Genomic DNA, 115,343 nt, shown 5'->3' on the forward strand with positions numbered 1-115,343 from the left:
CTTCATTATAAACTTTTGAAGCTTCCTTGGAACGATGTTTACACAACAAATTATGATACTTTGTTAGAACGAGCAAAGAAGCAAATTTACGAACGGAATTATCAGACTATTTATAATATTAGTGATATAGCAAACTCGGTTCAACCTAGGATAATTAAGCTTCACGGCAGTTTTCCTGCGAACAGACCATTTGTATTTACAGAAAAAGATTATAATGAATATCCCGTAAAGTTTAGTCCTTTTGTAAATATGGTACAGCAATCGATCATGGAAACAACTTTTGTTCTTATTGGTTTCTCGGGTGATGATCCCAATTTTAAAAGATGGACTTCTTGGGTTTCAAGCAATTTAGGTGAGCATATGTCTAAAATCTATATGATTGGATTTGGACAAGAACATCGGAGAGCCGAGTTAGAAGATATCGGGATTACTTTGATAGATTTTAAAAGTTTATATCAAGAATGTGATCAACCCTATAAAAAGATGTTTACTGATGTTTTTGAGTTTTTGGCATATAGTAATAGAGAAGAAAAAACAATGTGGCCACATCAGGCATATAGTTCGGATAACGGCCAAAGTTCTTTCAAATATAATCGGGAAACTTATCCTGGTTGGGTAGTAATGCCAGACGACATTAGAAGAGGACATGGTATATCTATTCGTCAATGTGCAATCGATTTTATAAATAATATCGAAAATAACTCAATTAATAATAACTCTATTGCTTTTTTAAATGAAATTTTATGGTGTTATGATAAGTTCGCTATTCCACTTGATTACTTTATTTATGAAAAACTTGTGTCTCTAATTAATGAAAAAGATCATTATTCTAACAAAATATTCGTCCAATTACTTTTAAGACTTCTGAAAGAGGCAAGATTAGACTGTGATCAAGAGAATTTTGTAAAGTATCAAGATATACTAAATAATTTACCACTAAATAAAGAACAGCAACATCAACTCATCTATGAAAAAATAATGTACTTCTTTTTTCTTAATGATATAGAAATTATGGAAAAGTTAATGTCGGAGTGGGAAGTACATACCAGGGATATAGAATGGGGGATCAAAAAAGCTGTAATTTATGAGAAAATGAATGAAAAAGATACAGCAAAGATAATGTTTGAAGATAATTTACAAATAATTCGCAAGCTTCTTGCTATAAAAAATGATGATTTCCGTTTACTTTCACTAGAAAGTGTAGCACTTCATAATCGTAACAGAATTACTCAGGAATGGAATTATGGATATGATCGATTAAGATATTTAAGTAGTAAAAATTGTGATTCAAACAAAGAATTGGATCGAACAATAACATCCATAAAAACATTTGAGAATTCCCTAGGTATATTTGAAGAGAGGGGATTTGATCCTGGAACTAAAACTTCAAAATCCACCATGGGCGATTATATGAAACAAGAACTTTTAGATTCCTTTGCTGCTATACAATTGCAAGAAAAGTATGCATTATCTATAAATGATATATTCCAATATGAATTAGCGCTTAAAAATTTAGAAGGTTATTACCCGTTATATTCACAGATTAAAAGAATTAATAATTTTTATAATCGGAATAAAGTTAATGATATTTTCTCTAGAGAATTTGTTTATAAATTAGATGATAAAGGATTAATAAGAATAGTTGATATATTAAAAAAAGGAATTCGTTATGAGCAGAATTCTATTATAAATAACAATATAGCTTTTGAAATTTTATCACGTATTTATTTTGCAGTTCCTTTTGACATACAGCAAGAAATAGATGAAATGGCGATTGAATTCATAGAGAATAAGAGAAATTACTATAATGAAGATAAAGAAGTCTTGAGTGCTTTGATAACTAGAATAACTTATGCTAAAAGTAAAGAGGAGTTTGGGGTGTTTTGTGAAAAGCTAATAAACACAAAAATTAAGGTTCAAGATACATCTGATTATTCACTATACACTTCTAGTTTTTTTGAGCCTTTATTAATAGTGCTAGATGAAAAAGTCCAAGGAATAAAAATAAATATTTCAGAAGAACAACTTAATTTACTCTTTAATAATCTTAGTTTCCAAAATACATCTAAAAGCACAAGAGAAAGTTCATTAATTAGATTAACATATCTTGCATTATCTAATAACTTATCTGATCAGAAATATAAACAGTTTATAGATTGCATGAAATTGCTCTCTCCTGTTAATAAATTAGGGATTAGTGATTTTATATACAAGACTACATTTGACAGGATAATCGATCCAGAAAGGGTATTAAGAGAAGGAAAGAATGAGTTTTTAAAACGAGTTATCCCTACAATGAAAACTTCGGATGAGGTAGGCGACTATTTTAGGGAGATTAGAGGCGTTTTTTTAGATTATATAAGCTGCAGCAAGGTAAACTTGCCTGATCATGAAATATATAAAATTTGGTTGGAAAAGTTCTATGTGTGGTGGGAAACTGAAAAAGAAGGCTTATTAAGAGACCTAAACAGGAATTCTTTTATGTCAAATCGGGATTATATTAAAACGGTAATTACAACACTGAAGAACAATATATGGGGCACTATACCTCAAGAATATTTAAATGAAGAAGACAGAATTAAAATAGCTCAAATTTTTTTTGAAATTGATGAAAAAAGAGCAGATGTATCTATATATTTAATACCATGTTTAAATAGGCTAAATATAAATATTAAGTACTCATTAAAAGATGTTATGAATTGGTTGTGGGAAAGTAATAAGACCAAAGTGGAAGCCGCTGCAACAATACTATATGATTATTTAGTTTTTATTTATAAATTGGAGATTTTTGAGGACGTAACGTTTGTTAAAAGTGAGTTATTCAATATGATGAAGTATGGTCTAAATAAGCTACAGAAAATAGCATTTGAATCAACTTATTATTTGCTGAAAAATAAAATAGATATTTTTAATATTAGTGACTGTGAGTTCCTTGTTCAATTTGCGACTAATTACTTGCAAGGGATTAAAGAAGAAAATATAAATATTAAAACTCGAGATGATTTTGAGCTCATTTCAAGTCTCACTAGTCTTGTATCATATATGTGCGTGGTCAAATCCGATTTCGTTGGCAGTAGACTCGATGATTGGAAAGAATATATACGTAATCATAAATTACCGGAAGTACGCACACATGCGGATGTGTTTGATTAATGGATGAATCGTTTTAAGAAGTCCTAGATTACGTATTGCAAGGGGAGTAGAAGTGACAGCAGCATTGGATTTGTATTTGAGTGAAAAGTTTCCGGGACTGAAGCTGGAATCTCCATTATTTTATAATGCGGATGTTGGCATTCGTTATGAAATCGGGAATCCCGATCCTTCAGTTTCCGATGAAGAGTACAAAGAACAAGTTTACTATCGTTCTACCACTCTATTTAAAAGTTCACATCAGCCTAATGATGATTTGTTTATTGTGTTATTCCTGGATATCCGACCTAGAAGAAGACCTTATAAACTAAATGTCTTCAAAAAGGGCGTCAGACACAAAAACACTTTAAGAAATCTTAACTGCAGCACCGTAACACTATCGGATGGAGAAGAGACGGAGGGATCGGAATCCTACCGATTTGTATTGAGCTGCAAGGCATCAGATATTAAGCCCATAACGTTTCTCTTCTCAGATTACAAAATTTGTATCGTTAATCAATCGCGGGATACGATCTTTTATTTCTATGACAGCAGAGGTTTGGATATCGTTGCAAATGCTACAGCTCAGCTTGAAGGACTTTATGGTAAATTTAATAACTGGATATTAGATTATGATAGGAAGCATATCGATTCTGTTTTTAATTCAAAAATCCGTACAACCCCGAACAACTAGACGAAGACCATGGTGATCATCACGCCATGGTCTTTTTGTTTCAAAAACTGACCAAACATTGAAAGGATTGATCCCATCATGTGGCCATCTATTCGAGCATTTCTGAACATCCCGGAGAACCTTACGGGGAAGGGTGTTAATATTGCGGTCATCGACAGCAGCTTCGCACAGCATCCAGATATCACGTCCAATCGGCAGCGGGATACATACCTCATACAAGCTTCAGAGCCTCATGCACTGCCCATTCTATTGCAGTCTAATGAAGGGCCTTGGAATAAGGGGCTGCATGGACTTTGGAGTGCCACAGCCGCAGCCGGATCTGGGGTGCTTTCCAATGGTGTTTATACAGGCGCAGTGCCGGACGCCAATCTCTATTTGCTGCAGACTGGACCGTTCTACACCTCTAATGAAGCGGAAGAAAAAATCGGCAAGGCTCTGGAGTGGCTCAAAGCAAACTGGCGCACCTATAACATTCGTGGTGTCGTCCTTACAGTCACTGCAACTAGAGATACAGGATTGCTGCCTTGGCAAGCCGATCCTGTTCGTATTGCGTGCGAGCAATTGGCGAGCGAGGGTTCTACTGATTGTATCCTCATCCGGAAATACGAGGGAACTGACCTGCGATGGCCCGTCGGCATCGCCCTCTGTATTGTCTGTTGGCGGTGTTATCGTTCCAATCGATGCAGACGTCCTTCATGCACAGGCTTATCATGGATGCAGAGGAAATACGTTTGACAACAAATGGGTTCCGGAAATCCTTGCCCCTGCAGAAAACGTAGTGCTGCCAATGCCGTTTCAGTCCGAGGAGGAACGGGTGCATCACTACACAGCTTCATACGATAATCTGCCTGATGGTTATGCAAGAACGGAGGGCACCTCTTATTCAGGACCGATCATACTGGGGGCCTCAGCATGTATTTGGCAGGCTAATCCGTTATGGTCTGCCTCCCAGGTAAAAGAAGCGCTCCTGAGGAGCAGCAGCCATTTGCCTCATATATGGAATGAACTCCGTTCCGGTTTAGTGAATGTTTCTGCTGCGGTGGATACTTCATTCGATGATGAAGTATTCCCATCAACTACTCCTTTTGTACTTTGGAGGAGCTGGCAGGAAAGAGAGCATTCCGAACGTTTAGCGGCATTAAGGAGCGGGAGTGAAGAGGAGATACTCGCCGCGGTATTCTCTTATTTCTCAAAAACTCTTTCATCGGAAGCCTATCATCATATATATCCTTTACTGCAGCACTCCTCCTATAAAATACGTGCGGCGGCAATTAGTCTTTTATCAGAGCACCCTGAGACTATTTCAATAGAAGATATGTGTCCATTACTCAAAGATACCAGCAGCTACGTGCGAATGAGCGCTCTGTATGCATGCGGCAAATGCCCAGACTTGCGGGAGCAATTGCTGATCGATATTGCTGCGCTATTTTCAGATACGGATTTAAACATCCAATACGCTTCATTAACTCTTGCAGCTCAAGTGAAGCATCCTTTCTTTATTTCTCCGATCATTATAGGGTTAATGGATGATGCGGTAAATCAAAGGGTCTCGACCTTTAGTCAGCGGTGCCATGCACTTGAACAAATTACCGGGATAGAGTTCGACTCAGAGCCGGAGTGGCGCGAGGGTCAGTGTTGGTATTCGGCAAGAAGTATGGAGACCAGAGTAGGCATTGCGCGAAAATGGATAGCGTGGCAGTCAAGCAGAAGTGTGAAAATAAAGTAGAAATGCACTTATCCTTTAAATAGAGGTTATGATAGAATTTGAATGTAAATATTTTGAAATCATGTAAAGGTTAAAAAAAGTATAGCTCTGGAAGGCGATAGGATCCTTACCAGATTAAGAGGTGCAATGATGCAATCCAATCAAAAACTGAACTGTTTGCTTGATTCGGCTATCGTTTTGTCGAAGGCAGACATGGCCCGGTTATCCGCTGGATACAACGTGGAATTGTTTTCTCCGCTTAACCCGTCCGAAGGTCAACTCAGCAATTGTGATGCGGTGCTGCTCCATAGCCGCTTGTCTCGAGACTCGCTTTTGAAAATGACTAAGTGTAAGTATATTGGGATTCGTGCTCATAATACGGATTATATTGATCGTAAACTTGCTGAGGAATTGGGGATATTCTATAAAGGAATTCCTCAATTAAGTCAAACGTCAGTGGCCGAGCATACCTTTGCCTTGATCTTCGCGGTGACGAAACAGCTAAAATCCTCTCACAACAATGTTGTCCAAGGTCATTGGCGAAGCGGATTAACTCCGAATTATGAGCTGGCCGGCAAGAAGCTGGGGATCATAGGGAACGGCCAAATTGGCAAGCAGGTAGGAGCAATTGGCCGGGCGCTTGGCATGGAGATTCTAATTGCTTCTAAGTCTGAGGAAGAAAAAGAAGGGGAATTGCCGCTCAGGCAAGTCATTCAGCAATCGGACATTCTTACCCTACATTTATCCAATAAAGGGAACGGTGTATTTCTCGATAAGGAAAAAATCGCGTGGATGAAGCCGAATGCTATTCTCATTAATACCTCCAGAGGAAGTTTGTTGGATTATGATTTTCTAGAAAAGAGCCTGCTCGCAGGAAGGCTGTTCGGAGCCGGGCTGGACGTATTTCCTGAGGAGCCGTTGCAAGAAGCTTCACTATGTGATTTAACTAACGTTATCTGTACACCACACTTTGCTTATTATACCGAAGAAACAATATCCTCGATGAACGAAATGCTGATTGACAATCTTGAGGAATTTCATAAGTCGGTAGAAGACAAGAAGAACTAGATGCCAAGCTCAGCTCCAGGTCCGTCCATAAAATGAACAGAAAGACTATGGCGATAACGCTGTATTTGAAGAACGTCTTTATGGATATACAGAATTCAGCAATATAATGTGGAGGGTGAATAATGAAGAAGATTTACATCCTTTGTATTATGATACTATTAGCTGGTTGTTCGATGGGAAATAAGGAGCTTGGTGGATACAATAATGGAATCAACTCCAAGGAAGTTGTCGAAGCTAAGTCAGCCGATGAAGAGATGAAGGAGCTTGATTCAAATAATCACTTGGAAGAAGAGAGTGAATTAAGCCCACTACTACAGCCAACTTATCTCGATGAGAGTAAGTATGAAGGCGATGAATTAGGAATTGTAAAGGCTTTGAATCAGTATATGAGAGCAGTTTATGAAAAGGATTACGACGCATTAAATGCAGTGATGCCAAAAGGTACAGAAAAGATGACGGGGGAGTTTAAAAAGTATTATATTAGCTTCGATAGGTTAGACTTTTCCGTGAAGCCGGACCCAACACCACCTGAAGGTACCAAAGGTGTCGTAGTGAACTTTAAAACAAAGATATATGATCACAAGGAAAAAATGGAAGAAGATAAACAACTATTCTTATTTCGCTTAGAGGATGGGCAATGGAAATTTGTTGCAACAGCGGATTGGTGGTAAATAGAAGAAAAGTGAAAATGGTCGGTCAGGTAAATTTCCTGAGCGACCATTTGTATTTATTGGTCTTTTGCCCCGCTTCCTATTATTCTTTAACTTGTGTCGTGGAACGTAATCATTAAGCAGCACCTGATTGAGTTATCTTTCAACTCCCCTTAATCCACCCCAACCACACCCGCAGGACATTCCCTGAACGAATAGCCAATCCCTCTCACAGTCGTAATCATCGCGCCTACGTCAGGCGATATGGCAGACAGCTTGTCACGAATTCGCTTAATATGCGTATCTACTGTGCGATGGTCATAGACATCAGACTGTCTCCATACGGCGTCCAGCAGCTGGGAGCGGGTATGGGCGATGTCTGCATTCAGCACTAGATAATAGAGCAGATCGAATTCTTTTAGAGAAAAATGAATGCTGCGGTCATCCACCACAACGCGGTGAGCAGAGGGGGTAACGACAATTCGCTTGAGCTGAATCGTTCGGTATTCGGTCCGGTTCACAGCCTTCAGAATTTGCGCCGAGGTCCGCTTGAGAATCGCCTGTGCCCGCATTACCAATTCCTTATAGAACACCGGCTTCTCCATACAGTCATCCGCCCCTGCTTCAAAGGCAGCCAGTCGCTGATCCTCCCGTCCCGCTGGTGTGAACAGCAGGATGGGAATTTGCAGCTTTTTGCGGATGGACGCGCACAGTTGAATGTTAGTCATTCCGCCAGCCAACTGGTCGATTATCATGAGACTATAATGATCGGGATTGGATTTGAACAGGGCAGAGTTCGGATGATACGTGCTTTCGGTGACGTAGCCTTCTTTTACAAACAATGATTTCAAGAGCACATGAACGTGCTTGTCTGGACTTACGATCAGAATGACGCCTTTCTTGTGCTTCACACAAAAGTACCTCCATTGATGTTCTTGTTAATCCAAGCTATTGGTCGTGTTTAGGCGACACATTGCCCTTCGCGCCCCATACAAATAAAGCAGCTACAGCCAGCGCCACGATAAGAAGCGGGGCGACCATAATAAGTACAAATTCCATTGCTGTCACCAGCTCTCTGTGATTATTTGGTGTTTCCTTTGACATAGGAGGTGTTGAACAGGAACAGCCTCATTAGCAGATACAACGACGGAATGAGCAGCAGCAAGCCGAGTATGAAGGCAATAATGAGCGCAATCGCCATGGACGGGCTGGTGAAATTATCATGTATCGTCAAGTACGGATACAGAATGTAAGGCAGATGGGCAGAGCCATAACCATAGAAGGCGAACGCAAATTGTAAAATGACGCAAACAAACGATAGGCCAAGCCGTTTCTTTTTCCACACGAAGTAAACCGCAATGAGGAAAAAGACGAAGGATAGGGCGAACATCCAGGACCGGTCCAGCATGTTGTTGAAATGCTCCCGATTGTGATTATGAATAGCGAAAAAGACGAGCAGACTGCTGATGATCGTAGGCAGGCTCCAAGCCAGCGCATATTTCCGAACGACCTGGAAAGCGGGCAGATCACCCGCTTTATGTGCGTAGAAGCTCAGGAACATTGCGGAAATATACAGGACGCTGACCAACGCAAGCAGAACGACCGCCCAGGAATAGCTGCTGGTAAACAGCTCCCTAGCTAAAAACACCACTTTGCCGTCCTCGCCGACTTTAATATATCCGCCCTCCGATATGGTCAGCACGGTGGATAGGGCTGCTGGAATGAGCAGACCGCTGGCGCCATACATCAGCGTATAGATTTTCTTGCTGCGAGAGCCGTAATGATTAAAAGCATAGTAGGCTCCGCGCACGGCTAACAGAACAATAGCAATGCTTCCGGGAATGAGCAGCGCGGTGCCGTAATAATAGGCCGTATCCGGGAAGAAGCCGATAAACCCGACGAAGAAGAAAACCAGAAACACATTCGTTACTTCCCAGACCGGCGATAAATAACGATTGATAATGGCATGGATGACATGCCGCGTTCCGGTGATAGAACTGTAATAACTGAAAAATCCGGCCCCGAAATCAATCGAGGCGACGATGAGATAGCCGAACAGAAACGTCCATAATACCGTTATGCCTACCACTTCATAGCTCATGTGCGCTCGCCGGCCTCCTTCCCGAATGCGGCCAATTCATCCTCCGCATGGTTGTTTTTGAACATTTTCAGCAGCACCCGGACCGATGAAATGCCTAACCCGACATATAGCAGTGTGAACAGCCATAGCATCAAATCGACATGCTCGGATGTTGTAGCTCCTTCTGTCGTGCGCATGAGGCCCCGCAAAATCCAAGGCTGTCTGCCCACCTCGGAGAAAATCCAGCCATGCTCGATCGTAAGCATTGCGATTGGTGCAGCGGCGACGATGGCGAATAATAGCCAGCGGCGGTACACATTACCTCTTTTACGAACCATTTCGATGATGAATAGAAGCGAGACCGCCACCATGAAGGCGACGTAGCCCATTTTGATATCGAATAAATAATGAATCCACAGCGGCGGCCGTTCATCCTCTGGAAAATCATTCAGTCCCTTTACGACGGCAAAAGGATTGCTATGGGCCAAAATGCTGAGCCCGTACGGGATTTCCAGCCCGTATTTAATCTCATTATTGTCAGTCAGCACACCGCCGAGAACGAGCGGCGCTTTAGCGGCTGTGTCGAAGTGCCATTCGGCGGCCGCCAGCTTTTCTGGCTGATATTTGGCCAAATATTTGCCCGAAAGATCGCCAATCAGGGCAGTGGAAATCATAAACACGAAAGCGCTGACCATCGTGAGCTTTAGCGCTTTTTTGTAATAAACATGATTCTTGCCTTTCAGCAGCTTCCATGCAGTTAAGGCCGCGAGTATAAAAGCACAGGTTAAGTAAGCGGACGAGAGAACATGGGCGACCTTGGTCGGCATCGCCGGACTCAGCATGGCGGCAATCGGGTTGACCTCGGAAATGAGTCCGTCCGTCAGCTTGAAGCCAACCGGATAATTCATAAACGCATTGACGATCGTAATGAAAAACGCCGAAGCGGAGGAGCCGATGACAACAGGAATGAGCAGCAGGAAGTGGGTCATCCGATTTTTGAAGCGATCCCAGGTGTAGAGATAAATGCCGAGAAAGATGGCTTCGAAAAAGAAAGCGAACGTCTCTAGAAACAGCGGCAGCGAGATGGATTGACCTGCAACGCGCATAAAGCTGGGCCATAATAGGCTAAGCTGCAGGCCGATCGCGGTACCGGTGACCACGCCAACCGCAACGGTAATGACAAAGCCGCGAGCCCAGCGGCGCGCAAGCAGCAGATAGTGCGGGTCATTCCGCTTAATGCCGATGAATTCCGCCAGTGCGATCATCAGCGGGACACCGACGCCAATCGTGGCGTAAATAATATGGAAACCGAGCGTTAATGAGGTTAACATTCGGCTGTAGACGACGGGATCATATCCATTGAACATAAAATTGCTCCTTCATAAAGTTAGTTATTGCAAGAGGAATACGGAGACGGCGTTAACTAAAAGATTTTGCGGGCAATGGACAACAGCATAAGCAGGGCGACAACGGCGCATAGCACAATCAACTTTTTCTCTTGCTGGACGGGATTTTTCTCTGATTTCATCAATTTCCTCGCCTTCCTACTATGTGATGTATTTCACAATCATGGTCTGAATTAAGTATGCGCCTTGCCAAGCCGAAGTGAAATAACTCGATAGGGCTATAAATGTCACGAAATATTGAATTTATATTGGAAAATGTGAACAGAAAGCTATATTCGTTTTACCTATAAAGTTTATCTGAACGAAATATTAGACCAATAATGTTGTGCGGCAGATAAACAAACAAGCATCGTTAGCGTCATGGCTAACGATGCTTGTTTAATTGGAGGACCGCTTGCTGATAAAGGATATCCAGGCCTTGTTCAAGCTCGGCATCTGAGCCATAAGCGAATGACAGCCGGATATGATGCGCATCATCGGCAGCATAGATGTAGCCGGGATTAATGAGCACCTTATTCTTCAGCAGCTGCATGAATAGGGCGGTGGTGACAATCGGCTCATGAAATTTTAACCAAATGTAGAAGCCGCCTTTCGGCTTTTCCCAAGAGGCGATAGCTTGAAAATGCTGCTGCAGCAAGCTGTCCATCCATTCTGCTCGGCGTTGAAGCTCCGTTCTCAGCCCCTTGATATGCCCTTCATATAGGCCGGTTCGCAGCCAATGCTCTACGATCTGCTGCGAGATTGCGCTTGAACCGTAATCCATCTGCATTTTAATATCGGCTAATCGTTGAATGACAGGGATGGAAGCAATGACCCAGCCAATCCGGAGTCCGGGGCTTAACGTCTTGGATACACTGCCGATATAGAGAACCCCGCCCGTTTCGTCCAAAGCTTTCATTGCAGGCCCAGCAGGCTCGGACTCCTCCTCGAACAGTAATTCAAAATAAACATCATCCTCGATAATCGGCAGTTGTGCCGACTCGCATAGGGTGTACAGCTCTTTTTTCTGCTGGGTCGTCATGCAGCTGCCGGTTGGATTATGAAGTGTCGGAATCGTATAGAGAATGGCTTGCCTTTTTCGCCGGATCCGCTGAATCATATCCATGGTGTAGTGATGCTCGGACAGGCCATACAGCTGCATCCCGAACGATTGAAACGTATGGATCGAATTCAAATACGAAAACCGGTCCTGCAGCACGATAGAGCCGGCTTCAAGCAATCCGAGCGAGATCAGCTGAAGTGCCTGCAGAGCGCCGGAGACGATGCAAATGTTCTCGGGAGAGGTGATGATGCCCCGTTTTTGCACATAGCTGCAAATTGCCTGCCGCAGAGACAAGCTTCCTTGCGGGGAAGAGTAGCCGATTGTTTTGCCGTCCAGATTGAGCCCGCTGAGCGAGGCGTGAATCGCCGATGATGGCAATAAGGAAGGGCTTAGCTCGCCTGTGCCTAATCGAATTACCGAGTCATCCTGTTCAAATTCATTAATGAGCTGAATCGTTTGAAAGTTGGATTTGTGTATGCTCGTCTCGATATACTTCTGCCAATTGGTCTGTTTCTGTCTCACTAGAACGTTCCAGGAATCATTGGAGACATACGTAGCGGAGCCAGTCTTGGAGGAAAAAAGTCCATTAGCCTTCAGTTCGTCTAACGCTTCCTGCAGCGTACTGCGATTCACGCCAAATGACAGGGCAAGCTTGCGCTGCGGGGGCAGTTTGGTGCCGATGGGCCACTCGCCGTTTTCAATTTGTTCCGTCATCCAATGCACGATTTGCTTGGATAAGCTAAGAGGTAACGCGCGGTTCGGTTGCCAGTTCATGAGAACTCCTTATTCGAAAAATTGGGTGGAAAATCAGCCATCCAATTGGACCTTTTCTCTATTTATAGCACAGGTAAGATAGAGAAGAAAGGAGTGGAATGATGGAAGCGGTACTACATGGAATGTTGCTGGCTTTTGGTCTTATTTTGCCGCTGGGGGCACAGAATGTATTCGTATTTACGCAAGGCGTTACACAGCCTAGCCTATTAAGGGCGTTGCCGGCAATGATCACAGCAGCGATTTGCGATACGGTGCTCATCGTGCTGGCCATTCTGGGGCTGTCGTTGATTGTTTTGCAGTTTGAGTGGCTGCGGCTCGTATTATTGGCGGGAGGAATCCTGTTTCTAGGATACATGGGCAAAGTGATCTGGTTCTCCAGAGCTGCGAATATGGAGGGGGCAGAAGCGATGCCTTTGAAAAAACAGATCGTTTTTGCGCTTTCGGTCTCGCTGTTAAACCCGCATGCTCTATTAGACACAATCGGCGTCATTGGCACAAGTGCGGTGATGTATAGCGGACAAGAACAACTAGCGTTCACCCTTGCTTGCGTGATGGCGTCTTGGGTCTGGTTCTTCGGCCTAGCGGCAGCCGGTGCAGCCTTGAAGAGAATGAGAATACCGGCTCAAATATTTATCGGGTTAAATAAATGCTCCGCATTGTTTATGTGGGGAACAGCGGTTTACCTGGCAATTGGCTTATTGTAAATGAAAAAAGCGACAGAGGCGTCGCTTTTTTCATAGGTCTCATCGCTATTTTTGCCTACATATGGGCATCCGCATCTACATCCTGGATCAGTTCGACGGTTTCTCCTCCAGGCGCATTCAGAAAGCCGTATTTCATATGAACAACCTGGCCGGAACGGGTAGGAATGTGGGAGATGGCAGGCATGGAGGCGACTGTGGCTCCATTCGCAATCGCTCTTTCGAAAGCGGCTTCGATGTTGTCGGTCCAAATCGCGACATGCTGCCACTTGCCAGTGGTAAATGGTTCGGAAGTTCCGAATATCTCCAAGTAATCGCCAGTGCCCAGATCCAGAATAAAGGCGTGATCTTCTTTCCCCTCCGCACCCCATTCTGCAACCAGCTCGGCATCAAAGGCGTTTCTGTAAAAGTTTGCGGTAACATGTAAATTAGGCACGCGCAGACAAACGTGATGGATCCCTTTTTGTTTTCGTTTTACATACATCCGCTTAACACCTAACCTTTCTTATCGTCTGTGGTCCAGATTTTCGCGGGCATCGCGGGGGAGGTAACCGTCGGCTGATGTCGGAATCGTCATATCGGGACTCGGAGCCATCCATCTGGCGGCATTGCGCAGAACCTGATGGATTTCCTTCTGGTACAGGATTGGAAACGTTTCGTGTCCCGGAGTGAACTGGAACAGTTTTCCTCTTCCGCGGTAGTAAACGTTGCCGCTGCGGCAGACATCGCCGCCCTCCCACCAGGCAATAAAGACGGTCTGATCCGGTTCGGGGATCAGCTGCGGCTCGCCGTACATTTCATCCGCGGGAATTTCGATGCAATCGTTAATGCCATAAGCGATGGGATGGCCGGGATTGGTGACCCAGACGCGTTCTTTTTCGCCCTTGGGCATAGTACGAAAGCGTCCCCAAAGACCGGCATCATAATAGATGCCAAGCATTCTTTGCCAAGGCTTCGAAAAGATGGCGGAATGAAGGGCGATGAAGCCCATTCCGCGGTTGACGACATGATAGCAAATGCGGTTAGCGATCGTATCGTCAAAGGCGGCGTTGTCGATGTGGCTCCACCAGATAAGGACATCGGTAGCCGCCAGAATGTCTTCGGAAAGTCCATGGGAAGGCATATCCTGAGTGGCAATCGTCACTTCAAAGTCATCATGGCCATGAAAAGCCTGGGCGATAGCGGCATGAATGCCATCGGGATAGACCGATTTTACGGGCTCGCTGCGGTCCTGGTTGTGCTCGTTAAATATGGTGACATGGATTTTTCGTTCCATATAGGAAGCTCCCCTTTGCGCTTTTCGTTCGAATCAATGGCTTAGCTGCTATTGTTGGAATTGAAAACCGAGATGGGCACCGCAAGATTCACGGATGATTAAACGGGGCTGATGAGAAATGCTGATTCCTTCCGAATCCTTATTAATAGCGCTTATCAAGGTCATGATGGACATGCGCCCCAGATAGCTGTTCTGCTGGTCCAGCGTTGTCAGGCGGGGGCAGGTATATTCGCCGGAAGGAAACTGATCGCAGCTGGCAACGGAGATATCCTCCGGAACACGCAATCCTTTATCCCTTATCGCCCGGATGGCCCCCTGCGCTACCGCATCGTTCATGCATATGATTGCGGTGGGGGGCGTTTCCGGTTGTTCCAGCAGCTTAGCCATTGCTCTATAGCCGTCCGGTGCATAATAATTGCTTAAAGAGATCAGGGAAGGGTCAAAGGAGATTCCCAGATTCTTCAGCGTCTGCGTATAAGCGGTCAGTCTGGCCGTGGTCGTACGAATCCCTTCCTCGCCTCCGACAAAACCGATCTTGCGGCGGCCCAGCGCCAGCAGATGATGAAGCAGGGCAGGTATACCGCCGCTTAAATTCCGGTTCAGGAAGATGCAATTGCAGTCCGGAACGGATTCTCCCAGAATGACGACCGGAACTTGCTTGCCCATACGATTCAAGGCATCTTTATAGGCATCCGAAATGTGATCCCGGTCGATCTCGCCGCCCAAAATCAATACACCGTCTACCTGCTTATCCAGTATCATCTGGAAATAGGTGTTTTCCGGTATGGCATCAGAAACGCCGTGGTTGGACCCCCCGTAAAAGGTGTTGCATAGAATGATAGAATAGCCTAAATCTACCGCGTAGCGCTGGATCTCCAAATACAGCTCGCTGAAGTAAGGGTTTGTAATATCCGATACGATGACTCCGAGTGTCTTCGTATGGTTGCTCGTCATGGCACGGGCCAAGGAGCTTGGCGAGAAGTTGTGTTTATTAATGATATCGGTCACGCGCGCCTTGGTCCTTGCGGAAACGTAAGGGCTGTTGTTGATAACGCGGGATATGGTTGATACGGACACGCCGCTTAACTCCGCGATCTGATAAATCGTAAGTTTTTTTCGATCATCTGGCATAGAAAAAAATCCTCTCTTCTATAACATCTATACAGAATCGCCAGCATATGTTATTGAAACCGGTACCAAGATTGTGCAAGATGTGAACATAAGCTTAAAGAACAGTAAATACAGGTATAAACAGGAAATAACTCGATTTTCTTAATTGTATTATGGTGAAAATTAAAAGTCAACGAAGTTCGAATAATTTTGGTACCGATACCAAAATGACGATTCTGCAGAGAAAATGTAAAAATAAATCATTGGAATTGTGGTTGACAAGAATGAATTGTTTAATTTATAGTTCATGGTAGGAAGTGGAAATGTCAAATCGAATAAACAGAAGGTGCTTTTATTTTTTATCTCGTTTTGGAAGCGGTGCCATTTGGGGGTGTCGATGTAAATTTAATGTTTGACAAAGAGGAATTGTATCATTTATAGTTCGAGATAGGGGTTGAAATTCCAAAAAGGATAAACGGAGAGGTTGCTTATATTTTTTTCTTTCATTTTGGTACCGGTACCAAAATGACTCGAAATGGGTAATATTAGCGCCGATAATGATGGAATAAGGTTAATTATTTTTTTTAGATCGTAATGGTACCGCTTACAATCTGTCTTCAGGCCAATTTGGAAATGAAACACCCTTAAGAATAGGTCTTTGGTACCGATACCAATAGTAAAGGGAGTAGATGCGATGCGTGCTGTAACGCGCGGTGTAGTCAACGAGTTGTACAAACACAAGACTTTATATGCAATGACGCTTCCGGCATTGATCTTTTTTGTGATTTTCAGCTATATCCCCATGATGGGCGTGTACTATGCATTCATCGATTATGACTTCGGCAAGGGGATTCTCCACAGTCCGTTCGTAGGGCTGAAAAACTTTCAGTATTTCGTTTCAGGCGGATGGGATGCACCGATCGTTTACCTGACCAAGAACACAATCCTTTACAATCTGGTGTTCATTCTCCTCGGAAATCTCATGCAGTGTATATTTGCGATCATGCTTACAACGATTGTCGGACGGCTCTTTAAGAGAACATCGCAATCCATTATGCTGCTGCCGCACTTTGTTTCCTACGTTATCGTAGGTACGATTGCTTATAACATTTTCAACAGCAACTACGGTGTACTCAACTCGCTGCTGAAGGCTATGGGCGGGAATGGGGTCAGCGTGTATATGATCGAATGGATCTGGCCGATTATCATTACGCTTTTCTTCTTATGGAAAAGTACAGGGTTCGGGATGGTTGTCTATCTCGCTGCGATTACGGGCTTTGACCGGGAAGTTTATGAAGCGGCCAAAATCGACGGCTGCAACCTGTTCAAGGAGATTAGGTACATCACACTGCCGATGTTAAAGCCGACCTTCATTATGCTGGTGCTGTTCAGCCTGGGCGGTATCATGAGAGGGCAGTTCGAACTGTTCTATAACCTGATTCAGAGAAACGGACAGCTGTTCTATGCAACGGATGTTCTGGATACCTACATTTACCGTGCGATGACGGTCAATTTCAATCTCGGTACTTCTACAGCAGCAGGTGTTTACCAGTCCATATTTGGCTTTGTCCTTGTGATCACCGTTAACAGGATCATACGTAAGGTGAGTCCGGAAAACGCCTTATTCTAGATAAGGAGAGTCGATAAACATGAATACACATAAACTATCTGCCAGCGAAAAAGGATTAAAAATATTTTTCTATCTCGTTCTTACAATCGTATCCATTATTTGTGCACTACCCTTTATTCTAGTAATTTCCGGTTCATTTTCGGACAGCGCGCAGATTCTGAAAAACGGTTACTCCATTGTGCCCAGAGGATTTTCGCTGGACGGCTACCGCAGTATTTTCCTGTTCCCTGCGCAAATTGCCAAAGCCTACGGCGTCAGTCTTTTTGTAACCGTGGCGGGAACCGGGATCGGCCTGATGGTCATGACCCTCTGCGGTTACGCCATTTCCAGAAGTGAATTGAGATATCGTAATATCGTCTCTTTCATGATTTACTTTACAACTCTTTTTTCCGGCGGCCTGGTCCCCTGGTATATCGTGGTTACCAAGCTGGGATTAAAGGACAGCATCTGGGCGTTGATCATTCCTTCTATCTGCAGCTCGTTTTACATCTTGCTTATTCGTAATTTTATGAAAACTATTCCGGACGCCCTTGTGGAGTCGGCCAGGATAGAAGGAGCCGGGGAGTTTCGTACGCTGCTGCAGATCGTCGTGCCGATGTCTAAGCCGATCCTGGCGACCATTGCCTTGTTTCTGGCGCTTTCCTACTGGAATGATTGGTACCTGGCTTCCCTTTATGTTACGAAAGCCGATTTGTGGCCGTTGCAATACCGGTTATACAACATTCTGAATGCCGCCTCCAAGATCGCTGCGGTCGGTGCAGAGAACTTTACCGGTAAAATTCTGCCGACGGAGACGCAGAAGCTGGCGAACGCAATCGTGGCAACGGGACCCATTATTTTCTTATATCCTTTCCTGCAGAAGTACTTTGTTCAAGGGATTTCCATCGGTGCGGTAAAAGGATAATTACACAGTGGTAGTAATGAAAATTACTATAGAAATCTACTTTTTGTAAATTGGGGGGAAAGGGTCGAAAAGTGGAAGGATTCCTATTTAAAAGAGGAGGAAAGTGTAAGATGAGAAAAATAATGAAGAAGCTGACAGTGGGGTTAGTGGGAGCGGCGTTGATCTTCGGCACCGTGGCGTGCAGCAGTGAAAAGGCGCCGGCGGAGGGCAATGCGAACTCGGGGTATACAGGCGATCTGGACTACGTCAAGCTCAAAATGTATGCGATTTCAGATGCGCCTAATAATACGGACCTCTCGAAGCAGTACTGGGAAAAGCTCAATGCCGTATTAAAAAAGGAGCTCAATACGACGATCGAGTTCACTTACGCAGCAGGCAATGACTACAAAAACAACTATGCCTTGGCTGTTGCTTCCGGAGAGCCATACGATCTGATGCAGGCAGCTCCCGGCTGGTTAGATTATCAAAGCTATGCTGCCAAGAACGCATTTCTTCCGCTTGACGAACTGCTGCCGAAGTACGCGCCTTACCTCTGGAGCAAGGTTCCGAAGACGACGTGGGATGCGGCATCCGTTAACGGAAAGATCTACGGCGTTCCCGGTTTGGATACGGGCGTAACGGCGCCAGCCTTCGTATACAGAGAGGATTTAAGAAAGAAGCACAATCTGCCTGAAATCAAGTCCATGGCTGATATCGAGACGTATCTGCAAGGAATTAAGGACAATGAGCCGGATATTATCCCAAGCGATGACTATCAGAGTCAAGTATACGGGACTTCCTGGATCTACACCACGCCTTATATCGGCATCGACGAGATTCACGACAGGCTGTACAACTTTGTTTACGACCCGAGAAACGGCGAAGTGCGCAGCGTTATCGAGACACCTGAATTCAAAGAATACATGTATAAAATGAAGGATTGGGCCGACCGCGGCTTCTGGTCTTCCAGCGTTCTTACCAGCACGAACTGGGGCGTATCGCAGGTGCTTAACGGCGTAGCGGCGGCATCCTTCAACGAACAGCTGCCTGGGTATAACAACCATGCGACGCAGGTGAAAAATGAACATAGCGCAGAGGGCTGGGAATTGAATTACTTTATGTATTTCGAAGCAAATCCGGACTCCGTTCTTCAAGGCTCCACGACCAGCAATATGGCGGCCATTTCGACGAATGCCAAAAATCCGGAAAGAGCGCTGATGGTACTGGATTATATCCAGCAGCATGAAGAGCTCTGGGATCTCATTACTTACGGTACGGAAGGCGTTAACTATAGCCTGACTTCCGACGGCATGATCGATACGTCTAAAATTGCGGACGGCGCATCCTTCAACTATTTCCCTAGCGGAATGTTCGGCAACGCAAACTTCAAGAAGCGCAAGAGCGATGCTTGGGAGCATTACGACACGATGATGGAGAAGATCAATAAGAAAGTGGTTCCAGACATTTTTGAAGGTTTTGTCTTAGACAAGAGCAGCATCGAGACGGAGTATACCGCGCTCAATGATGTAAATAGCCAATTCGGAATCCCGCTGGAGGCAGGCCTTCTCAGTGATGTGGATAAGGCCTACGACAAATATTTGGAAAAAGCCAAAGCCGCAGGTCTCGATAAGGTTAGAACGGAAGTGGAAAAACAAGTCAAAGCTTGGCTTGCATCCAAAAAGTAAAAATTTAGCGTCCCGTCCTCTCCCGCAAGGGAGAGGACGGCATTATAAAAGATAGCGGGGAGCGTAATGTTATGAAGAGCAAAGTATACATTATTCGCGATGATATTAACCATCCGAAGGAAGTTATCGATCCGGTGATGGAGAAGGTGTTCGATGCGGAGCGGTGGGAGGTTATTCTCACGGATCGGGCGAGAGATTTGATCGAGACCGGGGAAGCGGCAGATCTGACCCTGTTCTTTACGAACGGAAGACCCGAAGGCGAGGAAAATCTGACTCCGGAAGAGCAGCTTCAGATTGTCCAGAAGGTGCGCAGCGGCATGGGCATGATGTTCATACATGCAGGGCTTGTCCTCATCGAGCCGGACAGCCCGTTCTATATGGAGCTGAATTCCGGCCGCTTCGTCGAGCATTCTCCTTACCACGTAGAGGTGACGAATAATCCGGTGACTAGCTACAAACACCCGATTATCGAGGGCATTGAGCCGTTTACCGTTCTTGACGAGCACTATTACTGTCAAGTGGACACGACAAGAACTGATGTGATTCTGTTCAGCACTTCCCAGCATGTGACGGCAGCAGGAGGATGGGCGCATGGGGTTGGGGCAGGCAAAGTTGTGGCGCTGACTCCGGGGCATAATCCGGAAGCGCTCGGTCATCCTCAGATGATTCAGCTCATGAAGAACGGCGCGGACTGGGCTGTTCGGCAGAGCTAGCGTATAACAAGGGAGTGATGTGTCGGTGGGTTTGATATCGGTTGCATTAGGATTGTATTCGGTATACAAGGAGTTTCAGAGAGATCTGGAGTCGACGCTGCGCAGAGTCAAGGCTATCGGCTATGACGGGGTGGAATTCTACGGCCCGTTCAGTTACGAACCGGAGAAGATTAAAGCTTTGCTGGAGGAAATCGGACTCGTCAACTGCGGCTGGCATACGGAGTGGAAATTGCTGCAGGCGGATACGATTGAAGCGACGCTGGACTACCATGCTCGTGCAGGAACGACCCGTATTATTATCCCGGCCTTGGGCGGGCCTTGGGAAATCGGACATAAGCAGAGCGAGGATTGCGCGGAGGTGTGGGTACAGTACGCAGCCCGCATCAACGAACTTGCGAAGCTGACGGAAGAGCGGAATTTCCGCATCGGCTACCATACCCATGCGCATGAGTTCGATACGCATTTCGGAGAACTGACACCGTGGTCGATTCTTAGTGAACATACTGATTCCGGCGTCATCCTAGAGCTGGATACGGGCAATTGCATCGAAGCGGAGGCCGATCCGGCTCAGGTTATTGGGGATCATCCGGGCAGAGTAGAGCTTGTGCATTGCAAGCCGTTCTCTCACAAGCTTGGTCACGAGACCTTCATCGGCAGCGCTGCGGATGACAACGACTGGCCGTCTATTCTTGAGGCATGCATTCGCTCGGGAACCGAGTGGCTGATCGTAGAGCATGAATCGGAGACCGAGTATCCTCAGTTCGATGGCACAGAACGGTGTTATGCCGGAATGATGGAGCAGTTGAGCCGGCTTCAGGCGGCTGAAGACAGAGGAATCTAGCAGAGTATAGATGTGACATTTAAAGGCTAATAGGCCAGTGGGAGAGGTTACGGTGATACAGACAAATCAAGCGATCAGATTTACGGGCAAGCAGCAAGCGTCGCTTGTGCAGTGCGATTGGGATCCGTCGCCGCTTGCAACTGATGAAATTATAGGACGAACGATCGTATCGCTCGTTTCGAACGGCTCGGAGATGGGCGCTTATAAGGACTATACCGGGGGAATGAAGTATCCGGTAGAGACCGGCTATGCCGCTATTCTCGAGGTTCTCGAGGTAGGGGAAGGGATTACGAATGTGAAAGCGGGCGAACGCGTTCTTGCGTTGTCCCCGCACCAGGCGTACAGCCGGGTCAAATTCAATGATTATATTCCCGTGCCGGAGGGAATGAAGCCGGAGCATGCCGTAATCGGCCGATTCCCGGCCGTCTCAATGACTTCTATGATTCATTCCAGAATCCGTCCGACGGAATCGGTTATGGTAACGGGACTTGGCATCGTGGGCCTCATGTGCGCTCAAGTCATGCAGCACTGCGGCTATGAGGTTTATGCCTTCGATCCGAACGAGGGCCGCAGGGAAACCGCCCGCTCTTGCGGGTTGAGACATGTTCATGCCTCGCCGGAAGAAGTGCCGCTATTGAAAGGAACCGCCGGATTGGCGATAGACTGCTCAGGCAGGGAGGAAGCGGTGTATTCCTTGCTTGACAACCTGCGCAAGGGCGGTGAGCTTTATTTGGTCGGCGTGCCATGGTTCCGTTCGACTGATAAGTTCGCGCATGATTTGCTGCGGAGCATTTTCTACGGATACGTTCAGGTTAATTCGGGCTGGGAGTGGTCCCTTCCGCGGCATTCTTCGGAGTTTCATCCCAACAGCAATACCGGCAGCATCAGGAAAGCCATGGAATGGATTCGCGATGGGCTGATTCAGGTCGAGAATATTTATGACAGCTATGCGCCAAGCGCATGCGGAGAAGTGTATGCGGGGATCGCCGACGGTGCATTGACGAAACCATGCGTTATTTTTGATTGGAGCTGAGACGATGTATACGACAACTAAAAAGCAGGGTATCCATCATGTTTGCTTAAAGACGAAGGATATAGAAAGTACGGTCAAGTTTTATATGGAAGGACTTGGCGCGCGCTTTGTAGTGGAATGGGGCAAGGACGGAGAAGAGGATCATGCGGTGCTTGTGGATCTGGGTGACGGAGATTTTCTGGAAATCTACGAAACGAAAAGAGAATTCATCGATGGAATGTGGGAGCATCTGGCTGTTCGCACAGCGGATATCGAGGAATCGGTACGTCGGGCTGTGGCTGCGGGGGCAACGCCTCTTGGCGTTCCGCGCCATAGCAATATTCCAACTCGTTCGGGTGAAATCGTCAGCTTGAGCTTCTCCTATGTTCGCGCACCCGGCGGCGAGCTCGTCGAGTTCATTCAGGATGACGCTTAAAACAGGGCATTCGCAGGAGGAAACACCATGGAGAAGTCTGTACTGGCTATTGATTTGGGAGGAACCAAAATCCTGATCGGAGAAGTTTCGCTAGGCGGCGAAGTGCTCGGAAGCAAGGTTTATGAATCAGAGGTAGTATCGCAAGAACAAGCGTTTGAGACGTTAACGGCAGCTCTCGAAGATTACATCAAGGAAGTGGGACTGCAGCGCGAAGCAGCGGCAATCGGTATCGGTGTAGTAGGACGGGTCAATTCGAGCGAGGGTATCTGGTTTGAAATCGATCCATCCAGAAGCCGGCCGATGGAGCTCGCCCGGAGAATCGGCGAGCGGTTCGCATTGCCGTGCACAATCGGCAACGATGTCTATTGCGCAACGCTTGCGGAGCAGGAATGGGGCTGCGGCACCTATTCGGACAATTTTATTTATATGAATATCGGTACGGGGATTGCTGCGCGCAGCGTAGTAAACGGCAAGCCGATTATTGGCGGGCATTTCAATGCAGGCGAAGTTGGGCATCATGTCGTAGATAATAATAGCGATGTTGAATGCGTATGCGGAAGAAAGGGCTGCGTGGAGCCGCTCGCTTCCGGTCTCGGGATGCACAATCGGATCGTTGCGCTGAAGCCGGCTTATCCCGATTCGGTCATTGTCATTCCGAACGAGGGCCGCGTAGACGTCGCAGAGATTTTTGCAGGCTACGATCAAGGCGACCGGCTCTGCATAGAGGTTGTAGATACCGCGCTGCAGGCTGTAGCAGATACGATTATGAATATGGTCCGCTTCTCCGATCCGGACACTGTCGTGCTTGGCGGCGGGGTTGTTAGCGGGAGCTGGTTTGTGGATAAGCTGCAGTCCCGGCTGCAGGCGAAGACGATGCGTTTCGTTGTTAACGGCGTGAAGAAGTCAACGATTGACGAGGCTTTTATCGGATTGAAGGGTGCCTCAAGGCTCGCTATACGGTCAATGACCATGCAGGAAGCTTAACAGGGGGAGGGATAACGAAATCATGGCAACGAAAATAGCTTGTGAGCTTGAACGGTCCAATCTGATTCACAGACCGCTCAAGGTGGATGAGAGCGCGTCATTGGAAGCGGACAGCCTGAAGAAGGAAGTACTGGACAGGGTAGTCATTCTCGATGGGGCTGCGGGGGGCGATCGCTGGACACATCGCGGACTCGGGGCGTCAAGCGTGCTTGAAGGCGGGCTGTTGCAACTGACTTCCCCGTTTGTCATGGATACATGGCCGGAGGGTTCGCCCAGCGACGGAGATTACAGTACTTACGGGCATGTAGGCATCTATCGGACGTTCGGGCATGAAAACTGGGAGAGGTTCAACCGGATTTCGTTCGAAATTTTCCCGGACTGCAGCGGGATGTCCAACCCGCATATTCGAGTAAAAATTAAAAATGACGGCAAGATCAAAATCCCTGATATTTATAATCGGGAAGGGTCCAATGTTATTAATTTGAAAAATCGCCAGTGGAATGCATGCTCGATGGAAATTCCAGACCTGCCGCGGGACGGGATTACCGAGCTTGAGTTTGGCTACGATATGTACGGCAAAGACCGTGCGAGCGGCGACACGATGAAATATCTCATTCGCAACGTCTATCTGGAAAGGGTTGCCTACCCGAATATTTCGAAAGGGTGGCAGCCGCGAAGTAAGGATATCATTTTTTCACACAACGGCTACAGTGTGGACCAGCCTAAAACGATGATTTTGGCGGAGCAGCAGACATCGGCTTTCACCGTTATCGAGCTCGAGAGTGGAGAGGTGAAGTTCACCGGTCCCGTTAATCATATAAGCACCTCTATCGGCAGCTTCTCCGTCGTAGACTTTTCCGCATTTAAGGAGAAAGGGAAGTATATCGTCCGGGTCGGGGAGCTGCTGACCAAACCTTTCGAGATTGGCGCAGCGGCGGACCGATGGGAAGATTCGATCTGGAAATCGGTCAATTTTATCTATTGCGAGCGCTGCGGCTGTCCGGTACACGGCATTCATGGCAGTTGCCATGACGATATCCTTGCCCGGCATAACGGCGGCACGATCATTTTCAACGGCGGATGGCATGACGCGGGCGATGTATCCCAGCAGCTGGTGCAGACGGCAGAGGTGGCAAGCGCCCTCTACGAGATTGCCCATCAGGTGAAGGAGAGCAACTATCCGCTGTACCTTCGTCTTGTTGAAGAGGGAGAATGGGGGGTGGACTTCATTCTGAAAACCCGATTCGGCGACGGCTACCGGGCTACAAGCGCAGGGATCCGAATCTGGTCGGACGGCATCATGGGCAATATGGACGATATGACGGCCCGCGTACACAACAACCCGTATGAAAACTTCATCCTCTCCGGCATCGAAGCGCAGATCGCCATGTTCATGGAAGACGGGGATCTGCTTCGAGATAAATTAGCGGCCTGCGCGGTTCAGGACTTTAACTATGCGGTGGAGCAATTCGAGCTTAAAGGCTTCGCGCCGAAGCCAATCTTCTGGGAGCATACCTACATGAGCTCGGAAAGCTTGTTCATGGCCACCGCTTCCTGGTCGGCTTCGCTCCAGTACCGGCTGACTGGCGAAGCTTCCTATGCTGGCAAGGCTGTCGAACATTTGGACTATGTGATGGATTCGCAAGAGCTTAGCGGCATTCGAACAGACGACGGCAAGACCGTAGCCGGCTTCTTCTACCGGACGCCGGAGAAGAAGGTCGTTCAGCATTTCAATCACCAGGCTAGAGAGCATCTATATTTGCAGGCCTTCGACGAAATTCTGAAGACGCAGCCCGAGCATGCCAAGCGCGGAGACTGGATGGAATCTGTCCGAAGCTACGGGGAATATATCAAGTTTCTGACCGCCTTTACCGCGCCGTATCCTATGATTTCAAGCGGCATCTACCGCGTGGACGAGAACGAGGACCGCGAAAGCTTCGCGCTTCAGCATTTGTTGGTCGGAGAAGAAGCGAAAGCGTGGTATACGGAGCAATTGAAGCAGGGCGTCCCTCTGAACGACGACTATTATTTGAAGCGGTTTCCGGTCTGGTTCTCGTTCAAGGGAAATACAGCGATCGTTCTGTCTACGGGCAAGGCCGCATCTTTGGCGGGCATGCTGCTTGAGGACCGGGAGCTGATCTCGATTGCTGAAAGTCAGCTGCAGTGGGTAGTAGGCAAGAATCCGTTCGGTCAATCGCTGATGTACGGCGAGGGCTATAACTTCGCCCAGCAGTACAGCGTGCTTAGCGGAGAAATCGTAGGCGAAATTCCGGTAGGCGTACAAACCTTCGAGAACGAGGATATTCCGTACTGGCCGCAAATGAACAATGCCACCTACAAGGAAGTATGGGTTGGTCTTGCTGGCAAATGGCTGTCACTGCTCTCCGACTTGTACGCGTATGACAAGCGAAATGAGGCTTGAGCAACACCATAATCGTCACCTTCTGCTAGATAAAGTCATTGATCTCAAAAGGGAAAACCGTTGCAAGTTGGGCGGTTTTTGTTTAATCCTTTTGGAATTCAATGACTTTTTTGTTTTTTAAAAACGATATAATGATATAAACTAACGTTACAAATACGATCTGAGACCGACCACCGTATACCGCGGTGGCAGCGCGCGCCGGGAGATAAAAGTGGTTCTGCCGATAAAATAGATTAAAGTTAACAGGGAGGGGATTTGTCAGTCATGAAGGCTATTGTTATTGATGGTTATAAAAAGCCGCTGCGCTTCGCAGAAATACAGCTGCCCCAGCTCGGCGAGCATGACGTTCAGGTTGAGATTCATGCAGCAAGCTTAAATCCGATTGATTACAAGCTGAGAGATGGACTGCTGAGAATGATACAAAGCTATCATTTTCCGCTCATTTTGGGGCATGATTTGGCTGGTGTTGTTACGGCAATAGGATCTAAAGTGAGTAAATTCAGCATTGGTGATGAAGTATACGGCAGACCTCGCGGTAGCCGGATTGGTACGCTGGCGGAATATATTTCGGTTCATGAGGACGAGGTTTCGTTGAAGCCTCACAATATCAGCTTTGAAGAAGCGGCTTCCATTCCGTTAATCGGACTGACAACCTTTCAAGCTTTTACAGGCGTAATGGCGCTTCAAAAGGGTCAAAAGCTATTGATTCATGCGGGAGCGGGCGGCATTGGAACATTTGCCATCCAATTGGCTAAGTCAATGGGGGCTTATGTAGCTACGACTACAAGCGAGAATGGCTATGACCTGGTAAAGCGGCTGGGTGCCGATCTTATAATTAATTATAAGCAGGAGCAGTTTGAGCATATCATTCGGGATTACGATGTGGTATATGACACGCTAGGCGGGGACGTCTTGAAGAAATCTTTTACCGTATTAAAGCCTCAAGGCAAGCTGGTGTCGATTGCAGGGCTGCCCGGCGGCAATTTTGCAAGGGAAGCAGGGCTTGGTCCATTGAAAACAGCATTATTTTCCATCGTAGGCAGAAGGGTGAATGCATTAGCGGCAAAAAATAATGTCGAATATCACTATCATTATATGAAGCCCAGCGGGCTGGATTTGTTCTCCATCAAACAACGGATAGAGGCCAATCAAATTAAGCCTGTAATCGATAAAATCTTTGATTTCCAAGATACGGCTCTAGCGTTTGCCTATTTGGAGACCGGCAGAGCAAAAGGGAAAGTCGCTATTCGCGTGAAATAAGACGGACATACAACTGGATAGAACAATATAAAGAGCTCCTTTAAAGGGGCTATTTTTGTCGTTTGGTGAGTTTCCGGTACAAACGGTAATCGCCTTGAACCATATCTCAAGAGCAGAGGCTGCTGTGCTTGTTCAGCGGCTGCTTTTTTGCATGCGAATTTCTGCATGTGTATATTCGCGTCAATTTGGCAGAACTGACCACTTGACTTAAAGTGGACTTCAAGCTGTACATTGGATATATCAACTTCATTACGGGCACTCTTTGAAGTGAAATAAGTAAACCTATAAAAATAGAGTGAATAACTGTTGACATTCTATCAGAGTGAATATAATATTATTTTACGATTATTAGTTATCACAATTTAATAATTAAGAGGTCTACCCTACCAATCGGAGGTCTCATTTTTCTGTCAGCTGACGCGATATCGCGATGCTGCGACGGGAAGATGAGACCTTTTTTTTATGGAGAAAGGAAGTGAAGATGATGAGCGGTACGGCTGTAGAGTTTAAAGGAGTGAGCAAAAGCTATGGCGGCGGGGGATCTATCTTGAGCCAATTCGATTTAATGGTTCCTAAAGGAAAGATTGTAACGCTGATCGGGCCTTCCGGGTGCGGAAAAACAACGATTCTCAAACTGATCAACCGTCTTATTGAGCCTGAGAGCGGGCAAATCTTGCTGGATGGGACAGAGATTGGCTCGCTGGATCCTGTGGAGCTGCGGCGTAATATCGGCTATGTCATCCAGCAGATTGGCCTGTTTCCGCACATGACGATCGAGGACAATATTTCGCTCGTTCCCCGTTTGAGAGGCGAACCGAGGAAGGCGCAGTCCGCCAGAATCGAGGAGCTGCTGCAGTTAATCGGGCTGGAGCCGTCGCAATTCCGGCATAGATACCCGCATGAATTAAGCGGCGGGCAGCAGCAGCGAATTGGTGTGGCAAGAGCGCTGGCCGCTGATCCTTCGATTATTTTGATGGATGAGCCGTTCAGCGCATTGGACCCCATTAGCCGCATTCAGCTTCAGAAAGAGCTGATTCATCTGAATCAGCAGGTGAAGAAAACGATTGTGTTTGTCACGCATGATATTGATGAGGCTTTGAAGATTGCCGATGGGGTCGTCTTGCTGAAAGACGGCGCGATCGTGCAGACGGCTTCGCCAGTGCAGCTGCTGCAAAGTCCGGCTAGCGATTTTGTCCGCGAGTTTATCGGACCGGAACGGTTTGTTGCAGAAGCTGGCCGAGAGCAGGAGGTTATCGCTTGAATCATTTTTGGAACACGTTACAGGAGGATTGGCCATTAGTTCTCGCAAAGACGCTCGAGCATGTCCAGCTCTCTCTTCTTTCTCTAGCATTGGCTTGTCTGATCTCCATACCTTTCGGAATCTATCTGTCACGTCATAAAAAATTGGCAAACTCTATTATTACAGTCGTTTCTGCGATTCAGACGATTCCCGTTCTGGCCCTATTCGGCTTTATGGTTCCTGTGTTTGGCATAGGTTTCAAACCGGCTCTTATCGTGCTTACCTTTTATGGCATTTTGCCAGTACTCCAGAACACCTATGTGGGAATTACTTCTGTCAATTCTGCACTGATTGAAGCAGGCCGGGGGATGGGCATGTCCAATTGGCAGCTGCTATGGATGGTCCAAGTGCCAATCGCACGAAGCTACATTTTGGCTGGTGTAAGGCTCATGGCTATTCAAATGATCAGTATGGCTACAATCGGAACCTTCATTGCTGCCGGCGGGCTTGGCGATGTGATTACGGCCGGGATTAATGATATGAACACAGCGCGGATTTTGGAAGGGGCAATCCCTGTATCCTTGCTTGTTGTTCTCATCAATATCGGGTTGCTTCAGCTTAATCAGCTTTTAACGCCTAAAGGGCTAAGAAAGAATAAATCCAATAAATAACTAGGAAGCGGAGAGAAATTCATGAACACATCTAAGAGGCTAGTGGATCAAAAATCGCAAGGGCGCAAGTTTAAGTACGTAAGTATTCTGTTATTGACGATCCTTGTACTTGTTGCTGCGGGCTGCAGCAATGCGAAGCCTGCTAAAATCGTTATCGCAACTAAAGGCAATACGGAGTCCAATGTTATGCAGCAGCTGCTTAAGCAGATAGTGGAAGCAAATACTTCAATTAAAGTAGACACGGTGAAGCTCGATAATAGTATTCTTTGGGAAGCAATCAAGAAGGGCGAAGTTGATGCCTATGTGGAATATACGGGCACCGCTCTTATGAACATATTGAAGCAGGAGCCGGACCGTGATCCTGACGCGGTATATAACAAGGTGAAAACCATGCTGGAAGAGCAGCAAAATTTGATCATGCTGGATCAACTAGGCTTTGACAGCACGTATGCATTTGCTGTGCGTAAGGAAGTAGCCGATCAATACGGGATTACGAACCTTACTCAATTAGCGGAGCATTCCAGCCAGTTGAGATTTGCAGCAGACCCGATGATCGAAAAGTCCAGCCGTCCGGACGGATATAGACTGGTTAAAGAAGCGTATGGCTTTAACTTCAAGCAGCTTGTCGGCATTTCCAACCCGTCGCTGCAATTGGAGGCTCTTAAAAACAAAGAAGCAGAAGTCATGATCACAATTGCTACGAAAGGTATTTTTGAGGTGAATAATCTCGTCCCTCTGGAGGATGACAAACATATCTTCCTTCCTTACTATGCTGCACCGCTCGTTCGCAAAGAGACGCTGGAAGCACACCCAGAACTAAAAGAAGTGCTCAACAAGCTGAGCAACAAAGTTTCACTCGAGGCTATTCGAGAGATGAACAGACAGATCGACGCTGAGCAGAAGAAGCCGGAGGATGTAGTTAAGGAATGGCTGAAGCAGAAAGGCTTTGTGAAATAGTTGATTAATGGTTGGGAGGAGCAAGCATATGGGCAATCATAACCGTCAAATGTCACTTGGCGCCATGATGTTCTATCCATCGGGAGAGAACATATCCAGCTGGCGGCACCCGGAGGTTGACGCTTCGCAAGTGCTGGATTTCGATTACTATAAAAAGATCGTTCAGACGGCGGAACGCGCCAAATTCGATTTGTTCTTTTATGCGGATAATCTGTATGTCTGGGATCGCTATGATTCCAGCATCCGCGGGGCCAACAGCATCCGCCCGGAGCCGATTACGTTAATGGCTGCTTTGGCTGCCGTTACGACGCATATCGGACTTGCGCCTACGATTTCTACTTCGTACAACGAGCCGTATCATATTGCCCGGAAGATGGCAACGCTGGACCATTTCAGCAAAGGCCGGTCTGCATGGAATGTGATTACTTCCTCAGCGGATGAAGAGGCGCAAAACTTCAATAAAGATAAGCATCTGGAGCATAGCACGCGCTATAGAAGGGCAGCCGAATTCGTCGATGTTACGCTGGGCTTGTTCGACAGCTGGGAAGAGGACAGCATCGTACTGGATAAGCAATCGGGGGAGTTTGCAGATCCTGAGAAAGTGCATTATCTGAAGCATTCCGGTGAGTTCTTCAAGGTACGCGGGCCGCTTAACGTAACCCGTCCGCCGCAGGGCCATCCGGTTCTGGTTCAGGCAGGCGCTTCCGAATCGGGCAAGGAGCTGGCAGCAAGAACGGCTGAGATTGTATTCTCGCCATTCGTTCCGCTAGAGGATGCAAAGGCGTTCTACCAGGATGTGAAGGGACGCTTGTCCAAATACGGGCGGGAGCCGCATGAAGTGAAAATCATGCCGTCCTTTATTCCGATTGTCGGGAGAACAGAGGCTGAGGCCAAAGAGAAGCTTGAGATTATTGGCGACCTGATTCCTGATCCGTTATGCCGGGATTTGTTGTCGCATTATTTGGGCCAGGACATCTCTCATCTGTCGCTGGACGAGCCGCTGCCGTTCATTCCTAGTCAGGAAAATAACAATCAGAGCAAGAGCCGAATAGCCCGTGTTATTCAGCTGCTGGAGAAAGAGCCGCTGACGCCGCGTCAATTGTTCAAAGCCATCTACAACAACTGCTTTGCCGGTACGCCGGAGCAGGTTGCGGATGTGATGGAAACCTACTTCAGAGAAGAGGCGGCAGACGGATTCATTATGCCATTCGCCCACCTCCCTGGAGGTCTCGATGAATTTGTCGAGCTGGTACTTCCTGAACTCCGGCGCAGAGGACTATTCCGTACGGAATATCCTGGCGGCACGCTGCGGGATACGCTAGGTTTGACTCGGCCGGTTAGTCGTTACTCAAGCTAGGACAAACCTATAGCCGATTGACGATTTAATACGATCAGTACGTGACAGGGGGCTAATACAATGAGCAAGCAGCAACGGCAAATGGCGCTTGGGGCGATGATGTTTTACCCGGCAGGAGGACAAATCTCAAGCTGGAGGCATCCGGATTCGAATCCGCAAGGACTGCTTGATTTCAACTATTATAAGAACATCGTTCAGACGGCCGAGCGCGGAAAATTCGATATGTTCTTCTATGCAGATGAGCTGTATGTGTGGGATCGCTTCGAATCCGGCATCAGTCATGCCAATACGATTCGTCCCGAGCCGATTACCTTGCTCTCGGCGCTGGCTGTTGCTACGGAGCATATCGGTCTCGCAGCGACAATATCTACAACCTATAATGAGCCCTACCATATCGCACGGAAGCTGGCGACACTGGATTATCTCAGCAATGGACGGGCCGCATGGAATATTGTAACGTCGCAAACGGATGAGGAAGCGCGCAATTTTAGCCGGGAGAAGCATCTGGAGCATGCCAAACGATACGAACGGGCCGAGGAATTCGTCGAGGTTACGCAAGGGCTATGGGACAGCTGGGAGGATGATGCGCTGCTGCTGGACAAGGAGAGCGGGTACTTCGCAGATAAGGATAAGCTGCACACGCTTCAGCACAAAGGCAGCCATTTCCAGGTGCAGGGTCCGCTTAATGTGGCTAGACCTCCGCAAGGTTATCCCGTACTGGTTCAAGCGGGAGCCTCAGAGGCAGGCATGGATATGGCAGCAGCTAGAGCGGAGGTTGTCTTCGCCCTTGTAAGCTCCTACTCAGCCGAAGGACTGCAGGCAAGCCAGCAGTTCTATGAGAGTCTTAAGGGGAGAATGGCGAAGTACGGCAGAAGCCGTGATGATCTGAAAATATTGCCCGGCATTATGCCGATTATCGGCCGGACTGAGGAGGAAGCGAAGGAGAGGCAAGCGCTCATTGAGAGCTTAACACCGCCGCAGCTAGGTCTGGATATTCTGTCTCATCATCTCGGTCAGGATGTTTCGGGCTATCCGCTGGATGAACCGCTGCCGTTCCGGCCGGATCTTGATCAATTTAACCAAAGCAAAACCGTTCTTAAGGGCATCCTCGCTCTAATGGATAAAGGGCTGACGCTCCGCCAGCTGTATGAGCGGGTAACGAACAAGCGCTCAATTGCTGGAACGCCGGAGCAAATCGCCGATATTATGGAGGAATGGTTCCTGAAGGGGGCAGCGGATGGCTTTAACGTCTCGTTCTCGCATCTGCCGGACGGACTGGAAGACTTCGTAGATCTGGTTGTTCCTGAGCTGCAGCGCAGAGGGGTATTCCGCACAGAGTATACCGGACGAACGCTGCGTGATCATCTAGGGCTGCAGCGTCCCGTCAATCGTTACACGTCTACTCGCGTATAATTGTTTCAATATCAATGAACGGACAAACACCTTCAAAGCTGCTGACTTCCACATTTTACGATAGGGAAGCAGTCTCTTGAAGGTGTTTGCATTTATCTCCTATGGAGCGGGTAATTAGCTGTTTTGCGGCTTCGTTTCAACCCAAGCAACTTTAAGATCTCTCTTTTTGAAAAACCATTTACCGTTAATTTTTACGAACTCGTCGTAATAGCGAATAGCTGCTACCATCAAGTTTTTGTCTTCGCCGTTAATCGTTAGATGATGGGCAAAGCAATAGGTGGTTCCAGCAGCCGTATTACCAGATAAGACCACTGTGCTTTGACCATTAAAATGCATCGTGGAGTCATACGTATTTAAATTTTCAAAAATTGGGGCCAGATCCTGCCTGCTAGTAACGACTTGGGATGGTTCTGCAAGACGTTCATCCATATATACTCGGAAAAGAGTGTCCTCCGTAAATAGCGCCATTTGACCTTCAGCATCTCTTGTGTCCGCACAATATGCATAGGCATCAACAAGATCGCGAATCGCATAACGGTCTGCAATTTCTTCAAGTGATATTACTTTTTCCATGATATCCTCACCCTTTTGTCATATTGTTAGTATCTGTGCCAGCGACGTATAATATGCTCTGCTGCTATCCTCATAATAACGGAGACAAGGTGTTAAAGCTTTGTCATGAAGCTCAATATAGTTGTCAATTCGGCTCATTCTTGCTGCTATTATTCCTGTTGGATTGTCTGGCTGCATTCATGTTATCTTGTATTCAGATAAGGAGTGAGACGAATGGGGTCAGTGATTAGCAAGGCTGTGAAAATGCCTCAGGGTCTGTCCAGCGTTGGCATGCTGCGGATGAAAGGATTGTCGGTCATGGGGGCATGCTCCTATTCTGATGTTAAGACTGGCCGGATGTATTTGCAGGATCATGTTCTGTTAGTTGTTCTGGAAGGGATCTACATCGTTAGATACGGTGATCAGGAATATACGGTGAGAAAAAACGAAATGCTGCTTCTGCATAAGGGCATCGTCGTTGAGTATGAGAAGTATGGGGTAGAGGATTCGGGAAAGATTTTGGATTATATGATGTTCTTTCTGAAGGATGAATTGTTGCATGAGTTTGTGAAGATTTCCAGTCTTCCTTCTATGCATGGGGAAGTGCCTGCTCCAACTGCGGTTCATTCGGTGAATGAACGTTTGTTAAGCTATATGGCATCACTTAAGCCTTATTTTGATAAGCCGGAGGGCATTCAAGATGAGCTGATTAAGATGAAAATGCTGGAGCTTTTATTCGATATATTGGATGCGGATCAAGGGCTGCTGAACCAATTGCTGCAGCTCAGGCAGCCGCGTCCAACAAGCATTGTAGAGGTGATGGAGAAGAATTTATTAAATCCGGTATCGCTTCAGGATTTGGCGTATTTGTCCGGCAGGAGCTTATCAACCTTTAAGCGGGAATTTCGGAGGATCTATAATGAGCCTGCATTCCAATGGATTCGAAACCGCCGGTTAGAGAAGGCTAAGGAACTGCTGACGCATTCCGGACTATCCATTACAGAAGTCAGCATGGCAACAGGCTTCGAGAATGTCTCGCATTTCTCGAAAGTATGGAAGAAGAAGTACGGGCTTCCTCCTTCGGTAATGAGGAACAGTAGCGCTGCTGGTAGCGAGGGTTAAAAATTGATTTATGGATTAAAGGCTGCTGAATGGCAGCCTTTTTGTGTTGAAGCATTTAAGCATTTTTTAGCTCAATTGTTTATGCGCCTCGAAGAAACGGACTTCGAATCACTATTTGTCGAAGGATATCTTAAACTGAATATGGAATATTACGGTAGAGGAGACCGTTCAAGAGTTAAATGATCATCAGATGAGGGCGTAGAACTGTACTATATTAATTAATCAAGAGAAATAGGAGCGGACATAGCGATGTGGGCAGAGATTGCGGCATTCTTAAAGGCGAATTCAACAGAAACACTTATCATATCAATCGTGGGCACCATATTGGTATGGATGTACAAGCAGTTTAAAAATATGATCGACCATGAAGAGCAGGAGAAGCTGAAGATCATTCAATTGAAGCAGGGGCTGTTTACGAAGCTGGAATTAAGTATTGCAAGTGTGCTGCATCTTAACAGTCCAGAGAGCAAACAACAGATGTATGCCTTACTGGGGGAGTGCGGTTCTCATCTGACGAATATGCAGCGCACAGTAGTTCGGGATTATTATAAAAATTTTGATCCGTCGCTGTTGTATTCTCTGCAAGCCTTAACGGTTAATGAAGTGGATAAACTTAGCAAGCAATTAGATAAGGTGACGGAGGAAAGTGGGGATTGGTTGAATTATATAAAAAGGCTGAATGCGCCAATATGGCCGATCATACTTTTCGCAACAATTACAATGTATGTTCTGTTTGCTGGAGCCTATGTTATGCAGGGGGATAATTGGTGGATTAAGTTTAATTATTTTCTTTGCAGCTTTACTATTTTCATTTCAGCAACCTTTGCCGCTATCGCGATCTATTTGTTTTTAAATCATGAAATGCTAAGTCAAGGAACAAAACGTTGGGTAGCCATTTCACTGGCCACTCTTTCACCGTTATTATTTCTGTTTATGCATTTGAATTTGTACATTATTGTGACGATTATTCAACTTGCGCTAATCGCATTTATCGCGCGCAGTAAACGGCCATTAGGAATTATAAGGCTTTAGCTGGCAGTATGTTCAATTATTGAGCCGGCACCGCACCATAAGGATTAAACTTATAACCTAAACGGTTCACGGTAATGATATACACAGGCTTTGCCGGGTTGCTCTCAATTTTTTTGCGCAGATTGTGAATGTGGACTTTGACGGTTTCCTTGGCATAATTGACTTCGTCTTTCCACACGAGGCGATACAGCTGTTCGGGATCAAACACTTGATTGGGCTGCTTGGCGAATGCAATGAGCAGCTGCATTTCTTTGGCCAGCAATTCAACAGGCTGTTGGTTCAGCAGGACCATCTTACGTTCGAGATTGATCTGTAGTCCGGGAAAGTTCAAAATGTTGGTGTTGTCATTGTTATCTTTACCTTCTAGCAAAGTACTCCAACGCAGATTAGCTTTGACGCGCAGTACAAGATCCAGCGGATCGAACGGCTTCACAATGCAGTCGTCGCCGCCGACTTGCAAGGATCTAACCTTGTCTGCATCCTGCTTGGTGCCGGTAATGAACAAGATAGGGCGGTGGTATTGATTTCGTATATGCTTGCAAAATTCAATCCCATCCATATCAGGCATCTGGATATCCAATAAAATGAGATCTGGTTCCTCGAGCTCCAACTGAGCAAGCGCCTGTGCGGCATTCAGCGCATTGCGGACGACATAGCCTTCTCGAACCAAGAATGCGGTTACAAGCTTCTGGAAATTTGGATGATCATCGACTACCAATATGACCTTCGAGTCCATCATACACCTACCCCTTTTTCTGACAAAAAGCTGCACAATTCGTCTTATTTTAGCATTGTAATCGAAGCAGATTCAATTGCTTATTTCTTTGTAAAAGTATCGATAGGCAGTTTAAAGTAAAAACGGCTGCCTTGGCCCTGTTCGCTTTCCACCCCAATGGTACCGCCATGAAGTCCAATAATTTCTTTCGCAATGGCGAGCCCTAGGCCGCTCCCGCTCTTAGGGTCAGCCGGGTCTACCTTATAGGCCCGGTTGAAAATAGAATCAAGATGCTCCGGAGCTATGCCTCTTCCTTCATCTTGCACGCATACCCGTACATGCTCCTTATTCGAGCTGGCTGACAAATGAATGGTGCTTCCGGCCGGCGAGAACTTGCACGCGTTGTTGACGAGATTGGTCAGTACGCGCTTGATCTGATGCGCATGAATCTTGACGACTGCTTGCGGATCGGCCGAAACAGAGCATTTGATTTGAAGCCCCGCCATGTGAATATAGGATTGGAGCGGATCCAATTGGCTTGCCAACCATTCCGCGAATGGAACGGATTCCAGCTCTGACGTTTCGTGAGTTTGCTTCAGCAGGCTGAGTTCAAACATCTGATCGATGAACGTGTTGATCTGGAGCACTTCGCCGTACATCGATTTCAGCATGCTGTCATTCCCGTCCGGCTCAATCTCGATACCATGAATCATCGCTTGAATGCCGCCCTGCACGATTGTAAGCGGCGTACGTATATCATGGGAGATGTTCTGCAGCAGCTCGTTGCGCGCTTGTTGAATTTGCTCGTTTAATTTCATCTCCTGAACGGCATTCTCTTTATCCAGACGAGACTGTCTGATCTGATAGGACAATGCAATGGAGAACATGAGGAACTCGGCAATTGAACCAAATTGAAAACCATAATGGGTTAGAAAGCTCTCCTGCATCAGGCTATACGTATTCAATATGGTAGGAGCAGCCAATCCAAGGAAAGGAATTGCTGCGAGAATGACATATCGTGCTGTCAGATTTCCTTTGTACATGCACCAAAACGTGCTAATCACAAGCAATAATGCCAACAAGGATTCGTATAAAATAACGAGTATTTCATAGCCCGGCAAATGGAACAACGAAGCTGCGACAACAATCGGAGACATAATGATTAGCGTCCGGTACACGATCATCATGCGCGGAGCGTAGACTTCGATTTGAAGGATTTTGTTCAGGAACAAGACGACGAACCAAAGCGCCAGATTAAAGAAGAAATAATCAATGCTCTCGTGATTGCCGAATATACGAAGCAAGCTCGCCAATGCCTGGCTATCCGCTCCGAGAAATTGCTGCAATAGTCCATTCCACACGAGCTGCGATATGCTGAAGCAAATGATGTATAACGAATAATACAAATAAACCGACATGCGGTTGAAAGCATACAGGGATAACATATAGACAGCCATCAACAGAACAAATCCGTAATAGATGCCGAAAAATATATATTCGTTTTTCAGCTTGCCAAGGAACGTATTGTTATCCATCAGCTCGATCGGAATAATCATGGAGCCGTTAATGACGACTCTCATATAAATAGTCATAGAATCATTCGTAGGCAGCTGGAAGTAATAGGAGTAGAAATGCTCGTCGGTTTTGCCGACTATTTGGGAGTTCATAGGACTGTCAGATTGACCGTGAATAATATACATATCAAACTGTTCAATAACTGAATTATTCAGCCGGATAATCCATTGCTCAAGCGGAGATTCATTGATTACCGTCGTTCGGATCCAGTACGTCCCGGCGGTCAAGCCGAATGCAGACTTCCCGGATGCAGGCTGAAATTGCGTTTTAACTTGAGGGGATTGAATGTCGGGAAGCGTCCGCTCCCCGCTCTTATCCACAAGAAATTCCATCTGATTGTTTACGTTATATACGCCTTCATTCTCATGCAAAATGATTGCATCTCCGGCTGTCGGCGCGTACGCTGCTGGAGTGAACAGTCTCCAGACGAGGGTGACACCCAAGACGAGTAAAAGGATGGCAAAAATGAAAAATCGATTACTAGCAATAATTGTATTGCTCGCCATTGCGGCGAATCCCCCTCTGCGGTGCTCCGATTCCGTTAGATCATTCTTTTTATTCTATCATTTCCCTAGGAATAATGCGATTTTTAGCTAAAAATCCTCAAAATACGACAATTTTCGCCGCCTTTACTATAACTCCACATAATGAACGACTTTATCTGACAAACCCCCTTTATACTTTCCCGGGTACAATTAATTTCTTGAGGGGGTTTTAAGCTTGGTTTATACAACACCAAGGATGAAGAAATGGATCATCAGCATGATGGTGGCACTTATGATGGTGTCGCTTGTGCTGCCGGCAGGCATTGCGCAGAAAGCGCTTGCGGCCAGTGATCCGGTCGTGTTGGCAAAATGGGATCATTTTGGCGCAGCGCCTGCTATTAACTTTCATCCGACTGGCGGATTGAGTGATAATGCAGATTTTGAGCTGAGAAAAGCAGGCGAGCAAGTTACATATACGACGCCAGCAAGCCCGGTTAAGGACAAAACGTCGCTTAGTGCGGTTAACTGGCAGGTGGGAGAATACTGGACAACTTCATTTCATGCAACAGGGTATAAGGAAATTACAGTAAGCTCCAGACAATATAGCTCAGGTACAGGTCCTAAGCATTATGCGCTGCAATACCGCATTGATAATGGCGGGTGGGCAGATGTGCCAAATGGAAGCGTTGTGGTTGGCAATGCGAACTGGGATTCTGGCGGCAGCTTGACTGCGACGCTGCCTGTTGACGCAGATGGTCAGGCACTGGTCTCACTGCGCTGGCTGCTGACTAGTGACGAATCGGCCAGAAATGCGGCCGGCAACAGCGAAAAGATTAGCGCATCCGGCACGAACCGGATCTACAATGTTGTCATTTCAGGCACAGTACAGGGCGATTCGACTGAGCCAACAGATCCAGTTACTAGCAAGCCAGTAGCCAGCAAGATCATCTACTCAGACACCGGCGTTGTAACCGGCCTATCCGGTGCAGTGACCGGTCTGGCCGACGTTAAGCTGTACGACGCCCAATCCAATCTGGCTGGTGGCGTAAAGGCAAATGAAGACGGCTCTTTCCAAGCCGTTGTTGAAAGAAATATCGGCACACAGGTATGGGTTACGGCGACTGAGCCAGACAAGGCGGAGAGCAGCAAAGCAGACGTTGCAATTGCGGTAACGGCTGCACCGGAGCTGTCTCTGATTACATTTAATGGAGATACGGCAGAAATTACAGGTTTGGCAGGGGCAGTGGAAGCGAATGCATCTGTAATTGCCTACTGGGACAATCAGACTGCAGCTGGCAGCATCCCTGCAGAAGCGAACGGCTCGTTCCGCTTAAAGCTTACGGATGCCGGACAGCGCACAACCGTGCAACTGGCTGCCAAGCATCTGGACAAGCTGGAGAGTGCGAAAAAGCAGCTTTCACTGGCTGCTAATCCGCAGCCTCAGGAAGTGAAGCCGGGCGATGTTGTGATTAGCCAGCTGTATGTAGCGGGCGGCAACAGCGGAGCTATTTTCAAAACCAAGTTTGTTGAGCTGTACAATACGACCGACCATGATATTGATTTGACAGGCTGGTCCGTACAATATGCGGCGCGCACAGGCAACTTTGGCACAGGCAATACAGCTTATAAAAAGCTGGAGGGCCGCATTAAAGCGTATAGCTATTATTTGGTGACGGGCTCTTCAGGTGACAACGGACGGGAACTGCCGGTTCAGACCGATCTCGTCTCCGGTCTCAATCCTTCCCAATCAGCGGGTAAAATTGCACTTTCCAAGTCATCGGCGGCATTGAGCGGCAAGGCTGATGTCCAGGCAATGGATTTTGTCGCATGGGCGGATGCACAGACTAATCTCCCTAATGATTATTGGGGAAGCCCGATTGTGGCTCCATTTGACCTGGCTGTAGAGGCTTTTAAGAAGGGGACTTTGCTTCGCAAAAGCGTAAGCGGCGACCCTAGGGAGCTTACAGGAGCGGGCAATGGATTATTTACGAAAGACAGCGGCGCTGACTTTGTCATCCATATTGCCGTGGATTCGACAAATCCGGCTGCTACCATTAAGGTGCGTAATTCGCAAACAGCAGCAGAGCCTATGCTGATTACGAATGCACCGGTATCTTCACTGATCCAGCTGCGTCAAGACGGAGCACAACAATCCGTAGCTGGTGTTGCAGGGGCAGTTGAAGGACGGGCAGCTGTTCAAATTTATGCTGTATCCGGCGGCACGCTTGTTCCAGTTGGCAGCGGCACAGCCGGCAGCGACGGTTCGTTTGAAGCAAACGTAACCTTTGCTGATCAATTGCAGACGGTATATGTTGCAGCGCGCGGCGGGTCGTACAGCCTGAGCCGTCTTGTGCGAGTGGATGCGGCCGGGTTCGATGCAGCGGCAAATCTTTTGCCGATCGCCGAGCTTCGTATGAATGATGATAAAGGGATGTCAATTAATAGCGGAACCCGATTAAAGGTATCCGGGGTTGTGACGGCTGGCAAAGGAGAAGTCGGTGCACAAAGCCTTTATTTGCAGGATGCTTCTGGCGGTATTCAAGTCATCGTGCCAATTGGCAATAACACAGCCGTTTCACGCGGTGACAGCTTGACTGTAACGGGCACTGTACAATTTACGAATGGCATGACATCGCTTGTCGCGGATATGCTGACGAAAGAGGACAGCAGCCAGCCAATTCCGCAGCCGCAAGCTATTCGTGTACAGGATTTGCTTGATTATGCAAAGGCTGAGCGGCTGGAAGGCCAACTGGCCGTTCTCTATGGTAAAGTAACCTCCATTACGGAACAGACGGATGCATACCGGATTGCGATCTCAGATGAGACAGCAACTGCGAAGGCAATCGTAATTGCGAAGAGCAGCGGAATCGCTGTACGCGATAAGCTGCTTGTCGGCAGCACATATCGTTTTACAGGTCTGGTCGGACAATTCAAAACATTTGCGCCGTATACGGCCGGATATGAGCTCTATCCGCGTTCCCTGACGGATATTATCGGAGCGCTTGAATTGATTCATGTGCCGGTCACTACCGGTCATACCGAGACGGATCTGTTGTTTGAAGCGAAGGCTAATAATGCCGACTCCGTCACTTTCTATTACCGTGCAGCCGGCGCTGCCGGCACCGCTTATACGGCACTGCCAATGACTCAAGATGCAGCGGGCGTATACAAGGTGCTGCTTGCACAAGCAGCTGTACCGGGTGAACAGTTTGACTATTATATTGAAGCACGCAGCGCGGATCAGACTCGGCGCGCCGGTACGCCGGAGGAGCCAATTCGCCTTGTACTGATGGCGGATACAGAAGGGCCGCTTTATACAGATGAGCTGCCGTTGAAGAACGCTAAAGTAGAAAGCAGCCGTCCTGAAATTTCAATTAAAGCTTATGACCCTAGCGGAGTTGATCCGGCATCCATTCGCTTTACGCTGGATGGAGCGGTGATTAGCGCTTCTTATGACCAGTTGACTGGCCGCATTAAAGCGAATGTGCAAGCTGATCTTGCTGTAGGAGCGCATGTGGCAGACGTTTATGCCAAGGACTTGAAGGGCAATGAGAGCAGCTTCAGCTGGTCCTTCGATACGCTTGCTGCATTTGTAGGCGGCAATCACTATCGCGGCACTACGCATAATCATACGGGAATCTCTCATGATGCGAAGGGAGAACCGGCTGAAGCCGTTGCCGCTGCCAAAAAGCAAGGCTATGACTGGTTCGCTTTTACAGACCATTCGCATGATATCGATAAGGACAGCCGCGGCTCCGACACTGTAGATCACGGCGGCATGCCAGAGCGGACGGGCAGTCCTGACCTGAGTACTTCACAATGGCAGAAGCTGAAGAATGCATCTGCGGAAAATACCGTTGACGGCCAATTCGTGGCAATGCTTTCCTACGAGATGACGTCTACTGTATGGGGCCACTCCAACATTTTTGGCATGAACAACTTTATTGACCGGATTCAGGATAACGGTATCTACCAGAACCTGAACAACTTCTACAAATGGGCGGGTACGCATACTGACATTGTGGCGCAGTTCAACCACCCGAACTGGGGAGGAACAACGCCGCCGTTTAACAGCTTCCTGCCTTACAACAAGGATATCAATAAGCTGTTTACGATGTTTGAGCTGGGTAACGGCTCCGGCCAATATACGTATTCCAATATTGAGGATCTTTACTTCCGTACACTGGATTTGGGCTGGCATGTCGCACCTACCTTTGGCGAGGATCACCACAATGGGCAATGGGGCGAAACAATGCGCCGTACGGTAATCGTAGCAGAAGAGCTTACGACAGAGGCGCTGCAGCATTCGATGCGCAATATGCGTGTCTATATGTCCGAGAGCCCACACTTTACGCTTGACGTATTGGCCAACGGCTCCTATATGGGATCAACGGTGGATAGCCAGTCTCTGAGTTTTAAAATTAGCGGCAAAGACGAAGGCGGGGCTTACACGTATCTGCCTCCTGGTTTTGTCCCGAATGAACGGATTAAATCGGTTGAATTGATTACAAACGGCACCGTTGTTCAGTCTTCAATTACACCAGCGGCTAATCCGTCCTATTTCTCGGCAGACGGCAAGAGCTTCAACTGGACACCGTCCATCGAAGCAAAAGGCGGACAGCAGTGGTTTGTCGTCAAGGTGACGCAAATGGATGGCAGCCGTACCTATTCTTCGCCGATATGGAGCAAGGAAATGGATGTGGATGTGAAGATTCAAGGCGTTGAAGCGGTTGGAAGCAGCGTTATTGCTGACAATCCGGCAGAAATCGAAGCCTTGATCGGCAACTTTGGCGTCGAGCAGCTGAACAACTTGAAGGTCGCTTTCTATTACGACGAGGCGATCCCTGCCAAGCTGATCGGTGAGACGGTTATTTCCTCGCTGCCGACCAAATCAACCGCGCGTGCCAAAGTAACCTGGAGCAAGCCAATTGGAGGCAAGCATAAGCTGATCGCCGTTATCACGAATCCTCCAGCGGGCAACCCTGTATCCAACAACCGTTATGAGACGGAGCTGGAAGTGAAAGAGCCATTTGGCATCACGATCATGATCGATGCTTCCCATGGCAATGAGAATACATCAGAGGATACGGGCACTTATAAGGACAATCTGGTTTCGTTGACGAAATTGCTGCGCAACGAGCGTTATACGGTTGTTGAAAATAAATCGGCTCTAACGAGCGACATCTTGAAGGATGTCTCCGTGCTGATGATTTCTCAGCCAAATGCAAGCAAACCATACAGCGAGGCAGAGATTAATGCGTTGTCCGCCTTCGTTGCTGGCGGAGGTTCGGTTGTTCTGACGGGCAAGAGCAACAACAGCGCCAATCCGCAAATGAATAATGCGCTGCTGGCGCGGCTTGGTTCGTCCATACAATTCAACCATGACGGTGTGTATGACGGCAGCAAAGAAGGAAACTTCTGGAGCAATCCGTCGGCCAGCCTATGGTCTGTACGCGCACATCCTGAACCGACAAAGGATTATATGACTGATTTTGTGCTCAAGGTAGATTACTATAGCGGCGCCAGCCTGATGGGACTTAATCAGCAGGCGTTGACGAATACAGATAAGGTCACGATTCTGGCTTCAGGCAATGCGACAAGCTACCAGTTTAATTTGAAGAACGGCGGCTTTGACTATCAGGCGCAGGCCGGTGCAGACAATGGCGCCGTAATGCCGCTAATTGCTTCCGAGCAAATTGGCAAAGGCCGGGTCATTGTGTCGGGGATGAACGTATTCAACGACCGGCAGCTTGATTTAACGGAGCAAAACAATGACAACGTACGTTTGTTGAAGCAAGCATTTAACTGGCTGGCAGGCCGGGGAACCAAAGTGCTGCCGATTGCTGATGCTCGTAAAGAGCCGGCAGATACGAATATCGTCGTAGAGGGCAAGGTAACGAGTGCCGCAGGCGTATTCTTCGATGCCTTCTATATCCAGGATGAGACGGGCGGCATCATGGCCTTTAATGAAGTGCCGGCTGACTCGCTGCAGCTTGGCGACACGGTTCGTGTGTACGGACATGTCAAAATTTTCGAGAACAACCTCGAAATCATGTTCGACAACTTCGATAATAATGTACTCAAGCTGAATAAGGAGCCGGGACAAGCCGTTCAGCCTAAAGCCATTAAGACAGGCCAGGCTGCAAGCGATAATGTTCAAGGCTTGCTGGTTAAGCTGACCGGTAAAGTTACCCGTCTGGCCAGCATTCCGGATCATACGATTTATGTGGATGACGGATCAGGCGAGGCACTGGTATTTATTGACGGGTACATCGCGAATCAAAGCGGTCAGCCGCCTGAATTGAAGGTGGGAGATACGCTCGAAGCCATTGGGCTTGCGGGCCAATTCTCCGGCGGCTATTGGATTCGGGTGCGCGACACCAAAGAATTGAAGCGTGTAGAAGGCGGTACAGATCCAGGTAATGGCGGAACTGATCCGGGTAATGGCGGAACCGATCCAGGAAACGGCGGAACTGATCCGGGCAATGGCGGAACGAATCCAGGAAACGGCGGGAACAACCCTGGCAATGGCGGTGGCCCTAAGCCGGATGATTCTAATGTCTACCACGTTCCGGCGGACAAGCTGAGCGGAAATGCTGCAGACAGCGTGCTCAAGGTGCCGGTGCCGGCGCAGGCAACAGAGGTTGTTTTGCCAGGGCAGACACCAGAACTGCTGAAAGATCGGAATTTGGAAATTCAAAAGGACAATGTAAGCATTGTTATTCCTAACCGTGTGCTGCGCCAGTTAACGGGCAAGGTAGCGGATAGTCAGCTAGCAGCAGCTCAAATTTCGTTGAGCTTGATTCCGCTTGGCGATGATGAAGCGAAGAAGCTGGCGAAAGGCGCAGAAAGCACGAATCGTTCCGTCATTCAAGTGGCCGGACAAGTCTATGAATTGAGCTTGTCTATAACTGCTGGCGGAAAATCAGAGAAGCTGACGCAATTCGAGACACCGCTCACGATCTCCTTCCGTATTCCGCAGTCCATGTCGTCCAAGCTGCTGGGCATTTACTATGTGGCGGACAACGGCAAGCTGGAATACGTTGGCGGCCAGATTAAAGATGGAATGATATCGGCGCAAATTAATCATTTCAGCAAGTATGCGCTGCTGGAGGTCATCCGGACGTTTAACGACGTTGCACCTTCACACTGGGCATACGGGGTTATCGGCACGATGGCTTCGAGGCAAGTGGTGACGGGCATCAGTGATACACAGTTTGAACCAAACCGTGATATTACGAGAGCCGAGTTTACAGCTTTGCTTGTACGTGCTCTTAACCTGAAAGACAAGTCGGCTATTGCTTTCCGGGATGTGGCTGCTAATGCGTGGTATGCAGAGCCAATTGCTATTGCGTATAAAGCGGGGCTGATTAAAGGAAAGAATGAGAATAGCTTTGATCCAAACGGAAAAATTACGCGGGAGGAAATGGCTGTAATCCTCGCGGCAGCCTACGAGCTGAGTCATTCGGCGGGACCAAACGGACAACCGGCTTCATTCGCTGATGCGGGCAAAATAGCTTCGTGGGCCGTTAATGCTGTTCGTACCGCTTCCCAAGCCGGCTTGCTGCAAGGCAGGAACGGAAATATGTTTGCACCTAAGGGATTAACCTCCCGGGCGGAAGCGGTGCAGGCGATTTACAACCTGCTGGGCAAGAACTAATTTGAGGTAAAAATAATTGAGGCATTTGCTAGCATGGTAGTCTATTTCCAGTGGCCGTTGAAGTTGAACGCGGCGCTGGAGACGGACAGAATGCTGGCGGATGCCTTTTTTCTTGTGCACCTATGGAAGCTGAATTGACCTACTGTTTTTCAATTTCCATTGCTTAGTTTACTCAACTTTCGCAGCTTAGATAAACCGGCCATGTCGATGCGATTTACGCTGTATATTGCAAAAAAAAGAGCGGGTTATCTTTTCGATAACTTGCTCTTTTTTCAATAGTTGGTCCACAGCTTTAGGCCGAGTCTTCTAACTTCCGTAGTATCGGGCTTAGCGTTGGTATGGAGCCACCGGCTGTTCGGCTCCTAGGACGGCTTTGTAGCCGGAGGGAATGTAGGTGACCGCTTTAAGTTCGGTAATGACTTGCGGGTACGTTTTATCCGGGTCCGGTTGAACCGCTCTGTATTGGATAATCGCATCGCCTTTCACGAATTGAATTCCCGTAATTTCAAGGCCGTATCCGGAATGTGGCGCTTGAGCAGTCAAGGTAATTGTGTTAACGGTATAGATATTCCATTCAGAAGTAAGCTTCGGCGAGTTAAGAACGGTCGTGTCCGGAGTTGTCAATTTCGAGTCTTTAATGAACTTTACCGCTTTGCTAACCATGTTAGAAGCTTCTGTACGGGTAATTTTATTTTTCGGATAGAACTTCTGTTTGCCGTCCAAGGTAATGATTTTGCCAATTAGCAGCTTCTGGATGCTATCTAAGTAACCGTTCGTCACCTGATCGGCGTCGGCAATGTTCTGGTTGACTTGAATCCAGACGTACTGACCTGTGTGGCTGAGCGCTCCGTAGAGCCATTTGGCGAATTGCTCTTTTGTTACGTTAGCGGAAGGATCGATTTCCTTTGGAAGATTTAGTCCATTAAAGTTGGCGATGATGAAGTCTTGAGCGTAAGGAGCGTTGTTTTTTACTTTGGAATAAAAATCGCTTGCTTCTGGTTTTTTGATAAAGTTAACCGTGTCGATGTTCAGCTTCAAGCTCTTAACAATCATAGTGACAGCCTCCGCCGCAGTGACATGATTGCCAAGCTCACTGGAAGGGTCTTCCCTCTTATTGTTGTGGGCAAAAGCTGAAACGCTAATCGCCATGCTCGTAATTGCGAATACCATCATTAACATCATAGACTTTTTCCAAATTGTTTTCATTGTAAAATTCCTCCGTCTTTGTTTTCTCAATGTAGGTACTTATATGGACGTGTCCATATGGTGAAAGTTGCAAAAAATAAAAATACAAAACTAAAAGGATGAGGTGCGCAGCCGTATTAAGTAAATTCATAGCTATTTAACAGAAGAAGGAGATCGCGTTATCCTTAAAGGATTTAGAATAATTTATAGCTGCGAAAGTTGAGTTGTTTTACTTGAAATTTTCTCTACATAAATCCCTGCGGCCAGGACATGCCAGTCCGCTTCACGCCGCCCCGTCAACTGCATACCAATTGGCATGCCCTCTTGAGATAATCCGATTGGCAGCGTGAGTGCAGGCAGTCCCCATAAGTTGGCCATTGGTGTGAACTCACCGTTTGCAGGCCTGTCCGGAATGACGGTATCGATCGGGCCAGCCGTAACGGGACAAGTAGGCGTTAGTAGAATATCAATGTCTGCAAATAAGTGATCGATGATGTACGCTGCAGAATCACGCCAGCTCAGGCAATCCATATAATCCTTATCTGTAACAGCTTTCCCCATACGCAAATTGCTTCGCAACGGCTCGCTGTAGCCTTCCTCCCAATCCTGTAAAAGATTACGATGCGCAGCATACGCCTCATAATGGAGAATCGTCCACGTCTTTTCTTTAATCTCTTGAATGGGTACCTCCGTATCAAGCCACTGTACAGATGCGCCTTGTAATTCAAGAGCATGAACGGCATTCCGTATTCTGTCGCGGACTTCCGGTTCGGTTGTTGCTTCCAAATAGGCGAGAGATACGCCGAATCTCGGATGTACAGCAGCACGCTGCTGCGCATCATGACCGGAGCCCGAATCCAGCACTTGGAAAAGCAGAGCAGCATCTTCGGCGTTTAGTGTGATGACACCTGCATGATCCAGCGATGGAGCGAGTGGGGTAACGCCTTCCAGACTAATGCGACCAGAGGTCGGCTTGAAGCCTGCCGTACCGCAGAAGCTCGCCGGCACCCGGACGGACCCGGCAGTATCGGTTCCGATGGAGCCAAGCGCGAATCCGGCAGCGACGCCTGCGGCGGAGCCGGAGCTGGAGCCGCCCGGCAATCTGCCCGTATCGTAAGGATTCAGCACCGCTCCATATGCCGGATGATGCTTCCCGTAAGCAAATTCATGCAGATGGGATTTGCCGATGATGACGGCGCCTGCCTCAAGCAGCTGTTCCACTAAGTAAGCATGGGTGTCGGGGATGAATGGAGGCTTGCGTCCCGAGCCGTTGGACAGCGGTACACCCGCATACCGGATCAAATCCTTGACCGATATCGGAATGCCGTGCAGCGGTCCGCGATCGAATCCGCTCTCTAGCTCTTTCGCCGCCTGCAAGGCCTGGGCACGCGCCTCTTCCTCCATAACGGTAATAAATGTGCGGTAGCGCGGCTCGTCCTGGGCAATTCGCTCCAGCAGCAAATCCAGCAAAGCAGCGGGCGAGAGGCTGCCGTCCCGAAACGCCCTCCCCGCACTTGCTATCGTCCATTGAATCATTCCGAACCTCTCCCTTCTTCATTCCAGCATAACCGAATAAGACGGCAACAGGTTGAGCAAAAATTGCAGCAGGTTGCGATCATTGTCATCCATTGTTTAAAAGTATAATCATATTGCGATGTTGCTATATCCAACTTTACAACTCGGATAACCCGTACTATGATAGCAGAAAAGCAATGCTATTCCTCGTTTTGGCCGTTTCTGGCACTTCCCCGACAATAGGGAAAACGCCCGCTCATATCGTTTAGGCCGTCAAAAATAAGCACAATTAAATACAATTTGCTGTTCTGCTCGCTCAACAGGTTTATGAATCCGTTCAGAAAGAGGCGATAGACATGAAAAGCGGTTCTCCGAATGCATTTATCGATACACTGTACAAAAACAAGCTGACCCAGGCATCCCAGTTGCCGGAGCCTGTTCTCGAAGAGGAAAGGCAGCGCCGCCGGGAAAGGCTGGCTGACATTCTTCGCATTCCTTCTTCCCGCTGGAGCGTATCGCCTGCCTCAGAAGAGGCTGGAGGGATCGTGCCTGCTGCAATACAGACGGAACTGACCGATTGCGGCGATTATGTGCGGGAAAGAATCGAGCTGGAGACAAGGGACGGACTGATTATGCCGGTGTACGTCCTGCTTCCTAAATCAGCCACAGCGGACCGGCCGGTGCCGGCGGTGCTGGCACTGCATGGACATGGCTACGGCAACCGCGATCTTGTTGGCCTGACGCCGGATGGCAAGGATGTACCTGAAGGAGTGGGCATTCACAAGCATTTCGGATTATCGCTGGTCAAGCGCGGTCTGGCGGTCATCGTACCGGAACTGCTCGGTTTCGGGGAGCAGCGGCTGACCGAGGACAGTGAACTGGACGAATCACCTGAGGATATGAAAAACTCTTCCTGCTACAAGCTGTCATCTTATTTGATCCATCTCGGAGAAACGCTGGCAGGTGTCCGTACGCTGGAAGCGCTCATTGCTGCAGATTATGCACTGGCCAGACCCGAAATACAGGGAGACGGTATTGGCGTTATGGGTTTGTCGGGCGGTGCGTTCGTCGCTTATTTGGCCGGAGCGCTGGATGAACGGCTGAAGGCCGTTGTGCTTAGCGGATATACGAATACGTATGAAGACAGCTACTTTTTTACCAAGCAGCATTGCTTATGCGACTATATCCCGGGCATTGTTGAACTCGGAGATATGCCGGATCTGATCGGGCTGATCGCTCCTCGCTCCTTGTATCTGGAGGTCGGAAGGACGGATCATTTATTCCCGGTAGAAGGGGCGAGCAAGGCGGCGGATACGCTGCGACAACATTATGAGCGTCTTGGCGCGGCAGACCGCTTCAAGCTGGATATCTTCGAGGGCGGACATGAAATTAGCGGCCTCCGTTCCTTTGACTGGCTGCACAAGGAGCTGACCGGGCAATGAGCCGCCTCGTCAATCCGGTTCCGCAGCTGGTCGAGCATAATTATCTGTTTCTGAATCGACATGAAACCCGGGAGGGCTACATGGAGATCATCAACGCCCATCAGGGTATCGAGATGGTGCTCGTGCTGGAAGGGCACGGTCAGCTCATTCTGGAGCAAAAGGTGCATGCGATCGGTCCTGGCACGCTCATTTTCATACAGCCCTATCAGCTTCATCACTTTAAAATGGAGCCGCCTTATGTGCGGACGCCGATCATCTTTGATCCTTATTTATTCGACCGTTATGCGGCGATGTTTCCGGCGCTGCATGCTTTTTTCCAGCGTATATGGAAGGGGAAGCTGGAGCGTCAAGTCTTCTCTTTAAATGAGGAGGAGCTGCTGCGGTTTGACTCGCTGTCCGGGCAATTCGAGCAGCGGCTGGCGGAAGTGGCAGAATATGAGCGTCAGGAGGAGCTGCTGCTGTTCCTGCTCGATTTCATGCGGTCGCTGCGTAAAATGTATGAGAGAGCAGAGAGGCACCGGCATTCTGAAGTAGTCGACAAACGCGAAGGGCGTCATATTGAGCATATGATGAGCTGGATCGAGGAGCATTATCATGAGGAGTTTTCGCTGGAAAAGCTGGCCGAGAGTCTTCATGTCTCACCCTTCTACGCTTCGCATTTGTTCAGCGAGGAGACCGGCTGTACGCTTAGCCAGTACATTATTGCCCGCAGGCTCCGCGAGTCCTGTCTGCTGCTGGCGGTGACGGACCGCCCCGTTGTACAGATCGGCAAGCTGACGGGGTTCAACAGCAGCGCGTATTTTTGCAAAACGTTCAAGAAGAAGATGGGGCTGTCACCGCAAGCATTCCGCAAACGGTCCCGGCAGATCTAAATTAGATGTAGGGCGCTTCAGTAATGGAAAACGCCGGTGGCAATCGGAGCAATGCGGCTCTGCACCGGTTATTTCCGCCTGCCCAATTTTCGCATCAACTGGCAGCTATTTTGCAATAGAACCTACAGGGAGGAACAGCAATGAAATATGCATTTAACACAGCCTCCGCTCCACATCTTACGCTCGCAGAGCTGCTGGCGGCGGCACGTCGATACGGATATGACGGCCTGGAAATCCGCAGCGGGGCTGGTCATGCTCACGGCATTGAGACGACAGCTGACGCAGAGCGTCGTGCGGAGCTCCGGCATGAAGCGGAGGAAGCGGGTGTCGCGCTGACAGCGCTTGGCATCTCCAGCCGATTCACAACTGCGGAAGATCAGGAAGGCCAAATAACTGCGGCGGCTCAAGCTATTTTGCTGGCAAGGGATATGGGCATCCCTTATGTGCGGTTGTTTTGCGGCAGACTCGTTCCGGGATGCGCATGGGATGAATCTTTGGGCAGAGTACTCACCGCTCTAGACCGGCTGGCACCGATTGCCGCTGACGAAGGCGTTATGCTGCTCCTGGAAACCCATGATGACTGGTCGGCCCCGCATGTGCTTGCCGATTTGCTCAGGCGCGCTAATCACCCGAGTTTGGGCGTTTTGTGGGACGTACTCCACACGCAGCATGAAGGCAGAGCTTTGCCGGGAGAGGTCGTACGGATGCTTGGCCCATGGATTAAGCATGTGCATGTGCATGACGGAGTGGCCGGCTCAAGGGCGAACGGGCATCCGGATTACCGGGCGATCGGCAGCGGAGACATCCGGCATGCCGAAGTCATTCGCAGCTTGCGGGCTATCGGCTATACGGGTTACTTAAGCGGGGAATGGTTCCAATGGGAGCCGTATGACCTTCATTTGCCAAGAGAACGGGAAGCATTAGAGCTCGCAGAACGATTGTCCAAGGAGGGAGAAGCGGATGGCTTTTAAACTATGTGTCGTCGGCTGCGGCGGCATCGCTTGGCGCGGTCATGGACCAGCGTACCGCCGTTATGCGGCGGAGCATCCGGATACGGAGCTGGCAGCCTGTGTAGATCTGGACCGGGAGAAGGCTTCCGCTTTCGCGGCGGAATTCGGATTCGCCCGGACCTACGATCAAGTGGAGGAGGCGCTGGAGAAGGAGCGTCCAGACGTCGTTTGTCTGCTTGTGCCTGCGCCGTATATTGCGGCCAGCGCCGCAGCGATTTTGGAGAAAGGGTATCCGCTGCTGATGGAGAAGCCGCCCGGCGTATCGAAGGAGGAGGCGCTGCAAATTGCCGCAGCTGCAAGGCGTCCAGATGGAAGCGAGATTCCGAACCGGGTAGCGTTCAACCGCAGGTATATGCCGATTGTCGCGCAGGCACGCAGTCTTGCTGAGCAATGGATGAACGAAGATCGGCTTCATCATCTGGCGTACAATATCGGCCGGGTGAACCGGACGGATGACGAGGACGCTTCGGTTACGCTCATTCACGGAATCGATACGCTGCGCGAGCTTGCAGGCTCTGACTATCGGGATATTCGCCTAAGCTACAGAAAGCTTTCTCATCTGGGAGCGGGCGTAACTAACGTGGCGCTGGAAGGAGAGTTTTGGTCGGGCGCTATGTTCAGCCTGAACTATTATCCGGTTGCGGGGGCGGTCTATGAACGGGCCGAGCTGCTGGGAGAGAACGTGACGCTGCGGCTGAAGCTGCCTTTCTGGACCTCGCATGACTCGCCGGGCAGCGTCGAGCTTTGGTCGGGCAATGGGCGGATAGCGGATGATGAAGGTGCTGCGGTTGCCGGACTGGAAGAGCCGTACGTCGTGAACGGCTTTTATGAAGAAAACGCCAGCTTCTTCAATGCCGTTCGGGCTGGAAGAAAGCCGACAGGAGGGATTGCCACAGCCATTCAATCCGTTGAAGTGGCAGAAGCAGTCTATCAAAGGGCGACCCGATACACGGGAGCGCTTATAGAGAGGGTTGAGGCGTAAGATGAACAGACAAACGGCATCGTACGACGTCGTTGTGATCGGCGGGGGATTAGCCGGTCTTAGTGCAGCGATAGCGGCGGCCCGCGAAGGAGCGGCAACGGCCTTGCTGCAGGATCGCCCGGTACTAGGCGGTAATAGCTCCTCGGAGATTCGTGTCACGCCGCATGGCGCAGGGCGATTTCATGCATATGCGCGAGAGACGGGAATTGTGAGTGAGCTGACAATCGAGGATCGCGCGAGCAACCATGAGCAGTTTCACAATAACGGCTGGACGAACAGCGTATGGGATATGACGCTTTATAATTTGGCAGTCCAGACCGATAACCTGACCCTTTATTTGAACACCGTCATTCGGGAGGTGCACTTGTCCGGAGAACGTGAGATTGCCGCTGTATCCGGTCATGTGCTGGGCACGGAGACGGAGCTGCGCATTGAAGGGCGTGCCTTTATCGATTGTACCGGCGATGGCACCGTTGCGGCGATGGCGGGCAATGAATGGCGAATGGGCTCGGAGGGCCGCGATGAGTATGGAGAGCCGCATGCGCCGGAGTTGGCGAGCGGCGATACGATGGGCAGCTCGATTCATTTTCGGGCGCGGGATACGGGCCGGCCGGCTCCTTACCGGGCGCCCGAGTGGGCAGCGAAGTATGATGATCCGTCTTTCTTCTACAAGCATAATCGCAAGCCGCATGATATTCAGGCCGGCTACTGGTGGTTTGAGCTAGGGACACCGTGGGATACCATTCACGACAACGAGACGATTCGGCATGAGCTGACGCGGCATGTTTTTGGCGTATGGGATTGGATTAAAAACAAAGACCCGTTGACTCGCGACAAAGCGGCGAATTATGCGCTCGATTGGATCGGTCAGGTGCCGGGCAAAAGAGAGAGCCGCCGCATTATAGGGCGTTATCTGATGACCGAACACGATGTGCAGCAGGGGACGGAATTTCCCGATGAGGTCGCCTTCGGCGGCTGGTATTTGGATTTGCACATCCCGGGCGGGCTGCTGGCGCCAACGAGCGAATTGCCGGGCGCCAGCGAAATTATTAGTCCTTATGGAATTCCGCTGCGTATTCTGATTGCCAAGGATATCGACAATCTAATGATGGCGGGCCGCAACGTCAGCGTGACGCATGCCGCCCTGGGCACGGTTCGCGTCATGTCTACGACCGCGATTATTGGGCAAGCCGCCGGAACCGCTGCTGCTGTTGCACTGAGGCGTGGGATTGCCATTCCCGATGTGCCAGAGCGGGCGATCGCCGAGGTACAGCAAACGCTGCTTCGGCGCGGATGCTTCTTGCCGAACGTCGAGAATGCCGATCCGCTTGATCTCGCCCGCTTGGCAGAGGCAGTCGTCGCCAGCAGCGAGGGCTTGTTAGCGGAGGTGGAGCCGGATCATAGTGCTGCGGATTCGCTGGATATCCGGCGCAGTCAATGGGTGGCGGTGCGCGGCCCGCTTGAACGAATCGGGATGTGGATTAAGAATGAAGCAGATCAGCCGCAGGAGCTTAGAGTGGAGCTGCACCGGTCCCAGCATATTTGGGATTATGAGGTGAAAGGGAGCGGAACTGTTGCGGGGGCGGGCTTTACGGCTGAGCCGAATACAGAGTATCAACCGTTGGTTGCTGCTAGGCTGGAGGTTCCGGCAGGCTATAAGGGCTGGCTGTATTGGCCGTTGGAAGCAGAAGGCGATGATCAGGAAGGTTTCCCTGATGAAGGATATGTTCGTCTCGATTTGCTCGGAACGAAGGAACTGTTCTGGCATCACGCGGCAAGCGTGCAGCAGGCGCTCCCTTCGGCAAGCGAGCTGGAGCACGGCCGCCTGCGAAGCCATTCCGATGGGCGGACGATGAGCTTTGCGGTGTCGCCGCCACAGCCGGTGTTCGGCCCAGCCAACGTGACGAACGGCGCAGCCCGGCCGCATCGGGCTGCCAATTTGTGGCGCTCGGCGAAGGGGCAGCCGCTGCCGCAATGGCTGGAGCTGCGCTGGAGCCAGCCGCAGCGTATCGGAACGGTAGAACTGACTTTTTCCGGAAATCTGCTGCAGGACCATAACCGGTATCCCGCCTTTTTCCGCGAGCCCGATTGTCCTCGGCACTATAGCATCGAAGCGTGGGATGGGGAAGGCTGGCGAACAGCACTGGAAATTCGGGACAATTATCAGCGGCATGCCTCGCACCGTCTGCCGGAACAGGTAGTGACGGAACGGATTCGGATCGTCGTACACGAGACCAATGGTGGTACAGAAGCTTTGATATACGAGGTACGCTGCTACGAAATATAACGGGATTGCCATCCCATAACAGTATATTGGCATCCTTTAAAAACCTACTTTACAGCTAGGTTAACTAAGTAATATGATGTGGGCATGCGAGAGGCCACGCGTAATTAAACAGCCAAGGAGCGATTGAAATGTTGAAAGTAAAAGGCATCTTTATCCTTACCGTATTAATTCTGGCGCTAGCCGTATCAGGCTGCTCTAGTCAACAAGAAAATAAATCCGAGAGTGCGCCATCCGCTAGTCCGGCTGCAGCGGAGAAGACCTCTCTGGACAAGCTGAAGGAAAAAGGCGAATTTATTATCGCAACTACGGGGACGTACCCGCCTTATGCTTTTCACGAGGAAAGCAGTGACCGTCCTTTGACGGGATTTGATATTGAGCTGTTAACTGAGGTTTGGAACCGGGTGGATGGCGTGAAGGTGACGTTCAAGGAAGCGGAATGGGATGGCATGCTGGCAGGTCTGGATGCGGGCCGCTTCGATTCCATTCATCAGATCGGGGTAACAGAGGAGCGTAAGGCGAAGTATGATTTTGCCGATCCGTACCTGATTTCGTATCCGACGCTGATCGTACTGGACGAGACGAAGGACATTAACAGCTTCGAAGATTTGAAAGGGAAGAAAGTGTACGGCAACAATACAAGCATCTACGGCAAGCTGGCCGAATCCTACGGCGCAGTGCTCGTTCCTGAAGGAGAGAGCCTGGAGCTGCTCAAAACGAAACGGGTTGACGCAATTATTTTCAACAACTTGTATTTCCTTGAACTGAAGAAAAGCCGTCCGGACTTGAAGCTGCGGGCTGCCGACGAAGCGGACACACAGGAGATTGTGGCATTGCCGCTCGTGAAGGGCGGGGACGGAACAGTTGAAGCGGCGTTTAACGAAGCGCTGAAGAGCGTCAAGGAGGACGGTACGTACGAGAAGCTGTCAGTCAAATGGTTTGGAGAAAATGTATTGAAATAAGCGGGAAAGGGGGGAAACGGCATGAGTCAGGAGCGCGCAGAACGATTATGGGACGTTTTCCTCCACTCCCTGTGGCCGCTGCTGCAGGGAATGCTCAAATATACGATACCGTTGTCGATTCTTTCGTTCGGACTGTCGCTCGTATTTGCACTGCTTATCGCATTGGCCGGATTGTCGCCTAAGCCTTACTTGCGGGCGCCAGCCCGGTTCTACGTGTGGATCGTCCGCGGAACGCCGATTCTCGTGCAATTGTTCATTATCTTCTACGGGTTGCCAAGCGTGGGCGTCGTACTTCCGGCATTTCCGACGGTGGTTATCGCACTTACGGTATCGGAGGCTGCCTACAGCTCGGAAATCATGCGTTCTACGATCAAGTCTTTGTCTCAAGGGCAATGGCGGGCGGGTTATTCCTTGGGGATGACCCCTTTCCAGGTGCTGCGTCGGGTCATTCTGCCGCAAGCTGCCCGAATCAGCATTCCTCCGCTGGGCAGCCAGTTCATCAGCTTATTCAAAACCTCGTCGCTTGCGGCGCTCGTCACTTTACCGGATTTATTCGGCGTGGCGAAGCAAATTGCAGCGACCACGTTTGAACCGATGCTGCTCTATATCGTAGCCGCCGCCTACTATTTGGCGATTTGCTCCGTACTGACCATCGGACAGCACCGGCTGGAGAAGAAATTCGGGAAGTACTCCCTATGACAGAGGGGAAGGAGGAGGAGACTGCTATGTTAACGATCTCGCAGCTACGTAAAAGCTTTGGAACGACCGAGGTGCTTCGAGGCATCGATCTGAATGTTGCTAAAGGGCAGACGACGATTGTAATTGGACCTTCCGGTTCCGGAAAATCTACGCTGCTTAATTGTGTCAACTTGCTTGAAATTCCCGATGCCGGGAGGCTTGAATTAGACGGTCTGGAGATGAACTTCGGAGATGGAGGAAAGAAACGAATCCGCGAATTGACCCGTTTTCGGCAGAAGACCGGCATGGTGTTCCAGAGCCATCAATTATTTCCTCACCGGACCGCGCTGGAAAATGTGATGGAGGGACTCATCGTCGTCAAACGATGGAACCGCTCCGACGCCGCGCAGCGGGGCAAAGCGCTGCTTGCCAAGGTGGGGCTGGGCGAATTTGCCGACCGTTATCCGGCGCAGTTGTCTGGCGGGCAGCAGCAGCGGGTTGGTATTGCCAGAGCGCTTGCGATGGAGCCGGCGATTCTGCTGTTCGACGAGCCGACGTCGGCGCTTGATCCTGAGCTGGTGGGCGAAGTGCTGCTCGTGATGAAGGAGCTGACCCGCGAAGGGATGACGCTGATCGTCGCAACGCATGAGATGAATTTTGCCAGAGAGGTCGGAGATCGCGTCATCTTTATGGAGAATGGCGTGATCTCCGACGAAGGGACGCCGGAGTATATTTTCGAAGGGAGTCGCAATGAGCGGGTGAGGCAGTTTTTGAGCCGCTTCGATCGGGGAGCTGCAGCTTCCTCCTCTGACTCTGTGCTTGCTGGAACCTAAGCGTTTAATCGAATACAAGAGTATGAGCTGGAGTTGAAGCTGCAGCCGCAGGACAACTACGACGAAAAATGGATGGTGATAGCAATGACGTCCAAAAGCAGACAAATTAAGCTAGGCGCGATGATTCACGGCGTCGGGTCCAGTGTAAGCGCATGGCGCCATCCCGATGTCCGGCCGGATGCGAGCATCGCGTTCGATTTTTACCGCCGGGAGGCTTTAATTGCGGAGGCGGGCAAGCTGGATCTTGTGTTTATCGCTGACGTTCTGCATATCAACGAGAACTCGACGCCCCACTTCGTCAATCATCTGGAGCCATTGACACTGCTGTCCGCGCTGGGGGTCGCTACCTCGCATATTGGCTTGGTAGGCACCTTGTCTACGACATACAGCGATCCTTATACAAGCGCTCGGCAGCTCGCTTCCATCGACCATATTAGCGGCGGAAGAGTTGGTTGGAACGTCGTAACAACTGGCATGTCAGCAGCAGCGCTCAACTTCGGCAAGTCCGAGGAGGAGCATCCGGGGCATGACAAGCGCTACCGGATGGCGGCCGAATATTTGTCTGTTGCGCGCGGTTTATGGGATTCATGGGAGGACGGCGCGTTTGTAAGGGACAAAGAGAGCGGTGTCTTTTTCGATGCGGACAAGCTGCACACGCTGAATCATCGCGGGGAGTTTTACGCGGTGAAGGGGCCGCTTAACATTAGCCGCTCGCGGCAGGGGCAGCCTGTTATTTTTCAAGCGGGCTCTTCGGCAGATGGGCAGGACTTCTCGGCGGTTCACGCCGACGCGGTCATGACGGGCATTACGAATCTGGAAGAGGCTCGGCGGTACTATAAGGAACTGAAGCGCAAGGCTGGTGAAGCGGGACGTGACCCTGATCAGTTGATCGTGATGCCTAGCGCAAGCATCGTGGTTGGCCGGACGAGAGAGGAAGCGGAGGAGAAGTATGCTAAGCTCGCTTCATTAAAGACGTTCGAACAGGCGCTGAAATACTTTGCGCAGTTTTTCGATTTTCATGATTTTACACAATATCCGCTGGACGGCCCTTTCCCGGATGTGGGAGAGCTGGGGCGCAAGAGCTTCCAGAGCTTCACCGACCGTGTGAAGCGGGAGGCACGGGAGCGCGGCCTGACGCTGCGCCAGACGGTGCTGCAGTTCTCCGGCTCGAAGCCCGAATTTTTCGGCTCGCCGGAAGAAGTGGCCGACCGCATGCTGGAGTGGTTCGAGACAGGTGCTGCAGACGGATTTATTTTGCACAGCGATGTACCAGGCACGCTCGCCGATGTGACGGAACTGGTCGTGCCGATTCTCCAGCAGCGGGGATTGTTTAGAACTGAGTATGAGTGCGATACGCTGCGGGGGAATTTGGGGTTGAAGGTGCCGGTGAATCGGTATGGGCGAGGATAGGAGAGAGGGACCCAGGCGGTTTTTGCCTGGGTTTTTGGTTTGTTTTAGCTAGATGTGGCTTCTAGTAAGTAGATTCAATGGAGGGCGAGGAATTTGCACCGTATGTAACACTAGGATGTGGAGTATAGAAGGAATGCAACGAATGCGATGAAATAGGTTGGTTGAGGAAAAATCTGTTAAATTTCTAAAAAGAAAGTTGAGGAATCAACCAACATCACAAACGCCGTAAGCTACTAAAGGGAAGGAGATTTATACTCTTGCTAAATTAATTAATTTGATAGATTATCAAGTAGAATGAAATGTTTCTAGTACCTTCAAACTAGCCAATGATTACATAAATTAATTAGCTCGATAAGGGTAGCTCGGAACAAAAAGTGGTGTTATAATTAGTGATGGATCAAATTGAAGAGGTGATGTAAAATCAAATATTTAACCATTATAGCTTATTTACTAGCTATTGTTTCATCAAATGTTGTAACAGCAGGAGTGGCGCCGTTTTTTATTGGCCCCTTTATTATCCCGGCAGGGACTTTTATAATAGGGGCAACGTTTATATTCCGTGATTTTGTGCAAAATTTTGTTGGGCGACGGAATACCTATTTACTTATTCTAATAGCAATGGTTTTATCAGCATTAACATCATATTTATTAGGGGACACACTTTGGATTGTTTTTGCCTCAATTATCACGTTCGCAGTATCTGAGACCACAGATACCGAAATCTATTCGCGCCTTAAATTACCTTTTCATTTGAGAGTAGCATACAGTGGGATTGTTGGAGGAATACTAGACAGTATTATCTTTGTTGTTGTGGGTCTATCCCCCTTGGGAGCGAATATTCTTCCCTGGAATGCTGTATTTCTGGCGATTCTTGGCCAAATCATTGTTAAGACAATGGTTCAAATATTTGCTGCAATTATTGTTAAAAAAGTTTTCTTCAAACATGCAAAAGCTGTTTAGAAATAGGGCGGGAGCGCCCTATTTTATATTGTGTTAATAAGGGATGGGATGTTTTTGTTAAAACGTATTCTTGTTGTCACTTCTTGTACTGGAGAGAAGTTACATAAACCAATAAATCAACTTGTATTTGATGATTTCAAGAATAAAAATATATTAAAGCAAAGAGAAGCAGAATTGTTGGAATTCAAAGAACGTGCCGATGAGATGTATACAGGCAGTCAACACATTGCGTTAATGAGTGGAATTAAAGAATTCCGGCAACAAGGTGGGGAAATTGATCTTTGCATTATTTCAGCGGGTTATGGTCTTTTGAATGAAAATGAGCAAATTGTACCATATGAAGTGACTTTTAATACAATGGACTCGCAGACTATAAAAAAATGGGCTCGTCAACTTGAAGTTACACAAAATTTACAAAAAAAAGTTAACGATTATGATCTTGTTTTTTTCTTGCTTGGAGACAAATATTTGCAAGCGGTTGAGTGGCCATTAAAGTTACAAAGTAATCAAAAAGCGATTTTTTTTGCAGGAGCATCTAGTCGTTCTCGAATTCTAAACTCGGACGATTATCATGTATTAACTATTGGAGAAAAAGAAGCTAAAACATTTAAATATGGTTTGATAGGAATCAAAGGTTATCTTTTTGCACATTTATTGAGGAATATTATTACGGATAACATTGATCAGAAATGGAGTGCAATCATGCATCATCCTGATCAGGTTAGAGATTTTATTTTGGATTCAATTTCTTCAACAAAACAACTTGAGTTATTTACTGACACATCTCAAAAAGAGGATTTACTACAGTTTTATAATGAAATGTTTCCTGTACCAGATGAGTTGATGGCTATAAATTGCATTGAAGAACCTAGATTTTATCTTCCAGAGAATGATGATAGAGTCGATCCAAATTATGATTTTAGAGTTGATTTTTCTGAAAAAAACAGAAATCCACTAGAGAATGATGTGTACGCTCATCAGATTTTTGATAGACCTCAGTTTGATGGAATGCTTGTTTCTAAAGTGAATATTGATAATTCCACTAAGCAAAAAAATCAGATGATAGAAGATATGGGGTTACATGATTTTTACCGACTACCTAGGAAATATCCGATTATGGGGGATTGTGGTGCCTTTAGTTATATTGATAAGGAAGTACCGCCGTACACGACTCAAGAGATTATGGATTACTACCACAACTTGGGTTTTGATTATGGGGTATCAATTGACCATTTAATAGTGGGTCCTTTCCAGAGAGACGAAAATATTAGAAATCAACGTTATGAACTAACCCTTACAATGGCAGAAGAATTTATACGTATGTATAGGGAGGAACGGGAGGCCAGGAATTATCAGTTTCATCCTATAGGAATAGTCCAAGGATGGGACCCGCCTTCTTTTCGAAGAGCAGTAGAGCATCTTATTGGACTAGGTTATGACTATATTGCCTTAGGAGGATTGGCTAGAGAACAATCTGAGAAAATATATGAAATTCTAAGAGAAATATCTCCTATTATTCCAAGCCCTACTTTTCGAATGCACTTGTTCGGAGTTGCGCGAGATGTGAGAACCATGGAGTCTTTCCATAAATTAGGTGTAACATCATTTGACTCTTCTTCCCCGTTGAGAAGAGCGTGGCTAGGAACAGGGCATAATTATCATTCTTTGAGTGGTAAACATTATACAGCGATAAGAATCCCTGAAGCGAAAGAAACATCTGGAAGAGTGAAAAAAATGTTGCAACATAGTGATGAAATTGAGTTTTCGGAGTATAGAAGGCTCGAACAGGAGGCATTAAGCGCTCTTAGGGAATTCAGTGCAGGAACAAGAGAACTAGATCCCACACTTGAAGCTATACTGGAGTATGATAAAATACTTGGGGAAAATCGCGAAGTCCACGAGGATCTTTATAGAGAGGTTTTGTCAGAGCGTCCATGGGATCAATGTGATTGTAATATATGCAGGGAAATTGGGATTGATGTGATTGTATTTAGAGGTAATAATAGGAACAGACGGAGAGGGTTTCACAATACCCATGTCTATTACAATCAGATTCAGGAATTAAAAAAACGATGGAATAAATAGTGCGCAAATATGCCTTAGTGTGTTACACTAAGGCATATTTGCGTTGGGGGAAATTCCATGGTTTTTACTTTTGAAAATGTAAGTAATTTAACAAGAAAGAATGATGACGTTTATTTTACAGTACTGCCATTAGAGGTTATTAAAGACTGGGGTTTTCCTATAATTCAGTCTGATGTAATTGGCGAAGACGTCATTTTAGTAAGTTATGATACAGTGGAAAGTTTAATAAACAAAAAGCTACAAGTGACGAACCCCAGGTTTACTTATAAATTGCCCAACGGTAGTGTAAATGATGAATACGTCGTTTTAATTGTATCTGAAACCCAACATTTTCCTAGTTATTGTATGCATCAGTTAATGTCTTATGGGCGTTTCGAACGGTTGATTGAGAAGGGGGAGAAAATAAGCAGCAACTCCACTAAATTAATGACCTTTAGATCGCTATATGATATTTTTAAGGATTTTCAAAGGTATCGAGTTGAACGTAGTTTATGCCCTCGATTAGCTAAAGATTTAATTAAGTATGTTGACTCTATAATGAGTGAGTATCCTGAACTAGGGTATCTTCCTGTAGCACAGAGGAAACAGTTCAGAAAAAAATCCATTGCCGACTCAGCCATTGCTTGGTATTGCTATATTAGATATTTCATGGAGCAATGGACTGAGGATTCTCAGTTAACCAATCTGCCGCGACCCTTACTCTCAGAGGAATTTCATTATGAGAATTGGCAAGGTCAGTTTTTTGACAGAGAAAACCCAGTTTTACTTGTTAATAAAGGAAAGTTTAAATTTAATGATGCACAACGCGGTTTAATATATGAGATATGGAGACAATGGATAAAAGAAGCCTGAAGGCTTCTTTTTTTTATTCAAGTAGTAGATGGGCGATAGAGAACTATGCTACAATTAAATTATCACGTATAATCACGTATAATAATTCTTAAGAAGGAGATCGGATATGGAATTTTATGTTGGTTGGTCACACAGTGATGCAGTATTTTGTGATTACTTTCCTCAATGTCCAGTTTTAATTAGTGCTATACCGGACAATAGAGGTGGAGTGAAAAGGTATAAAAATAAACCTAGCAAGCTAATAATAGACTGTGGATCAGTGTTTTATGTTAAACAAAAAATTAGGCCTCTATTAAAAGAAGTTTTTGATATTCAACTCTCGCTCTTAGAAGATTGCGAAAAAAAAGCAAATGTTCAAATGGTTCATTTTGATGAACCATTGTTAAATAAGTCTTCTTTATCTGAACATTTCATGGCTATAGAAAGAACACTGTTTAATGCTTATGAGTATTTCAATATTTTTCATAAGTATAATCTTCCGAAATCTGTTCAAGCGATGGGAGTCATCCAAGGTTATGACCAAGCTAGTATTGAGTTCTCAGCTTATGAGTTGATCAAGATGGGGTATAAGAAGTTTGGAATTGGATCGTTACTTTTTAGACATCAGACGCAGCAAATTGAAATGATTAGAAGGGCAGCAGATGTTGTAGGGCCTTCAAACCTGCATGTGTTTGGAGTAACAGGAATTCCCCAACTTAGTGCAATGGTTGATATTGGCGTAAGTTCATTTGATTCAACACGACCAACAATGGCGGCAGCTTTCTTTCAAGTGTTCTATAGCAGACCATTTAGAACCTTTTTTCTCTCAGAATCGCGAGCTAAACCCACAAGTCCACGATTGGAAAATCCACTTAATTGTGAATGCCCTGTATGTGAAAATGACGCAAAGCAGATCTTAGTCCCATCTCCAAGAGAATATATGAAGTTAAGATCAATCCATAACTATTACCACTTACTTAGAACATTTAACGATATTTTAGAAAATAAGAAGAGGAGGAGCGGTCATGTTGTTTCAAATGTGCTATGGACCGGAAATTGAAGTGATTTATGAGAATATAAGAATTAATCCAGGATTGGATGTAAAGAAGTTAAAAACAAGATTTCAGCATGTTGACAACGGGGACATCACATCTTTAATTGAATGCGGTTTAATCGTATTAGAGGATTTACAGTTTATATATAAAGACAAATCTCAATTTTTTGTACTACAAGACAAGCCATGGTGCAACAAAGAGGTTTTTTTAAAATTGAGGGAAATTTCAATTTCTGAAAATGTACCTAGCGATTCAATTGATAGAATATTCGCTTCCCTATTTGAACAGTTATTTGTAAAGCCGGATAGACTGTTTTTAAGTAATATTCACTACCAAATTAATAGCCAATTAATGAAAACATTAGTTGGGCACGAGAAAGTTAATGCGTGGAAGCGAATGATGGAATGCTGGGGATTGGGTAGACGTATTTACTCAGGCTTCTATGCACTTCCACAGCTTTCGTTAATGAAAAGTATCATTAAGGGGAATGAGACATGGGAGGGAGGATTGCATCCCTTTTGTGAAAAGATAATTCATCCGGTTATACCATGCCTAACAACTGAAGGGAACATATATAGAGGGGTTATCTTTTCTTTAATGGCATTACATCAAGAAGGAGAGTTGAAACTGAGTTACATGCAAGATTTACCCTATAAATCATATGGACCTAAAAATGAATTTAATTGGATAAAGGTAGAGAGGGGATGCGATTTAAATGATACCTTGTCTCAACAAAAATTCGCTTAAACTTTTAGTAGGCACTGCAGATGAGCGTTACGACCAATCACCGGAGTATTTTAGAAAAACCCATTTCCCTCAAGTAATGCATAGATTTAATGACAACGAACTGATCGCTGAGGTTACGGAAGGCGAATTGCTGGAAGAACTCAAAGAGGTTGATTCCGATGGCAATAGGGTTTATTTAGTATTTGGCTCGACGGGATCAGGGAAATCTGAACTGCTTCGTTGGCTAAAAGATAAATGGTTAGTGGAAGTATCTGAACGACCGGTGGTAAGAATTTCACGGACAGAGTTAAACCCACAGACACTAATCAAAAAATGTTTAGACGCATTAAATTTGTCATTAGATGTTTGTATTGACGAAGATAAGTGGGGGCTATTACTCAAAAAGCCTATTACGCTTGTTAACCAAATGGTCTGGACGGCACTTGCCGAATCGCTAGAATCCGATGAGGAAATTGTTCCAGCAGCACTATTGTTAAGATCAATAATTGAGAAGAATATCGTTGAATTTACTTCTCAAGTTAAACGAGGAAGAATCAAAAAACCACTAGAAGTTCTACATCGTGAGCAATTCGAAACGTTACTTGCTAACACTACTGTTAATATCCCCCTGGAGTATGCAACATTTCAACAAACACTTTCTCGGAAACTGGACCATTTTCTGTTTGAAGGACGGGACATTGGGACTCTGTTTAAACAATTATCCCAGCAGATAAAAAGCAAGGGTATCCGTCCATTGCTACTTATTGACGATCTTGTACAATCGGTTAATATTTATGCAACGAATATTTTGGATCAACTTATTACATTAGAAGAGGGGAATTGGGATGTAGTAATTGGTCTTACGCCCGGCGCGGTTCAGGATACAGAAAAAGGATTCAGTCTTACGCAAAGAATCCAAAATCTTGACACCATAAATGACCGAGTGAAAAAGTTATGGCTATCTGACGATTCAGGGAAAGACTTTTTCAACCTAGATCGTGGACAAGTCATTCCTTATATGGCTAAGTACCTTACACAATTGAAAGCAACACAAGGCTTTAAATGCTCTCCTGAGTGCCCGCACTACGACAAATGCTCAAGTGTTACCACAGAATCAAATGAGATTGAATTTAAATTAAATGATATTGAAGTTCAGTTGCTTCCATTTAATAGCCATATGTTAAGGAGAACGTATGATGCAATTCCAATGGGAAAAGGGAAATTACGTTACATGATTTTGAATAGTAAAGAAGTTATTCGCTTTTTTCTAAGAGGCAAGAAAGATATTAGTAGAATACTTCCTCTAATAAGGAGGGAGATGTTCGCTGAGCATTCGGATGTTTTTATCAAAACTCTCGCAGAATGGTATGCATCTGAAGAATCCGAGAAGATTACAATTTCTGAACCTCTATTAAGGTACTTTGGATATAAGGATAATCAAATCACTGTGAAACTAAATAGTGTTGGAAGTAGCTTAAGAGATGAGCAGCAATTTCTTGATGAGCCGAAAAATAGTAATAATGGTTTCAATGAAAAGGCAGTGGTTAGAGATTGGGTAGAAGGAAGAGATGTAAATGAAGAATTATTATTGCCGGTTAGATCCGGGGTTGCTGCATTGGTGCATGATGCTGTAAAGGGAATTCTTATGTCCCGCTCATTCACATCCAAAACTTCATCATCCATTCAGCGAAATGAAGTTGTGAATCGAACAAAGTATCCGATTTCACTCCAGAATAACAAGGATGAGTCTACAATAAGCGTCAGCAGAGGATTTATTGCTATTCAAATAGCCAACTTTCAAACCATGAAGTATTCAGAAAAGGTAAGGATATTTCAAAAAAATTCCAATGAATATGAAATTGCTAAATGGATACATCAAGCAGAGTCAATCCATGATGAATGGCTTAATTCTCTTGAACAGGCTCTTGGGTTGAATCTTCCTGTATTTGTGTACGGGATGAAAAACTGGGTTCAAAATGCTCAAGTATACAGCAAATCATCTTGGGCCTCAAATGTAATTGAATATTCTCCATTCCGAACAGAGTTATTAGCTCTTCTTGAGGATTGTTATTCAGATTGGTACTTGTTACGTGATAACTTTTTTCAGCCACCTAGTAAAGCGGTTTTGACGAATGAAGAATTTGATTATTGGTTTATGAATCTTGTGCCATCGAAAATCTTAGAACACTATCAAATTGGAGATACTACTCTAGGGGTATTTCTATCCCAATTGAAAGAAAGTTACCATAAATACTTTAAACTACTTCAAGATAGCATTAAGCAGTCACTCGAAAAAAGGATTAACATGATTCCTTTTTTACTTGGTTCCAATAATTTGAAATTGATAGAACTTGCTGAACAAATTAAAGCTTTTAGCGAGAAGAAGAGTATTACACAACAAGACTTTGTTGCTTACACTTTGCTGGAACAAGAATTGGATGATAAAGCACTCGCCGCTCAATATAAAAGTGCTACTATTTTATTTAGTGAGATGAGAGAGTTGAGTAAACAATTTGACGAGATGATGCTTGAAGTTGAAAGTCTTCTCACTGAGAGTTGCGCGCAAACAAATTATGAACAAGAAGAAGCGAAAATCAATAAAAAGGAAGAAGTAACCTGGTCTGAATTAGAGGCGAGTAAAGCTAACTTCATAATTATTATTCAGGAATTGGAAAGGTTAAAAAACTGCCTTGCTCTTACTCCACGAAATTTAGTGAAGTATCTGCTGGATCTTCAAGTGAAGCTAGCGGATTTAGAGCATATAAAGAAACTACTGATTAGATTAGGAAATGGTGTAAATCGTCTGAAAAAAAAGAAACACATTGGTGCTGAATTAAGTTCCTTAATTGCTGAATGGCAATCTATAGATTTCTATGAACTAAGAGATCGGGTCGAAAGAAAACTTCAACATGAGCAGACCAAATTGCACCTTCTTCAAGTAATCAGAAATGATTTTGATTGTGAAGATGTTGAAAGTATTTATCACCTACTAGAAAAAATCAACGAAAGCTCACAAATTAGACCCTCCATAAAACGGCATATCCGATTACTTATCGAAAATGGATATAGTACACTTCCTCCAATACAATGGAAGCGTCTGCTGGATGAGATTAAAGAAAAATTCCCCAACTTATTTGATGTTGTAGAGATTAGGTTAGTTGTTGGAGACGATAAATAGTCAACTTTCGATAAGGTAGCACATCTGTTATCATTAAAATGAGACTGGTAAGAAAGTAGGTTAAGCAAATGGATAAAAAAAACAAAAAAGCCGTTGTTGTATTTAGTGGCGGTCAAGATAGTACAACTTGTTTGTTTTGGGCAATGAAGCAATTTGATGAGGTGGAGGCTGTCACCTTCAATTATGGCCAAAGGCATGCATTAGAAATTGAATGTGCTAAGCAAATTGCTAATGAATTAGGAGTAAAATGGACATTACTTGATATGAGCCTACTCGGCCAATTAACTCAAAATGCGTTGACGCGTGATGACGTAGAAATTGTTCATAATGATGGCGAACTTCCAAGCACATTTGTAGAAGGACGAAACCATTTGTTTTTAAGTTTCGCGGCGGTCTTTGCTAAAGGAGTAGGCGCTCGACATATTGTAACAGGTGTTTGCGAAACAGATTTCAGTGGCTATCCCGACTGCCGGGATGATTTTGTTAAATCTCTAAATGTAACGTTAAATTTAGCGATGGATCATAACTTTATCATTCATACTCCGTTGATGTGGATTAATAAAGCAGAGACGTGGGAGATGGCTGATCAGTTAGGTGCTTTTGAATTTGTACGTAAGAAGACATTAACCTGCTATAACGGGGTTATCGGTGACGGTTGTGGTAATTGTCCAGCTTGTCAGTTGAGAAAAGCTGGTCTGGATACTTTTTTACAGACAAGAAATTCGGAGCAAATGTCATGAATAAAGTACCAGGGCAATTTGTCATTGTAGATGCATTGCAAAAGTATGGAAAGGGTATTACTGAAGATCAGTTAAAATATCATCAACGCAGAGTATTGGTCAGTAAGGAATTCACTTTTGACGCCGCGCATCATTTACATGCTTATGAAGGCAAATGCAAAAATCTACATGGCCATACCTATAAGGTGGTTTTTGGAATAAGTGGCTATACAAATGAGATTGGCCTGACGATAGACTTTAGCATGCTGAAAACAATTTGGCGTGAGCAAATTGAACCATTCTTAGACCACAGATATCTAAATGAAACATTGCCATTAATGAACACGACTGCGGAAAACATAGTTGTTTGGCTGTATGAGAAGATGGAAGCGGCGCTAAGTACGAACAAATACTCATCAAAAGAAGTGGACGCAAAAACTGAGTTTGTCCGGTTATTCGAAACGCCAACCAGCTATGCTGAAGCAAGACGGGAGTGGATGGCAGATTGACTCACAAAGAAAATCCTATCCCGGTTTTAGAAATATTCGGGCCAACTGTTCAGGGGGAAGGTCTGGTAATCGGACAAAAAACGATGTTTGTTCGGACAGCTGGCTGTGACTATTCCTGTTCATGGTGTGACTCATCCTTTACATGGGATGGTTCTGCAAAGAATGAAATTAAACAATTGTCTGCTCAAGCGATTTACGATGAATTGAATTCTCTTGGTGGAACCACGTTCGAGCATGTAACAATTTCTGGCGGTAATCCAGCAATTATAAAGAATATTGGATATTTGGTCGATTTGCTTCATGATAAGGGGATTCGAGTTGGGTTAGAAACACAAGGAAGCAGATGGCAAGATTGGATGGCGGATATTGACGACTTGACGGTTTCCCCAAAGCCACCAAGTTCAGGAATGATAACCGATTGGGATAGATTAGATGAGGTTATCACGAACTTGAATAATAGTCCGAATGAAATATGTATTAAAGTAGTCATTTTTGATGAAGATGATCTTCATTATGCTATAAAAGTTCATAAGTGCTATCCTCACATGAGACTGGTTTTGCAGGTCGGAAATAGCGATGTAACGACAGTTGATAGAGCAAGTTTGGTATTTGCTTTATTAGAGAGGTATGAGTGGTTGATTAATCAAGTCATGGTATCATCGGAGTTGAAACAGGTTAAAGTTCTCCCGCAGTTACACACTTTGTTGTGGGGGAACAAGCGAGGGGTTTGATATAATTTGTTCGGAGCACGGACTGGTTTTTCATGTGAGTAATTTGAAAGAGTTATCACCCGTATTTTTACAATACAGGGATTGACAATCACTTGGTATTTGGTATGATTATACTAACAATCAGGGCGTATTGGCACTTGAAATATATCAATAATAGTTTGAAATTAGAGAGACCCTACTTTTGTAGGGTCTCATTTTTTTTCACCAGTTTGTGAATGGATACTAGATTTCAATTTTCTACTTGGAGGCAGTTGAATGTCCAAAATCTACGTAGGTTCATTTGTTAAGGTGAATTCAAATTTTATGGGAATCGGGAAACTATGTGCTATCTCCACAGATAAAAAAACAGTTGAGGTAACCTATTTTCACTCAATTAATAAACAAACGAGTGCTTGGTTTCCTGTGCTTGATATTCAATCAGTAGCATTGGAACACCAGACGAGATGTTACTACTATGATACGGAAAAAGAAGAATGGAAGATGGGGAGAGCTCTTCGAAAAATTGATGATGAGTACGAAGTTGATTTTCCAGATACATTTTCTACATATATTCCTGAAAATGAATTGAATGTTCGATGCGCTGAGTCTACCTCGAATCCTATGGAAGTGTTATCAATTCTAGGACAAGAAACATCTTTTTTTTATCAGAGACGCCATTCATTTTTACAGATGTTAATAGAACAGCGTGCAGTTGCTAGTGGTATGACGGGACTGATCTCCTCGGGCATTGAAATACTGCCTCATCAAGTTCAAGTGATTCGCCGCGTCTTGGAGGATCCTATACCTCGATACTTACTTGCTGATGAGGTCGGAATGGGGAAAACCATCGAAGCAGGAGTTATTCTTCGTCAGAAGCTTTTGGATTATCCAAATCATCAAGCACTTATTTTGGCTCCTACTTTTTTGTTAACCCAGTGGGAAGAAGAATTAACACAGCGTTGTCTAATTGAACAGTTCCCTGGGCGCATTCACTTTGCTGGGCTGGAATCTTTTGATAATAAATACATCACCATACCAGACATTATTATTGTAGATGAGGCACATGAACTAGCAAGAATGGCCTTCTCTAAGGACCCTATTAAACAAAAACGCTACGACACTGTAAAAAATATATGTCATAGTGCCAAAACATTGCTTTTGTTATCGGCTACTCCAGTGCTAAACAATGAATGGGAGTTTTTATCTATGCTGCATATTTTGGCTCCTGATCAACACCGCTTGGAGGATATTGATGCTTTTAGGTACAAGTTGGATAAAAGACAAGAAGTAGGTAAAAGTCTCTTGTCTTTCCGGGAGGAGACGCAGCCGTTCTTAATTAAGCGACGGATTGAGAGTTTTCGAATGCTCTTTAGTGAAGATAAAATGTTACTGTCGTTATTAGACGAATTAGAAATATCATTAGATCCTGAGCATGAAGGAAACCGGAAGGAATTGATACGTCGAATACGGATACATATATCAGAAACCTATCGATTACATCGTCGGATGCTTCGCAATCGGAGAGATAATATTAAATCCTTGTTTCAGTATCATAGAGGAGAGTTACCGGTTATGGAAGAATGGGATCTGGATGAAAGAACGGAAGAGATTCATCTTATTTTGGATGACCATCGTATAGAATCGTGGGCAGCAGAGAGAGAAGTATGGGAGGATGAAGATGCTGTCACTTCCCCTCGTCTTAGTATTTGGATGTCTCTTCTTGAAGCGGTATGCACTGATGAAAATCTACTTCGTGATGTAGTTATAATTCGTAAAGAACGAAAACTAATAGAAGATATGTCTGATATCTTCAGTGAAATTAATTTGCAGTATCTTGTTGAGACTCCGCATTTCGAGGGAGAACCAGAAATGTTGGATCGCCTATTGAGAGTATTAGCTTACTCAAGTGAAATGGGGGATAAAAATCAATTACTAGCTACAATGATTCAACATACTCAAAAACGGGCACAACACAAAAAAATGTCCCCTCGTAAAATTGTAGTATTCACTCAACATACTCGTGTCTGCAAGCATGTTACTCAATTTTTAAAAAAAGTATTTGGTGATAAAGCTGTAGACGGCTATTTTATGGGATTGAAAAGAGAACAAATTGAATTAGTTACAACTAACTTTCGTGATAAAAGCGAGTGTCAAATACTCGTGTGTGATAAAACAGGTGAAATTGGTCGTAATTTTCAGTTTGCTGATGAAATGATTCATTACGATCTGCCATTCGCTCCAAATCAATTGGAACAGCGCATAGGACGGCTTGATCGTTTAGGGCGTAATAAGCCATTTCGAATATCAGTTCTAACTGGACCTGATACAGAAGTCAATTATCAGTGGGGATGGCATCGATTTTTGAAAGAGGGCTTAAATATTTATAACGATTCAATATCATCTTTGCAATTTTTTATTGATGCTATCCTGCCTGATGTTTTACGTAATCTTTATATGAATGGGTTGCCAGGGTTAGAAAAGAGTATAGAGGGAATGCACACTAATATTCATGATGAGAAAGTGCGAATTGCTGAACAACAGATTATTGATGAAATTGATGTTTATGAGCAACAGGCAAGTGATTTCTTTGATCAATTAGTTCTTTACGAAAGTAACCCAGAGAGAATACAGCAATCAATTGAGCCTTGGGTATGTGAAGCCATGAGATTTAAAAAAATTGAGAATGGAGGCCAAATTATCTACAAGCCTGCTTCAGGCACGCTTTTACCTACGCAACATTTGGTTGCTCTGAATGAACAAATGGAAAGACCAGGTTGTTTTGATCGTGAAATAGTCATTAAAAACAACAACAACAAATTGTTCCGTCTGGGAGATCCATTCTTTGATGTACTTAGTGGGTATTTACGTAAGGATGATCGCGGTCAAAGCTATGCATTTTGGAGGAAAGTAAAGTCTTGGACACAAGATACAGATTGGCTGGGCTTTCGCCTCCATTACATTGTAGAAGGGGATCTTAAACCTTTAATAAATTTATTGGAGGCAAGGGGTCTCCGAGTGGATTTAAAAGTATACCAGAGACTATTGGATAAGTTTTTCAAACCTACTTATGTTGAAGTTATACTTGATTATCAAGGTAATAGAGTAGATGACGAACATGAGTATTTGCTGGCTGGATCCTATTGTGATGTAGAAGACGGTGGAACGGATACGAGTATAATAAAAGATAGATTACAAGTAATACGTGATACTTTTTCGACAAAGCAATGGCAGAAGATATGTGCTATGATTTCATCCCAGTCGCTCCAATATTTAAATGAAGACCCTGAATTTATTGAGGAGTGTCGAACAAAAGCGGAAATTGCAACTGCCCATTTCAATTATTTAAAAGTTCAAATGGAAATGAGAAAACTGTTCGAAGGTGATTTGGCGAATTGTGACAAATTTGATGAGGAGCAGTATGAAGCTCTAGTCCAGGGTATTAAGCAACCCCAAATTCAGTTGGATTCGGCAGGATTTATAATTTTATCAGGAAGGGAATTGTTAAAGACTAGAAAAAAAGGAGGGAGAACATTTTGAACGAATTTGATGAACTGCAAGAATGGATTCTCAATGGAAGCTTCAACTTTGAACCAAGTAATCCCTTTATTATAAGACTTGTTAAGGCAATCAAGAGTGGTGCCGTTGGAATGGACATAGCAGCTCTGATTCGAGGTGTTTTACGCTATGAATCTGAAATAAATGAAGGGCGACGCATATTATTGCGTGTCCCTCGCGGGGCCTACTGGCCGAATGAATTAATGTATCAATTAGTTGGAATCGTTATATTTGATGAAAAGCAGGATTCGTACTTAGTGTGTGCCGAGACTTGGTTGCCTAAATGGCTCCCACAAGCCGAAGAAATAGGTCCCGAAAGGCCGTTGTTTGCTTTGAAACCACGTAATGAGATGAAGGAAGTAGAAGGAGACCCATTTTTAGAGGAAGTCAATAGACTAAATTACCGATGTAGTGCACAACGTGCCGCGGTGCGCACTATTCTTACTTCACCTCAAGATGCAACAATATTATTAAACCTGCCTACTGGAACTGGAAAAAGTCTGTGTGGTCAATTGCCAGCCCTTCTTTACTCTAGACAAAATGGCGTTACGCTCGTCGTTGTACCGACCGTCGCACTAGCTTTGGATCAGGAACGTGCATTAATGCCGCTGATTAATCGGCCATCTGCATATTTCTCTAGCAGTTCAAGACAAAAAGAAAATAAAGAAATTCAAGCAGCAATTATGGATGGAACACAACGAGTCGTATTTGCTTCTCCTGAAAGTGTACTTGAATCATTAGATTATTCACTGCAGATTGCTGCTGAGCGTGGTTATTTCAAAATGTTAGTCATTGATGAAGCACATATTGTTTCAGGCTGGGGCGAGGGATTTCGCCCTGCTTTTCAAGAGCTTGCAGGATGGCGCAAGATGATGTTGCGTCATTCAGTTACTCCATTCCGTACGTTACTACTTTCTGCAACTGTGACCGAAGATTGTTTGGAAATATTACAAGTTCTATTCGGTAGTCCTGTGCAACTTCAAATGTTCTCATCGGTAACTCTTCGACCAGAACCGGCTTATTGGATGACCAAGTGTTTAAGTAGAACTGAGAAAATTAATAAGATGTTGGAGGCAATCCAAAGGTTACCGCGTCCTCTTATCGTTTATACCACTGAGGTTAAGGATGCCGAAGATTTATATGCTGCAATTCTGGCAGATGGATACAAACGAATTCGTGTTTTTCATGGAAATACAGGGCAAGGTGATAGAGAAGCGATTATTCAAGCATGGAGCGAAAGGCAGTTGGATATCGTTGTTGCTACATCAGCATTTGGGCTGGGCGTTGACCAAGCGGAGGTTCGTGCGATTATCCATGTCTGTATTCCCGAGAGCATAGACCGCTTTTATCAAGAGGTAGGCCGTGGTGGGCGAGACGGGAATGCATGCCTCTCACTTCTAATTTATGATGAAGAAGATGTTAGCCGTGGAAGAAGAATGAGTGCCGCTCAGTTGATTGGGATAGAAAAAGGCCGTCTTCGTTGGGACCGGATGTTTGCACGAAAACAGCAACTTCCAGGGGAAATAAATACTTTTCTATTCACGATTGGTAAGCGCTCCAAAAGAATTAATGGCAGAAATGATTATAACGAACAGTGGAACCTTCGTATTTTAACAATGATGTCTCGTATGGGGGTAATTGAATTTGATTGGGGAGTAAGAGGGCAACCTTCGGATTCAAATGATAAAATTTTTCGAGTTGTGCGGATTTTAAAACATCATCATCAAGAAGAGAGTTTCTGGAATGAGGTGGAAAATTACAGAAAGTCGAGCAGAAGAAATGATAGAGAAGAATTTGATCTTATTGATAGATTATTGAAAGGCGAAGAATGTGTTTCTGATGTGTTAAAAGACCTCTATTCTATTAGTGGTCATGCTGATGGAATAGATACAAAAAATTCTGTCACCGCTGTACCGGCTTGTGGAGGATGTCCGACATGTCGAAGAGAGAACAGGCTTCCTAGAGGAGTTCCAGGTGTATCATACCCGCTTCAATGGCCTGCAGAAAACACTACAACAAAATTACTGCAAAGATATTTGGACCCTGTCCAACATCAGTTGTTATTGTTTAAGGAAACAAAAGGAAGTTTGCAAAATACGTACAGCATGCGAGAAAAACAAAATATGTTTAGGACCATCCAATGGTTTCTACATCAAGGAATACGTCATATCGTAGCAGATTCAAATTGGATTCAATGGATAAAGGAACATGAAGCGATGTCAAGACGTCATATTTTCTTTACATCTTCTTTAAATGAACATACACGTCTTGCACGTATGAAGTGGCAGTTACCTACACTCGTTATTAATGAACAGCCAGAAGATTCAGTAAATGTTTTTCGTTGGATGGCGCAGCCAACCGCCAAGGAACACCCTGTTATTTTTATAGTTTCGAACACAATGGAGAATCCATTGCGTCCTGCAACGATGTTGCAAAATACCTCGAATATACGATTTTATCAGTATGATGTTTTTAGACAGGAGGTTGGAATATGAGTTTGATTAAAACACCTGAGGCATCCCCAGCACGTATATACGCTATTTATGCACTGATGGCTCAAATGCATGGGCAACGATTAGAAATTGATTCACTAAAGAAGATGATTATGCCGGCTGCATTTGCTTCTCCAAATTCCGAGCGTACTGAAACAGATTTTATTGGGAAAACAATTCCTGAGATGATCTCACTTGGACTTATGAAGCAAGAGAATAATTTCCTTGAAATAACTGATACATCAATTTCAAAGGGATCATTATCTTTCGAAGTAGCTATTCAACTGCCGCATGTCATTAGAAAAAGAGCCTTAGTTTCAGAGGAGGGACAAAATGAAGATTTAGGCAGAATCATTGCATGGTACTTGACACAGAACCCATATCGGGCTCCTGGTAGTTGGAAAGAAGTTGAGGAAGCTTTGTTAAAGCAATTAAAAGACAAAATGGAATGTTCTAGTGATGCACGTTACGGTCAGTTTGAGGATTGGTCTCTTTATTTAGGCTTTACTACTCGCATATGGAAACAACTGATGCCAGACCCTACAAAAGTAATTCGGCACCTTCTACCCGAGCTATTTCATGACAGTCGAACGCATTTTATAGATACGATTGTTCATAGATTGGCAAAGTTATGCCCCGTATTCGAGCATGGAAGTTATCGAGAAAAGATGAAGAATACCTATGGCACAGAAGCACTACTTGCAGGTCACTTATCGCAAACAACTTCTTTTGCTTGGCTAAGATTACAAGATGAAGGCGTAGTTGATTTGAGAATGAGATCAGATGCAGACGTCTACATATTAACAGTACAAGAGCAAAAACACCGTTATTCTGAAATAACATGGAATGGAAAGGAGGACGAGATTTGAAGCCGTTGTTATGTTGGCAGACGGAGCAGGTATATAAAGTGATGGATAAAGATGCGCTGCATGTTCAGCAGCACTTATTTCTCGCTACCCACCATCCAATTAAGATGTACAAACAGACTGCAAGTCCAAAAGTTCACGACAAAGGTGCCCCGTACGATGAGGCGACTTTTTTAAATAACTTTACGTCTGGTAAAGATCAAACTTTTGTTCCTATTCTTGGAGAATCAGGAACGGGAAAATCACATCTTGTTCGCTGGTTACATGCAAAGATAGATAAAGAAGGCCGTAAGGTCCTGCTTATTCCTAGGTTAACAAACCTTAAAGAAATCATCCTTATGATATTGGAGGATCTTGAAGACCCTATATTTGAGGAGTATCGGCAACGTGTGCGACATTCAGTGGGCAATATAACGTCCGAACAAGCAAAAGAAATATTACATAACAACATTACTCTTTCGATTGGTAAGAACGGTAACCATGCGGTTGAACGTTTAACAGATGCTGAATTGTATCTCATGGAAAGTCTACCTCATCTATTTCGTGATCCTGCATTCATTCCCGAGTGGTTTAAAGAAGATGGTATTATCCATCAGTTGGCCGAACATATTGTTGGTGGTAACGGAGGCCGTTTAAATGAACGTCGAGAATTTACTATTCAGGATTTACCGATAAATCTAGCCTATATTAACCGTGCTAGTGAAGATACTAAGAGTGTTTATGGTGAACTTGTAGCAGATTATCCTTTACAGCAACAGGCAGTGGAATGGATTAATCAAAATTTGGATCAAGCAATTTCTACAATGCTCAGCTTGTCTAGCACGGATTTAGTGAAAATCATGAAACAGGTACGCATTGAATTAGCGGCTAAAAACATTGAACTTATTTTGCTCATAGAAGATTTTACTGTACTACAAGGCATAGACTATCAATTGCTTGATGCGCTTATCTATACATCTGCTAAAGGTAATGATACCAAAGCATTAGAAGATGAAGAAGACAATCTATGTAATATGCGCGTTGCTCTTGGTTGTACAACTGGGTATTTTCAAAGGTTCGAGGATACTGTCCTAACAAGAATATCCTTTAGGGTAACGCTTGATGTAGGGGAAGACTTAGTGCCACAGGAAGAGGTAGAGAGATTTTCTGCCAAATACCTAAATGCTTTGCGTACTCCTGAGCAAGATATTAGGCAGTGGGCTTTAGAGAAAGATAACACTAAGCCGTTGAGGTCTGCATGTGAGGACTGCACTTTTATTGAATCATGTCATGAAGCATTCGGACAATCAGATGGGATTGGATTGTATCCTTTCAACAAAAAGGCGCTTTACACAATGTACAAGAGAGGAACTAAAGAGGAGAACTTCAATCCGCGTCTCTTAATAGGAAAAGTATTGCGCTATATTGTAGAGAATTACGCAGAACCGATACGAGAAGGGCAATTCCCTTCATCGGCGTTATTCGACCATTTTGGCGGCAAGTCCATAAACCGACTCTCCACAATCGCTCAAAATGAAATAGAACGCCTTGATCCAGTTCATTATGACCGACGACTAGCTTTAATTGAATTGTGGACAGAAGAATACGAAGTAGTTGATTTCCATCCTTTTATTCATGAAGCATTCAACCTTCCTGCTCTACAAATTCCTAAAGCTTTTTTACAAGAGGAGGTAATAAGGCAACAAGCAAGCGGAGAATTTAAAGCTGATCAGGTGTCAAAAGATGAGTCTCCATTGAATGAAGGGCTTCTGGACAATAAGCAAAATCATGAACAGACAAGTGAGTTTAAATCAAGACCACTTGAAGTGGAATTACCGCAATCCATATTGGAACGCATACAGATACTCGATCAATGGGCTAATGGAGGATCTTTAAGTCAAAGTCATACACAAGCTATGCGTGATATTTTATTCGAGGCAATTAATAATTATATTAACTGGGATTTTGAGCAAATAAATGAGAAATGGTTTCAAGATAACGGCCTATGGTCAAAACGAAGTATTTATTTTGAATCTCAATCTACACAGCAAAAGCACGCCTTAGGTCAAATTCGTTTGAATTTACCGTTTAGGGAAAGTGAACGAAAAGATACGGCACTTACTCTTCAAGGATTGATCTACTACCAACATTATAAGCACTGGGAATTTAACAAAGGATCTGATTTTTTACGTTATTCTGCCCGTTATCTTGAACGATGGTGTTCTATGCTAATTAAGCAGATGCGTGAGATTCCTTTGAGTCATGAAGGATTTGACCCGCTTCCTCTGGCGTTGGATGTGCTCGCAATCACAGCCGCAATAGGGGGTGCCGTTAAGAATAATTCTCCTGAAGGTATAACTGAAGTACTGTTTAACCCTATCTCTATACCAAGCGGCGTAAGGACATCAGAGTGGACCAAATTACTCGAATTATTACTTCTTCATAGAGATGAAATAAAAAGTATAGCCTTAGCAAGGCTGTCTATTATAAAAGGTGAAACCACAAAGCGTGTGAGATTGGTAGATGCTTCAATCGTGTATAATCATGTTCTAAATTTGGAACTGAGTAATTTAACCTTACCTCCAGATGATAAGATAGGTGCATTTGACAAATTAATAAAATGCTCCGATATGTTAAAAAAGCAAGTATGTCAGGTGCTAGAGTCCGAGCAACAAGATAAATTGAAGTGGACTGAAAGAATGAAGGAAACCCTTGGGGACGCGTTGGACGGAAAGGTGACTGCTGTGCAGGTGAATCAAGCAATAAAAACGGCTATTTCATCTGCAACATTACGCGGAGATCAAAATGAAATACAGGCGGCCACGGCTGCTCTAGAAGCTAGATCCATCAGCAACTTGGTACGAGTTATTAGTGAAAATGAAAATAAACAAGGTTTAGAATTGGCAGTTTCTTTAGGTAAATTGCCTACGAAACATATATCTGATATTACAAGTAGCTTAACAGTAATAGAAAAATTTCTAGAGCAATCTACTAAAAAAGTTGAAAATGATCTGGTACAACTACAGGGCGATGAATCAGTGCAGGAAATTGAAAAAATTAGAAATGATATACAAAAAGATTTAGCTTTGGTTGAGTTAGCGTTAAAATCTTTTTGAAGGAGATGGGAAAATGCTTGCTGTAAAATCGGCAACATTTATCGAGTTAGTAGAGAGAAAAAAGTTATTAGAAGAGAATAAAGAACAAATTCAGTTGTTTAAAACACGTCACTTTGAACTTCGTAATGCCCTTATAGAATTAGCAAAGATCCGGTCTAAATACTTGTTAATGCGTGATGCGGGTATACCTTGTCCCAAATTTGGAGAGATACTTAGCCCGATCGAAGAAATAGCAAAACATAAACAGCAATTATTTATTGAAAATCCGCAGTTAGTTTTGGAGAAGACATCTTTCCAAACATTTATAAAGGCTATTATTACTACTGTGACATCAGTTTGCCAAGGGTTACTGCAAGAATGGAAAATATATATCGAAGGATTAATGCCTTATATACAGCAAGATACTTTAAATATATTCAAGAAAGTTCCGGCTTTCAAACGGGAAACTGAACTCATAGAGCAACATATGGCTTCATTACGAACTCATATGAACAACTTACCGATTGATAGTGCTGAAATCGAAAAATTGAAAGAAATGAGTAAAGTGCTGCATCAACTTTGGAAGAAGTTTGGTCAGGGGGACGTTCCCACGGAAGTATTACACTTTCTCAGGTTGGCAGGAAGTTCAACTGGAGCACCTTTGTCAATTTTAACAGAGGAGATATTGAACTGGCTGAATGAACATGGGATTTATAATGATTGCTCTATTAGGATTTAAACGTTAATTGCTCAACTAGAGAATTTAGCAGCATCTATTGAAATGAGGGACCTAGATGGACTGGAAGCAATTATTTTTGAATGAGCTAGAAGCAGAGGAAGCTAAATATCTTTCTTGGGGGTATGTGGAAGGATTCTTTACTGATGCTGAATTGACAAGTTTGGCCGAATCTTTTATTGAGAGGCATGAGATTCATGATCTCTCAGCAGAGGAACTAATAAATGCATTGCTTGAAGACTTGCATATCTCGATGTTGCCATCTAGAGATGGTGAAGTATGGCGAACGCGGATGGCGGAAACGGTTAGATTGATCGCACGTTTGAGGCAGTGGTTTCCTACAAAGGCATGGCAATCCTCTCCAACTTTGGTTGCCGATTTTCGTTTTCAGGAGAGGTTGCGTATTTATCCCAAAAGACATATTAAAGCCCAATCACTAATCGACACCACTAAAGAATTATTAAATTCATTAGAGGCTGATGTGCTTCGTTATTTCTTGGAAGGCAAGGGCTCTGATTATAAGTTGTCTGACTTTCAGCAAGAAGCTGCTCTTCAAATGTTTAAAGATCTTCAAGATGAACAGTCTCGAGGCTTTATCGTGACAGCTGGTACCGGGACTGGTAAGACATTGTCGTTTTATTTGCCAGCTTTAACGTGGATTGCTGCGCGCATTGATATTACAAATTGGATAAAAGCAGTTGCCTTATATCCAAGAAATGAACTTTTAAAAGATCAGTTTATGGACACTTTTAAAGAGGTTCTCGAATTAAATAAAATGAAATCTTTGGAACGTCCTATCTCAATTGGTGCAGTATTTGGAGACACACCTACTAATCAAAATCAGGTAAAAAGTAAATGGAAAATGACAGCGCAAGGCTATGTCTGTCCATTCCTGAAATGCCCTGGTTGCAAAAGTGATCTAATTTGGAGTAAGTCAGATCATGATAGTAATCTCGAACGACTAATTTGTCTTAAGAGAGAATGTAATACTGTTATTGAGGGTGAAGTTTTACCGTTAACCAGAAAAAAAATGCGTAGAAACCCACCAGATATTTTATTTACAACAACGGAAATGATGAATCGTTATATGAGTGATCATAATTATGGCTCGCTTATTGGAATTGGTACATCTCAACCTCCTCGAATTGTGTTAATTGATGAGGTTCATACCTATACTGGAACGCATGGTGCACAAGTTGCATTGTTATTACGCAGATGGCAGCATGCGCTAGGTGGAGTGCCGCTTCAATTTGTTGGCTTATCCGCAACATTGCGGGATTCAGGTGACTTTTTTAGCCAGTTAACAGGGCTGACTCGCTCCAAAGTTGCTGAAATTGATTCATCATATGGTGATACTGAAGAAAAGGGAAAGGAGTACCAGTTGTTACTACGTGGAGATCCGGCATCGGGTACTTCGTTGCTCTCAACAACAATTCAGACAGCTATGCTACTGCGTCGAATGTTAGATAGAACACCACCAGATGGGAAGGGCACTACATTTGGTTCAAAATTGTTTTTATTTACGGACGACTTGGATGTTACCAATAGGCTATTTCACACACTTCTTGATGCTGAAGCGAGAGCTACCAATCAGAACAATTATCCAATAAAACTTGACCGAGATCCACTTGCTGCTTTACGGAGTCACAATAATGATGAGGCAAAACAACGAATGCAGAATGGGCAATCATGGTTATTTGCTGAAGATATCGGTCACGACTTGGCCCAATCTTTAATTGTTGGAAGGACCAGTTCACAGGATACAGGTGTGGATCCAAAAGCGGAAGTTATTATAGCTTCTCCCTCACTTGAAGTGGGTTTCAACGATAAATTAGTTGGAGCAGTTATTCAGCACAAAGCCCCACGTGATTTGGCTTCATTTGTACAGAGAAAAGGACGTGCTGGTCGGGACCCAGATATGCGTCCATGGATGGTCACTGTCTTATCTGACTTTGGCCGAGATAGATACATGTATCAAAGTTATGAAACACTGTTTCAACCTGTTCTAGAGAGACAAGAGTTGCCAATTATGAATCGTTATGTGTTGCGGATTCAAGTTGTTTTTGCTTTTATGGATTGGATCGCTTATGAATTAAGGCAGGGAAAAATTAAGGTAGGAAGCCTGTGGCAAATGTTTGCACAGCCTCTTGATCAAAGCCATCAAGATCAGTATCAAAAATCACGGGGAGAAACACGTAAATTAATCAAGAAAGTGATAGATGATAGTTCATTGCGGGCTAGAATGGAAACTTATATTCGGAAAGCATTGAGTATAACGCAGCAAGATGTTAGAGCTATTTTATGGGATCCGCCTCGTTCACTTATGTTAGAGGTTCTTCCGACGCTGCTTAGGCGGTTAGAAACGAATTGGGGGGTAGTAGGAGATTCTCGTGCTAAAGAGACACACATATCTAATCATCCACTACCAGAGTTTGTGCCATCAACGTTATTCAGTGAACTTAGTCTGCCAGAGGTCAGCATTGTTCTGCCTTCTGATAAAGTTGAAGATCAATCAATGGATATTCTACAGGCGTTGAACACTTTTGCGCCAGGACGAGTATCTAGAAGGTTTGGAATCGATCATAGTAGAGAAAGTCATTGGATTACCCCGCCTACGCTTAAACCGAGTGAAACTGGAGAGTCATCAGAGTTAATGATCTCAACGTTTTGCAATGAAGACGAATATCGAATTCTTGGCATTTTTTCATATATTAACAAAGACGGTAGTGTTGTTGAACTGCCAGTAATCCGACCGTGGAAATTGAAACCAGCACAATCTAATTTTAATGTTGATACTAAATCTAATGCTCATTTGGTTTGGAAGTCTCAGATATTTCCGTCTGTACAAGTATTTATTGAAAATGAAGAAAACACACCCTCTGATGATGGCGAATACGGTAGAGATGTAGAAGTTCCTACAGGACTATATTGGTCATCTCTTTTGAAGGATATTCGGTTTTTTACACATGATACATTTAGCGCTGTTACAGTAAGAAGGTTCGCTATAGGTTCGGAAGCATCTGTAAGATTAGTCACTCAATCGGATCCGGTGCAACTTTCTATTCGATTTGGTTTAGAGCCTGGAAAAGCGGCGGCTTTAGGATTTGTCCAACAAGTTGATGGTATTCGCTTCGAATTGATGAATGTTCCAGATACTATTATTTCATCTTCTGATTTAAATACTGCAAAACTTCGATCATTTAGGACAATGTATTTTCAGCATTCTGTTATGAATGATCCATGCTTAATGGAACAAGGGAACATGTTTGTGCTGGAACGTATGGCGGAGATCTACCTGTCTGCTTTGTTACAAATTGCACTAATCAATGACCTCTCCTTAACAGAAGCTTGTGACTATATTCATTCAAATGATTTTCCAAAGATAATGAATAATGTGATGCATGTTATTTTTCAAGTATTAGAAAAGGAAGAGATCTCTGATATTGAAGAGGAGGCTCATTATCAACGGACTCATCTCAAGTTAAAAGCTTTATTCGAGATCCCATTAATAGGCGAAAGATTAAAATCATTAGCAGTTATTCTTTGGTCAGAGGAAACAGAAGACTGGAAAAAATGGGCTGAAAAACGTTGGATCGCTACGTTAGGTGAAGCAATATTGGCAGCATGTTTAGAAATTGCTGGTCCTCATCGTAATGGTGAATTGCTTCTCGATATTGGTGGTGGACCTCAAAGACAAGATGACGGAAGTTGGTTGGATAAAGATCAAGAAATCTGGGTTACGGAAACAATTGAGGGTGGGAGTGGTATTATCGAGGAGATTATTAAGCAGTATCAAAGAGATCCTCGGAGGTTTTTCAGATTAATAGAAAGTTCTCTTACACCGTCTGATGCCGAAATTGTTCATAGTGAGCTGTCACGTATAATCAAAGAAACCCAGATAAATGAAGAACTTCAAAGTCAACTTTACGAGTTCCGTAACGCTAATGGATATAAGGAAACTACTAAAGCGGTAGAGGGAATTAAGAAAGTTATGGAGCGTTCTGGAATATTAGTAACACATTCTGTGATGAATGGGCTATTTAACCGTCTGCTAAGACCTGGAAGTAACCAACAGACTGATTGTTTTATGTTCGAGTTATTACAGTTGTGGGAGAGAGAAGAAAGTAGACTTGGTATCGAAATGGATGCTCGTGTCTTTGCTTATGTCTCTAGTGTAGATAGTGGGAAGTCAGCAAATTTAATATCAGCACTTGATCACATTGATCCTCGTGCATCTGATGATGTTAATTGGAGATTTAATGTGATTTACGGCATGATTTGGCCAAGAGGTTCACAAATACGTCGTAGAGCATTAGAATCATACAATCCATTTAAGTCTCCGGTTCCGACGGATCGTGAATTATTGTTGGATACAGTGAAACTCCACAAACGTGTCGAATATTGTACAACTAATTGGAGAGATCTGATGATAGAATTCCTTATCTCATATGGATCTGTTCAGTTGCTTGTTCCGCAGGATAACAAACTAGAAATCAATGACATTATTTTAAGTCTTACTGCAGCACCTCTTGATCTAGGCTTTTTACATTCTTACCCTCGAGTAGAAGGAATCACGAGAGACAATGGAATGTTTATCATTTATTTTGAAATTCGGGAGGCACTTTTATGACACGATATATATATACCAATGCTGCTTCTCGAGAGATACCGGATTTATTACAAAGCATCCTTGTCGCTGAATTAATTAGGCCGAGCCGTTGGCTCTTCCTTGCTTCACCATGGATTTCAGATATTCCAGTCATTAATAATAGAGCTAATGAATTCATGTTACTAAATCCAGAATGGGCTCGGAAAAACATTACTTTTACTGATGTCATTGTGGAGTTAATGGAGAGAGGAACTGAGTTTTTTCTTGAAACACGCCCAGTTAAATCAAACCAGGATTTTATAGATAATATTAAAAGGAAGACTACCAAACCATGGAATAACCTTCATCAAAATGCTGTTCTTCATCGTAAAGGGTTGTTAGGGGATGGTTACTTTTTGAGTGGATCGATGAACTTTACTAATAACGGAATTACTACACTTGAAGAGTTTGTCCAATATACGGTTGATCCATCTGAAGTTTCAGAGAACAGAATTGTATGGGGACGATCATGGGGGAAGGGGGGAGAATAAATGTTATCTCAGATAGCCCAGGATTTTCTAAAACGATTTTATGCATTACCCAATTTGCTCATATGGGACAAAATCAATACTGGTGACTATGGAGACAGATTTAAACCATATTTAGCTAGATTAGAAGGAGAATATCCTTCATTTACAGTATTGCCTTACATGGAGCAAGATAAATCATTCACATGGTTTGCAATCGCTTTTAACGAAAACTCATTTACACAAGTGCGAGAAGTGATTCGTTCTTTTGTTGGAACCACATACAGCAGTATGGATTTTTATCAAGTAGATAATTTTAATCATATTCAAGATGAAAATGTTAGAAATTTTACTAATGGACATTTTTTTAAATTTCGTGGAAACGATAAGGCCATTGGGCAGAAGGTTCAAGATTTATTTCGTCTGCTCCGAGAACGACCAGAACGCGGAGTAAGTATACCGATTGACCCAAGTCCGCTATTAAGAACTTTTGAGCTAGCTTTACAGGCCGGTGAACATGGTCTTGCTGAAGCACAAATAGTAATTCTAGAACGGTATAACTTAATTGATCCTCGTAATGCATTGTTTATGCGAATTGAAATGTTATCAAGATTAAATTGTTGGCAAGACATTTTGAAACATCCACAAATGGAAGATTTATTAAAAGCTCCACGACCGGCCAGAGTAACTGAGGGGATCATTCGTTCGGTGTACTCGGTGTATCTAGAGCCGTTGGAGTCTGATCCTGAAAGTATGAAAAAAGTATTTAGTGAAGAAATTTGGCCTGAATATCAATCATTGTTTCGAGTTCGAGGTTCCCTAACGCATCCTCATGTTTTAACGTGTTTCATGCTACGCTCGACTATGCCTGAGGAACCATTGCATGAATTGCACAATGAAATATTGACATTGGTTGCTGGACAACCGATTGAACCGTTAATTCAATTATTAGCAAATAGACCTATTTCTATAACAGCGCCTTTAGGAGTAACGGCATCTACTTTAGAGGAAGTAAAAGCTCTAGTGGATAATAGTAGATATGAAGAAGCATTTAAGTTAGCTGTGCAATTTCCTTTGTCAAAAGAAAAGATTCAGTTATTGCTAATATGTGCTTATGAACTTCAAGATCTGACCGTAGATAAACAAGTAGTGGATTCAATATCGCAGTCAGCAATAATAGATTGGCAATCAATACTAACTACCAGACATTTGCGCACCTGTTACGAATATTTATATCCTTCAAATCACAAAAAAACTAATATAAACCAATCAGTGGTTAGTGGTACGCTTCCGGGATCATGGAATGAATGGTTTGATAAAATAGAGGATATTGATCTTAATCAGGCAACAGTACTAGCGAGACGAGGGGCCGTGGAATGGCGTCGAGATGGATTTCTGGATAATTACACTGAAATGGAGAAGTTTAATAGTTTTTTGAAAAATAGAAAAAAGACAACACAAGATACATTAAACTTATCAATGTTATACTTGTTGCGATTCTTTTCTGAAGACCCACAATGGCCACGTGAAGAATTAAAAGATACTTATGGGGAACTTCATCGAATATTTCTTTCTCGTATGCAGGGAACCCCAGAAGAAATGAAGATTTCGTCAGTTTGGCTGTACACACTACTTAGCTTAGGTTTGCCACAAGATCAATATCGAAGTTTATTTGAAGATTTAACTATGACTTGGAGAAAGTATGCATCTAGAGAGTATTTTAGCGCTTTAGTGCCAATTCTTAGTCAATCTGCTGATCTTCCTTGTCCAGATCTTTTATCCAGATGTAGACTTGTACATCAGGTTCAAGATCTGGCATCCAAAAATAAAAATTTTGGGGTAATGGAATGGGCAGAAATTGAAAGTAAATTAGTTCCAAAGGATTGGGACACATATTTTGGTTTGTTACACTCTGCCCAAAATGACTATCAGTTCTTGGCAGATTGGTGTGAGCAGATTCAAAATAAGGGTATAAATTGGACACCAACTTCAGCTCTAAGAGTCAACGATTATTTTATTAATTGGATTGTTGAAGAGCCTGAGCCTGTAAAGAGATCAATACTAGCCCGTGCTCTTTTACCTTTTGTTCGCTTTATTGTTCAATATCGTGATTTTCCAAGAATTGATGATGTTGATCTTTACGAAAACTTGGCTGAGGCTGTACGTATATTTGCCAGTAAGAATGAGGAAACGCTACAGGACTTAATTAAGCTCTTGGATGGTCTTTTACTTAAGAAACCGGGAGAAGCTGGTACACAATGGAGATACACCAAAGAATGGCTAACCTTTCAGCCTATTCTACGTTTGCTTTCTTCTGTATTTGATTGTATGGAATTATTCCGAGACTATGGCGTGCCGGGAATGGAAATCAGGCCCGTTTGGGATGAGTGGGTTGGCAGGCTATATGACAAGTTTGAAAAAGATATGGATTCATTGAGAGATTATCTGATTTTGCTTGGTGAGGAGGTATCTGGAAATTACGACGTGTTGGAACTGCTTCGTAAACAGGTTCAGGATGTTGCACAAGATAACAGAGATCCATTACTAAAATTGCAAAAGATGAAAATTACGATTTTCTCCTGTAGAGAGAAGGCAGCTAGTCGCGCGGCTGACCAAATAATGAAACGAAATTCCCTTATTACAGTTAATGTTTGTACGAGTGATCGAGCTACAGATCAAACGACGGCATATGCTAGAAATTCCGATCTATCAATTGTGGTTACGGCATGTATCTCCCATGCCCTAACGTATGGTATTAAAGACCATTTGTCGTATGAACCAATTTATCCGAGAAGTTCTGGAGAGGCGGGGATTATTGCACGAATTGAGGAGTACGCTATAAGTTTGAATGCGAGTTGAGTACAATAAATATTACAAAACTGAACTGAGTTATATACAGTTCAGTTTTGTTGTATGTCATTAGTGTGGAAATAATTACATAAAAAGTGGTGCATAGTATTGATCCAACTAAATTTCATGAAAAAAGATGTTAATGTTCGACAACAGATAGTAAAAAACTACTTTGAAAAATTGAGGGGGAGGTGCCAAGGCAGTTACATTAAAAATGTGAATAATTGGTGCGATATAAATTTGGACATTGACCATCTTTTTCCTGATAAACAAAATGAAAAGTTAATAACTTCTTTTGAGAAGGTTGTAACAGCCGATCTAACAAAACTGCTTTCCATTAGAGACTATATTGATACAAATAAAATCAAAATGACAGATGGCTTGAAGAACTATTTGTTAAAAACAGTGTACCAGTGTAATATAGACCGGCTTGCTTTTGTCCGGGACCTTGGAGTATCGGTTTGTCCCTATTGTAATCGAAACTTTATTAACAGCAGTTCAAGGAAAACAAGTTGTCAATTAGATCATTTTATTAATAAGAGCGATTATCCTATTCTATCAGTATCATTTTATAATTTAGTTCCCGTTTGTGGCAGTTGTAACCATAAAAAGGGTACTAAGGATTTTTCTTATTCTCCTTATGATAACACTATTGGAATAGATGACATGCTCACTTTCAGTTATGACATTAAAGGAGTCGAATACTTATCCGATTTGTCAAAGCTAGATATATTAATTGATTTAGGTTTAAACAAAATATTGGATAAAAATATAGAAATATTAGAACTTGAGGAAATGTATCAGATTCATAAAGATGTGGTTCAAGAATTATTAATAAAAAAAGAAATTTATACTGAAGAGTATCAGGAACAATTATTTCGAGAATTTGGGGGGGTATTCGCTTCAAAACAAGAACTTGAACAACTTATCATAGGAGCATATATTGACTCTGAGAACTATGGAAAAAGGCCGTTGTCCAAAATGATTTCAGATATTGGTAAAGAATTAGGAATAGTGAGAGGAAACAAAAAAATATGAAGTTACTTTATATGTATGTAGAATCACTAGGTGATATTTTTAGAGATATATTCTTCAACTTTTCCAGTGAGTATATAGTTGAATACGATAAATCTTGTAATAGAATATCGATTAAAAGCAATCCAAAGTATTTTATAAACTTCTATGGAAAAAGCATTTCAGATATTACAGCTATTGTTGGGAAAAATGGTTCAGGAAAAAGTTCAATTCTTGAAACCGTAGGAAGAGAAATGAAAGAAAGGATTGAATTATTAAAAATTGAAGAAATAGAAATAAAAGACCGGTATTTTATGATCTTTCATGTGGAGAAAGATATGTTTTATTTTGAAGGAGTAGGCATTATTCAACTTGAGAATATCATTAGCCGCGAGAATCTACCACAAAGAAATTCAGACATAGTCCGTAGTTTCTATTTTCGACAAAATGATTTAGGCAATTATACAATTGATGAAAATTATGTGAGAGAGATAAAAGATAGAATAATTTATATTAGAGATGATTTGATAAGGAGTTCAAGCAATAGCTATATTTATTTAAACTCAAATCATTCTAAATTTATTCCAAGGGTAACAGGGTCTGTTTTTTCATGGGTAGATTGGTATAACTTTTATTTAGATTTGTTTCAGAAAAAAGTTATTCAGAGTCCTGCTGTTCATATTCTTTTCAAAACATCAGAATATCTGCGAGCACTTGATGGAGGATTCTTTATTCAAGCAGTTAGAAAAAGTCCAGATCCGACCATTGGTGGAATAGTAGTGGTTGCAGAAGAATGGATGGATGATTTCTTTTCTCGTATGTTTTATTTATCATTGAACTCTATTATTGTTTCTGCTAATAAACTATTGACAGACGAACAAAGAGATGAACTACATTCCATCAATAGAAAATATGTTAGAAAGACCAGTTACATACTTAATGATTACTTGAAGGTATTTGATGAATACTCCGATGTGTTTAATAAGCGGAATCATGGGTATTCAGATGAATTCGGTCTGTTAACAGAGTATACTATTCGATTAAAAAAATATTTTCGAGCCCTTTATCAAGTGAAAAATCATATAATAACAGGTGTTGATGAGTTTAAATTGGTAATATCATCATCGGAAAAAAATGTTGATATACTAGATTTTTTTCATCATTATACAAAGTTAAGAGATTTTATTGTTTATCACTTTGATTATGATCGTATTGGTGAAGACATATTGGATGACACTGAGTCAAATAAGAGATATTCAGGTAAACATCTCGAGATCAAAATACCCTTTCAAATAGAGAGAATACAGCTTTCTACTGGAGAGAAAAAAATCCTAGAATTGCTCAGTACCATTGTCCATGAAATATATGAATCTACTGTAAGTCAACAGATTAGATTAATGAATAGAAAAATTAGAAAGAATATTATTGTTCTTATAGATGAGATTGAATCAACTATGCATTTAGAATGGTCTAGAAACTTACTTAATTATGTAACTTCTTATTTGGATGAGATGATTATCCCGGGTTACACTAGCGACATCAAGTATATTGAGTTTGGGATAAGTGTGCAGTTAATTATGACTACGCATTCTCCCTTTCTACTATCCGATTTGAATAAAGACTCAATAATCGCGTTAGAGTTTGTTGAAGGGAAGGTTTATAAGAGGGAATCTATTAAAGCATTTGCTCAAAATATTCAACGAATAATGAACAATGAGTTTTTTATAAAGGATTGCTATGGAACCTTTGCGCAAAATAAAATAGAGCAAATTATCAAATTATGTGATAAAAAACAACGATTAAGTAAAGATGAGAAAAAGAAGATAAAGTATGTTATTGAAGAAATAGGTGAACCGATTCTTAGAAAGAAGTTAGAAGATAAGTTCATGCAAAAATTAAAGGATGATTCGGACATACAAGATGAAGAAGTAGGGTTGTTGAGTAAAATTGAACAACTTTATGGAGGACTTACTCAAAGGCAGATCGTAGATAAAATAAGGAAAATATTGAATGATCGACCTGATGTTTGAATTGTTCAACTTATATGTTTGTAGTTAATCCTAGGTCTGATCTGTAGACAACATTCAAAATATAAACATCTATTTACCCTACATTTTTGGAATAACTCATGTATGCCCTTTATTTCCGTTTGTGAGCAAAATAGTAGTACAATGGAATTAAACATGGATAACAAAAATCTTCGTTATTTTGTATAAAACAAGGAGAAAAACATTGGCCTGGAGCAAACTAAAACAAAATCTAGAAAGCTTCCTCTGCCCCGCGTTACACGGAAGGGTCGAATACCGTGCAACGAGCTATCGTTATTTACTTGATAAGGCAGGGATTTGTTATATTGCGGTAGATAAGAAGAACGTACTCAATATGAGCGATGCAATGAACCCCATCAGATGGTATCAGACGGAGCAGGATATTAAGAATGACCCAGATATCCACATTCCTATCACTAGTGAAGAGATTGAAGTCGTCAGGAAAGATACGAAGGGGACTGTTCCAGAGGATCGTCTAAAAGTAATTGCAAGAAACAGAAAAATACAAGTACATGCTAAAGAGCTTTTATCCGCACAGTCAATATTAAGCAAATCAAACTTTATCGTTGTAGCGACTAAGTTCCTCGCCAGTTCTATAGAAGAAAGCATAGAGAGCGATGATATCTTATTGAATGTTTTGGCTTTGGTGGATAGACGCGTTGGGAAAAAGCGGATTTTGAACATGAGAGAAAAAATGAAGCTGAAGCATCCGATTGTGCAGTATTTTTATGAGCTGCGACTGAGTATATCCTGAGAATAAATACACATACCCTTTTACCATGAACAGCTTTTTCGTTTACTCTTTGTACTGGGACACCCCTTGACTTCCCTACCCCCAATCCCTTATAATCCCAATAACTTAAATATTCAGAAAAAAGCGATGAAGAGAAAGAGTACCAAGGCGAAGTCTTTGTACAGAGAGCCCCGGTTGCTGAAAAGGGGTAAAGAATAACCTTGGGAATATGGTCTTGGAGCTGCGCATCGAAACCACATGTGGTTGTAGGCTGCGCCGGAACCCCGCACCCGTTAACGTGCTAGGGTATAAACGCGAACCGCGTCGTACCTGAAGAGGTCAATGCCGCAAGGCATCTGATAAAATTGGGTGGTACCGCGTGAGTTCAGCTCTCGTCCCTTTGGGATGAGGGCTTTTTGTTTTGTCCACAAAAAAGGAGGGGCTTACATGGGAAAAGGAAAAGTATTTATCGGCGGGGCATGGCCTTATGCCAACGGTTCATTGCATTTGGGGAGGCTGGCAAGCTTATTGCCGGGAGATGTGCTGGCGCGTTATTTTCGTGCCAAAGGTGAAGAGGTGTTGTATGTATCAGGCAGCGATTGTCACGGTACGCCGGTTGCCGTTCAAGCCATTCAAGAGGGCGTCTCGCCAGGGGACATCGCAGACCGGTACCATCAAGAGTTTGTAGCGTGCTTTAAGCAATTGGGGTTCACCTATGACTTATACACCCGCACGGATCAGCCGTTTCACCATCAGGTCGTGCAAGAGCTGTTTCTGAGCTTGCTGAACAACGGATACCTGTATAAAAAGACGGTTCTGCAAACGTATTGCGAGACCGATCAGCGTTTTCTGCCGGATCGATACGTCGAAGGGACTTGTCCGGTTTGCGGCAATCGCGCCAGGGGCGATCAATGCGATTATTGCTCAACCCTGCTTGATCCATCCGATCTGACAGACAAAACCTGCAAAATCTGCGGCAATCCTCCCGTTGATCGTCCGACCGAGCATTATTATTTGGCGCTCTCCCGATTTCAAACGGAATTGACGCAGTACGCGGCCGAGTCGCAAGGCTGGAAAGATAATGCCGTACAGCTGACCAGGCGCTACTTAGAGGAAGGACTGCAGGACCGTGCCGTTACCCGCGATTTGACCTGGGGCGTGGACGTTCCGGTCGAAGGCTTCGAGGATAAAAAAATCTACGTCTGGATCGAAGCCGTCAGCGGCTATTTATCTGCCAGCAAGCAGTGGGCTGCGGAGACAGGCGGCAGCTGGGAGGACTTCTGGTCACTGGATCAGACTGAGCTGACCGCTTATTATGTGCATGGCAAAGATAATATTCCGTTCCATGCGGTCATTTGGCCTGCGTTGCTTATGGGCGCGGGAGGATTGCATTTGCCGGATCGGATTATCTCCAGTGAATATATGACCCTTGAAGGGAAGAAGTTCTCGACCAGCAACAATTGGGCAATCTGGGTGCCGGATATGCTGAGCCGTTATCAGCCGGATTCGATCCGTTATTTTCTGATTGCGAATGGTCCTGAGAACAGAGATACCGATTTTTCATGGCGGGAATTCATCCATAGTCATAACGGTGAGCTGCTTGGCGCATTTGGTAATTTTGTGAATCGTACGCTGGCCTTTATCGACAAGTCATTCGAAGGGCGTGTTCCGGATGGCGAGCTAAGCGGGGAGTGGGAAACCGCAAGCGAGCAGCTGTATGAAAAGTCCGGAGCGCTAATTGAAGCGGGTCGGCTAAAAGAAGCCATTGAGCTCATATTCAGTTCCGTACGGCAAGCAAACAAATTCTTTGACGAGCAGAAGCCGTGGGTACAGATCAAGGAAGACCGGGCAGCATGCGGTTCCACGTTAAACGCTTGCGTGCAAATTATAGCGAATCTAGCCAATCTGCTGAACCCGTTCCTTCCTTTTGCCTGCGAGCAAATTAGAGGATTTCTCAGCCTGCAGCAGCCAGTATGGACGTCAGTCTCGGTTCCGGCCCACCGCGAGATTCATAATCTAAAGCTTCTATTCGAGCGTATCGACATCAGCCGGATTGAGGAAGAAACCGACGCATTGGAGCGGCAAAAGCGATAGATAGTTCAATATAACGGGTCATCTTTCAATGATGGCCCGTTTCTTTTAGTTTCTCTAGGACATCATGATACCGCTATTCCAGATGAATTAAATTCCAGATTCAGGGGATCATAACACGGAATTTAGTGGAAAAGAGACGAGGTGGCAGTGTGGCCGATTTCACGGATAACAAGGGAAAAACGGACTATACAAGCCAGCTTGAGACCTTGTCTTCCGCTATCCCTGTTCACGTTCAAGATGCGGTTAAACAGCTGAAGGCCAGCTATTTTCAACATGTTGATGATCTCTTCGTCCGTTATGACAACATCGGTTCAGCACCATCCGCCCTTGTCTATATCCATACGATTGTAAACCCGAACGTCTTGGAACGAGATCTGCTTCCATATTTGAATAAGGCGATCGAACATGCGGACACAGACAAGAAGCTGTTGGATCGGTTGAAGCAGTACATTCCGATTGGACACATTCATCAAACAACCGACCTGGCTCAGGTTGCCTATATGCTTTTGCAAGGAGAGGCAGTTCTCTTTATTGAAGGAGAAACGAATGCATATTTATTCCTGACGAAGCTCGTTTACCAGCGGGCCATCGAGGAACCGTCTACAGAACCAAGCACCTCCGGCGCCAAAGAAGGCTTTAATGAAAGTCTGGATACCAATGTAGCCCTCTTGCGTCAGCGCATTCGTACTCCGTTGTTCAAGAATAAGAAGTATACGATCGGCAATTTGACGCAAACACGCGTTGTTGTCGCTTATATAGAGAGTGTTGCTAATCCGGCTATTATTGAGGAGCTGGAGAAGCGTATCCGGACTGTTGAGCTCGATGCTCTTCAATCCAGCCATCAACTGCTGGAGTTTATTCAGGATCAGCGGTATAGCTTGTTTCCGCTTATGGCGAAGACGGAGCGTACGGATCGAATCGTTCATCACCTGCTGAACGGCGGATTCGCGATTATTGTGGACGGAACGCCATTTACGATCTATGGTCCCATCAATTTCTTGGAGCTGCTCCATGCTCCAGACGATTATAATTTCTCAGCTTGGGCGGGTACGTTTTTTCGAATGCTGCGGTTTACTGCAATGCTGATTTCAATCTTTATGCCTTCGCTTTATGTCGCTCTGAGCAGCTTTCATCCCGACTTGCTCCCAACTTTCCTGACCTTTAGCATTATTGCCGGACGGGAGCGGGTTCCGTTTCCTTCCATCGTCGAAGTGCTTCTTATGGAGGGCACCTTCGAAATTCTTCGGGAAGCTGGCATTCGTCTGCCCAAAATCGTTGGCAGCACCATCAGCATCGTGGGTGCGTTGGTTATCGGCGAATCCGCTGTTAGCGCAGGCATCATCAGTCCGCAGATGGTTATCATCGTATCCATCACCGCCATTTGCTCGTTCACGATTCCGAACTACAGTCTGGGCATCGGTCTGCGTGTGATCCGGTTCATCTTCATTTTGCTTGCGGGTTTTTTAGGGTTTTTCGGTATCGTCTTCGGCATGATGTTCCTATACTTGCATTTAACCGGTCTCAAATCGGTTGGTGTACCTTATTTGACACCGGTGGCGCCATTTCGCAGAAAAGAGATGCGGGACTCGCTGCTGCGTTATCCCGCCCCCAAGCTCAACAGCTATTCTGAATATCTGGCGGAAGACAGCAGCCGGCTTCGATTTCCCGACCCCTCACAAACACCACATAACAGGAAGTGATTAGAGTGAATCTTTCTGAGAAAATGACGCCCTTACAGGCGGCGGGCCTGCTCGCATTGCTCCTCGCGACCCAGAACTATATATTTGCGCCTGCGATCATGGCCCGTTTCGCCCACGAGGACATGTGGATCTCATCCTTGCTGGCTGCCTCGGCCGCGTTTCTCTTTTGCCTATATGCGGTTTGGCTGGCTGGCCAGTTTCCGAATCGCACACTGATTCAATTTCTATCCTTCCTGCTCGGCCGCTGGGCGGGGAAAGCCATTGGTATCTTATACTTGGGATACTTGATTTGCCTGACCGTAGTTTATGTTCAAACGCTGGCAACCAGCTTTAAGACACTCTTCCTGCCAATGACGCCTCTCATTGTGTTCATCGTTCTTATTGTTTTGTTCTGTATGTACGGGGCAGCCCAAGGAATGATTGTTTTAGGAAAAATGAGTACGCTGGTCATTTTTGCGCTGCTTGTGACCTTGCTGCTTTTGTTCGCGGGCACGCTTCCTAGTGTTGAGCTGACCAATTACCTGCCTATTGGTCAAAACCGGTGGTCCAATATTTTTTATGCCTCTCTGTTCAATCTGACTTCCTTCACCCAGAGCATTGTAATTACGATGCTCTTTGCATTTGTTCGGCCTGACAAGATGAAATACGCTAAGAAGTACGTGGTCTGGGGAAGTGCACTTACTTTCGGCGTGACCAGCTTGATTGTGGTCGAGGAAGTTGGTGTTTTCTCTCCTAATCAATTGGAATTGCTTACGTTCCCGACGGTTGAGCTAATTACTCTGTTTAATTTCGGCACCTTCTTCGAGCGGGTGGAGACGATATTTGTATCGGTATGGGGAGCTGCAATGTTTCTGGTTATCGGTATGCTGTTCACAAGCTGCCTGACCGCTATCCGCCACTTGCTCGGCCTGTCTGATCGATCAGCGTCCAAATGGCCCGTGCTGCTATTCGGAGCCGCCATTCTTCTTCTAAGCTTGTTCTATTTAAACAATACACAGAAGCTTTCCTATTTCATGCTGCATTATTGGACGTACTTGTCGCTATTATTCCAGGTCGGAATCCCGCTACTTCTAGGATTAGCCTGCTTGATTGCCAGAGGGAGAATGTCACGTGCGGACAATGCGAATGCATAAAATAGCGTTGCTGATATGCATGTGTTTGCTCATGACGGGCTGCTGGGACCGCAGGGAAGTTAATGAAACTGTCTTTTTGACGGCTTTATCGATCGATAAAGGGAGCCGGCACAAATACGAGATCACCTTTCAATGGGCGAATCCGGAAACCTTCTCCCAGTTTCCCTCTGATCTCACCAAGAAGCCGATTACAGTCTTCACCATCGAAGGAAATTCGATCGAGGAGGCAGCGGGCAAGCTCACCGAGATTTCCTCCAGATCGCCAAGCTATTCGCATTTGGAAGCCGTCGTAATTGGGGATGAGGTTGCGCGAGAGGGCATTCACGAGATTCTCGACAAGGTCGGAAGAACCTTTCAAATCCGCCGGACAAAGTTTCTGCTGGTAGCTGAGAAGAAAGGGAAAGACTTGCTGCAAGCCAAAACGCTCTTTTCTATTCCTGCTTTCGATTTAAGGGAAGTGCTCTCAAGCAGTAATCGGGCCTCCACATATTCACAGGTGAGTTATAACGAATTTATGCAGCTCTATAAGGCGGAGGAGATGACCTCATTCCTGCCTATGCTGCATGCTGTCTCCTCTAAGGAAGACCGTCCCCCTAAGAAAGGTACCCAAAACACGCTTCTGAAGGTTGAGGGGATGGCCTTCTTTCAAGGTGATCGTGTCGTTTATCGGCTTGACGGGCAGCAAACGACAATGTGGCTATGCGTTCGAGGGAAGCTCCGTCAGGGAACGCCGCTTCTTTGGAAAGAAGGCTCTCGAACCGTTGCGACCTTCAAAACCGTCTCGCAGTCGAGCAAGTTCAAATTAAATTCATCTGTCTCTGCCGAAATTGATATCCATGTCACAGTCAGCACAGATGAGGTTTATGGCGACATGAACAAGTCGGGCAAGAAGGAGCTCGAGAAGATGAAGGCGGGCCTGGAAGAGACGTTAGAACGTGAGATCAGCCAGTTAATCGTGAAAACTCAGCAAAGCAGAATGGATATCTTCTTATTTGAGAGAGATATCCGGACCCGTTATCCACAGAAGTGGAAGCAGTTGAAGGAGGATTGGGAGGACACGTATTCATCGATTCCGATGAAGGTAAATGTACAGGTTAAGATCGTCAATTCCGGCATGCTAACGCGCAATGCGCTGGATTAATTTTTTCACGTGACTAGCCCGATCGGGTCATCCGGCCTGCCGTCCTATTCCCTATACTATTGGAGTGAATAAGGCAGGACCGACCTGAGGGGGACTAGCGTTTTGAGAAAAGGATCTTACAACCGCCTATGGCGGTGGCATTTCTATGCCGCATTATGTATTACACCGCTGCTGATTACTTTAACGTTAAGCGGCATCGGCTATTTGTTTTATACGAATATTGAGAACAAAGCGTACAGCGATTTATTTTTTGGACAAAGCAGCCAAATCGAGCGTCTTACGATAGACGAGGGGATCGGGAAAGCGAGGGAGCTCAACCCCGACTACACGGTCTCAAAGGTTATTGTATTGGACGATCCGTACAATACCCGCCTGACGATGACGAATGGGGAGGGCGACCAGAAGTATGTCTTTCTGGATGACAACTATCAAGTCGTCGGCAGCCAGCGCGCTGAGTTTACGTTTTCTAATGTGATGAGGCAAATCCATAGCTCTCTGTTCGTTGGCGGAACCGTCGTCAATTATTTGGTTGAATTGGCTGCATGCTGGGCTGTGTTCCTGCTGCTTACCGGCATTTATATGACCTTCAGAGGAAAGGTACTGAAGAACAGGCAGAACCCGACAAAGCCGCAAAAGAACAAAAAATGGCATGCGATAATCGGCACTATTGTTGCGGTCCCTATGCTGGTCATTATTTTTACCGGCCTGCCTTGGTCGGCAGTCATGGGGGATATCATCTACAACGCATCGCAGAAGTATCCGGTGATCGGAACACCGCTGCTGAAGCAGCAGCCGCCGGCCTCGGATCGCAGCGAAATTCCGTGGGCGACCCGTAAAGAAGAACCGCCTGCCTCAAGCGAGCACGGCGGACATCATGGCTCAATGCCGGGCATGTCCACAACGCCGGAGGACGACAGCTATCGAATCGGCGTTCAGCAATTGCTGGGTCGCATTGAGGAGAGCTCCATAGCCAAGCCGTACGCAATTATTTATCCCGCAGGGGAAGACGGCGTATTCACCGTATCCAAGAGCAGCAACACAGGCATCACCGGATTGGACGTCAGTCCGTACGATGAAGTGACAGCGTACTTCGATCAATATAGCGGGGCGTTCATTTCCAAGGTGGGCTATGATGATTATGGCATATTGGCAAAATGGTTCACATGGGGCATCCCGCTGCACGAAGGCCATCTATTCGGCTGGCCGAATCAATTGATTAATTTGATCGTATGCCTCGCTTTCTTGTTCGTCATATTCTGGGGCTTCAAGACGTGGCTCTCCCGTAAAAAAGCAGGCGGGTTCTCGGCTCCTCCAGCCGCTTCAAGCGGACTTTCGATTGGTTTTATCGTCTTTATGGCCCTTCTGGGCATCATAATGCCGCTATTCGGTCTCTCTTTATTGGCTGTAGTCTTAATTGAAGGAATTCGATATCTAATGATTCGAAAAGCATAACTCAAGAGCCAGCCTCGGCACATTTCAAAATGTGCCGGCTGGCTTTTTCGCCATCTTGGCAAGAAACTGCCAGGTGTCACTCTTATTTTCACAGATGCAATGGTGTACAATTTAATACAAAGGTTCGGTGAGAAAGTTCATGGAGTTGATCTTAAATATTTATTATTTTAGAAGCATCTGGTAATTAGAAGGAGGAAACGGGCAATGGACACATTCATGAGCAAACGGCACGTCTCTCTGCGGGAAGCGGAGAGGAAGGCGGAGGAGCTTTTCCGGGCGATCGAAGAACGTGGAATTATACGCAGCGGTGTCACAGAAAAGCAGATCAATCAAGAGATTTATAACTTGGCGTTCGAGATGTTCGGCATTAAGAAATATTGGCACAAGCGCATCGTACGGGCGGGCAAAAACACTCTACATCCCTATAGCGAGAATCCTCCGGATTTGATGGTGGCTAAAGATGATATTTTATTTCTGGATTTTGGCCCTATCTTTGAGGATTGGGAGGCCGATTTCGGCAGGACATTCGTGCTGGGCGAGGACCCGGCCAAAATCAAATTGACTAATGATATCGCAGAAGCTTGGAGAGAGGGGAAACGCTACTTCCAGTCGCAGCCGAATATTACAGGTAGCGAACTCTATGCCTACGTATATGATCTCGCGATCCAATATGGCTGGGAGTTTGGCGGGCCGCATGCCGGCCATCTGATTGGCGAGTTTCCGCATGAAGTCATTCAGGGCGATGACGTGGAAAACTACATTCACCCGGACAATCATATCCCGATGAGAGAACCGGATGCGAACGGCAATCCTCGGGACTGGATTTTGGAGATTCATTTTGTGGATCGGAAGCTTGGAATTGGCGGCTTTGTCGAGCAACTGTTAACCGTAGAATAAGTTGTTGGTGTGAATTCAGGAGGATAACGCATGAAGTTTGTTTTTGATTTGGATGGCACGATTTGTTTTAAAGGGAAGCCCTTGAGCGAAAAGATGGTTGCCGCCTTGGATACTCTGTTGGAGCGCGGACATGAGCTGGTATTCGCCTCGGCTAGGCCGATCCGCGATCTGTTGCCGGTATTGCCGTCTCATATGCACGCGTTCTCGTTGGTTGGCGGCAATGGTGCCTTTGTTGTGTCGCAGGGAGGAGAAATCTCTACGGTTCATTTTGAGAGCGCGATAGCTGATGAGATTGTCAGATTAATAGAGGTCTATGAAGCCGAGCATTTAACAGATAGCGCATGGGATTATGCGTATACGGGCAGCCACGAGCATCCGATTAGACGGAATATCGACCCGGAACAGAGAGCCCGCAATGTCAGCCTTCATGAATTGAATGAGATGGTAAAAGTGGTCATTCTCAATAGCCGCAATATGAGTGAAATGGAAGTGGAACTGCAGAAGCTGCCTGTCGTTATCTATAGGCATGGCTCTGAACAGATTATCGACATTAGCCCCAAAGGGGTCGATAAATGGAGTGGTCTGCAACGTCTTGGGATGCAGCCGCAGCAATTTATCGCCTTCGGCAATGACGCGAATGATATCGCGATGTTCCGGCAGGCGAAGCATTCGGTTTGTGTAGGCGAGCACCTTGAGCTGAAGCAGCTCTCATCGGAGCAGGTAGTTGGTGATGAAGACCAAGTAATTCGCAAAATCATTGAGATTGTGGAAGGGCTTAAATAAGAAGTATTTCCAATTTCGAGCAGATTCTGTATAGTAGAAATAACTTTTGAAGAGAGCGAGTGATAAGGATGAATACAAAGCGCGATTTTACAAGATATCTAAGAGGTATGAAAGGGTAGTATCCCGTGAACCCTTTCAGATGTTTAAAACGGGAAACCTATTAACATGTGGAGGGTAATTTATTCATGTCATCTGCTTATGGTTCATATGAAGGAATTGTTTCTGAAACTTATGATATTTGGTTCTCAGGCGAGTTTTTTTTCGATACTAACTTTTACAAGCGGTTAATGGATGAGGTTCCCGGAACGGCTTTGGAAATCGGATGCGGAACAGGCAGACTTCTGCTGCCCTATTTAGCTGAAGGCTATGAGGTCGAAGGCGTTGATTGTTCGAAGGAAATGTTGAGTATTTGCGAGCACAAAGCCAAAGCGAAGGGATTGTCTCCCGTCTTGTATGACCAACAGATGCAGGAGTTGAACCTGCCTAAAAAGTACAAAACCATCTTCGTTCCATTAGCTTCATTTATGTGTGTTACGGATCGGGAAGAAGCGGTATTAGCCTTGCAAAAAATGTACGCTCATCTCGAAGAAGGCGGTCAGGTCGTTATTCCGTTATTCATTCCTCCGAACGAGAGCAAACAGGAGTGGACGGTTGGACGAAGGGGCACTCGAAGCGACGGGGCGGAAATTATATTGAGTTCAGTCTCGAGTGTTCAATTTCATGAACAAGTTCAGACGAAGCTGGACCGGTATGAAGTGGTTAAGGATCATGTCTTGGCCGAAACCAAATTTAGTACAACCAAGCTAAGATGGTACTATAAATATGAGTTTATGATGATGCTGGAAAAGACTGGTTTTCGGGACATTGCGATTTATGGCGGTTATGATTTTCAGCAAATGACCGATGATCAGACCTTTATGATTTTTAGAGCAAGAAAGTAAAGCCGTTTGCGGACGCAACTGACCAGCGGCAAATTAACGGTAGAAACATCGAGCAGAACCCGGAGATTTGCCGGCTAGTGCTTTTATTAGAGAGGCTAGCTGGAAAAGCTTGAAATAAGCGTTGTTAATGGTTTATTGGATGTATAATTAACCCCGCCATCTATTCGTATGCTTAACTTCCGGGATGAGAAGCGACACATGGTGTGGCATAACAAGCTGTAGGGAGTCCGGTTCATAAAAGTACAGTGGTCTCTTTCAAGTATGACAAAGAACTTATTAGGGCTACGGTGGATACCTATTGCGTAATAAGTTCTTTGTTGTGCCCCCATAGCTCCCCCGCAATGCGGCGCATCTCGCCTACTGATCCATTTTAGGCTGAGCTAACCCCATCAAAATGTAAAAATACATGTTGATTGATCGATTTTAGCTGTTTTTACCCATCAAAATGCAAAAGTGCAGTTTGTTTGGTGGAAATCAGCCCATATGAGCACTTTTTGGGCATTTCAAATGCACTTTTGCATTTTGAGGCCTGAATTCGGCGGATTTAGCCGAATCAGCCTGCACTTTTACATTTTGACTATCGAGAGGGTAGCCCTGCGGTGTTTTAATCGATTATTGTGCTGTTTCAATCATTGCCCCCAAGTTACTTTAGTTCGATCAGCAAAGCCCCATCACATACACGCCAAACGGCTCCAGCTCGACTTCGCCGGACAGCGTAGCGCCGGTCAGCAGCTCATGCATGGGCTTTTTCAGCGTAATCTGCGCTGCTGTTTCGCCGTAGTTGAGCAGGAAGGCAAGCGATCCCGACGCTCCAGCACGAATAGCCAGCTCAACCTGTGCGGGCAGCTCTGCCCAGTCGGCAGCAGGCGAGCGAAGCCCCAGCAGCTCGATGATCTGGCCGGCGGCGTCTTCGTTGAAAACGGCGCCATAGTACCAGACTGCTCCAGCTCTAGCCTCAGTCTCAGCCCCGTCCCCGCCACCGAAAGTGTTGCGGGTAACCGCAGGCTTCCCAGCGTAATAGTCCGAAGCATATTCGGCCATCACCTCAACCGTATTGCCAGCGGTCACTTCCAGAATATCATTGAAGTCCTCGGCAGCCGTCACTGGCCCGCCTTCATGCTTCCATTGCATGAGCGCCGGCTTGCGGTTGCCGTTCAGCTTCGTGAACTCCGCGACGCGAATGCCGCACAGCGCAGCGGCTGCGCCTGGGAACGGCCGCATATAGCAGTGCCCGCGCTCATCCTTGTAGCCGGTCCGGCAGCCGAAAATAACGGTGCCGCCCGCTCGCACATATTGCTCCAGCATCGCCGCCGTCTCATCGCGCATGATGGCCGGATGCGGATAGACCAGCACCCGGTAACGCTTTATCTCCTCAACCGTCGTATGGCTGCGCAAGTAGACGACATCGCTCGGAATGTGGCGCTTCTGAAGCGCCTTGAACCACTCCTTGCCGCTCTTCCAGCTGTACGGCCCATGCCACACATCATATTCGCCGTCCCATTCATTGTCGTAGTCGCGGACAATGGCGATATCAGCCTGGAATCGGCTGCCCACGATTCTATCACCTATCGCAGCAAGCTCACTCCCCACTTTTCCCGCCTCGCCAACCCGACGGTTCGGGCGGTTGTCGTAGTCATGAAGTCCATGCCAATACATCTCATTGCCGAAAGTCGCCGTCCGCCAGCGGAAGTAAAGCATCATATCGGCACCATGGGCGATGGACTGATACGTCCACAGACGCATTTGTCCTGGCTTCGGCGAGGGCATGTCGATACGGTTAACCCAGCCGCCGGGCCCGGCCTGCTGCTCCATAATGGCAAAGTTCGGCGAGATTGACCGTACGGCGCTTAGGCTCAGACTCCAGCCGCGATCGGCGAGCGGATTTTGCTCATTGGCATCGTAGAAGATCGTAGAAAACTGCGGATAGGAATCATAGCTGAAAAAATCCAGCAGCTCGTCGTTCATCCGATGATTGTCCAGATGACCAAACATTCCGTTCGTCGTTACCCAGTGGCGGGGTGCATGCTCGCGCAAAATATCCGCCTGAATCTTGGCGAATGCTATCGTATTGTCCGAGATGAACCGCTTCTCGTCGAGCGCCTGATGCGGATTCGGCTGATAGCCGACAGCGGTAGGGCGCGGCAGGAATACCTGCTCCCAATCTGAGTAGGTTTGGCTCCAGAACACCGTTCCCCACGCCTTATTCAACATATCCAGACTGCCGTATTTCTCCTTCAGCCATTGCCGGAAAGCGAGATGATCGGCATCCGCATAGAAGACGCTGATCTCGCAATTGAACTCATTGTCGATCTGCCAGCCGATAATAGCCGGATGGTCGGCATAATGCTTCGCCATCTCCAGCGTGATGCGCGCCGACAGCTCCCGGTATTTCGGGCTGCTGTAATTGTTATGACGGCGCAGGCCGTGCTGCAGCGTAACCCCTTCGAAGGTAGCGTTCAGCACCTCGGGATATTTATGGGTCAGCCATGCAGGAGGCGTAGCGGTCGGCGTACCCATAATGACCTTCATCTCCAGCTTGGCAGCCAGCTCCAGAAAGCGGTCGAACAGGTCAAAGCTGAAGCTGCCCTCCTCCGGCTCGAAGATGGCCCATGCAAATTCCGCTATGCGAATAATCGAAAAGCCAAGCTCCTTCATCCGGAGCAAATCTGCTTCCCATAGCGATTCCTCCCAATGCTCCGGGTAATAGCATACACCGAGCCGCAGCTCGTCCAGCGGGTTAAGTTGTTTCATTATGTGAACCTCCAATCGAACGAATAATAAGATATTGCAGAATAAGAGTCTTATCTATTATTCTAGGAACAACAATACCAACAGTAAATAATCGAATATTGCACTCTGATATGAAAATATTGCGATAACTATAACTCGAGAAAGGAGAGGATCCGCCATTCGCACGCATTATTATTTGCCGGAGCCCTCCGGCAGTAAATTCGTCTGTTACCCGGAATCGCTTGGCCGCTACAGCGAGTTTCCGCAGCACCGGGAGTACCGCCCCAAAGGGATGATGGGATATTATAATCTCCATCTCGTGTTTGCAGGACAGGGCTATGTCGAGCTGGATGGCGAGCGCATCCCGCTAACCGAAGGAGAAGGCTTCTTATATCCAAAGGGAGCGGAGCAGCAGTACGGAGCGAATCCGGAAGAGCCATGGGATGTCAGGTGGATTCATTTCAGCACGGCGATGCCGCTTCCGATGCTGAGCAGTGCCGACGAATCAGCGAACGTCTGGCTGTTTTCGATAACGGACCGGAGCAGGTTAGCATTGCTGATGGATGAGATGTACACCATCAGTAGCCATTTCGAGACGCGGTATGAGCCCCGTTTGTCTGCTTTGCTATACGAGCTGTTGGCCGAGCTTGCGCATAACGCGGTATCGCTGCTGGACGATGCGATTCCTCGGCATAAGCAGGAGCTCATCCGCGAAGCGGCCGATCAGATTCGCAACCGCTGCAGCGAGTCGTGGACATTGGAGTCCATGGCCGCTTTATCCGGCTACAGCATGTACTATTTTCTCCGCTTATTCCAGACGATAATGGGGAGGACGCCCAACCGCTACTTAACCGAATGCCGTATGGCCGTCGCCAAGGGCTTGCTTGTTGCGACCGGGCTGCCGATTAATCAAGTAGCGGAGCGGGTGGGTTTCACCCAGGCGAGCTACTTCATCCGGGTTTTTCACAGCCAAGAGGGGATGCCGCCGAAGGCATACCGAGAGCTATACGCCGGTTCCATATCTTAATGACCAACGTTCTACTAAGACAAGACTCACCGCCTCGGTGTATACTGTCGATAATGACGTAAGGATTGAGTGAAGAAGGGGAGAACAGCAATGAAAGACTACGACAGCCTGACCAGCTATATGTCTCCGCCTTACGGGACGATCTTTGCCGGACATTTCAATGAGGATGACCGTTATATGACCAGCCGGCCTTCGGGCATGACCGATTGGCTCATTGCTCTTACGCTGGAAGGCAGCGGCTATTTCCGCACGCCGTCAGGGGAACGGATCTGCCAGGCAGGCGATATCGCGCTGCTGCGGAGTGGCGTTGCCCACCAATACGGGACGGTATCCGGCGGAAGCTGGAACTTTATATGGGCACATTTTCCGAAGCTGACGGAGACGGGTTTCCTTCCGAACGAAGAGCTGATTGTTCAGCCGGTCGGGAATGATCCGATAAAAACCCGCATTTACCGCGCGCTGCGCAACGTGCTGCATGATTCCCGGGAGCAGCGTCCGCTTTGGCAGCCAATTTGTGAAAATGAGATTCGCGGCATCCTGCTGCTCATGGCGGAACGGGAGCAAGGCCGGGTCGACCCGCGCATTGAAGAATCGCTGCACTATTTGTCCAAGCATATGAGCCAGAACATCCGGATCGAGGACGTTGCCAAGTCGATTGGACTCTCCGAATCGAGGCTGTCCCATTTGTTCAAGCAGGAGACAGGGGCTACCATTGTGGAGACGCTGAATGCGATGCGTATTCGCCAAGCTGCGCTGCTGATGAAGCATTCCGGACGAACCGCGTCGGAGGCCGCGCTTGATGTCGGCTTTCAGCATTACAATCATTTTGCCGTCTTATTCCGCCAGCAGCTTGGGATGACACCAAGAGAGTACCGCCGCCAGATGGGGGAGCCGGATCCGAGTTAACGGAAGCGGTAAATAGATTTGTAAATAAAGGTCATTTTTTCCCTTGTCATGTATCAAAGATGGTTGTTAAAATAAGCAGACCAGTCGCAAGTTTTTCGGAAAGCGCTTACACGCCCTAGGCAGAGGAGGAATGGAATTTGAAAAAAAATTGGTACTATCGTTTGCTGTTCTCATACATGCCTGTTTTTTTTCTGATGATTTCTTTTCTGTTTTTTATTTTCTTTCAAATATTAACCGACCGTGCCCAGAAGGATACGGCTTATATTTACGCGGGCATTAACAATCAGATGCTGCAAAGCGTCGAGCAGCCGCTGCAGACGATCGACCATATGATGGTGACGATCCAGACCCGCAATAAATCCTCCGAGTTCAATCTGCTGGATTACTTCGACCAGGAAGGCCAGCCTTCCGTTTATTTCACGTACCTCATGTCCAAAGAATTCAACAATATGAAGCAGCTCAATCAGAGTATTCACTCCATCTATTTGGTGCGCGAACGGGACGGCTATGTGCTGAGCTCGAACACCGTCTCGCCGCTGGAGCAGTTTCCGGACCGGGATTTTATTAAGGAGCTCCAGAAGGACGGCTATTCCTATCATTGGACGAACGAGCGCCCATTCAAGGAGTTCCATGCTTCAAGGGAGGAGTCTGTCGTATCGCTCGCTCGCAAATATTTGACCAGCAGGGGGGAGAGCGGGCTCATCGTCGTTAACGTCCGAGTGAGTGCGCTGAAAGACTTTGTCGCGCAGCGTACAGATCAAACGTCCAGCTATGTGACGATTACAGGCAAAGACGGCAAGTCGATTCTGGCTGCCGATGCTGGAGCAGCGGGCAACAAGACGGCGTTCTCGAATCTTGTGTCCGACTATACCGGATGGTCCTATGAGAGCGGCCTGCAAAAGGAAAGCCGGTTCACGATCGTCCAGACGTTTTCCGACGTATGGATCGTGCTCGCTCTAATCATTGCTGTATTGGGTCTGCTGGCTATCGTCTATATGACCAACCGCAACTATAAGCCGCTCCGCGCGCTTATTACGAAGCTGGACAATCTGTCTCAGTCCTCTGGAGGCGAGCAGAGCGGTGAGGACCGGAATGAATTTCATTATATCGAATCAACGGTGGATTCCCTCGTTCAGCGCTTTAATTTGTTCAAATCGCAGTCTGACTTGAATATTGGCTATCGTAAGAAGTCGATTTTTCTTGAAGTGATGAGCGGCTCCCGATCGCTGGCAAGCGAAGAATGGAGTACGGAAATGGAGCGCCACGGCTTTATCGGCGGGTTCCAGAAGGCGGTCGTCATCGTCATCTCCGTCGATAAGTATTCCGACGTTCTCTCCCGCTATAAGGAGCAGGATATGATTCTGTTTCGGTTCATCATTCAGAATATGTATGTGGAGCTGGTGCAGAAGTGCGGTCTCCGCAGCTGGAGCGAATGGATGAACGATAAGGAAATGTGCGGTTTTATTTACGTGCAGGAAGAGAATCAGGCGATGCTGATGGACAACATCCTCAAGCTGTCCGACAATGCGCTGCAATGGATCCGCGCGAATCTGCCGTTTACCGTAACCGTCGGTATTGGCCAGTCGACTGACACAGTATCCACGCTGAAGGTTTCCTATAAAGCGGCGATTGAAGCGGTCAATTATCGGGTCGTACTCGGCAACAATCGGATGATCGGCTATTGGGAGACGGAAACGGGCACCTCCTTTGAGATGTACGATCATTTGGAACGTATCCGCAGCCTCGTCTATAGCTTCCGCTTAATGGACCCTGAATGGCGGGGGAAATATACGGCACTTTATGAGCAGTTCAAGCTGAATAAGCTGAAGCGGGACGATATCGTTAATCTGCTCAATTATTTCGCTTATTATCTATTTGAGCAAATGCACGGCATCATTCTTAATGATGAGATGATCGAGACGAACCGCGAGATCATGAAGGACATTATCGACCAGTTCGAAGCGCTGGAGGACGTGCAGGAAGAAATGCTGGGCATCATGGAGAAGCTCGAATATGCAGTCGCCGAGAAAGCAGACAGGGGAGAGGCGTCGGAAATTGCGGTGCTGATGAAGCAATATATCAACGATAACGTGCATAATCCCGATTTGTCGCTCGTTCATCTAAGCCAGCAGTTCGATATTCCTTCAAAAAACGTCAGCGCTTTGTTCAAGGAACAGTTCAATATTAAGTTTATTGATTACCTTATTAACCGGCGGGTTGAACTTGCCAAGCAGCTTCTAACGGACAAGGATACGGAGCTGAGCATTCAGGAAATCGGCAAGCGCGTCGGTTACTTGAACCCGATTTCCTTCAATCGGGTGTTCAAGCGGATTGCCGGTGTCACGCCCGGCGATTACCGGAAAGAGAAGTAAAAGTGAAGACCCGGAAAAAGGTTTAGAATAGCCGGAAAACCCAGTCGGATTGCGCTCTGCGAGCGCAATCCGATTTTTGTTTACCGCCAGAATCTTGTAAATTGCCCGTCCTTGCAATGCTGCGGTATAGTTGGCCCAACAACAAATCAGTAGCTCACAGGGAGGCGTTTACGGGGATGTCCAACAACATCATAACCGAAGCATCAAGAACCATACCGGCAACCAGACGGACGGGCCTAAGCGAAGCGATGCGCAAGATGCGCAGACACTGGCAGCTTTACTTTCTTATTTTGCTGCCGCTGCTTTACTTCATTCTATTCAAATATGTTCCGATTCTCGGCATTCAAATCGCCTTCAAAGATTTAAGTCCGAAGCTGGGCATTTGGGGCAGCCCTTGGGTAGGCTTGAAACATTTCGAAGCGTTTTTCAATCACCCGAACTTTTGGCTGCTAATCAAAAACACGCTGTTCCTAAGTTTGTATGCGCTTGCAATCGGATTCCCGGTACCGATCATCCTGGCGCTCATGATTAATGAGCTGCGGGACGGCATCTTTAAACGTACCGTTCAACTGGTCTCGTATGCGCCTTACTTCATCTCAACCGTCGTTATGGTATCGATGATTCTCTTGTTCCTCGCACCTCGAATTGGTGTCATTGATCACATTCGCACGGCGCTTGGACTTGATTCTATTAACTTTATCGGCGAACCGTCGATGTTCAAATCGATTTTCGTCCTGTCGGATGCGTGGCAGTACATGGGCTATAACGCCATCATCTATATCGCCGCATTGGCCGGGGTCAATCCTCAGCTCTACGAAGCGGCCAAGTTGGACGGTGCAAGCAGGCTGCAGAAAATTATTCATATCGACCTGCCGAGCATTATGCCGATTATGGTACTGCTGCTGGTGCTCAATATGGGGCAGCTGCTTAACATTGGCTTCGAGAAAGTATATTTGCTGCAAAATCCGCTAAACACAAGCTCGTCGGAGATTATCTCCACTTATGTGTACAAGGTTGGACTTGTTCAAGCGAATTACAGCTTCTCGGCTGCCGTCGGACTGTTTAATTCCATCATCAATCTGGTGCTCATCCTGCTCGCCAACTTCGGGGCAAGACGCGCTACAGGATCGGGGTTGTTCTAGCATGCAGAAAACGAATGCCATCAAAGAGCCAGTATCGGACAAAATCCTGCTCGGTATCATCTATACCGTACTCATTGCTGTCCTAATCGTTGTGCTTTACCCGCTCATCTATATCGTCAGCTCGTCATTCAGCTCTCCGCAAGCGGTCGTATCGGGGCGAGTGTGGCTGTTTCCGGTTGAGTTTTCGCTCAAAGGCTACACCGCCGTATTGAATAATCCGCGCATTTGGTCGGGTTATTACAACTCTCTGATCTATATGGCTGTCGGCACGCTAATAAGCGTTTCCTTAACCTTTGCGCTTGCTTATCCGCTGTCCAAGCGTACGTTCTACGGACGCTCGCCGATCATGTATATGATTATCATCACAATGATCTTCAGCGGCGGCTTGATTCCTTATTATCTGACGGTAAAAGGCTTAGGCCTGATCGATACGAGATGGGCGCTGCTGCTGCCGCAGGCCGTTGCGGTCTGGCAAGTGTTTATCGCCAAAACGTTCTTTCAGGAGAGCATCCCGGAGGAATTGAATGAGGCGGCTGCCATCGACGGCTGCTCCGATCTCCGGTTTCTGTGGTCGGTCGTGCTTCCGCTATCCAAGCCGGTAGTTGCCGTACTTGCCCTGATGTATGCAGTAACCGCGTGGAACGCGTACTTCGATGCTTTAATCTTTTTGAAAAACGTCGATCTCTATCCGCTCCAGCTTATCCTTCGGGAAATTCTTATTCAGAATTCCGTGGATAACTCCATGATGGTAGACATTCGAACAATGGAAGCCAGACAAGGGATGAAGGATCTGCTTAAATTCTCGCTCATCGTCGTCTCCAGTCTGCCTGTCCTCATCATATATCCATTTGTTCAGAAGCATTTTGTAAAGGGGGTCATGATCGGTTCTCTTAAAGGTTAAAATAGACAAATATTTGGCGGGGAGAAGCCGTGATTATCCAAGACAACTTATAAGGGGTGCTTGAAAATGAGACAAACGTGGAAAATATCGCTTGGCATTCTTTTATCGGCGATGCTGCTGCTGAGCGCATGCTCCAATAACGGCGGATCAAGCAAGGGAAGTAACGGGGGCGACAATGGCGAGAGCGCCAAGCCAGTGAAGCTTTCCGCTTTTATCAACCAGTCTCCAAACCTTTCGACGCTGAAAAATCCGTTCACGAAGCAAGTAGAAGAGAAAACAAACGTCCAACTGCAATTCATCGTTGGTCCTCCTAACGACAATAACGACAAGCGTAACGTATTGATGGCGAGCGGTGACTATCCGGAAGTGTTTCTGAGCGGCAATTTTACGCCGGCGGAGCAAATGAAATTCGGCAAGCAAGGCGTGTTCCTGCCGCTGAATGATCTGATCGATCAGTACGCTCCGAACATTAAGAAAATTTTCGAGGAACGTCCCGATTTGAAAACGGCAGTAACGTCTGCGGACGGCAACATCTACGGCATGCCGCAGGTTAATGAATGCTACCACTGCTGGTACGCTCAGAAGCTGTGGATCAACCAGAAGTGGCTCGACAAGCTTGGACTGGAAATGCCGACAACGACTGAGGAATTCGCGAACGTGCTCAAAGCTTTCAAAACGCAAGACCCGAACGGCAACGGCAAGGCGGATGAGGTTCCGCTGAGCGGCGCACTTTCGACTTGGCACGGCGACCTTACAGGCTATCTCATGAATGCCTTTATCTATAACAACGGCGACAATCAGCCATACTCCTACATCCGGGTAAAAGATGGCGAAGTGCAGCTGTCGGCCAGCCAGCCGGAATGGAAAGACGGACTCGCCTACCTGGCTTCCTTGTATAAGGACGGCCTGATCGACCCGCAAGCTTTTACACAAAATCAAGAAGGACTGCAGCAGCTCGGCAACAATGTGGGCGATACGATTCTTGGCGCATTTACGATCGGTCACGCACAAATGGCGGTAGCCTCATCGGACCCGCGCAACTTAGATTATGTTGCAGTACCGCCGCTGAAAGGGCCAAACGGCGTCCAACTGTCCGGTTACTATAAATCGGTCGGCAACCAAGGCCGTTTCGTTATTACGGACAAAGCGAATGAAGAGCAGCAAATCGCCGCGATCAAAATGCTCGATTATCTCTGGACTGAAGAAGGCACATGGGGCCAAGTCTTCTCCGTGGAAGGCACTTCATGGAGCAAGGCTAGCCCAGATCAATTGAACGTGAACGGCAAGCCTGCCAGCTATCAGGTAGATCCTTCCTACCGTAGCGAGACGATTCATAACGACGGCTGGGATCAAGCCGGCCCGGACTTCCGTCCGCGTGAACGCTTTGAATCCGAGGCAGTCTCGCAGGATATGTTCTCCCCAGAGGGCTATGAATTGCGCCTGGTGACGGAGACGAAGAAATACGAGGGTTTTGAGCCTAAGGAAGCCGAGCTGTTCCCGATCGATATCTTTATCAGTGCTGAAGACAGCGAGAAAGCCGCTCAACTGAAAGCGACGATTGAAGATTACGTCAAATCAAATATGCTGCAATTCATTACCGGACACAAGGACGTAGAGAAGGACTGGAACAGCTATGTTCAAGGCTTCGACGGCCTCAAGCTGAAAGAGTATCTGAGCATTCTGCAAAAAGCGTATGACGCGAACCTGAGCAAAATGAAATAGTTGTAGCCTGATCATTCCCTAATTCCAATAGCGGCCTGCGGCAAAAGCGCTGCGGGCCGTCCGTTTATCAAGTGTAAAGGAAGTGTGCCCTATGACAACCTGCAAAGAACCTTTGCGCATCCAAAATCCGATTTTATCCGGCTTTAATCCTGATCCCTCGATCGTAAGGGTTGGAGACGACTATTATATCGCCACGTCGACATTTCAATGGTTCCCCGGCGTTCAAATTCATCATTCTCGCGACTTGATCCATTGGCAGCTGCTGACTCGTCCGCTGGACCGCGCAAGCCAGCTTAATATGCTGGGCAACCCTGATTCGGGCGGTGTATGGGCGCCTTGCCTGACCCATCATGACGGACTGTTCTATCTGGTCTTCACCGATGTGAAAAGCCATGCCGGAGCGTACAAGGATACGCATAATTACGTCGTTGTCGCTTCTGACATTATGGGCCCGTGGTCGGACCCGATCTATCTTAATAGCAGCGGCTTTGATCCTTCGATGTTTCATGATGATGACGGGAGAAAATGGATCGTCAACATGCAGTGGGATTTCCGCAAAGGAAGCGATCCGTTTAACGGCATCTACTTGCAAGAGTATTCCGTGGAAGAGAAGAAGCTGATCGGCCCGTCGCAGCTGATCTATACCGGCTCCAAGCTGGGCTTGACGGAAGGGCCGCATCTCTATAAGCGCAACGGCTACTATTATTTGATGGTCGCCGAAGGCGGAACAAGCTATGAGCATGCCGTCACGCTGGCGCGCTCCAAGACGATAGACGGTCCCTATGAGACCGATCCCGAAGCACCGATGCTGACTTCCTATCACAATTCGGAGCTGGTGCTGCAAAAGGCCGGTCATGCCAGTCTCGTGCAAACGCAAAGCAATGAATGGTATATCGTGCATTTATGCGGACGGCCGCTGCCGACAGAAGACCGGCGCTGCAACTTGGGCCGCGAAACGGCAATCCAGCGCTGTGTATGGAGCGAGGACGGCTGGCTTCGTTTGGATGAAGGCGGCAATGAGCCGCAATTATGCGTTCGTCCTCCGGCACTGCCGGAGCATCCGTTCCCGGAGCGTCCTGTCGTTGATCATTTCGACGGCGGAAAGCTCGACTTGCAGTGGCAATCGCTGCGGCAGCCTTTTGCCGAAGATTGGCTGTCCCTCACGGAACGGCCCGGCTATCTCCGGCTGAAGGGAATGGAGTCGCCAAACTCCAGATTCCGTCATAGTCTGGTTGCCCGCCGCCAGCAGGCCTTTCATTGCGAGGCGGAGACCGCTGTTGAATTCGAACCGCAAACCTATCAGCATATGGCGGGCCTTGTCTACTATTACAACTCGCAAAACTATTATTACTTGCGCATCGGACATGGCGAAGAGGACGGCACGAATGTCGGGATTATCGGCAATGACCACGGCGTCTACTTTGAGCATACCGAGCCGCATGTATACATCCCATCGGGGCAGCGCGTCTATTTGCGTCTTCTCTTGGAAGCTAGCAATCTGCAATTCTACTATTCGCTTGATGGAGCGGACTGGAGCGCTATCGGTCCGATGCTGGACGCCAGCAAAATTTCCGACGAGTATGCGACGCATTTGGTCGACGGCTATTTCACCGATTGGGGCTTCACCGGCGCTTTTATCGGATTATGTGCGCATGATTTGTCCGGCGGACGCCGCCATGCCGATTTCGACTAC

At 45.8% G+C, this 115,343-nt stretch carries 82 protein-coding genes, 1 pseudogene and 1 other annotated feature (2 of these 84 cut by a window edge); of the genes and pseudogenes, 69 read left to right on the plus strand and 14 right to left on the minus strand.

What is annotated here, in order from left to right:
• From ACFVVF_RS11970 to ACFVVF_RS11990, 5 genes are all read left to right on the plus strand, one after another.
• Positions 1–3,153 carry the 3' portion of an SIR2 family NAD-dependent protein deacylase gene (locus ACFVVF_RS11970; RefSeq protein WP_387809222.1) on the plus strand. It extends 345 nt beyond the left edge of the window, so 3,153 of the gene's 3,498 nt are visible here — the last part of the coding sequence; its start codon lies beyond the left edge, outside the window; the stop codon is at positions 3,151–3,153.
• Positions 3,154–3,205: 52 nt separating this feature from the next.
• Positions 3,206–3,823 carry a DUF3885 domain-containing protein gene (locus ACFVVF_RS11975; RefSeq protein WP_387809225.1) on the plus strand — a complete coding sequence of 206 codons (618 nt, stop codon included), beginning with the start codon at positions 3,206–3,208 and terminating at the stop codon, positions 3,821–3,823.
• 406 nt (positions 3,824–4,229) lie between these two features.
• Positions 4,230–5,549, plus strand: coding sequence for a S8 family serine peptidase (locus tag ACFVVF_RS11980; protein WP_387809228.1), 1,320 nt, complete (start codon positions 4,230–4,232; stop codon positions 5,547–5,549).
• A gap of 126 nt (positions 5,550–5,675) precedes the next feature.
• Positions 5,676–6,596 (plus strand): 2-hydroxyacid dehydrogenase, encoded by a 921-nt coding sequence (locus ACFVVF_RS11985; RefSeq protein WP_387809231.1) that lies wholly within the window; start codon positions 5,676–5,678, stop codon positions 6,594–6,596.
• Between the two features lie 122 nt (positions 6,597–6,718).
• Entirely contained in the window at positions 6,719–7,267 is a 549-nt protein-coding gene (locus ACFVVF_RS11990; protein ID WP_387809234.1) for a hypothetical protein, read from the plus strand.
• 152 nt (positions 7,268–7,419) lie between these two features.
• Here ACFVVF_RS11990 and ACFVVF_RS11995 read toward each other — a convergent pair whose 3' ends face one another.
• From ACFVVF_RS11995 to ACFVVF_RS12015, 5 genes are all read right to left on the minus strand, one after another.
• Positions 7,420–8,157 (minus strand): response regulator transcription factor, encoded by a 738-nt coding sequence (locus ACFVVF_RS11995; RefSeq protein WP_387809237.1) that lies wholly within the window; start codon positions 8,155–8,157, stop codon positions 7,420–7,422.
• Positions 8,158–8,194: 37 nt separating this feature from the next.
• The gene (cydS, locus tag ACFVVF_RS12000) at positions 8,195–8,305 is read right to left on the minus strand and encodes a cytochrome bd oxidase small subunit CydS family protein (RefSeq protein WP_387809240.1); all 111 of its coding nucleotides are present in this window, start codon (positions 8,303–8,305) and stop codon (positions 8,195–8,197) included.
• Between the two features lie 22 nt (positions 8,306–8,327).
• The gene (locus tag ACFVVF_RS12005; protein ID WP_387809242.1) at positions 8,328–9,347 is read right to left on the minus strand and encodes a cytochrome d ubiquinol oxidase subunit II; all 1,020 of its coding nucleotides are present in this window, start codon (positions 9,345–9,347) and stop codon (positions 8,328–8,330) included.
• On the minus strand, positions 9,344–10,693 hold the full coding sequence (locus tag ACFVVF_RS12010) for a cytochrome ubiquinol oxidase subunit I (protein ID WP_387809245.1): 1,350 nt from the start codon (positions 10,691–10,693) through the stop codon (positions 9,344–9,346). Before ACFVVF_RS12010 ends, ACFVVF_RS12005 begins: the two co-directional genes overlap by 4 nt.
• Before the next feature lie 403 nt (positions 10,694–11,096).
• Positions 11,097–12,548, minus strand: a complete 1,452-nt coding sequence (locus ACFVVF_RS12015) for an aminotransferase-like domain-containing protein (protein WP_387809247.1) — start codon at positions 12,546–12,548, stop codon at positions 11,097–11,099.
• A gap of 101 nt (positions 12,549–12,649) precedes the next feature.
• Between ACFVVF_RS12015 and ACFVVF_RS12020 the strand changes: the two genes are divergently transcribed.
• Positions 12,650–13,252 carry a LysE/ArgO family amino acid transporter gene (locus ACFVVF_RS12020; protein ID WP_387811411.1) on the plus strand — a complete coding sequence of 201 codons (603 nt, stop codon included), beginning with the start codon at positions 12,650–12,652 and terminating at the stop codon, positions 13,250–13,252.
• Between the two features lie 55 nt (positions 13,253–13,307).
• Here the strand turns inward: ACFVVF_RS12020 and ACFVVF_RS12025 are convergent, their stop codons facing one another.
• From ACFVVF_RS12025 to ACFVVF_RS12035, 3 genes are read right to left on the minus strand one after another with little or no spacing between them, the layout of a single operon-like run.
• The gene (locus ACFVVF_RS12025; RefSeq protein WP_387809250.1) at positions 13,308–13,733 is read right to left on the minus strand and encodes a VOC family protein; all 426 of its coding nucleotides are present in this window, start codon (positions 13,731–13,733) and stop codon (positions 13,308–13,310) included.
• Between the two features lie 21 nt (positions 13,734–13,754).
• Complete coding sequence (locus tag ACFVVF_RS12030; RefSeq protein ID WP_387809253.1) at positions 13,755–14,525, minus strand: ThuA domain-containing protein; 771 nt, start codon at positions 14,523–14,525, stop codon at positions 13,755–13,757.
• Between the two features lie 48 nt (positions 14,526–14,573).
• Positions 14,574–15,656, minus strand: a complete 1,083-nt coding sequence (locus ACFVVF_RS12035; RefSeq protein ID WP_387809256.1) for a LacI family DNA-binding transcriptional regulator — start codon at positions 15,654–15,656, stop codon at positions 14,574–14,576.
• A gap of 673 nt (positions 15,657–16,329) precedes the next feature.
• On the opposite strand from ACFVVF_RS12035, the gene ACFVVF_RS12040 reads away from it, so the two are divergent.
• The 15 genes and pseudogenes from ACFVVF_RS12040 (at position 16,330) to ACFVVF_RS12110 (ending at position 33,139) form a co-directional block, all read left to right on the plus strand.
• A complete protein-coding gene (locus ACFVVF_RS12040; protein ID WP_387809259.1) occupies positions 16,330–17,265 on the plus strand; it encodes an ABC transporter permease in 936 nt (311 codons plus the stop codon).
• 19 nt (positions 17,266–17,284) lie between these two features.
• Entirely contained in the window at positions 17,285–18,169 is an 885-nt protein-coding gene (locus ACFVVF_RS12045) for a carbohydrate ABC transporter permease (protein ID WP_387809262.1), read from the plus strand.
• Positions 18,170–18,279: 110 nt separating this feature from the next.
• Positions 18,280–19,833 carry an extracellular solute-binding protein gene (locus ACFVVF_RS12050; RefSeq protein ID WP_387809264.1) on the plus strand — a complete coding sequence of 518 codons (1,554 nt, stop codon included), beginning with the start codon at positions 18,280–18,282 and terminating at the stop codon, positions 19,831–19,833.
• Positions 19,834–19,904: 71 nt separating this feature from the next.
• On the plus strand, positions 19,905–20,546 hold the full coding sequence (locus ACFVVF_RS12055) for a ThuA domain-containing protein (protein WP_387809267.1): 642 nt from the start codon (positions 19,905–19,907) through the stop codon (positions 20,544–20,546).
• A 25-nt stretch (positions 20,547–20,571) separates the two neighbouring features.
• Positions 20,572–21,387 carry a sugar phosphate isomerase/epimerase family protein gene (locus ACFVVF_RS12060; RefSeq protein ID WP_387809270.1) on the plus strand — a complete coding sequence of 272 codons (816 nt, stop codon included), beginning with the start codon at positions 20,572–20,574 and terminating at the stop codon, positions 21,385–21,387.
• A 52-nt stretch (positions 21,388–21,439) separates the two neighbouring features.
• Positions 21,440–22,420 carry a zinc-binding dehydrogenase gene (locus ACFVVF_RS12065; protein WP_387809272.1) on the plus strand — a complete coding sequence of 327 codons (981 nt, stop codon included), beginning with the start codon at positions 21,440–21,442 and terminating at the stop codon, positions 22,418–22,420.
• A gap of 4 nt (positions 22,421–22,424) precedes the next feature.
• Positions 22,425–22,835 (plus strand): VOC family protein, encoded by a 411-nt coding sequence (locus ACFVVF_RS12070; RefSeq protein ID WP_387809275.1) that lies wholly within the window; start codon positions 22,425–22,427, stop codon positions 22,833–22,835.
• 27 nt (positions 22,836–22,862) lie between these two features.
• A complete protein-coding gene (locus ACFVVF_RS12075; RefSeq protein WP_387809278.1) occupies positions 22,863–23,819 on the plus strand; it encodes an ROK family protein in 957 nt (318 codons plus the stop codon).
• Between the two features lie 22 nt (positions 23,820–23,841).
• On the plus strand, positions 23,842–26,241 hold the full coding sequence (locus ACFVVF_RS12080; RefSeq protein ID WP_387809281.1) for a glycoside hydrolase family 9 protein: 2,400 nt from the start codon (positions 23,842–23,844) through the stop codon (positions 26,239–26,241).
• Positions 26,242–26,505: 264 nt separating this feature from the next.
• Positions 26,506–27,501, plus strand: a complete 996-nt coding sequence (locus tag ACFVVF_RS12085) for an NADP-dependent oxidoreductase (protein ID WP_387809284.1) — start codon at positions 26,506–26,508, stop codon at positions 27,499–27,501.
• A gap of 484 nt (positions 27,502–27,985) precedes the next feature.
• Positions 27,986–28,720 (plus strand): annotated as a pseudogene (locus ACFVVF_RS12090) (ABC transporter ATP-binding protein); the annotation flags it as partial.
• A gap of 38 nt (positions 28,721–28,758) precedes the next feature.
• Positions 28,759–29,412, plus strand: a complete 654-nt coding sequence (locus ACFVVF_RS12095) for an ABC transporter permease (RefSeq protein ID WP_387809287.1) — start codon at positions 28,759–28,761, stop codon at positions 29,410–29,412.
• A gap of 21 nt (positions 29,413–29,433) precedes the next feature.
• Positions 29,434–30,369, plus strand: a complete 936-nt coding sequence (locus ACFVVF_RS12100; RefSeq protein ID WP_387809290.1) for a glycine betaine ABC transporter substrate-binding protein — start codon at positions 29,434–29,436, stop codon at positions 30,367–30,369.
• A 28-nt stretch (positions 30,370–30,397) separates the two neighbouring features.
• Entirely contained in the window at positions 30,398–31,726 is a 1,329-nt protein-coding gene (locus ACFVVF_RS12105) for an LLM class flavin-dependent oxidoreductase (RefSeq protein WP_387809293.1), read from the plus strand.
• Positions 31,727–31,786: 60 nt separating this feature from the next.
• The gene (locus ACFVVF_RS12110) at positions 31,787–33,139 is read left to right on the plus strand and encodes an LLM class flavin-dependent oxidoreductase (RefSeq protein WP_387809296.1); all 1,353 of its coding nucleotides are present in this window, start codon (positions 31,787–31,789) and stop codon (positions 33,137–33,139) included.
• A gap of 114 nt (positions 33,140–33,253) precedes the next feature.
• Here the strand turns inward: ACFVVF_RS12110 and ACFVVF_RS12115 are convergent, their stop codons facing one another.
• Positions 33,254–33,712 carry a nuclear transport factor 2 family protein gene (locus tag ACFVVF_RS12115; RefSeq protein ID WP_387809299.1) on the minus strand — a complete coding sequence of 153 codons (459 nt, stop codon included), beginning with the start codon at positions 33,710–33,712 and terminating at the stop codon, positions 33,254–33,256.
• A 213-nt stretch (positions 33,713–33,925) separates the two neighbouring features.
• Here ACFVVF_RS12115 and ACFVVF_RS12120 point away from each other — a divergent pair, with 213 nt between their 5' ends.
• From ACFVVF_RS12120 to ACFVVF_RS12130, 3 genes are all read left to right on the plus strand, one after another.
• Entirely contained in the window at positions 33,926–34,813 is an 888-nt protein-coding gene (locus ACFVVF_RS12120) for a helix-turn-helix domain-containing protein (protein ID WP_387809302.1), read from the plus strand.
• 3 nt (positions 34,814–34,816) lie between these two features.
• Positions 34,817–34,996 (plus strand): hypothetical protein, encoded by a 180-nt coding sequence (locus ACFVVF_RS12125; protein ID WP_387809305.1) that lies wholly within the window; start codon positions 34,817–34,819, stop codon positions 34,994–34,996.
• Between the two features lie 66 nt (positions 34,997–35,062).
• Positions 35,063–35,845, plus strand: a complete 783-nt coding sequence (locus ACFVVF_RS12130) for a hypothetical protein (protein WP_387809308.1) — start codon at positions 35,063–35,065, stop codon at positions 35,843–35,845.
• 16 nt (positions 35,846–35,861) lie between these two features.
• On the opposite strand, the gene ACFVVF_RS12135 is transcribed toward ACFVVF_RS12130, so the two are convergent.
• The gene (locus ACFVVF_RS12135; RefSeq protein WP_387809310.1) at positions 35,862–36,584 is read right to left on the minus strand and encodes a response regulator transcription factor; all 723 of its coding nucleotides are present in this window, start codon (positions 36,582–36,584) and stop codon (positions 35,862–35,864) included.
• Positions 36,585–36,661: 77 nt separating this feature from the next.
• A complete protein-coding gene (locus tag ACFVVF_RS12140) occupies positions 36,662–38,641 on the minus strand; it encodes a 7TM diverse intracellular signaling domain-containing protein (protein ID WP_387809313.1) in 1,980 nt (659 codons plus the stop codon).
• A gap of 214 nt (positions 38,642–38,855) precedes the next feature.
• On the opposite strand from ACFVVF_RS12140, the gene ACFVVF_RS12145 reads away from it, so the two are divergent.
• A complete protein-coding gene (locus ACFVVF_RS12145) occupies positions 38,856–46,280 on the plus strand; it encodes an S-layer homology domain-containing protein (RefSeq protein WP_387809316.1) in 7,425 nt (2,474 codons plus the stop codon).
• Between the two features lie 327 nt (positions 46,281–46,607).
• Here ACFVVF_RS12145 and ACFVVF_RS12150 read toward each other — a convergent pair whose 3' ends face one another.
• On the minus strand, positions 46,608–47,486 hold the full coding sequence (locus tag ACFVVF_RS12150; protein ID WP_387809318.1) for an S-layer homology domain-containing protein: 879 nt from the start codon (positions 47,484–47,486) through the stop codon (positions 46,608–46,610).
• 183 nt (positions 47,487–47,669) lie between these two features.
• Positions 47,670–49,001: an amidase gene (locus tag ACFVVF_RS12155; protein WP_387809320.1), complete on the minus strand. Its 1,332-nt coding sequence runs from the start codon at positions 48,999–49,001 to the stop codon at positions 47,670–47,672.
• Between the two features lie 335 nt (positions 49,002–49,336).
• Between ACFVVF_RS12155 and ACFVVF_RS12160 the strand changes: the two genes are divergently transcribed.
• From ACFVVF_RS12160 to ACFVVF_RS12340, 37 genes are all read left to right on the plus strand, one after another.
• Positions 49,337–50,422, plus strand: coding sequence for a dienelactone hydrolase family protein (locus tag ACFVVF_RS12160; protein ID WP_387809323.1), 1,086 nt, complete (start codon positions 49,337–49,339; stop codon positions 50,420–50,422).
• Positions 50,419–51,294 carry a helix-turn-helix transcriptional regulator gene (locus tag ACFVVF_RS12165; protein WP_387809326.1) on the plus strand — a complete coding sequence of 292 codons (876 nt, stop codon included), beginning with the start codon at positions 50,419–50,421 and terminating at the stop codon, positions 51,292–51,294. Before ACFVVF_RS12160 ends, ACFVVF_RS12165 begins: the two co-directional genes overlap by 4 nt.
• A gap of 140 nt (positions 51,295–51,434) precedes the next feature.
• Positions 51,435–52,265 (plus strand): sugar phosphate isomerase/epimerase family protein, encoded by an 831-nt coding sequence (locus tag ACFVVF_RS12170; protein WP_387809329.1) that lies wholly within the window; start codon positions 51,435–51,437, stop codon positions 52,263–52,265.
• A complete protein-coding gene (locus ACFVVF_RS12175; protein ID WP_387809332.1) occupies positions 52,255–53,286 on the plus strand; it encodes a Gfo/Idh/MocA family protein in 1,032 nt (343 codons plus the stop codon). Before ACFVVF_RS12170 ends, ACFVVF_RS12175 begins: the two co-directional genes overlap by 11 nt.
• A gap of 1 nt (position 53,287) precedes the next feature.
• Entirely contained in the window at positions 53,288–55,573 is a 2,286-nt protein-coding gene (locus ACFVVF_RS12180; protein WP_387809335.1) for an FAD-dependent oxidoreductase, read from the plus strand.
• Positions 55,574–55,701: 128 nt separating this feature from the next.
• Positions 55,702–56,532 carry a transporter substrate-binding domain-containing protein gene (locus ACFVVF_RS12185; RefSeq protein WP_387809337.1) on the plus strand — a complete coding sequence of 277 codons (831 nt, stop codon included), beginning with the start codon at positions 55,702–55,704 and terminating at the stop codon, positions 56,530–56,532.
• 21 nt (positions 56,533–56,553) lie between these two features.
• The gene (locus ACFVVF_RS12190; RefSeq protein WP_387809340.1) at positions 56,554–57,231 is read left to right on the plus strand and encodes an amino acid ABC transporter permease; all 678 of its coding nucleotides are present in this window, start codon (positions 56,554–56,556) and stop codon (positions 57,229–57,231) included.
• Between the two features lie 26 nt (positions 57,232–57,257).
• Positions 57,258–58,043 carry an amino acid ABC transporter ATP-binding protein gene (locus ACFVVF_RS12195; RefSeq protein ID WP_387809343.1) on the plus strand — a complete coding sequence of 262 codons (786 nt, stop codon included), beginning with the start codon at positions 57,258–57,260 and terminating at the stop codon, positions 58,041–58,043.
• A 72-nt stretch (positions 58,044–58,115) separates the two neighbouring features.
• Positions 58,116–59,453 (plus strand): LLM class flavin-dependent oxidoreductase, encoded by a 1,338-nt coding sequence (locus ACFVVF_RS12200; RefSeq protein ID WP_387809346.1) that lies wholly within the window; start codon positions 58,116–58,118, stop codon positions 59,451–59,453.
• 486 nt (positions 59,454–59,939) lie between these two features.
• Positions 59,940–60,413 carry a VUT family protein gene (locus ACFVVF_RS12205; protein ID WP_387809349.1) on the plus strand — a complete coding sequence of 158 codons (474 nt, stop codon included), beginning with the start codon at positions 59,940–59,942 and terminating at the stop codon, positions 60,411–60,413.
• 48 nt (positions 60,414–60,461) lie between these two features.
• A complete protein-coding gene (dpdA, locus tag ACFVVF_RS12210; RefSeq protein ID WP_387809352.1) occupies positions 60,462–62,498 on the plus strand; it encodes a tRNA-guanine transglycosylase DpdA in 2,037 nt (678 codons plus the stop codon).
• Positions 62,499–62,555: 57 nt separating this feature from the next.
• Positions 62,556–63,350, plus strand: coding sequence for a hypothetical protein (locus ACFVVF_RS12215; protein WP_387809354.1), 795 nt, complete (start codon positions 62,556–62,558; stop codon positions 63,348–63,350).
• A 106-nt stretch (positions 63,351–63,456) separates the two neighbouring features.
• Positions 63,457–64,389: a queuine tRNA-ribosyltransferase gene (locus ACFVVF_RS12220; RefSeq protein ID WP_387809356.1), complete on the plus strand. Its 933-nt coding sequence runs from the start codon at positions 63,457–63,459 to the stop codon at positions 64,387–64,389.
• A complete protein-coding gene (locus tag ACFVVF_RS12225; protein ID WP_387809359.1) occupies positions 64,355–65,131 on the plus strand; it encodes a hypothetical protein in 777 nt (258 codons plus the stop codon). The genes ACFVVF_RS12220 and ACFVVF_RS12225 overlap by 35 nt, the downstream gene beginning before the upstream one ends.
• The gene (locus ACFVVF_RS12230) at positions 65,100–68,288 is read left to right on the plus strand and encodes a hypothetical protein (protein ID WP_387809361.1); all 3,189 of its coding nucleotides are present in this window, start codon (positions 65,100–65,102) and stop codon (positions 68,286–68,288) included. Before ACFVVF_RS12225 ends, ACFVVF_RS12230 begins: the two co-directional genes overlap by 32 nt.
• A 68-nt stretch (positions 68,289–68,356) precedes the next feature.
• Complete coding sequence (queC, locus tag ACFVVF_RS12235) at positions 68,357–69,028, plus strand: 7-cyano-7-deazaguanine synthase QueC (protein ID WP_387809364.1); 672 nt, start codon at positions 68,357–68,359, stop codon at positions 69,026–69,028.
• The gene (gene queD / locus ACFVVF_RS12240) at positions 69,025–69,516 is read left to right on the plus strand and encodes a 6-carboxytetrahydropterin synthase QueD (RefSeq protein WP_387809367.1); all 492 of its coding nucleotides are present in this window, start codon (positions 69,025–69,027) and stop codon (positions 69,514–69,516) included. Before queC ends, queD begins: the two co-directional genes overlap by 4 nt.
• Entirely contained in the window at positions 69,513–70,247 is a 735-nt protein-coding gene (gene queE / locus ACFVVF_RS12245; RefSeq protein WP_387809370.1) for a 7-carboxy-7-deazaguanine synthase QueE, read from the plus strand. The genes queD and queE overlap by 4 nt, the downstream gene beginning before the upstream one ends.
• A 255-nt stretch (positions 70,248–70,502) precedes the next feature.
• Positions 70,503–73,763: a protein DpdE gene (gene dpdE, locus ACFVVF_RS12250; protein WP_387809373.1), complete on the plus strand. Its 3,261-nt coding sequence runs from the start codon at positions 70,503–70,505 to the stop codon at positions 73,761–73,763.
• Positions 73,760–76,276, plus strand: a complete 2,517-nt coding sequence (dpdF, locus tag ACFVVF_RS12255) for a protein DpdF (RefSeq protein WP_387809376.1) — start codon at positions 73,760–73,762, stop codon at positions 76,274–76,276. The genes dpdE and dpdF overlap by 4 nt, the downstream gene beginning before the upstream one ends.
• On the plus strand, positions 76,273–77,142 hold the full coding sequence (gene dpdG, locus ACFVVF_RS12260) for a protein DpdG (protein WP_387809379.1): 870 nt from the start codon (positions 76,273–76,275) through the stop codon (positions 77,140–77,142). Before dpdF ends, dpdG begins: the two co-directional genes overlap by 4 nt.
• Positions 77,139–80,234: a protein DpdH gene (gene dpdH, locus ACFVVF_RS12265; protein ID WP_387809382.1), complete on the plus strand. Its 3,096-nt coding sequence runs from the start codon at positions 77,139–77,141 to the stop codon at positions 80,232–80,234. Before dpdG ends, dpdH begins: the two co-directional genes overlap by 4 nt.
• Before the next feature lie 13 nt (positions 80,235–80,247).
• Complete coding sequence (locus ACFVVF_RS12270; RefSeq protein WP_387809385.1) at positions 80,248–80,952, plus strand: hypothetical protein; 705 nt, start codon at positions 80,248–80,250, stop codon at positions 80,950–80,952.
• A 55-nt stretch (positions 80,953–81,007) separates the two neighbouring features.
• Positions 81,008–85,579, plus strand: coding sequence for a protein DpdJ (gene dpdJ / locus ACFVVF_RS12275; RefSeq protein WP_387809388.1), 4,572 nt, complete (start codon positions 81,008–81,010; stop codon positions 85,577–85,579).
• A complete protein-coding gene (gene dpdK / locus ACFVVF_RS12280) occupies positions 85,576–86,088 on the plus strand; it encodes a phospholipase D-like domain-containing protein DpdK (RefSeq protein WP_060862738.1) in 513 nt (170 codons plus the stop codon). The genes dpdJ and dpdK overlap by 4 nt, the downstream gene beginning before the upstream one ends.
• The gene (locus tag ACFVVF_RS12285; RefSeq protein WP_387809392.1) at positions 86,089–88,923 is read left to right on the plus strand and encodes a hypothetical protein; all 2,835 of its coding nucleotides are present in this window, start codon (positions 86,089–86,091) and stop codon (positions 88,921–88,923) included.
• 117 nt (positions 88,924–89,040) lie between these two features.
• A complete protein-coding gene (locus ACFVVF_RS12290) occupies positions 89,041–89,952 on the plus strand; it encodes an HNH endonuclease (protein WP_387809395.1) in 912 nt (303 codons plus the stop codon).
• Positions 89,949–91,958: an AAA family ATPase gene (locus ACFVVF_RS12295; protein ID WP_387809398.1), complete on the plus strand. Its 2,010-nt coding sequence runs from the start codon at positions 89,949–89,951 to the stop codon at positions 91,956–91,958. Before ACFVVF_RS12290 ends, ACFVVF_RS12295 begins: the two co-directional genes overlap by 4 nt.
• Positions 91,959–92,160: 202 nt before the next feature.
• Positions 92,161–92,730, plus strand: coding sequence for an SF0329 family protein (locus tag ACFVVF_RS12300; RefSeq protein ID WP_387809401.1), 570 nt, complete (start codon positions 92,161–92,163; stop codon positions 92,728–92,730).
• Positions 92,731–92,847: 117 nt separating this feature from the next.
• Positions 92,848–93,112: a binding site (T-box leader), on the plus strand.
• 44 nt (positions 93,113–93,156) lie between these two features.
• Complete coding sequence (gene metG, locus ACFVVF_RS12305; protein ID WP_387809404.1) at positions 93,157–94,803, plus strand: methionine--tRNA ligase; 1,647 nt, start codon at positions 93,157–93,159, stop codon at positions 94,801–94,803.
• 125 nt (positions 94,804–94,928) lie between these two features.
• Complete coding sequence (locus ACFVVF_RS12310) at positions 94,929–96,503, plus strand: spore germination protein (protein ID WP_387809407.1); 1,575 nt, start codon at positions 94,929–94,931, stop codon at positions 96,501–96,503.
• A gap of 5 nt (positions 96,504–96,508) precedes the next feature.
• Complete coding sequence (locus ACFVVF_RS12315) at positions 96,509–97,636, plus strand: GerAB/ArcD/ProY family transporter (RefSeq protein WP_387809409.1); 1,128 nt, start codon at positions 96,509–96,511, stop codon at positions 97,634–97,636.
• 31 nt (positions 97,637–97,667) lie between these two features.
• A complete protein-coding gene (locus tag ACFVVF_RS12320; protein ID WP_387809412.1) occupies positions 97,668–98,777 on the plus strand; it encodes a Ger(x)C family spore germination protein in 1,110 nt (369 codons plus the stop codon).
• A 102-nt stretch (positions 98,778–98,879) separates the two neighbouring features.
• Positions 98,880–100,229, plus strand: a complete 1,350-nt coding sequence (locus ACFVVF_RS12325; protein WP_387809414.1) for a PepSY-associated TM helix domain-containing protein — start codon at positions 98,880–98,882, stop codon at positions 100,227–100,229.
• Between the two features lie 204 nt (positions 100,230–100,433).
• Positions 100,434–101,126: a M24 family metallopeptidase gene (locus ACFVVF_RS12330; RefSeq protein WP_387809417.1), complete on the plus strand. Its 693-nt coding sequence runs from the start codon at positions 100,434–100,436 to the stop codon at positions 101,124–101,126.
• 30 nt (positions 101,127–101,156) lie between these two features.
• On the plus strand, positions 101,157–101,909 hold the full coding sequence (locus tag ACFVVF_RS12335; protein WP_387809420.1) for an HAD-IIB family hydrolase: 753 nt from the start codon (positions 101,157–101,159) through the stop codon (positions 101,907–101,909).
• A gap of 185 nt (positions 101,910–102,094) precedes the next feature.
• Positions 102,095–102,850, plus strand: a complete 756-nt coding sequence (locus ACFVVF_RS12340; RefSeq protein WP_387809422.1) for a class I SAM-dependent DNA methyltransferase — start codon at positions 102,095–102,097, stop codon at positions 102,848–102,850.
• A 657-nt stretch (positions 102,851–103,507) separates the two neighbouring features.
• On the opposite strand, the gene ACFVVF_RS12345 is transcribed toward ACFVVF_RS12340, so the two are convergent.
• Positions 103,508–105,601 (minus strand): beta-galactosidase, encoded by a 2,094-nt coding sequence (locus tag ACFVVF_RS12345; protein WP_387809425.1) that lies wholly within the window; start codon positions 105,599–105,601, stop codon positions 103,508–103,510.
• 175 nt (positions 105,602–105,776) lie between these two features.
• On the opposite strand from ACFVVF_RS12345, the gene ACFVVF_RS12350 reads away from it, so the two are divergent.
• The 7 genes from ACFVVF_RS12350 to ACFVVF_RS12380 all read left to right on the plus strand — a co-directional run.
• Positions 105,777–106,607, plus strand: a complete 831-nt coding sequence (locus ACFVVF_RS12350) for a helix-turn-helix transcriptional regulator (protein ID WP_387809428.1) — start codon at positions 105,777–105,779, stop codon at positions 106,605–106,607.
• A 90-nt stretch (positions 106,608–106,697) separates the two neighbouring features.
• Entirely contained in the window at positions 106,698–107,513 is an 816-nt protein-coding gene (locus ACFVVF_RS12355) for a helix-turn-helix domain-containing protein (protein WP_387809431.1), read from the plus strand.
• 137 nt (positions 107,514–107,650) lie between these two features.
• A complete protein-coding gene (locus ACFVVF_RS12360) occupies positions 107,651–109,885 on the plus strand; it encodes an AraC family transcriptional regulator (protein WP_387809434.1) in 2,235 nt (744 codons plus the stop codon).
• A gap of 176 nt (positions 109,886–110,061) precedes the next feature.
• Positions 110,062–111,027, plus strand: coding sequence for an ABC transporter permease (locus ACFVVF_RS12365; RefSeq protein WP_387809437.1), 966 nt, complete (start codon positions 110,062–110,064; stop codon positions 111,025–111,027).
• Position 111,028: 1 nt separating this feature from the next.
• Positions 111,029–111,928 (plus strand): carbohydrate ABC transporter permease, encoded by a 900-nt coding sequence (locus ACFVVF_RS12370; RefSeq protein WP_387809440.1) that lies wholly within the window; start codon positions 111,029–111,031, stop codon positions 111,926–111,928.
• Positions 111,929–111,994: 66 nt separating this feature from the next.
• Positions 111,995–113,650, plus strand: a complete 1,656-nt coding sequence (locus ACFVVF_RS12375) for an ABC transporter substrate-binding protein (RefSeq protein WP_387809443.1) — start codon at positions 111,995–111,997, stop codon at positions 113,648–113,650.
• A 91-nt stretch (positions 113,651–113,741) separates the two neighbouring features.
• Positions 113,742–115,343, plus strand: the 5' portion of a protein-coding gene (locus tag ACFVVF_RS12380) for a glycoside hydrolase family 43 protein (protein WP_387809445.1). The gene runs 24 nt beyond the window's last position; the window shows 1,602 of its 1,626 coding nt (coding positions 1–1,602); it begins with the start codon at positions 113,742–113,744; the stop codon falls past the right edge of the window.

The organism is Paenibacillus sp. NPDC058174, from assembly GCF_042883865.1.
GTDB lineage: Bacteria > Bacillota > Bacilli > Paenibacillales > Paenibacillaceae > Pristimantibacillus.

Bases quoted from the DNA above. Each gene is read 5' to 3' on its own strand.
- ACFVVF_RS11980 (WP_387809228.1), top strand. From the start codon at position 4,230: ATGAAGCGGAAGAAAAAATCGGCAAGGCTCTGGAGTGGCTCAAAGCAA.
- ACFVVF_RS11985 (WP_387809231.1), top strand. From the start codon at position 5,676: ATGATGCAATCCAATCAAAAACTGAACTGTTTGCTTGATTCGGCTATC.
- ACFVVF_RS11990 (WP_387809234.1), top strand. From the start codon at position 6,719: ATGAAGAAGATTTACATCCTTTGTATTATGATACTATTAGCTGGTTGT.
- cydS (WP_387809240.1), bottom strand. From the start codon at position 8,305: ATGGAATTTGTACTTATTATGGTCGCCCCGCTTCTTATCGTGGCGCTG.
- ACFVVF_RS12005 (WP_387809242.1), bottom strand. From the start codon at position 9,347: ATGAGCTATGAAGTGGTAGGCATAACGGTATTATGGACGTTTCTGTTC.
- ACFVVF_RS12010 (WP_387809245.1), bottom strand. From the start codon at position 10,693: ATGTTCAATGGATATGATCCCGTCGTCTACAGCCGAATGTTAACCTCA.
- ACFVVF_RS12015 (WP_387809247.1), bottom strand. From the start codon at position 12,548: ATGAACTGGCAACCGAACCGCGCGTTACCTCTTAGCTTATCCAAGCAA.
- ACFVVF_RS12020 (WP_387811411.1), top strand. From the start codon at position 12,650: ATGGAAGCGGTACTACATGGAATGTTGCTGGCTTTTGGTCTTATTTTG.
- ACFVVF_RS12025 (WP_387809250.1), bottom strand. From the start codon at position 13,733: ATGTATGTAAAACGAAAACAAAAAGGGATCCATCACGTTTGTCTGCGC.
- ACFVVF_RS12030 (WP_387809253.1), bottom strand. From the start codon at position 14,525: ATGGAACGAAAAATCCATGTCACCATATTTAACGAGCACAACCAGGAC.
- ACFVVF_RS12035 (WP_387809256.1), bottom strand. From the start codon at position 15,656: ATGCCAGATGATCGAAAAAAACTTACGATTTATCAGATCGCGGAGTTA.
- ACFVVF_RS12040 (WP_387809259.1), top strand. From the start codon at position 16,330: ATGCGTGCTGTAACGCGCGGTGTAGTCAACGAGTTGTACAAACACAAG.
- ACFVVF_RS12045 (WP_387809262.1), top strand. From the start codon at position 17,285: ATGAATACACATAAACTATCTGCCAGCGAAAAAGGATTAAAAATATTT.
- ACFVVF_RS12050 (WP_387809264.1), top strand. From the start codon at position 18,280: ATGAGAAAAATAATGAAGAAGCTGACAGTGGGGTTAGTGGGAGCGGCG.
- ACFVVF_RS12055 (WP_387809267.1), top strand. From the start codon at position 19,905: ATGAAGAGCAAAGTATACATTATTCGCGATGATATTAACCATCCGAAG.
- ACFVVF_RS12070 (WP_387809275.1), top strand. From the start codon at position 22,425: ATGTATACGACAACTAAAAAGCAGGGTATCCATCATGTTTGCTTAAAG.
- ACFVVF_RS12075 (WP_387809278.1), top strand. From the start codon at position 22,863: ATGGAGAAGTCTGTACTGGCTATTGATTTGGGAGGAACCAAAATCCTG.
- ACFVVF_RS12080 (WP_387809281.1), top strand. From the start codon at position 23,842: ATGGCAACGAAAATAGCTTGTGAGCTTGAACGGTCCAATCTGATTCAC.
- ACFVVF_RS12085 (WP_387809284.1), top strand. From the start codon at position 26,506: ATGAAGGCTATTGTTATTGATGGTTATAAAAAGCCGCTGCGCTTCGCA.
- ACFVVF_RS12100 (WP_387809290.1), top strand. From the start codon at position 29,434: ATGAACACATCTAAGAGGCTAGTGGATCAAAAATCGCAAGGGCGCAAG.
- ACFVVF_RS12105 (WP_387809293.1), top strand. From the start codon at position 30,398: ATGGGCAATCATAACCGTCAAATGTCACTTGGCGCCATGATGTTCTAT.
- ACFVVF_RS12110 (WP_387809296.1), top strand. From the start codon at position 31,787: ATGAGCAAGCAGCAACGGCAAATGGCGCTTGGGGCGATGATGTTTTAC.
- ACFVVF_RS12115 (WP_387809299.1), bottom strand. From the start codon at position 33,712: ATGGAAAAAGTAATATCACTTGAAGAAATTGCAGACCGTTATGCGATT.
- ACFVVF_RS12120 (WP_387809302.1), top strand. From the start codon at position 33,926: ATGGGGTCAGTGATTAGCAAGGCTGTGAAAATGCCTCAGGGTCTGTCC.
- ACFVVF_RS12130 (WP_387809308.1), top strand. From the start codon at position 35,063: ATGTGGGCAGAGATTGCGGCATTCTTAAAGGCGAATTCAACAGAAACA.
- ACFVVF_RS12135 (WP_387809310.1), bottom strand. From the start codon at position 36,584: ATGATGGACTCGAAGGTCATATTGGTAGTCGATGATCATCCAAATTTC.
- ACFVVF_RS12140 (WP_387809313.1), bottom strand. From the start codon at position 38,641: ATGGCGAGCAATACAATTATTGCTAGTAATCGATTTTTCATTTTTGCC.
- ACFVVF_RS12150 (WP_387809318.1), bottom strand. From the start codon at position 47,486: ATGAAAACAATTTGGAAAAAGTCTATGATGTTAATGATGGTATTCGCA.
- ACFVVF_RS12155 (WP_387809320.1), bottom strand. From the start codon at position 49,001: ATGATTCAATGGACGATAGCAAGTGCGGGGAGGGCGTTTCGGGACGGC.
- ACFVVF_RS12160 (WP_387809323.1), top strand. From the start codon at position 49,337: ATGAAAAGCGGTTCTCCGAATGCATTTATCGATACACTGTACAAAAAC.
- ACFVVF_RS12165 (WP_387809326.1), top strand. From the start codon at position 50,419: ATGAGCCGCCTCGTCAATCCGGTTCCGCAGCTGGTCGAGCATAATTAT.
- ACFVVF_RS12170 (WP_387809329.1), top strand. From the start codon at position 51,435: ATGAAATATGCATTTAACACAGCCTCCGCTCCACATCTTACGCTCGCA.
- ACFVVF_RS12175 (WP_387809332.1), top strand. From the start codon at position 52,255: ATGGCTTTTAAACTATGTGTCGTCGGCTGCGGCGGCATCGCTTGGCGC.
- ACFVVF_RS12180 (WP_387809335.1), top strand. From the start codon at position 53,288: ATGAACAGACAAACGGCATCGTACGACGTCGTTGTGATCGGCGGGGGA.
- ACFVVF_RS12185 (WP_387809337.1), top strand. From the start codon at position 55,702: ATGTTGAAAGTAAAAGGCATCTTTATCCTTACCGTATTAATTCTGGCG.
- ACFVVF_RS12190 (WP_387809340.1), top strand. From the start codon at position 56,554: ATGAGTCAGGAGCGCGCAGAACGATTATGGGACGTTTTCCTCCACTCC.
- ACFVVF_RS12195 (WP_387809343.1), top strand. From the start codon at position 57,258: ATGTTAACGATCTCGCAGCTACGTAAAAGCTTTGGAACGACCGAGGTG.
- ACFVVF_RS12200 (WP_387809346.1), top strand. From the start codon at position 58,116: ATGGTGATAGCAATGACGTCCAAAAGCAGACAAATTAAGCTAGGCGCG.
- dpdA (WP_387809352.1), top strand. From the start codon at position 60,462: ATGTTTTTGTTAAAACGTATTCTTGTTGTCACTTCTTGTACTGGAGAG.
- ACFVVF_RS12215 (WP_387809354.1), top strand. From the start codon at position 62,556: ATGGTTTTTACTTTTGAAAATGTAAGTAATTTAACAAGAAAGAATGAT.
- ACFVVF_RS12220 (WP_387809356.1), top strand. From the start codon at position 63,457: ATGGAATTTTATGTTGGTTGGTCACACAGTGATGCAGTATTTTGTGAT.
- ACFVVF_RS12225 (WP_387809359.1), top strand. From the start codon at position 64,355: ATGTTGTTTCAAATGTGCTATGGACCGGAAATTGAAGTGATTTATGAG.
- ACFVVF_RS12230 (WP_387809361.1), top strand. From the start codon at position 65,100: ATGATACCTTGTCTCAACAAAAATTCGCTTAAACTTTTAGTAGGCACT.
- queC (WP_387809364.1), top strand. From the start codon at position 68,357: ATGGATAAAAAAAACAAAAAAGCCGTTGTTGTATTTAGTGGCGGTCAA.
- queD (WP_387809367.1), top strand. From the start codon at position 69,025: ATGAATAAAGTACCAGGGCAATTTGTCATTGTAGATGCATTGCAAAAG.
- dpdE (WP_387809373.1), top strand. From the start codon at position 70,503: ATGTCCAAAATCTACGTAGGTTCATTTGTTAAGGTGAATTCAAATTTT.
- dpdG (WP_387809379.1), top strand. From the start codon at position 76,273: ATGAGTTTGATTAAAACACCTGAGGCATCCCCAGCACGTATATACGCT.
- ACFVVF_RS12270 (WP_387809385.1), top strand. From the start codon at position 80,248: ATGCTTGCTGTAAAATCGGCAACATTTATCGAGTTAGTAGAGAGAAAA.
- dpdJ (WP_387809388.1), top strand. From the start codon at position 81,008: ATGGACTGGAAGCAATTATTTTTGAATGAGCTAGAAGCAGAGGAAGCT.
- dpdK (WP_060862738.1), top strand. From the start codon at position 85,576: ATGACACGATATATATATACCAATGCTGCTTCTCGAGAGATACCGGAT.
- ACFVVF_RS12285 (WP_387809392.1), top strand. From the start codon at position 86,089: ATGTTATCTCAGATAGCCCAGGATTTTCTAAAACGATTTTATGCATTA.
- ACFVVF_RS12290 (WP_387809395.1), top strand. From the start codon at position 89,041: ATGAAAAAAGATGTTAATGTTCGACAACAGATAGTAAAAAACTACTTT.
- ACFVVF_RS12295 (WP_387809398.1), top strand. From the start codon at position 89,949: ATGAAGTTACTTTATATGTATGTAGAATCACTAGGTGATATTTTTAGA.
- metG (WP_387809404.1), top strand. From the start codon at position 93,157: ATGGGAAAAGGAAAAGTATTTATCGGCGGGGCATGGCCTTATGCCAAC.
- ACFVVF_RS12320 (WP_387809412.1), top strand. From the start codon at position 97,668: ATGACGGGCTGCTGGGACCGCAGGGAAGTTAATGAAACTGTCTTTTTG.
- ACFVVF_RS12330 (WP_387809417.1), top strand. From the start codon at position 100,434: ATGGACACATTCATGAGCAAACGGCACGTCTCTCTGCGGGAAGCGGAG.
- ACFVVF_RS12335 (WP_387809420.1), top strand. From the start codon at position 101,157: ATGAAGTTTGTTTTTGATTTGGATGGCACGATTTGTTTTAAAGGGAAG.
- ACFVVF_RS12340 (WP_387809422.1), top strand. From the start codon at position 102,095: ATGTCATCTGCTTATGGTTCATATGAAGGAATTGTTTCTGAAACTTAT.
- ACFVVF_RS12345 (WP_387809425.1), bottom strand. From the start codon at position 105,601: ATGAAACAACTTAACCCGCTGGACGAGCTGCGGCTCGGTGTATGCTAT.
- ACFVVF_RS12355 (WP_387809431.1), top strand. From the start codon at position 106,698: ATGAAAGACTACGACAGCCTGACCAGCTATATGTCTCCGCCTTACGGG.
- ACFVVF_RS12365 (WP_387809437.1), top strand. From the start codon at position 110,062: ATGTCCAACAACATCATAACCGAAGCATCAAGAACCATACCGGCAACC.
- ACFVVF_RS12370 (WP_387809440.1), top strand. From the start codon at position 111,029: ATGCAGAAAACGAATGCCATCAAAGAGCCAGTATCGGACAAAATCCTG.
- ACFVVF_RS12375 (WP_387809443.1), top strand. From the start codon at position 111,995: ATGAGACAAACGTGGAAAATATCGCTTGGCATTCTTTTATCGGCGATG.